97 protein-coding genes and 8 pseudogenes (2 of these 105 only partly in view) are annotated in these 115,343 nt (G+C 52.5%); 54 read left to right on the forward strand and 51 right to left on the reverse strand.

What is annotated here, in order from left to right; genetic code table 11:
• The 3 genes from AABA21_RS00295 to AABA21_RS00305 all read left to right on the forward strand — a co-directional run.
• Positions 1-67, forward strand: the end of a protein-coding gene (locus AABA21_RS00295) for a sigma-70 family RNA polymerase sigma factor (protein ID WP_338246666.1). It extends 1,046 nt beyond the left edge of the window; 67 of the gene's 1,113 nt are visible here — the last part of the coding sequence; its start codon lies off the left edge, out of view; its stop codon occupies positions 65-67.
• Positions 68-116: 49 nt separating this feature from the next.
• Positions 117-1,294, forward strand: a protein-coding gene (locus tag AABA21_RS00300; protein WP_420917081.1) for an IS3 family transposase whose coding sequence is annotated in 2 segments (ribosomal slippage) — positions 117-407 and positions 410-1,294 — 1,176 coding nt in all. Because the reading frame shifts where the segments join, the coding sequence is not laid out codon by codon here.
• Positions 1,295-1,376: 82 nt separating this feature from the next.
• Positions 1,377-2,309, forward strand: a complete 933-nt coding sequence (locus AABA21_RS00305) for a DUF4037 domain-containing protein (RefSeq protein ID WP_338246668.1) — start codon at positions 1,377-1,379, stop codon at positions 2,307-2,309.
• Between the two features lie 286 nt (positions 2,310-2,595).
• Here the strand turns inward: AABA21_RS00305 and AABA21_RS00310 are convergent, their stop codons facing one another.
• Positions 2,596-2,991: a hypothetical protein gene (locus AABA21_RS00310; RefSeq protein ID WP_338246670.1), complete on the reverse strand. Its 396-nt coding sequence runs from the start codon at positions 2,989-2,991 to the stop codon at positions 2,596-2,598.
• Positions 2,992-3,531: 540 nt separating this feature from the next.
• Here AABA21_RS00310 and AABA21_RS39175 point away from each other — a divergent pair.
• From AABA21_RS39175 to AABA21_RS00335, 5 genes and pseudogenes are all read left to right on the forward strand, one after another.
• A pseudogene (locus tag AABA21_RS39175) lies at positions 3,532-3,754 on the forward strand (ISL3 family transposase); the annotation flags it as partial.
• Between the two features lie 160 nt (positions 3,755-3,914).
• Positions 3,915-5,501, forward strand: coding sequence for an ATPase domain-containing protein (locus tag AABA21_RS00320; RefSeq protein WP_338246674.1), 1,587 nt, complete (start codon positions 3,915-3,917; stop codon positions 5,499-5,501).
• A gap of 17 nt (positions 5,502-5,518) precedes the next feature.
• On the forward strand, positions 5,519-5,914 hold the full coding sequence (locus AABA21_RS00325) for a response regulator (protein WP_338246676.1): 396 nt from the start codon (positions 5,519-5,521) through the stop codon (positions 5,912-5,914).
• Between the two features lie 379 nt (positions 5,915-6,293).
• Positions 6,294-8,189 carry an ATP-binding protein gene (locus AABA21_RS00330; protein ID WP_338246679.1) on the forward strand — a complete coding sequence of 632 codons (1,896 nt, stop codon included), beginning with the start codon at positions 6,294-6,296 and terminating at the stop codon, positions 8,187-8,189.
• Positions 8,190-8,330: 141 nt separating this feature from the next.
• Positions 8,331-8,456 (forward strand): hypothetical protein, encoded by a 126-nt coding sequence (locus AABA21_RS00335; protein ID WP_338246681.1) that lies wholly within the window; start codon positions 8,331-8,333, stop codon positions 8,454-8,456.
• 87 nt (positions 8,457-8,543) lie between these two features.
• Here AABA21_RS00335 and AABA21_RS00340 read toward each other — a convergent pair whose 3' ends face one another.
• From AABA21_RS00340 to AABA21_RS00355, 4 genes are all read right to left on the reverse strand, one after another.
• Positions 8,544-8,894, reverse strand: a complete 351-nt coding sequence (locus AABA21_RS00340; protein WP_338246683.1) for a hypothetical protein — start codon at positions 8,892-8,894, stop codon at positions 8,544-8,546.
• Positions 8,895-9,778: 884 nt separating this feature from the next.
• Positions 9,779-11,272: a carboxylesterase/lipase family protein gene (locus AABA21_RS00345; protein ID WP_338246685.1), complete on the reverse strand. Its 1,494-nt coding sequence runs from the start codon at positions 11,270-11,272 to the stop codon at positions 9,779-9,781.
• Positions 11,263-11,610, reverse strand: a complete 348-nt coding sequence (locus AABA21_RS00350; RefSeq protein ID WP_420917119.1) for an AtuA-related protein — start codon at positions 11,608-11,610, stop codon at positions 11,263-11,265. Before AABA21_RS00350 ends, AABA21_RS00345 begins: the two co-directional genes overlap by 10 nt.
• A 4-nt stretch (positions 11,611-11,614) precedes the next feature.
• Positions 11,615-12,970, reverse strand: coding sequence for an acyclic terpene utilization AtuA family protein (locus AABA21_RS00355; RefSeq protein WP_338246689.1), 1,356 nt, complete (start codon positions 12,968-12,970; stop codon positions 11,615-11,617).
• 230 nt (positions 12,971-13,200) lie between these two features.
• Between AABA21_RS00355 and AABA21_RS00360 the strand changes: the two genes are divergently transcribed.
• The 5 genes from AABA21_RS00360 to AABA21_RS00380 all read left to right on the forward strand — a co-directional run bounded on the left by AABA21_RS00360 (position 13,201) and on the right by AABA21_RS00380 (position 15,492).
• The gene (locus AABA21_RS00360; protein WP_338246691.1) at positions 13,201-14,106 is read left to right on the forward strand and encodes a LysR family transcriptional regulator; all 906 of its coding nucleotides are present in this window, start codon (positions 13,201-13,203) and stop codon (positions 14,104-14,106) included.
• Positions 14,107-14,208: 102 nt separating this feature from the next.
• Positions 14,209-14,433, forward strand: a complete 225-nt coding sequence (locus AABA21_RS00365; RefSeq protein WP_338246692.1) for a transposase — start codon at positions 14,209-14,211, stop codon at positions 14,431-14,433.
• 10 nt (positions 14,434-14,443) lie between these two features.
• The gene (locus tag AABA21_RS00370) at positions 14,444-14,593 is read left to right on the forward strand and encodes a transposase (protein ID WP_338246693.1); all 150 of its coding nucleotides are present in this window, start codon (positions 14,444-14,446) and stop codon (positions 14,591-14,593) included.
• 84 nt (positions 14,594-14,677) lie between these two features.
• Positions 14,678-15,058, forward strand: a complete 381-nt coding sequence (locus AABA21_RS00375) for a hypothetical protein (protein WP_338246694.1) — start codon at positions 14,678-14,680, stop codon at positions 15,056-15,058.
• On the forward strand, positions 14,977-15,492 hold the full coding sequence (locus AABA21_RS00380) for a transposase (protein WP_338246695.1): 516 nt from the start codon (positions 14,977-14,979) through the stop codon (positions 15,490-15,492). The genes AABA21_RS00375 and AABA21_RS00380 overlap by 82 nt, the downstream gene beginning before the upstream one ends.
• Positions 15,493-15,518: 26 nt before the next feature.
• On the opposite strand, the gene AABA21_RS00385 is transcribed toward AABA21_RS00380, so the two are convergent.
• Positions 15,519-16,388: an IS982 family transposase gene (locus tag AABA21_RS00385; RefSeq protein WP_338246697.1), complete on the reverse strand. Its 870-nt coding sequence runs from the start codon at positions 16,386-16,388 to the stop codon at positions 15,519-15,521.
• 106 nt (positions 16,389-16,494) lie between these two features.
• On the opposite strand from AABA21_RS00385, the gene AABA21_RS00390 reads away from it, so the two are divergent.
• Positions 16,495-16,728: a transposase gene (locus tag AABA21_RS00390; RefSeq protein ID WP_479430356.1), complete on the forward strand. Its 234-nt coding sequence runs from the start codon at positions 16,495-16,497 to the stop codon at positions 16,726-16,728.
• A 343-nt stretch (positions 16,729-17,071) separates the two neighbouring features.
• On the opposite strand, the gene AABA21_RS00395 is transcribed toward AABA21_RS00390, so the two are convergent.
• Positions 17,072-17,905 (reverse strand): aminoglycoside phosphotransferase family protein, encoded by an 834-nt coding sequence (locus AABA21_RS00395; RefSeq protein WP_338246699.1) that lies wholly within the window; start codon positions 17,903-17,905, stop codon positions 17,072-17,074.
• A gap of 946 nt (positions 17,906-18,851) precedes the next feature.
• Positions 18,852-20,777, reverse strand: a complete 1,926-nt coding sequence (locus AABA21_RS00400) for a hypothetical protein (protein ID WP_338246701.1) — start codon at positions 20,775-20,777, stop codon at positions 18,852-18,854.
• A 379-nt stretch (positions 20,778-21,156) separates the two neighbouring features.
• Here AABA21_RS00400 and AABA21_RS00405 point away from each other — a divergent pair, with 379 nt between their 5' ends.
• From AABA21_RS00405 to AABA21_RS00415, 3 genes are all read left to right on the forward strand, one after another.
• Positions 21,157-22,047, forward strand: coding sequence for an N-acetylmuramoyl-L-alanine amidase (locus AABA21_RS00405; protein ID WP_338246703.1), 891 nt, complete (start codon positions 21,157-21,159; stop codon positions 22,045-22,047).
• Positions 22,048-22,253: 206 nt separating this feature from the next.
• Positions 22,254-22,520 carry a hypothetical protein gene (locus AABA21_RS00410; protein WP_338246705.1) on the forward strand — a complete coding sequence of 89 codons (267 nt, stop codon included), beginning with the start codon at positions 22,254-22,256 and terminating at the stop codon, positions 22,518-22,520.
• Positions 22,521-22,755: 235 nt separating this feature from the next.
• Positions 22,756-23,835, forward strand: coding sequence for a PLP-dependent cysteine synthase family protein (locus tag AABA21_RS00415; protein WP_338246706.1), 1,080 nt, complete (start codon positions 22,756-22,758; stop codon positions 23,833-23,835).
• 212 nt (positions 23,836-24,047) lie between these two features.
• On the opposite strand, the gene AABA21_RS00420 is transcribed toward AABA21_RS00415, so the two are convergent.
• Positions 24,048-24,368 carry a hypothetical protein gene (locus AABA21_RS00420; protein WP_338246709.1) on the reverse strand — a complete coding sequence of 107 codons (321 nt, stop codon included), beginning with the start codon at positions 24,366-24,368 and terminating at the stop codon, positions 24,048-24,050.
• Between the two features lie 727 nt (positions 24,369-25,095).
• On the opposite strand from AABA21_RS00420, the gene ppdK reads away from it, so the two are divergent.
• Positions 25,096-27,849, forward strand: a complete 2,754-nt coding sequence (ppdK, locus tag AABA21_RS00425; RefSeq protein ID WP_338246711.1) for a pyruvate, phosphate dikinase — start codon at positions 25,096-25,098, stop codon at positions 27,847-27,849.
• Between the two features lie 285 nt (positions 27,850-28,134).
• Here the strand turns inward: ppdK and AABA21_RS00430 are convergent, their stop codons facing one another.
• The 5 genes from AABA21_RS00430 to AABA21_RS00450 form a co-directional block, all read right to left on the reverse strand.
• A complete protein-coding gene (locus AABA21_RS00430; protein ID WP_338246713.1) occupies positions 28,135-28,854 on the reverse strand; it encodes a hypothetical protein in 720 nt (239 codons plus the stop codon).
• A 411-nt stretch (positions 28,855-29,265) separates the two neighbouring features.
• A complete protein-coding gene (locus tag AABA21_RS00435; RefSeq protein WP_338246714.1) occupies positions 29,266-30,324 on the reverse strand; it encodes a phosphotransferase enzyme family protein in 1,059 nt (352 codons plus the stop codon).
• Between the two features lie 454 nt (positions 30,325-30,778).
• Complete coding sequence (locus AABA21_RS00440) at positions 30,779-31,579, reverse strand: hypothetical protein (protein WP_338246715.1); 801 nt, start codon at positions 31,577-31,579, stop codon at positions 30,779-30,781.
• A gap of 666 nt (positions 31,580-32,245) precedes the next feature.
• Complete coding sequence (locus AABA21_RS00445) at positions 32,246-34,090, reverse strand: reverse transcriptase/maturase family protein (protein WP_338246718.1); 1,845 nt, start codon at positions 34,088-34,090, stop codon at positions 32,246-32,248.
• A 766-nt stretch (positions 34,091-34,856) separates the two neighbouring features.
• On the reverse strand, positions 34,857-35,492 hold the full coding sequence (locus tag AABA21_RS00450) for an HNH endonuclease (RefSeq protein WP_338246720.1): 636 nt from the start codon (positions 35,490-35,492) through the stop codon (positions 34,857-34,859).
• 87 nt (positions 35,493-35,579) lie between these two features.
• Here AABA21_RS00450 and AABA21_RS00455 point away from each other — a divergent pair, with 87 nt between their 5' ends.
• On the forward strand, positions 35,580-36,320 hold the full coding sequence (locus AABA21_RS00455; protein ID WP_338246722.1) for a metallophosphoesterase family protein: 741 nt from the start codon (positions 35,580-35,582) through the stop codon (positions 36,318-36,320).
• Between the two features lie 78 nt (positions 36,321-36,398).
• Here the strand turns inward: AABA21_RS00455 and AABA21_RS00460 are convergent, their stop codons facing one another.
• Positions 36,399-37,031 carry a class I SAM-dependent methyltransferase gene (locus AABA21_RS00460; protein WP_338250973.1) on the reverse strand — a complete coding sequence of 211 codons (633 nt, stop codon included), beginning with the start codon at positions 37,029-37,031 and terminating at the stop codon, positions 36,399-36,401.
• A gap of 6 nt (positions 37,032-37,037) precedes the next feature.
• Positions 37,038-37,199 (reverse strand): hypothetical protein, encoded by a 162-nt coding sequence (locus AABA21_RS00465; RefSeq protein ID WP_338246724.1) that lies wholly within the window; start codon positions 37,197-37,199, stop codon positions 37,038-37,040.
• Between the two features lie 268 nt (positions 37,200-37,467).
• Here AABA21_RS00465 and AABA21_RS00470 point away from each other — a divergent pair, with 268 nt between their 5' ends.
• From AABA21_RS00470 to AABA21_RS00480, 3 genes are all read left to right on the forward strand, one after another.
• Entirely contained in the window at positions 37,468-39,474 is a 2,007-nt protein-coding gene (locus AABA21_RS00470; RefSeq protein WP_338246725.1) for a hypothetical protein, read from the forward strand.
• A 51-nt stretch (positions 39,475-39,525) separates the two neighbouring features.
• Entirely contained in the window at positions 39,526-40,569 is a 1,044-nt protein-coding gene (locus AABA21_RS00475) for a hypothetical protein (protein WP_338246727.1), read from the forward strand.
• 354 nt (positions 40,570-40,923) lie between these two features.
• Entirely contained in the window at positions 40,924-42,672 is a 1,749-nt protein-coding gene (locus tag AABA21_RS00480) for an ISL3 family transposase (protein WP_338246729.1), read from the forward strand.
• Positions 42,673-43,090: 418 nt separating this feature from the next.
• Here AABA21_RS00480 and AABA21_RS00485 read toward each other — a convergent pair whose 3' ends face one another.
• Positions 43,091-43,966: a 5'-3' exonuclease gene (locus AABA21_RS00485; RefSeq protein ID WP_338246731.1), complete on the reverse strand. Its 876-nt coding sequence runs from the start codon at positions 43,964-43,966 to the stop codon at positions 43,091-43,093.
• Between the two features lie 1,242 nt (positions 43,967-45,208).
• On the opposite strand from AABA21_RS00485, the pseudogene AABA21_RS00490 reads away from it, so the two are divergent.
• From AABA21_RS00490 to AABA21_RS00510, 5 genes and pseudogenes are all read left to right on the forward strand, one after another.
• A pseudogene (locus tag AABA21_RS00490) lies at positions 45,209-45,733 on the forward strand (IS6 family transposase); the annotation flags it as partial.
• A 35-nt stretch (positions 45,734-45,768) separates the two neighbouring features.
• Positions 45,769-46,170, forward strand: a pseudogene (locus AABA21_RS00495) (alpha/beta hydrolase fold domain-containing protein); the annotation flags it as partial.
• A 136-nt stretch (positions 46,171-46,306) separates the two neighbouring features.
• On the forward strand, positions 46,307-47,221 hold the full coding sequence (locus AABA21_RS00500) for an alpha/beta hydrolase (protein WP_338246733.1): 915 nt from the start codon (positions 46,307-46,309) through the stop codon (positions 47,219-47,221).
• A gap of 198 nt (positions 47,222-47,419) precedes the next feature.
• Positions 47,420-48,061, forward strand: a complete 642-nt coding sequence (locus tag AABA21_RS00505; RefSeq protein ID WP_338246735.1) for an alpha/beta hydrolase — start codon at positions 47,420-47,422, stop codon at positions 48,059-48,061.
• A 106-nt stretch (positions 48,062-48,167) separates the two neighbouring features.
• Positions 48,168-48,917, forward strand: a complete 750-nt coding sequence (locus tag AABA21_RS00510; RefSeq protein ID WP_338246737.1) for a transposase — start codon at positions 48,168-48,170, stop codon at positions 48,915-48,917.
• An 841-nt stretch (positions 48,918-49,758) separates the two neighbouring features.
• Here AABA21_RS00510 and AABA21_RS00515 read toward each other — a convergent pair.
• Positions 49,759-51,183 (reverse strand): annotated as a pseudogene (locus AABA21_RS00515) (cytochrome P450).
• A gap of 257 nt (positions 51,184-51,440) precedes the next feature.
• On the opposite strand from AABA21_RS00515, the gene AABA21_RS00520 reads away from it, so the two are divergent.
• A complete protein-coding gene (locus AABA21_RS00520; RefSeq protein WP_338246739.1) occupies positions 51,441-53,042 on the forward strand; it encodes an alpha-amylase family glycosyl hydrolase in 1,602 nt (533 codons plus the stop codon).
• A gap of 773 nt (positions 53,043-53,815) precedes the next feature.
• On the opposite strand, the gene AABA21_RS00525 is transcribed toward AABA21_RS00520, so the two are convergent.
• Complete coding sequence (locus AABA21_RS00525) at positions 53,816-53,986, reverse strand: zinc-binding dehydrogenase (RefSeq protein ID WP_338246740.1); 171 nt, start codon at positions 53,984-53,986, stop codon at positions 53,816-53,818.
• 243 nt (positions 53,987-54,229) lie between these two features.
• On the opposite strand from AABA21_RS00525, the gene AABA21_RS00530 reads away from it, so the two are divergent.
• Positions 54,230-54,649, forward strand: coding sequence for an ester cyclase (locus AABA21_RS00530; RefSeq protein WP_338246742.1), 420 nt, complete (start codon positions 54,230-54,232; stop codon positions 54,647-54,649).
• Positions 54,650-55,025: 376 nt separating this feature from the next.
• Here the strand turns inward: AABA21_RS00530 and AABA21_RS00535 are convergent, their stop codons facing one another.
• Entirely contained in the window at positions 55,026-55,844 is an 819-nt protein-coding gene (locus AABA21_RS00535; protein WP_338246744.1) for an IS6 family transposase, read from the reverse strand.
• A 349-nt stretch (positions 55,845-56,193) separates the two neighbouring features.
• Between AABA21_RS00535 and AABA21_RS00540 the strand changes: the two genes are divergently transcribed.
• Positions 56,194-56,568, forward strand: a complete 375-nt coding sequence (locus AABA21_RS00540) for a hypothetical protein (protein WP_338246746.1) — start codon at positions 56,194-56,196, stop codon at positions 56,566-56,568.
• Positions 56,565-57,962, forward strand: coding sequence for a mercuric reductase (locus tag AABA21_RS00545; protein ID WP_338246748.1), 1,398 nt, complete (start codon positions 56,565-56,567; stop codon positions 57,960-57,962). Before AABA21_RS00540 ends, AABA21_RS00545 begins: the two co-directional genes overlap by 4 nt.
• Before the next feature lie 296 nt (positions 57,963-58,258).
• Here the strand turns inward: AABA21_RS00545 and AABA21_RS00550 are convergent, their stop codons facing one another.
• The gene (locus AABA21_RS00550; RefSeq protein ID WP_338246750.1) at positions 58,259-59,104 is read right to left on the reverse strand and encodes an MIP/aquaporin family protein; all 846 of its coding nucleotides are present in this window, start codon (positions 59,102-59,104) and stop codon (positions 58,259-58,261) included.
• Between the two features lie 412 nt (positions 59,105-59,516).
• On the opposite strand from AABA21_RS00550, the pseudogene AABA21_RS39180 reads away from it, so the two are divergent.
• From AABA21_RS39180 to AABA21_RS00565, 3 genes and pseudogenes are all read left to right on the forward strand, one after another.
• Positions 59,517-59,924 (forward strand): annotated as a pseudogene (locus AABA21_RS39180) (winged helix-turn-helix transcriptional regulator).
• 213 nt (positions 59,925-60,137) lie between these two features.
• Positions 60,138-60,497 carry a cupin domain-containing protein gene (locus AABA21_RS00560; protein ID WP_338246753.1) on the forward strand — a complete coding sequence of 120 codons (360 nt, stop codon included), beginning with the start codon at positions 60,138-60,140 and terminating at the stop codon, positions 60,495-60,497.
• Between the two features lie 440 nt (positions 60,498-60,937).
• Positions 60,938-61,498 (forward strand): annotated as a pseudogene (locus AABA21_RS00565) (SDR family NAD(P)-dependent oxidoreductase).
• A gap of 242 nt (positions 61,499-61,740) precedes the next feature.
• Here AABA21_RS00565 and AABA21_RS00570 read toward each other — a convergent pair.
• Positions 61,741-62,097, reverse strand: coding sequence for a hypothetical protein (locus tag AABA21_RS00570; protein WP_338246755.1), 357 nt, complete (start codon positions 62,095-62,097; stop codon positions 61,741-61,743).
• Between the two features lie 569 nt (positions 62,098-62,666).
• Between AABA21_RS00570 and AABA21_RS00575 the strand changes: the two genes are divergently transcribed.
• The 6 genes and pseudogenes from AABA21_RS00575 to AABA21_RS00600 all read left to right on the forward strand — a co-directional run bounded on the left by AABA21_RS00575 (position 62,667) and on the right by AABA21_RS00600 (position 68,905).
• A complete protein-coding gene (locus tag AABA21_RS00575) occupies positions 62,667-63,605 on the forward strand; it encodes an NADP-dependent oxidoreductase (protein WP_338246757.1) in 939 nt (312 codons plus the stop codon).
• A gap of 603 nt (positions 63,606-64,208) precedes the next feature.
• Positions 64,209-66,473: an FUSC family protein gene (locus AABA21_RS00580; RefSeq protein WP_338246759.1), complete on the forward strand. Its 2,265-nt coding sequence runs from the start codon at positions 64,209-64,211 to the stop codon at positions 66,471-66,473.
• 126 nt (positions 66,474-66,599) lie between these two features.
• Positions 66,600-66,869: a hypothetical protein gene (locus tag AABA21_RS00585; protein ID WP_338246761.1), complete on the forward strand. Its 270-nt coding sequence runs from the start codon at positions 66,600-66,602 to the stop codon at positions 66,867-66,869.
• A gap of 21 nt (positions 66,870-66,890) precedes the next feature.
• Positions 66,891-67,217 (forward strand): rhodanese-like domain-containing protein, encoded by a 327-nt coding sequence (locus tag AABA21_RS00590; protein WP_338246763.1) that lies wholly within the window; start codon positions 66,891-66,893, stop codon positions 67,215-67,217.
• Positions 67,218-67,333: 116 nt separating this feature from the next.
• A pseudogene (locus AABA21_RS00595) lies at positions 67,334-67,468 on the forward strand (ATP-binding protein); the annotation flags it as partial.
• Positions 67,469-67,957: 489 nt separating this feature from the next.
• A complete protein-coding gene (locus AABA21_RS00600) occupies positions 67,958-68,905 on the forward strand; it encodes an NADP-dependent oxidoreductase (protein WP_338246765.1) in 948 nt (315 codons plus the stop codon).
• Positions 68,906-69,007: 102 nt separating this feature from the next.
• On the opposite strand, the gene AABA21_RS00605 is transcribed toward AABA21_RS00600, so the two are convergent.
• The 3 genes from AABA21_RS00605 to pdxR (AABA21_RS00615) form a co-directional block, all read right to left on the reverse strand.
• The gene (locus tag AABA21_RS00605) at positions 69,008-69,868 is read right to left on the reverse strand and encodes an NmrA family NAD(P)-binding protein (protein WP_338246768.1); all 861 of its coding nucleotides are present in this window, start codon (positions 69,866-69,868) and stop codon (positions 69,008-69,010) included.
• A 3-nt stretch (positions 69,869-69,871) separates the two neighbouring features.
• Positions 69,872-70,819: an NADP-dependent oxidoreductase gene (locus AABA21_RS00610; protein ID WP_338246771.1), complete on the reverse strand. Its 948-nt coding sequence runs from the start codon at positions 70,817-70,819 to the stop codon at positions 69,872-69,874.
• 216 nt (positions 70,820-71,035) lie between these two features.
• Positions 71,036-72,550 (reverse strand): MocR-like pyridoxine biosynthesis transcription factor PdxR, encoded by a 1,515-nt coding sequence (pdxR, locus tag AABA21_RS00615; protein WP_338246773.1) that lies wholly within the window; start codon positions 72,548-72,550, stop codon positions 71,036-71,038.
• Between the two features lie 418 nt (positions 72,551-72,968).
• Between pdxR (AABA21_RS00615) and AABA21_RS00620 the strand changes: the two genes are divergently transcribed.
• The gene (locus AABA21_RS00620) at positions 72,969-73,367 is read left to right on the forward strand and encodes a response regulator (protein WP_338246774.1); all 399 of its coding nucleotides are present in this window, start codon (positions 72,969-72,971) and stop codon (positions 73,365-73,367) included.
• Between the two features lie 129 nt (positions 73,368-73,496).
• Positions 73,497-74,951 carry a sensor histidine kinase gene (locus AABA21_RS00625; RefSeq protein WP_338246775.1) on the forward strand — a complete coding sequence of 485 codons (1,455 nt, stop codon included), beginning with the start codon at positions 73,497-73,499 and terminating at the stop codon, positions 74,949-74,951.
• A gap of 211 nt (positions 74,952-75,162) precedes the next feature.
• Here AABA21_RS00625 and AABA21_RS00630 read toward each other — a convergent pair whose 3' ends face one another.
• Positions 75,163-75,303, reverse strand: a complete 141-nt coding sequence (locus tag AABA21_RS00630; protein ID WP_338246777.1) for a hypothetical protein — start codon at positions 75,301-75,303, stop codon at positions 75,163-75,165.
• A 353-nt stretch (positions 75,304-75,656) separates the two neighbouring features.
• Between AABA21_RS00630 and AABA21_RS00635 the strand changes: the two genes are divergently transcribed.
• The 3 genes from AABA21_RS00635 to AABA21_RS00645 are packed head-to-tail and all read left to right on the forward strand — an operon-like array spanning position 75,657 to position 77,265.
• Positions 75,657-76,268, forward strand: coding sequence for a sulfite oxidase-like oxidoreductase (locus AABA21_RS00635; RefSeq protein ID WP_338246779.1), 612 nt, complete (start codon positions 75,657-75,659; stop codon positions 76,266-76,268).
• On the forward strand, positions 76,238-76,996 hold the full coding sequence (locus AABA21_RS00640; protein WP_420917082.1) for a ferredoxin reductase: 759 nt from the start codon (positions 76,238-76,240) through the stop codon (positions 76,994-76,996). Before AABA21_RS00635 ends, AABA21_RS00640 begins: the two co-directional genes overlap by 31 nt.
• Positions 76,993-77,265 (forward strand): DUF6510 family protein, encoded by a 273-nt coding sequence (locus AABA21_RS00645; protein WP_338246783.1) that lies wholly within the window; start codon positions 76,993-76,995, stop codon positions 77,263-77,265. The genes AABA21_RS00640 and AABA21_RS00645 overlap by 4 nt, the downstream gene beginning before the upstream one ends.
• Before the next feature lie 575 nt (positions 77,266-77,840).
• Here AABA21_RS00645 and AABA21_RS00650 read toward each other — a convergent pair.
• On the reverse strand, positions 77,841-78,158 hold the full coding sequence (locus tag AABA21_RS00650) for a Rossmann-fold NAD(P)-binding domain-containing protein (RefSeq protein ID WP_338246785.1): 318 nt from the start codon (positions 78,156-78,158) through the stop codon (positions 77,841-77,843).
• Between the two features lie 49 nt (positions 78,159-78,207).
• Positions 78,208-79,728, reverse strand: a complete 1,521-nt coding sequence (gene pdxR / locus AABA21_RS00655) for a MocR-like pyridoxine biosynthesis transcription factor PdxR (RefSeq protein ID WP_338246787.1) — start codon at positions 79,726-79,728, stop codon at positions 78,208-78,210.
• A 514-nt stretch (positions 79,729-80,242) separates the two neighbouring features.
• On the opposite strand from pdxR (AABA21_RS00655), the gene AABA21_RS00660 reads away from it, so the two are divergent.
• The 3 genes from AABA21_RS00660 (at position 80,243) to AABA21_RS00670 (ending at position 81,981) form a co-directional block, all read left to right on the forward strand.
• Complete coding sequence (locus AABA21_RS00660; RefSeq protein WP_338246790.1) at positions 80,243-81,166, forward strand: SDR family oxidoreductase; 924 nt, start codon at positions 80,243-80,245, stop codon at positions 81,164-81,166.
• A 124-nt stretch (positions 81,167-81,290) separates the two neighbouring features.
• Positions 81,291-81,695: a RidA family protein gene (locus AABA21_RS00665; RefSeq protein ID WP_338246629.1), complete on the forward strand. Its 405-nt coding sequence runs from the start codon at positions 81,291-81,293 to the stop codon at positions 81,693-81,695.
• A 46-nt stretch (positions 81,696-81,741) separates the two neighbouring features.
• On the forward strand, positions 81,742-81,981 hold the full coding sequence (locus tag AABA21_RS00670) for a hypothetical protein (RefSeq protein WP_338246631.1): 240 nt from the start codon (positions 81,742-81,744) through the stop codon (positions 81,979-81,981).
• Positions 81,982-82,436: 455 nt separating this feature from the next.
• Here AABA21_RS00670 and AABA21_RS00675 read toward each other — a convergent pair whose 3' ends face one another.
• Together AABA21_RS00675 and argF are read right to left on the reverse strand one after the other, a co-directional pair.
• Entirely contained in the window at positions 82,437-82,736 is a 300-nt protein-coding gene (locus tag AABA21_RS00675; RefSeq protein WP_338246792.1) for a TetR/AcrR family transcriptional regulator C-terminal domain-containing protein, read from the reverse strand.
• Positions 82,737-83,114: 378 nt separating this feature from the next.
• On the reverse strand, positions 83,115-84,083 hold the full coding sequence (gene argF, locus AABA21_RS00680; RefSeq protein ID WP_338246794.1) for an ornithine carbamoyltransferase: 969 nt from the start codon (positions 84,081-84,083) through the stop codon (positions 83,115-83,117).
• Between the two features lie 1,233 nt (positions 84,084-85,316).
• Between argF and uidA the strand changes: the two genes are divergently transcribed.
• A complete protein-coding gene (gene uidA / locus AABA21_RS00685; protein ID WP_338246796.1) occupies positions 85,317-87,113 on the forward strand; it encodes a beta-glucuronidase in 1,797 nt (598 codons plus the stop codon).
• 129 nt (positions 87,114-87,242) lie between these two features.
• On the opposite strand, the gene AABA21_RS00690 is transcribed toward uidA, so the two are convergent.
• From AABA21_RS00690 to AABA21_RS00735, 10 genes are all read right to left on the reverse strand, one after another.
• Positions 87,243-87,449, reverse strand: a complete 207-nt coding sequence (locus tag AABA21_RS00690) for a hypothetical protein (RefSeq protein WP_338246798.1) — start codon at positions 87,447-87,449, stop codon at positions 87,243-87,245.
• A gap of 196 nt (positions 87,450-87,645) precedes the next feature.
• Positions 87,646-87,816, reverse strand: a complete 171-nt coding sequence (locus tag AABA21_RS00695; protein WP_338246800.1) for a hypothetical protein — start codon at positions 87,814-87,816, stop codon at positions 87,646-87,648.
• 139 nt (positions 87,817-87,955) lie between these two features.
• Positions 87,956-89,377, reverse strand: a complete 1,422-nt coding sequence (locus tag AABA21_RS00700) for a Dyp-type peroxidase (RefSeq protein WP_338246802.1) — start codon at positions 89,375-89,377, stop codon at positions 87,956-87,958.
• Between the two features lie 127 nt (positions 89,378-89,504).
• Positions 89,505-90,782, reverse strand: coding sequence for a hypothetical protein (locus AABA21_RS00705; RefSeq protein ID WP_338246804.1), 1,278 nt, complete (start codon positions 90,780-90,782; stop codon positions 89,505-89,507).
• 25 nt (positions 90,783-90,807) lie between these two features.
• Positions 90,808-91,236: an ester cyclase gene (locus AABA21_RS00710; protein ID WP_338246806.1), complete on the reverse strand. Its 429-nt coding sequence runs from the start codon at positions 91,234-91,236 to the stop codon at positions 90,808-90,810.
• Positions 91,237-91,316: 80 nt separating this feature from the next.
• Positions 91,317-91,925 (reverse strand): cupin domain-containing protein, encoded by a 609-nt coding sequence (locus AABA21_RS00715; RefSeq protein ID WP_338246808.1) that lies wholly within the window; start codon positions 91,923-91,925, stop codon positions 91,317-91,319.
• Positions 91,926-92,062: 137 nt separating this feature from the next.
• Complete coding sequence (locus tag AABA21_RS00720) at positions 92,063-93,448, reverse strand: FAD-binding protein (RefSeq protein WP_338246809.1); 1,386 nt, start codon at positions 93,446-93,448, stop codon at positions 92,063-92,065.
• Positions 93,449-93,505: 57 nt separating this feature from the next.
• Complete coding sequence (locus AABA21_RS00725) at positions 93,506-95,311, reverse strand: peroxidase family protein (protein WP_338246811.1); 1,806 nt, start codon at positions 95,309-95,311, stop codon at positions 93,506-93,508.
• Positions 95,312-95,846: 535 nt separating this feature from the next.
• Entirely contained in the window at positions 95,847-95,984 is a 138-nt protein-coding gene (locus AABA21_RS00730; RefSeq protein ID WP_338246813.1) for a hypothetical protein, read from the reverse strand.
• A 608-nt stretch (positions 95,985-96,592) separates the two neighbouring features.
• Positions 96,593-97,834, reverse strand: coding sequence for a sensor histidine kinase (locus AABA21_RS00735; RefSeq protein WP_338246814.1), 1,242 nt, complete (start codon positions 97,832-97,834; stop codon positions 96,593-96,595).
• A gap of 638 nt (positions 97,835-98,472) precedes the next feature.
• Between AABA21_RS00735 and AABA21_RS00740 the strand changes: the two genes are divergently transcribed.
• The gene (locus tag AABA21_RS00740) at positions 98,473-100,086 is read left to right on the forward strand and encodes an ISL3 family transposase (RefSeq protein ID WP_338246816.1); all 1,614 of its coding nucleotides are present in this window, start codon (positions 98,473-98,475) and stop codon (positions 100,084-100,086) included.
• Positions 100,087-100,205: 119 nt separating this feature from the next.
• Here AABA21_RS00740 and istB read toward each other — a convergent pair whose 3' ends face one another.
• Both istB and istA read right to left on the reverse strand, forming a co-directional pair.
• Positions 100,206-101,009, reverse strand: coding sequence for an IS21-like element helper ATPase IstB (gene istB, locus AABA21_RS00745; RefSeq protein WP_338246817.1), 804 nt, complete (start codon positions 101,007-101,009; stop codon positions 100,206-100,208).
• A complete protein-coding gene (gene istA, locus AABA21_RS00750) occupies positions 101,006-102,256 on the reverse strand; it encodes an IS21 family transposase (RefSeq protein WP_338246819.1) in 1,251 nt (416 codons plus the stop codon). The genes istB and istA overlap by 4 nt, the downstream gene beginning before the upstream one ends.
• Positions 102,257-102,476: 220 nt before the next feature.
• On the opposite strand from istA, the gene AABA21_RS00755 reads away from it, so the two are divergent.
• Complete coding sequence (locus tag AABA21_RS00755; RefSeq protein WP_338246820.1) at positions 102,477-104,396, forward strand: ATP-binding protein; 1,920 nt, start codon at positions 102,477-102,479, stop codon at positions 104,394-104,396.
• Positions 104,397-105,070: 674 nt separating this feature from the next.
• Here the strand turns inward: AABA21_RS00755 and AABA21_RS00760 are convergent.
• Positions 105,071-105,235, reverse strand: coding sequence for a hypothetical protein (locus tag AABA21_RS00760; protein ID WP_338246822.1), 165 nt, complete (start codon positions 105,233-105,235; stop codon positions 105,071-105,073).
• Positions 105,236-105,666: 431 nt separating this feature from the next.
• Here AABA21_RS00760 and AABA21_RS00765 point away from each other — a divergent pair, with 431 nt between their 5' ends.
• The 3 genes from AABA21_RS00765 (at position 105,667) to AABA21_RS00775 (ending at position 108,727) form a co-directional block, all read left to right on the forward strand.
• Positions 105,667-106,038: a hypothetical protein gene (locus AABA21_RS00765; protein WP_338246824.1), complete on the forward strand. Its 372-nt coding sequence runs from the start codon at positions 105,667-105,669 to the stop codon at positions 106,036-106,038.
• 67 nt (positions 106,039-106,105) lie between these two features.
• Complete coding sequence (locus AABA21_RS00770) at positions 106,106-107,431, forward strand: hypothetical protein (RefSeq protein WP_338246826.1); 1,326 nt, start codon at positions 106,106-106,108, stop codon at positions 107,429-107,431.
• Positions 107,432-107,464: 33 nt separating this feature from the next.
• A complete protein-coding gene (locus AABA21_RS00775) occupies positions 107,465-108,727 on the forward strand; it encodes a hypothetical protein (RefSeq protein ID WP_338246829.1) in 1,263 nt (420 codons plus the stop codon).
• Here the strand turns inward: AABA21_RS00775 and AABA21_RS00780 are convergent.
• The 8 genes and pseudogenes from AABA21_RS00780 to AABA21_RS00810 all read right to left on the reverse strand — a co-directional run.
• Entirely contained in the window at positions 108,688-108,981 is a 294-nt protein-coding gene (locus AABA21_RS00780) for a hypothetical protein (RefSeq protein WP_338246831.1), read from the reverse strand. The two genes, AABA21_RS00775 and AABA21_RS00780, sit on opposite strands and share 40 nt — an antisense overlap.
• A 30-nt stretch (positions 108,982-109,011) precedes the next feature.
• A complete protein-coding gene (locus AABA21_RS00785; RefSeq protein WP_338250979.1) occupies positions 109,012-109,188 on the reverse strand; it encodes a hypothetical protein in 177 nt (58 codons plus the stop codon).
• Between the two features lie 1,128 nt (positions 109,189-110,316).
• Positions 110,317-111,021, reverse strand: a complete 705-nt coding sequence (locus AABA21_RS00790; RefSeq protein ID WP_338250980.1) for a BBE domain-containing protein — start codon at positions 111,019-111,021, stop codon at positions 110,317-110,319.
• Positions 111,022-111,162: 141 nt separating this feature from the next.
• Positions 111,163-111,690: pseudogene (locus AABA21_RS00795) on the reverse strand (FAD-binding oxidoreductase); the annotation flags it as partial.
• 430 nt (positions 111,691-112,120) lie between these two features.
• Complete coding sequence (locus AABA21_RS39185; RefSeq protein ID WP_420917083.1) at positions 112,121-112,408, reverse strand: hypothetical protein; 288 nt, start codon at positions 112,406-112,408, stop codon at positions 112,121-112,123.
• A 260-nt stretch (positions 112,409-112,668) separates the two neighbouring features.
• Positions 112,669-113,178, reverse strand: a complete 510-nt coding sequence (locus AABA21_RS00800) for a dihydrofolate reductase family protein (RefSeq protein WP_338246833.1) — start codon at positions 113,176-113,178, stop codon at positions 112,669-112,671.
• Positions 113,179-113,292: 114 nt separating this feature from the next.
• Complete coding sequence (locus tag AABA21_RS00805) at positions 113,293-114,171, reverse strand: haloalkane dehalogenase (RefSeq protein ID WP_420917120.1); 879 nt, start codon at positions 114,169-114,171, stop codon at positions 113,293-113,295.
• Positions 114,172-114,384: 213 nt separating this feature from the next.
• Positions 114,385-115,343, reverse strand: partial view of a winged helix-turn-helix domain-containing protein gene (locus AABA21_RS00810; protein WP_338246837.1) — the 3' end only. Its footprint extends 2,194 nt past the window's final position; only the last 959 of its 3,153 coding nucleotides appear in the window; its start codon lies off the right edge, out of view; the stop codon is at positions 114,385-114,387.

Genomic DNA, 115,343 nt, shown 5'->3' on the forward strand with positions numbered 1-115,343 from the left:
CTGTATCGATTGTGTCGAACGCTTCCATAATCTCATTGAGCACAGGCACCAATCTATCAAAGCGTGATGCGATTGTTTTGTAATTGTCCCGGTTTGGATGACTCAATAAACTGAACATGGAGAGTCGGAGAAGGAGTGAGGAAATCATGGCAACGGGACAGACATACGACAAAGCCTTTAAGCAAGAGGCAGTGCGATTGGTACAAACGAGTGAAAAATCACAAAGGCAAGTGGCAGAAGACCTGGGAATAGCGATGAGCACGCTGAGCCGCTGGTGCTCAGAATTGGCAGCCAACGGAGAACGAGCGTTTATCGGGAGTGGACATCTGCAGCCAGAAGCGGAGGAGATGCGCCGCTTACGCCGAGAAAACGAGATCTTAAGACAGGAGCGTGATGTCTTAAAAAAGGCGCTCGCCATCTTCTCGCACCGGTAGAAGACCGTTTCCACTTTATCGAGCTCCATCGAGGCCACTTTGAGGTCCGCCTCATGTGCCGCGTGCTCTCGGTCTCGGTTGGTGGGTTCTACGCCTGGAGGAAACGTCCTGCCTCGGCCAGAGAGCAAGAAGATGGCACCATTACCGAACAGATTGTGAACATCTATCGCCAGCACCAAGGGCGCTACGGCAGCCCACGGATCCATGCACAACTGCGTGATGAAGGCATTCATGTCGGGCGTAAACGCGTCGTACGCCTCATGAAGCAGGCACAACTGGCAGCCCATCACACGACCCATCGCGTGATGACCACACGAGCAGACCCAGCCGCAGTTCCTGCGGAAAACGTGCTTGACCGTGCCTTTCTGGCGCAGCGACCTAACGAAAAGTGGGTTGCTGACATTACGTACATTCCGACAGGGAGTAGCCGGATGTATTTGGCGGTGGTGCTTGATCTCTTCTCTCGACGCGTTGTCGGGTGGGCGATGAACCACAGACAAGATGAGGTGCTCGTGGAGCAAGCAGTAACCATGGCGGTCACCCACCGCAAGCCTGCAGCAGGGCTGCTGCATCATTCAGACCGTGGTTGCCAATATACCAGCCAGGCGTACCAAGCCTTGCTCAAAGGTCTCGACTTTCAGATCAGCATGAGTCGGAAAGGCAATTGCTGGGACAATGCAGTCATGGAGCGGTTCTTTGGAACCCTCAAGCGAGAATGTACCTCACGGGCACACTTTGTGACCCATGAGGAAACACGTCTGGCCATTTTCGAGTACATCGAAGTGTACTACAATCGAGTGCGCAAGCATTCCACATTGGGCTATCTCAGTCCAATGCAGTTTGAAATCATGAAGAACTGACTTTTCCACTTCATGGGATCATTCAAAGCGGGACAACAACATTTTGAGCACGTATCCCTTTGGGATCAAAAGGAAAGATGGTATGTCAAAGGGACTTGAGATTGCACAAACATTCTTTCGAGAATGGGGCCTTCCCTATCTCCAGCAGAACTTTCCTCACCTTGAGACGCGGGTGATAGCAGGGCTCTTTCACGGTTCACAAATATATGGTGCCGACGACGAACTCTCTCAGGATCATGGATGGGGACCGATGTTCACCCTTTTCCTTTCTGAGAAGGATTACACCGCTTATGGGGAAGAGCTTGCTCGACGCGTGCGTCGTGATGCACCTCGTGAGTGGCAAGGATTCTCCTTTCACTTCCCTCACGAGAATATCGATGTCACGTCCCTTGAGCGCTTTTTCAAAGATGAACTTGGCTATGATGATCCCGATGCATGGCAGAAGATGAACGATCGAACGTATAATCGCGATCTCGCCCTCTATCGCATTCGTCACGGCCATGTGCTTTACGATCCCACTGGAGCATTTGCCCGCTGGCGCGTGGCCTTTCATACCTACCCTCGCCACATCTGGTTGGCACGTGTAGAGCAGGAACTCTTCCATGTTTGGCACTACGGACAGTACAATTTCTTGGATCGCTTGACACACCGACGCGATCCGCTCGCTATCCAGATAGCGCTAGGGCATTTTACCGAAGCTGTCATGCGGCTCTGCCTGCTGCTCGAACACGACTACGGCCCCTATTGGAAATGGTTGGCCTTTGAGTTTCGCCAACGGGCCTCTGCCGCGCGGCTTGATCCCCTCCTGCGAGCGCTGGCAGAGACGCTCGACATCGAAGCCAGAGCCGTACTAGTACGCACCGTTTGTGATGAGGTTCATCAGCTTCTCGACCAGTCTGGCTTCTCCCGCGAACGTCTTGGCTGGGACGGATGGCATCCCCATCCCCTGATGTGTGATTTGCAGGCCCTCAAGGAGTATATCCAGCGCGAGGAGCAGAACGGTTTTTCGATGTAAATCCCTGTGAGAAGCTCGCTCTCAGCCCTTGAATGCGCTCACATTATGAGGCATATATCAGCCTGATTCCTTGACTTTGAGAGAGCGGCATCTGTTCCTTGGTTCAATCTTCTATGCCAGGAACAAAGATGGAACGAGAAAAACAATGCTTGTAGTTTGTTCTCAGTCTGGGGCAGGGAGGCTTCGGTGAGATTCGGGAGGCTTCAGGTAAAATACCCCTTAAGGGGAAAAATGACCCTCCACGCCGACGCCCCGCCGTGCTTTTTGGGCCACATTCAGCTCTTCTTCAGAGTACGCTTTTGTGCGTGACCGCCACGCGTCGCTCTTTTTTTCTGCCTTCCTCCACGCTCCTCCACTCCGACAGCACTCCTCTGAGCGAGGCCTGCGCGCCGAACGTGAAGTGCTCACCGGCATCCGTGATCCCCTCCCCGCAGCGCACGTTCACAGACGCAATCATCCGCCGGCGACGACGTGAAGATACCGCGCAGTCCGTCGCACCTGCTGGCAGATCCACAGCATCCTCCGCGACCGCACCAACCAGATCTGGCTCAAGTGCCCGATCGTTCCCTCGTATCTCATCCAGACGCGCGTCCCCACCAGGATTGGCGCAGCTGGGCGCTCTCCCTCTGCTCGTCGTTCCTCCGTTGCCGCATCCTGCTGCGTGCTGCCCTTCTTCTTGCACCTCTCGTCCCTCTCCAGGATATCCTCTGGCAGTTCCGTGTTCGCCATGTCCTCCTGCATCAAACGCACCAGTCGAAGCACCAGCAGACTCTTTCCCATTGCCGTTCCCGCTGCTTCACCACCCCAGATCACCGGAAAATCGACACACTCGCACCGTCTACCCCGACACTCGCATGCCCGCCGGCGATCCTCTCCGCGCTATGCTCTCGTCCCCTCTTGCCTCGCACACGCAGCATACATACAAATATGTCGCTGCACCGCCACATTTCCCACAAAAAGACCGCTTCCTTGCCCAAACAATGCTCCCAAATTGCGCCCATACACAGGAACAAGTGAGCTCCAATGAGCACGCAACCATCATTTCATCACCGGCCAATACCAGCGGCGACAGCACCACGCTCCCAGGCACCTGCACTTCTTTCACCTCCCACTTCCACATCCGTACGTCCAGGGACCCTGGCAACCACATCTGCTCCTGCTCCACCAGCACAGCGTGTGGATATGTGGGATGTTTGCTTTTCTCCTGCATGGGTTTCCGCTTTTTGCACGGGTGATGCAACGTCTGTTTCAGATTGTGCAAGTCATTGGTTTAGCGACTGGCGGTAGACTTGGGGTTTGTGTCATAGACCGCCTGGGAATACAGACCACGCGCCAGATCATTCTCCGACGCATCATGGCACTGCCCACGGTGCCAGTCGGGCAGGTTACACAGATTGGCATCTCGATGATTTTCGTTTCGGTGCGGTCGCAAGTTTGGCACCATCGAAGATCGCTGTTTATCTACCTGCAACGCATTGAGAAGGGGCCGACGGCAGTGTCGAAGGTGACGGACGAAGCACGAAAACGGGGCGAGATCATTGCCAGATGAGCAACCTTGTGACATACTGGAGAAACAATCAGTTGGTATTGTGAGAGAAAGAAAACATGTCAGATTTATTCCCTCCCGATGAGGCATCGGGCGCACTGTTTTCACCATCACCACCATTAGAGCCAACGGGAGTCCCTCATTTGGATCTGGTGCTAGGTGGAGGTCTCCCCAAGGGAGCATTAGCCGTTATTCTTGGACCTCCTGGCAGTGGAAAAACCACGCTCGCCTGTCAGATCGCGTTCGCTGCAGCTCAGCGTGGAGAAAAGGTGCTCTTCTTGACCGCGCTGTCCGAACCAACGGCAAAGTTCTTAGAGCATCTGCGTCCCTATCGCTTCTTCGCAGAAGACCTCGTTGGCCGCACGGTACACGTGTTCAGCTTGCAACAATTTGTGCCACCGGAAGGCCCCATCACGGGGCAGGCCATCGTGGCAGAAGCGCGCCGCTTGCAGGCAAGTGTCGTGGTGCTTGATGGCTTTCAAGGGCTACGCGGCCAGGAGATCGATTTTGTTGCTGCCCGCCGCCTCCTCTACGACTTGGGGACACAATTCAGCCTGTTTGGCACCACCTCACTCGTTACAGCAGAGGCAGATCCACGTGATGCCACGCTCTTTCCCGAGATGACAACTGCGGATGTGCTCATCGGACTCTACAATACCCTGCTCGGCGTCCGCACCCATCGCAGTCTTGAGGTGCTGAAAATACGAGGGCAAGCGTTGTTACCAGGCCTGCACGGTTTAGCCATCAACGAGACAGGGATCCAGGTGTTCCCTCGCTTGGAGACCCGCCTCCGGCACCCGTTCATCGTGGGTTGGAACAAGAAAACGTTCTCGCCCCCCCCGACCAAACGAGCAAGCTTTGGATTGCCCGAACTTGATCGCTTGCTTGGCGGTGGTTTGACCCGCTCCACAGGGACCGTCCTGACCGGGAACCTCGGAACGGGCAAGACCTTCCTCGCGCTCCAATTCCTCCTCACCGGTGTGGCAGAGGGAGAATCTGGCATGTTTCTGGGCTTTCGAGAGACAGCGGATCAGTTGGTTCGAAAGGCAGAGGGCTTCGCGTGGAATCAGCAGTTGCAGCGTGCGTTGTCGACAAACGGAGGAGTGACGGTCCACCACTGGGACCCGGTTGAGTTGGACCCCGATCAGGTCGCCACAGAGCTGCTGGCGGCTCTTGCGCAAACAGGTGCCCAGCGTCTGGTCATTGATAGCATTGCAGAATGGGAGCGAGCCATCCGCAGGAGCAGTGGAACCGAACGCGTTCCCAATTATCTCGCAGCATTCCTGAGCCTCTTACGGGAACGGGGCGTGACGCTGTTAGCCATCAAAGAGTCAACGCAAATCGTCACCACGCAGCCGGATTTCTCTGCGGATGAACTCACGGTCCTGGCAGAAAATGTGATGCTTCTGCAGCACCTCATCTATCAAGGGCAGATGCATCGCGTCCTTTCCATTCCGAAGATGCGCTTTTCCAACCACGATGAAGCACTCCATGATTTTTTGATTGTGGCGCCCGAAGGAATCCATGTGCTGACACCCGATGAGCGCGATCAGGAGAGACTGCACACATTTGCAGAGCAGCACGCAGCGATCCACCGAAAGGCTTCCCCCCGGAGGAGTTCCCAGTCAGAGCAAGAGCAACAGTAAGAAAGAAGGGTGTACACGTGCATGAGGCAATAGGCGAGCCACCCGTCGTCTTGATTGTTGACGATGACATCCCGATTACCGAGATCCTGGCGCTCGTGATCGAGGGCCTTGGGTACCAACCAGTGGTCGCCTGGAATGGACACCAGGCGCTGACCCTCGCGCGTAAACACTGGCCAGCGCTTGTGCTCACGGACATGATGATGCCCATTTTGGGAGGAAAAGAGGTAGTGAAGGGGTTACATGAGGAAGCGGGCGCACGAGGCATGGCACCGCCTCCCATAGTGCTGCTCACTGCGGGCACCATATGGCCTGAGATCGCTTCACTGGTGGATGCCATCATCTCGAAACCATTTGAGATGGATGAACTCGAGCAACTCATTTACCGCTTCCTTCCTCCATCTGCTTCCTGGTAGTCCCCTGCTTGCTGCTCTCTCGCTCGCTCGTAGCGCTGCGAAGCTGCTCCTGACGAAGCTCCCCACACCCAGCCGATCGCCGATCAATGTCATGTGCAGAAAAACGTTACAGAAGCCACGTGAGCGCCGAGGAAAGATTATTCAAATTCCACAATCGCAAAGTTAAGATTCCATAAGATTTCATGAGCATCAGCTTATAAGTATTGTCACGAAAAGCTTCTCTATCGAAGATGTGCTATAATGCAAGAGCAAACAACCTGTCAAATGCGCTCGTGTGCATCGAGGAGCGTACCTCCCCTGGGAGAACAACATTCAAGGAATGAAAGCGTGTGGAGGATAGCTGCGGACCTATCCTCTTGCTCAGAGAGGATGGTGATAAATGGCTCAGACAGTTCACCAGCAGGCATACTTGACCCTGATCGCAGATCAGCTCCTGCCATCGATCTGGCGTCAGAAACACGCCTTCTCGCCTGACGTGCGGATCTGGTCACTCGGGTGTCAAGCCGGAGACGAGGCCCTGCGACTGTTGTTGCATCTCATCCAACAGCAGCAGGTTCCCACAGACACCACCTCATGTACGATCTTTGCGACCGACCCTGATGTGGAGGCAGTCACCAGAGCCAGGAAGCTGGCGACGACAAGCCATCTCGACCAAGAACCCTCCCTGGCTGCGTACCAATCCCTCCTCCAGGAAAACTGGGAAGGGCGATCCCTCCCCAAAGTGTGGCGTCAGTCCCTCATCTTTGGTGCGCATAACGTGCTCACGGAGGTGCCGTTTCCCCGCCTTGACCTTATCATCGTGCACCTCCCGCTCTCCTCCTATGGAGAGACCCACCAGGCGAACATTCTCAACCGCCTGGCCTATGCGTTGCGCCCCCAGGGCTACCTTCTCTTCCTGGGGGAGCAGGAGGGAGTCTCGCCCGATGCAGCGCTCTTCCAGCGACACGAAAGCAGCCCGGTGCCGTGCTACCAACGAACCGCGACGCCGGTGCAGTTCTCAGCGCTTGCCCTGGCGCGCCAGCAAGGCTATCAGCTCCCTGCGGCAGCGCTCGACACCCATCCAGATCAGGATCGTGATGCCCTCATCGAAGAACTGCAGGTGATGCTGGAGGAGCAAACAGTGCTCATTGGGGAACTGGAAGCCCAGGCTCGTCTCAATCAGGACGCGCGATTGGCCCAGCTGCATCTGGCTGCCATCGTGGCCTCATCGGAGGTGGCCATTGTGAGCATCGATCTGCAGGGCCTTGTGACCAGTTGGAATGCGGGAGCCGAACACCTCTATGGCTCCAGAGCCCAGGAGATGGTCGGGCAATCCGTGGAGTGCTTGTTCTCCTCAGATCACCAGGAGAACATCATCCCCATGATGGAGCGCATCCGACGAGGTGAATACGTCCCCCCCTACGAGACGAGGCAGGTGCACCAGGATGGCCGCCTGGTCAGTGTGTCAGTGACGATCTCTCCCGTCAAGGAATGGGATGGCACCATCGTGGGGGCCTCGATCATTGCCCACGACCTGACCGCCCGTCGCGAACTCGACCAGCAGCGCGAGGCGTTCATGAACCTGGTGACCCATGAGCTCAAACATCCGCTGACGGCGCTCTCTGGCAATATCCAACTCGCTCACCGCTGGCTCACCCGCCTGCTGGCTCGCCCCGAGCACCTGGACGACGAACAACACCACGTTCTGGAAGCGGTCCTCACCATGTTGGGACGCAGCCAGCAGCAGATGCGAACACAACAGCGCTTGATCGATGATTTGCTTGACCTTTCTCATCTGCAGCAGGGCACGCTGGCGCTCCGGCAGGAATCCTGCCATCTGTGCAGCCTGGTGTACGAAACTGTCCAGAACTATCAGGCTGCCTATCCCTCCCGCCTGATCGAACTGACGCTGCCCGAACAAGACGACATCCTGGTTTCTGGCGATCGCGATCGCCTCGGGCAGGTCCTCAGCAATTATCTGAGCAATGCCCTCAAATTTGCTCCCAGCGAGCGGCCCGTTCACGTTGGGCTGTGCCTGCAGGCAGAGACCGTGCGGGTGTGGGTGCGGGATGAGGGACCAGGCCTCTCGCCGGAACACCAGGCCCAGATTTGGGACCAATATTCCCAGCTGTCCGAGACGCCTGTCCAGCACGGATGGAAGGCAGGTTTGGGACTGGGCCTCTACATTTGCCGCCAGTTTATTCACCAGCAGCACGGCGAGGTGGGCGTGGAAAGCACGCCAGGACAGGGTGCGACCTTCTGGTTCAGTCTGCCAAGCGCTCGTCGTGCCGGGTAATAGAGAAGAGCTACAGGGAAGAGGCGCGACGGGAAGTGGGTTCGCTCGCACCTTGCTGGTCGCTGCCGCGCTAGCTTGAGGAGTCGTGCTACTTCTCCAAATAGGTCGTCAATGCAGAGAGTATGGAGGAATAGACAGTGCATGAATCCTGAAAATGAACACGATGCGCTCTTTGAGCAACTCCTCAGCATCAACCAGCATCGCATACAAGAGGAAGAAGCAGAACACGGAATGAAGAAACTTTTTCATAAAAATACCCCAGAATAGTTTTAAGATAGAGATCTATAGAGGGAAAGGCACGACAGTGCTATGTTTCTGATCATGCCAGAGGAGCAGGATAGACATGCTCTCTTTTTAGAATGTCGTTCCCAAGCGATGCCGGCAAGGCATTGCATACTGGCTAAATCCTTCAATCTCTTTCCGTTCAATTGGTTTTCTGCACTGTGGACAGATGCCTTTGGATAGATTGGGCAAGGCCTGCTTGATGAGCCCTTCAATCTCCTGCATCTGAGCCTGAACTTCGGTAACTGTCGGGAATGAGGCATGAGTACATGTTTCTGTCGAGCAGTTGTCTTTCAGGCAGGGGAGCGCGCTTGCCTGGAATGTCATGTACGCGATACCTGCTCGACATTGCTTCTGAAAGCGTCCGGTAAAATGCTTGCACCAATTGCCAAGCTGATACTCAAGTGGTAATACGAGATCCATCGTGAGTCTCCTCCATGTGATTGAAAATAGAGTCATAGCAAGCCCCTTGAGGCCCCGGAGATAGGGATGGCATGGAATGTCCCTTGGTTATGGGTATGAGCAGAATAGGCTATGTATGAGTTCATTTACGCCCATGCCTGCAATTGATGTGACTCTGCTCCTTGCGAGGGATATGGGCGTACAGGCATACTGACGAGGCGCCCCTTCTTAGGTATGCTACATATATTGTGTAGACCTTGCACGAGAACCATCGTCTTTCTTTCTGCATGTATGGTATGTTGAGTGTGGTTACAAAGAAACCCTGGAGTTCTTCACCAGGATCTCTTTAAGCCAGCGGTTGCTCGCAAACATGGCCTGATTGGAACATCCAACCAGGCCCATGCCTCTGCCTCGCTTCCAACACGTCGACGCCGATCTCCTGCGCACCCAATTGGAGCTTTAGCGGCACAACACAGCAGCGAGCAGTCCCGGTGAACATGGGCGCCTGCTCACCTTGTTCCCCTCTCACTTTCCGTTCACAGTTTCATCTCATCTATCGATCAAACAGTGACACAAGGAGGCAGGCACAGTCAATTCCTTGTGTATTTGGCTTGCTTTTTTCTTCGCTGTTTGAGCGCGCCTTCTCTTGCATCACCTGCCTCCATCCTCTCCCCACGCGCTTTCTCTCCCTTTCTCCCCCTCCCGACTTCTCCCCACGCCACCACGAAAAAATGTGATCATGGAATTTTCGCGTTTACAGGAGGAAGCTTCCTTGCGAGCTCCTCGTTCGTGGTGAGACTGTCCATAAGACGAGCATGGAAGTCGTTCCGCTCCCCGCCTTCTTGCACCTGCGGCTCTTACCACTTGCTCCCCCGATATCTCCTCGAAGCACAAACTGCCACGTGCTACTTCTGTTGCGACCAGAACGTTTGCCAGAGCTGAGCTACCTCGGCTAGTGGCTCCGTCACCAAGGGGGCAGTTCCGCCAAAACAGCGGACAGTCGGTTCTTCTGGTCGATACATGGGCCAACCCGGATCACCAGTGCGGGCGAACGTCGTCCACGCCTCAGTCATCTCATTACGCACCTGCTGGTCTTGCGGGGTTGCAGCAGAGCCGAAGAAGGTAAGCTGATCCAACATATCCAGTGTGTAGGCAACATCTGCTCCGTGATGGGCACCCAGATCAGGAGAACGAGCATGCGCAAACAGATAGTTCCATGCCTGCCCTCCACTGGCAATCTGCGTCTGAGCACACTGCACGGCGGGCACGCGGTAAATCCAGTCGCTGAGGAAGCGGGTGCGCAAGCGTGCCAGGCTTGCCCCTGGTTCTCTGTTTTGGTACGCCTGCAACAGTACAGCGGCTCGCTCTTCACCCACGCACCGCGCCATCTCTACCAGCAAGGCCGCTTCACTCGCCGGGGCAAAAGTGGTCGGCTGCAGCATCGCCTCCCACAGTTGCACTTCATCGCGACAGGCTCCCACGATCAATGGAATCGTCCTGGTCCCTCCGCGGGCAACAACGTCGAGCGGCAAATCAGGCAACACGTGCCCATCAACGACCGCTCCATACGAGCGCCCTCCCGGCGTGTTGCGCGCTCCAATATCGGTATCAATCCCCTCCAACTGTACCTCCACGATGCGCTCGGCAGGCACGGTAAGCAGTTGTTCCGGTTCAGAGAGTTCCAGCCTGTCCAGCAGATCGCGCGCGATCCCGGTGGCCGTTTCGCGAGAAAAGGTGCGCGAGGTCGCTCCACTTTGCATGATGGCTTTGTCAAACATCCCTGCCGCGGCTGGCATCGCCAGCAAGGCCCCGATGGAGAATCCCCCCGCTGAATCACCAAAGACGGTCACATTGTTGGGGTCCCCTCCAAAAGCTGCGATATTGTTCCGAACCCAGTGCAGCGCCGCAACCTGATCCAGTAATCCACAATTGGTGGTCGGAGCCCAGTCTGGTCCTCCCAGATCGGCCAGATATAAGAACCCCAGCGCTCCCACCCGATAATTGAAAGCGACAAACACGATATCGCGGTGCATGAGAGCCTCGCCATCGGTGAGCGGAGGCGAGCCCGACCCGCTCTCGAAGCCGCCGCCGTAAATCCAGACCATGACGGGACGCCGCCCCGAGAGGTCGGGAGTCCAGACGTTGAGATAGAGACAATCTTCGCTGGTCTGCATGGTGGAGGGTCCGAGAGAAGGCAGGAGCCGTTGCAGAGGTGCGGGCGGGAAGGAGATGGCTTCACGCACCCCTGTCCACTGGGGAACTGGCCGCGGCGGACGAAAACGCAGCGGACCAACAGGCGGAGTGGCGAACGGGATACCCGCGAAGCAGAAGCCTCCATTGGCAAGCGTCCGACCGCGTAAGGCACCATCAGCAATCTGCACACGTGGTTCTACAGGCATTCGTGTTCCTCCGAGAGTGCGACAGCAGGGAGGTGCTCGTCAATCTCCATCTCAAGCAACAGCGAACTCAAACTTTTCCCGTGCCGATCCAGTGCCAGGGAACGGGTGACGCCCCCCCCCAGAGCATCGACGAGCACAAAATTCAAGGCTGCAATCTGTGGCAGTTCATAGCGTCTCACCTCGCCCTGCACGATCTCCCCGAACCACGCTTTGACGCGCTCGGCTGTCACCTGTGCTTGCAAGAGCGAATAGTGCTCCACCTGATAGGCAATCAAGGACAGGTTCAAGATGTTTCCTTTATCGCCCGCACGCGAATGAGCAATCTCTTGTAACTTCATCATTTCAAATCTCCTCATAGACCAACTCAAGCTGAACATCACTGGCAGGAATCAGGATGGAGGCAATGGCAAGCTCCTCGCTGATGTGAACCCTCACACCTCCTCCTCCTGCGGGTCCATTGGTATAGAGCGCTTCCACCTCATTGCCAACGCGTTCGGCTTCAGCCCGCGTCGCGGTACGAGCAGCGACCCGCAGGCGAACCTCTAAGGGCTCCTGCCTCTCTTGGACGATGTGTTGGGAAAGGACATCGTGATAGAGGGAGTTGACACCGATATACTCGACGCGCAACGCCTTCACCGGTACGTGAACGTCTGCCAGACGCAGCGTGATGATCTGCCCGGCGAGCCGGGCACGCCGGTACGCAGATGTCCCACCATAGCTGATCTCTGCCTCGACAAGAAAGCCGTCCCGGTAGCCGACGGAGGTTTTATACTGCCCATTGGGGGCATGCCCCCTCGCGCCGCTGACCTGAATCTGGTTGGGTGCAACCTCTGTGACGGTAACCTGAGAAAAATCGGCCGTCACATCGGGAGTGAAATACTGGCTGGGGTCATGAATTTCATAGAGGAGTTGCTCTTTGACGGTGGCAGAAGTGACCATGCCACCGGCCTCGACCACCTTGGTGACGGTGACCTCTCCCAGTTCGGTCACTTCGATAATCGGGAACCCCAGGTGCGCCAGATCGGGCACATCTTTATAGCCTGGGTCCGCAAAATACCCCCCGGTGACTTGCGCTCCGCATTCGAGGAGGTGCCCGGCGAGCGTTCCTTTTCCAAGCAGGTCATACTGGCTCATGTCCCAGCCAAACTCAAAGAGCAGGGGAGCCAGCACGAGCGCGGGATCAGCCACCCGCCCGGTAATGACCACATCCGTCCCCGCTTGCAGCGCTTGGACAATGCCTTGCGCGCCCAGGTAGGCGTTGGCCGAAACAAGGGAGGACTGCACCGTTTTCAAGGGCTGCCCGGTCTCCAGAATCGGAAAGGAATGATAGCGAGCAATCTGGGGGAACAGATCATCACCCAGGACAGCTGCCACTTTCAAGGAGGTGAGGCCCAAGGAGGTCGCAAGCTCTTTGACCACCTCTACTGCGGCTCTGGGATTGGCAGCACCCATATTGGTGATGACCTTGATGCGCTTGCGCGCGCACAACGGGAGGACGTGCCGCATTCGGTAGGCCAACAACTCGTTGTACCCCTGCTCAGGATGCCTGGACCGGCGCTGCTGGGCTAAAGCGATGGTGCGTTCCGCCAGACACTCAAAAATGAGATAGTCCACATCGCCATGTTCCATGACCTCCACCGCCGGTTCGATCCGGTCACCGCTATAGCCCGCCCCCGACCCGATTCGTATCGTTTTCATGGTCTGTTCACTCCTTTCTGTTCTCCCATCAGCAGGCAAGCAATCCCTGCGTTCACCCGCTCTCCATCTCCTCCTGAGGATAGGCGAAGCAGAAGACGTTGTCCAATATCTATTTTCGCTCCGACTTATATCTCTATGATATAATTCGAGTGGGAGCGCCACCGGGAAAAGGGGTCTTGGTGAGGCGCGGGTACTCGTTCAAGCCACGCCAAGCCGAGGACAAGAAGAAGATGGAATTGCGTTCACTCCACTATTTTATTGCGGTTGCGGAAACGTTGCACTTTAGCCGGGCAGCTGAGCGATTGCATATCGCTCAGCCTCCGTTGAGCCAGCAGATTCAGCGTCTGGAAAAGGAGATGGGCGTTCAGCTCTTTGAACGCACCAAACGGAGTGTGCGTCTGAGCGCCGCTGGAGAAGTCTTCCTGCAGGAGGCCTATCGAACGTTGGCTCAAGCTGAACAATCCATTCATGCGGCCAGAGCAGCGGATCGTGGGGAAATTGGACGACTGGCTCTCGGTTTTGTGGGCTCATCAGCCTATGGGATGCTTCCTGCGATGATCCAGGCGTTTCGTGAACGCTTCCCTCAGGTCGAACTGATCTTACGGGAATGGACCACCGTCGAGCAAGTTCAGGCACTGCACAAGGAAGAGATCCAGATCGGGTTTGTGCGTCCTCCCATTCTGGATGCGACACTCCACCACCTGACCGTGCAACAGGAACCCTTCCTGGTGGCGGTGCCGGTGAAGCATCCTCTCGCCACAAGTTCTTCTGTCTCCCTGTCAGCACTGGCCGATGACCCGTTTATCTTCGTCCCATCCAAACTTGCGCCCGGACTCTCGCATCAAATGATGGATATGTGCCTGCAGGCAGGCTTCCAGCCACGGATCGCACAAGAAGCCATTCAGTTCCATGTGATCATCAGCCTGGTCGCAGCCGGGCTAGGGATTGCGCTGGTTCCCGCTTGTATCCGCACCTTTCAGCGTCCTGATGTGGTCTATCTGCCACTGCAAGACAGCACGATACAGGCCGAAATCCAGATGGTCCGGCAACGCGCTGGGCACTCTGTGGTAATGCATAATTTCCTCGACGTGGTAAAAGCGCACACAACTGAAGCACAAAACCGTCTCTCCTTTTGACTGCTAAGGTTGTCTTAAAGTCGTCCGCAGCCTGTTGAAAAAGTCCCAAATGGGTGGTAGAAAGGAGGAGAGCAAGACAAGGCCGGAGGGAGGGCCACCACGATGATGGGAACAAAAGAACGGAGTTTTGCTCCGCTGACGCATATCTCGCTGGAAGAGCTAGTCCCACAGAACCATTTTTATCGCTCTCTTGAGCAGAAGTTGGATCTCTCGTTTGTGCGGAAGTTTGTTCAGGAAACTTACGCTGGTCTGGGACGCCCTTCTATTGACCCGGTTGTCTTCTTTAAGCTGCAATTAGTGATGTTCTTTGAAGGGGATTCGATCTGAGCGTCAACTCGTGCTCCAAGCAGCTGATCGCCTCAGCGTTCGTTGGTATCTCAGCTATGATCTGGATAAACCCTTGCCTGACCATTCCAGCCTGAGCCGCATCCGGACCCGGTATGGGCTCTCTGTCTTTCGCCGTTTCTTTGATGCCATCGTGGAATAATGCCAGCAGGCCAAACTGGTGTGGGGCAAGGAACTCTATATTGATTCGACTCAGGTGAATGCCAACGCTGACATGGATTCGCTTGTGACGCGCTTTGCTTACGAAGCCCAAGAGGCTATTCAGGCGCACCCGGCGGCTCTTTTCGCTGAGACTCATCCTGCTGAGAAACCACAGGAAGCTAGGGAAGAGGAGACCTTCGCTGGACCCGCGCCTACAGCTTTGCCCATTGTCCTCTCCAAGCCAGAGCGCGAAGAGCTCGAGCCAAACTCGCGACACAACACGACTGGATCAGAGAAGAAGGCCGGCAACAACGCGACGTTCGTGGACTCTATCAACGTCGTTCCGATCAACGGATCAGTACCACGGACCCGGATGCAACCCCCATGCACCTCAAGAACGGTGGGCTTCACCTGGGCTACCACACCCATTACGTTGTCGCTGGGAGCAAACGTCGTATCATTCTGACGGCACTGGTGACTCCCCCTGAGGTGACAGACAACCTGCCAATGCTTGATCTTATCTTCCATACCCGTTGGCGCTGGCACCTCTTGACTAGCCAGGTGACTGGCGACACCACATATGGAACCATCGAGAATATCAAGGCTCTGGAAGATCAAGGCATCCGAGCGTATATCCCTGTGCCCAATTGGGAAGAGCGCTATGAGGTTTGGTCGGCCTCCCACTTTCGTTATGAACCGCAGGCCGATCAGTACCGCTGTCCGCAAGGCCAGATCTTGCAACGGGTGGAAGTGATCGGTCCCGACGGACGTCAGCTCTATCGTGCTCCAACTTCTGTCTGCAATGACTGTCCAGTGAAAGGGCAGTGTACGACCAGTACCCAGGGGCGTCGCGTCTATCGTCATGTTGGAGAGGAGTATCTCGAGCGCGTTCGTAGTTAACGTGAGTTCTGTTTAAGGTAGACCGATCAAGCGGCCAGCAAAGCGCGCTCATCGAGATGCAGACCCGGCTTTTTGCCCTGATGGCTGTAAGCAAGCAACCCAGCAATCAAATGCACGACAAAATTGACCGGGCTGCGATGGCGAGAATGCTCAATCTGCGAAATGTTCTTGAGCTGGTCAATGATCGACTCAATGACAGCCCGTTTGCGCAACAGCAGTTTGTCCGAAATGTGCATGAGATGGTTCTTCATGTTCTTGCGCAGCTTGGTGATGAGCTGGAGTCCCTGCTTAAAGAGCAACTGGCTCAAAGGAGCAGAAATGTATCCGCGATCACCAAAGAGCTTGCCATGCAAGTGTTTGACCATCTGGGCAACCGGCGTTCGATCATCGACGTTGCCTGGCGTCAGACAACATGCCAGCAGCTCGCCTCGATCATTGACCGCCAGGTGTAGCTTGAAACCAAAGAACCATCCCATGCTGGTCTTACCCCGCTTGGCGTCAACAGCAAAGACACGGTGTTGATGGATCCGTTTGGGATCACATACGACCAAAGATGTCGCATCAATAAAGCTGATGCCTGTACAGGCTCCATAGCGGCTGTGCAAATACGCCAGCAAGGGAATCATCATCGATGGCATCAGGGCCACAAAGCGCGCATAGCTCACCAGATGTGGAAACTCCTTGGTCAGATGCACCTGTACATGTTCGGTGTAGTAGGCCTTGAATGTTCGATAGTGCGACTGATGAAAATGAATCAAAATCGTCATCACCTCGCTTGGGCACAGATGGCCTGCACGCTTTCGGCGCTTGCCAGCTTGCATCTGACTGTTTTCCCACTGCGGTGTAAAGGTGAGCATAAAATCGTCGACATCACAGAACAATTCGAGTAAACTCATTGTCAGATCCCTCCGATGGTGAATAGATGGTGTTTGTTTTGTTTCTATTCTAATTCATCGGAGTGGGATCTGTTTATCCAGAACTCACGTTAGTTATCAGCAGACCCTGGCCTACCAGAAAGCCCTCAACAAGCGCAAAGTGTGGGTCGAACCGCTCTTTGCTGAAGCGAAAGACTGGCATGGGATGCGCCGCTTTCGTTTACGACGCCTCTGGCGGGTCAACTGCGAGGCTCTTGTCATTGCCGCAGGACACAATCTTCAACAGTTGCTCAAAAAGCAAGGCTGGGGCCGACGCCCGTTCCCAACGGAAGCTCTCAGTGCCTCTTTTTTGCTCTTCTGAGTGACATGCTCGCTCACACGTGAAAGCAAGATCTCTTCTTTTGCCTGCTGCTTCAACTCTTTCCTAGAAACTGAAGCACATCTTACTTTTTACTTATGAGTTTATCAAAGACTTTTCAACAAGCTGCTTGGTTTGATGAGACATTTCTCTTTGAACAACACTCCTGATATTTCTGCCACTGTGCGAGGAGAAAGATGACGATACGCGGTTGTGTCGTCATCTTTCTCCTCGCACAGTGGCCTCCTTCTTGCGCAGTTCACGGCACGGAGCAGTGATCCATCCACAGCAAACAATGCAGGATCGGACGCTCGGAAACAGGAGCACAACGAGAGAGCGCCCAGCATCAAACGGTGAGACGCGAAAGAATTTCTGCACATCGAAGTACTCCCTGCGGGTTCGCGCTCAACTGGTTATTCGCCACCATGCTCCACGCGTTGCGCACACATTGTGCCAATCCCCATCCGCGTATGCGCGCTCGTTCCATTCCCAGTTCCTCGCTCAGTTGAGCGACGCGCCGGGCCAGCATCTGCTCCAGGTTGGGCACCTCAAGGATGCGAGGCAGAGGGTTAAAGAATGAGGCTCCCACCTCATACCCGGGATCACCAACCACCCCTTTAGGATCAATAGCCAGCCATGTATCACCCGAACGTAAAACATTATAATGTTGGAGATCGCCGTGCAGCAGCATGGACACTTCTGCCGAGGCGCTTAATGTCGCGAAGAGATCCATCGCCTCCTCGACCAGGCGCGGCGGAAACGGGCCATAGCCGCCAGCGTAGCACGCTCGGAGCTGCGTCAGGTCTTGCCCCAATTGCTCAACGGTCGGGAAGGTATGTATACCTTGTACCGGTCGCCAGAGTTGACGCATAACTCCGGCCAGAATGGATGTGGCTTGCACATCCTGTTCTGGCACCAGTGACTCAAGCATGGTTCCCGGTTGCAAACGCTCCAGCACCATGACCTTTTTTTCTTCGTCACACTCCAGCAGACGAGCGATGCCTCGCCCATTGAAGATGCGCAGCGCGGCCAGTCCATGCTCAAACTCATCGGAAAACTCGGATGTCTTCAGGATCACTGGCGTGCCATCCGCACGGATAGCTGGTGCCACGTAGTGAAACGAGAGATTCTCAAACGGGGGCAAGAGCGTGAGTTGCCAACGCTCGGCGTATTCCTCCAAAAAGAGGGGAGGCGTTGAAACCAGGCATTGGCCGCCTCTGTGCCGTAGACCTCGCGCATAAAGTGGAGAAAATCTTCAGGCAGGTTAAACATCAAAAATGATTCCTTTCGCACGCGCATATGGTTGAGATGATGGAGAGCTGAAGAGGGTCGAAAGTGTTGGCGCGATGCGAAGAAGAGATGGTCTGTGCCCAAAAAGAGTGAAAAAGGGGAGAGCTTGTCTCTGCTCTTACTCCTCGCGATGCGCCGCATGCGGCGCGAACACACCCGCAGGATGAGCAAGGACGCTGACGATGCATGTCAGCTGGAGGTGTTGTGGACGTTTCATCATTGCTTCCTTGATATTCTTGCTGCTTGCTTTTTGAAAAGATGCCTGAATCTTATCACAGGACGCTTCTGTCCGTCAAGCGTCGTTTCTTCGGTCCACTCAACATCTCACAATCGGCTGTTTAATGGCACTCACTGTTCAGCTTTTATGGTGGGAAAGTGCATAGTCTCCGCAAGCATGAGCATCGTGATTGGAAGAGTATCAAAAAACGTATCATAATCAAAGTGTCATTTCCTAAGAGGTGAGATGAGTATCTGACACCCACAGGAGAGGTTTTTTGTAAGCTGGAACAACCAGCGTATCCTTAACGGATTTGAGAGGGTTTTTCTGTTGGGCCCCAAATAATAAGCACTGCATTTACAAAAACAGTACGTTGCGATTCGCTTCTAGAGCGGCTTTCCATTCGATCAATGGCTGCGTTGCTCAAGATTGAGGGCAAAAGTTGCTTACATGGTGGATCTGCCCACGGGATGCGCAATGAGGTGACAGCAAGCAATCAATAAAGATATGGAAGAGGTTAGTGGAAACAGACAGGAGTGCTTGGCCCTCATGATCAGCTCAGAGGGAAGGAAAGATCACTCATCAAAAAAAGGTGTTGTGCTTGCTTGTTCCTCCTTCGTTAGTTGATAGCAAGAGTGGTGGGAACGCCCGCGACCGTAATACGGAGTTGTGGTGGTCCCCACCAGGCATTCCGTGCGAGCCGATCAGGCCAACTCCAGCGATAGTGCGAACGGATGGCACGAGGGGGGCGAGGTGGAGGAAAAACACGCTGCGGGAACTCGACGAGTGGGATGAGTTCAACATATTGGCTTCGCCAATGAGTCGTCCAAGTACGGCGAAGTGCTCGCCCCGCCACATCTACCCAGCGGATTGATCCCAGCATCATGGGCGTTCGCAACATGGTGGCAGGTGGGGGCAAGAGACGACGCACAGCACTCACCCGGCGGGCACGGTTGCCTTTAGCGCCTCGCCCCAGACACTGCTCTTTGAGAGCACAAGGCTCACAATCTCTTCGGAAGCCGAGGTATGTGGCACGTTGCGTAAACTCATTTTCTTGACGAACTTCGCTCAGCCAGAGGCTTGATCCTGCTGGACAGCGGAGCTTGCCATCCTCTTGCAGTACGAAGGCGTCGGCTCCGAAGCGACCAGTTGCCGCTCCGAACGCTTTCGCCCACTGCCAAGGGCCATACTCCCGGGGAGCGTCCTCCACAGCCTCGAGTGAAGGAGGCGCTTGTTTGGGAGGTGCCCACTCGATCTCGCGCAGCTCAACTTGTTGCGTGGCCTGCCCAAGGGAAAGCCGAAGGTTCCACACCCATTGACACGCGATCTGCCAGAGCTCTTGTCCGCACTGGGTGTACGAACACCAGCGGTCGGGATCTTCTTCGACATCTTCATTTGCAAGCACCGCTTCAAAGGCTCCTCGCCCATGATAGAGATTGAGCACATCCTCGACGAGGAAGCCGTCGGCAGGCAATGTCGTAATGAAGACCTCATAGACCCACTCGCCGATGCACTTGCCGACTGAAGGCCTCTTTCCTGATGTGGAGGTGCGGTGTCGCGCCACAATGATGCGGGTTTGAGGCACTCCCTCATCCAATGGTAACCAGCCTCCATCAAACACCTCGACGACCTCCTCGCTGTTCACTCTCGTCATGGATGCGGTTGGTGGATGAGCCAGGACGCGTTGGATCTGAGGATGTTCCAGGACTCGATACCCTCTGGCCCGTGTGACCAGATGCACGCCTGCTTCAATCAGTTGCGTAATGGCTACTGTGTCACTGTATTGCCCATCAAGACGAACCAGCGCGGCCTCTGGAGTGAGAGTAAAGAGCTTCAAGTAGGTTGTAATGGCTCGAAGTGCCGAAGTAAGCTCTCCTTGATAGTCGCCATTGCCTCGGCCCGCGTACGTGCCAACCCATTGACGGGTGTGCATCTGAAGAATGACAGTGCGAGTGCGGACAACCTCGCCTCGTTTTCGCCCGGTGTAGCCTGGTGCACAGACCGCATCGAGTCGGCGCCGAGGGGGAGGAAGCGTTGGATCACAGGGCAAGGCACGTTGCCGGGCTGCTTGGCGGGTGGCATCCACATCAAAGACGATGAAACGACGACCCTGCCGATCCCAAATGCCACCGATCGTCTCAGTGGTCCACCCCTCAGCAAAACTGTTCTGCTCGAAGAGCGTGCGAAACGCTTCCAAGCAGGGATGGTCGACGCTGGCGAGGAAACGACTCAAGCTGGAGTGATGGGGAAGGCGAGCCCGTCCAAACAGAGCCATGAACGCAGCCCCAAAGGGAGCTAAGCGATCAAAGAAGTCGGCCAGCGTTCGTTCTCCGCTCGCGGCATAGCCGATTAACAAGGCCAGAAAATCAAGCGGTTCATAGCTGCCGAAACGGCCTCTCACCAAGCGAACTTGATGGGCAAAGGTTTCAAGCAGCCCTTTCGTTGCGAGGTGCTGAGAGAGGATAACCACTTCGGCAAACCACACAGGAACCGAGGGATGATCTACAGGAGAAGTTTGAACCTCGATGCTTGGGTTCGGTATCATACCTAAAGAGACCTCCTCATGAGAGTATGTTTTGTTTCTTTCTCATTAAAGGTCTCTTTTTTCTCTACACTGCTAGCTTGCTGTCATCTCATTGCGCATCCCGTGGGCAGATCCACATGGTAGGTCAATTACCAGCTCACTCTTTCAATACCTGGTATGCCAGAAAAAGCGAAAACCACTCACCCACACTTATGAGAACACGTCGTTGGAGCAGGCGCCACGAGTCGTCACCAGGCAGCCAATCGTCGGATCAACGACGGCAGACCCTGGACAGACCCGAGCGCAGGTGACACTGGTGGTGACACTTCTGGGGATGCCGGTTCTTACGACAATCCATACGAGCAACCATAAACGCAACAATAGTCAAGGAGGCCTTTTTATGCGTGTGGATGAAGCAGGCGCTCTCGCTATATGGGTGCCCCAGGAGATTACCTTTGAATACACCGACGCCATCTGGCTTGTTGTCCACAAAACGGCAGGCTTTCACACGGCGCAAGAATGCGCTGCCTACTTTGGTGATTTGAGCCGTAACACAGAGCACGTCAGTTCACATTATGTTGTCGGCCAGGATGGCACTATTGTGCAATGTGTTCCTGAGGGCGCCGGAGCCGGGGCCAACTGCTGTACCATCGGCAACTATGCCCCGTTCCTGCCATTTTGCAACGGGCAGAATAACAACCTCAATGTACACACAATCAGCATCGAGCATATCGATCCATCAATCGACAACAGTACACCGCTCACATCCGCCCAGAAAGCAGCCAGCTTTTCGCTGATTAAGCACATCTGTCAGCGGCATAGCATCCCTATGCGCGCTGGGGATAGTAACGGCGGCATTATCGGCCATTTCCAGATCGATTCGATTAATCGGGCGCACTGTCCAGGCAACTACCCATGGCAAGCACTATGGGACTACCTGGCACCCCCAATACCTCAATTGGAGAATAGTGAAGTGTTTACGACGCAGTCAGCCGACTTCCATCCCTACTTTGTGGAACAAACGCCGGGCGGCCTCTGGCAATGCAGGCATACCAGGTGCCTGTTAGGCGGCAACATTCGCAAATATTACAGCAATCTGACGATCGACGGACAAACGTTGCCAATCATTGGCCTTCCCACCACCAACGAGATTGCTGTCGGAGCTAAACGGGTCCAGCACTTTGAGAAAGCGGTGCTGTGCTACGATCCGACGATCACAGCGCAACCTCCGGGCGCAGAGTATAAGGTATACCTGCTCAAATTGGATGATCCGTTACTAGGGGCGAAATAATGCACTGACCACACCCACCTTTGCTACGAGCCGAACCACGTGGGGTCCCTCCCGCTTTTGCGCAACACCACTGGAGGGATCCTCCTGTTGTTGTTGCTATTTCAAAATTACCCCTAATGCTTTGGCAGCGTGTGTGAGTATCGCGGCTTCGTCTGCCATCAGGAAAAGTCCTGCCCAAAGAAGAACAGGAAGATGGAGGCGTGGACGTGTTACAACGACTGCTCAGTGTCTTTGGCGTGACGCTGGATGCGCAAGGATACTTTGCCCCCTTGAACGCGGGTTCTTCGGGACAGATCCGTCCCCAACCTGAGTTGCTTCGCGTGATCTCTGCAACAATGCCTACTCTTCTCCCTTCGCACGCTCACCCGCCCACAACACCTGGAAATATGGCGACGCATCGTCACATTTCCAACCAAAAACAGACACCGCTCCGCTGCCACAACATGCCGAGGCAACGCCATCCCATGAACTGACACGGCAGCATGTTACCAGATATCGATCTCACCTTCCACAACGAGTATGCTGGCCATAATCTCATCCTCTTATCGTTAAAGCTCTTCCTTCATACTCCTAGAAAAGGGTACACTAAACAGGGAGACAAATCCAATAGGTGTGGATTCCTTGTGTTGTGCATATGAATATGTAATTATAGCTAAAAGTATTGCCCGGAAGAAACGCACCTATATTTGAAGTGGAGGTATATTGTTCATGTCTGATCCATGGGTACGCGAGGCACTCGCGAAGATCAACGCTGATTTTACTCGCTCGGCGGACACACATTTAGTACCAGTTCTCTGGCCTGCATGTTCCCAGGTCAAGCTTTACATCAAAGATGAGTCGACGCATGTTACCGGCAGTTTGAAGCATCGACTGGCCCGCTCGTTGTTTCTGTACGCATTGTGCAATGGCTGGATTACGAGTGATACGCCAATTATTGAAGCCTCATCGGGAAGTACAGCTGTTTCTGAAGCGTACTATGCACAATTGCTGGGTCTGCGCTTTATCGCGGTAATGTCACGCACGACATCCCCTGAAAAGATTCGGAGGATCACGCGCTACGGCGGTGAGTGTGTGCTGGTCGATGATCCAAGTCAAGATCAAACACGAGCGCGTGAACTTGCCCGAGAGTTGCATGGACATTTCATGGATCAGTTCACCTTTGCGGAACGAGCAACCGACTGGCGTGGCAATAATAATATAGCCGAATCGATCTTCAAACAACTCGAAAACGAACCGTATCCAATCCCCGACTGGATCATCTGTGGCGCTGGCACTGGCGGCACCGCCGCGACACTGGGACGCTATATCCGTCTGCGCAGCTATGAAACGCAGGTGTGTGTCGTCGATCCTGAACGTTCCGTCTATTATGATTACTATCACAAGCGTGATGCTGGCCGCTGTTTGCAAGGAGGATCTGGCATCGAGGGGATTGGACGACCACAGGTCGCGCCTTCGTTTCTGCCCAACATCATTGATCGAATGATCAGAGTGCCCAATGAGGCATCGATTGCCGCTATCCATGTCCTTGAAGAACTGGTTGGGAAACGTTATGGAGCCTCAACCGGGACAAACGTCATTGGAGCTTGTCAGCTGATCGCGGAAATGCTCAAAGCCAATAAGTCGGGATCGGTCGTGATTATCGGCTGCGACTCCGGGGAGCTGTATCGAGATACCTACTACAATCAACAATGGAGACAGGAGAACAACATTGAGATCGAGCAACACTGCCATCAGTTGCAACGATTTATCGCACGTGGACGGTGGGAAAGAGAAGAGCCGTATGGATAAAGAAGGGTTGCTTGCATTTTTTCCGCCAGTGTAGCTCGTGTATCAGAGCACCCGAACGCACACTGACACAGAACAGGGGCTACCCATCAGGTGATCGGTAGCTCCTGCTCTTCCTTCCTTATCCACACACAACTATTCCTCCCGTTCCCAAAATTCGTCCCTCTTCGCGCGACACGTTCACGCGGCGGCTGTATACCTCTCGTGAGACACCTTCAAGACGCCGCTTCTGGCAACCACACAGAAAGAACACCACCATGACCGACGACACGTCCATCCTCACTGCCTGGGATGACTTCGCCGCCAGCACCCCTGGCTTTCTCGGCCACGCCCTCCACCTCCACCACCAACACTCCAGCCTCTCGCTCGCACAGCAACGCGCCCTGCTCGGCCTGCACAACTCCTCCAATGATGCCCTCTAGACACGCCTGCAGGCCATGCCCCTCCCTCGCCCCTAGCATTTCGACACCGATCTCCAGCGCATCGTCACCTACGTGCTCACTCCTTGCCCAGATGGCACCATCCACATCATCCAATTAGCCGCCATCCTGCGCGCCCAATTAGAGCCATAGCGGCCAGCATCCTCTCACACAGCAGCAAGTTGGCGCGGTCACCGTGCCGCGCCTGCTCACCTTGTTCCCCTCTCACGTTTTGGTTACAGTTTCATCTCATCTATCGATCAAAGAATGACACAAGGAAGCAGGCACAGTCAATTCCATTTTTCTTCGCTTTTTGAGAGCTCCTTCTCCTGCCTCACCCTGCCTCCATCCTCTCCCCACGCGCTTTCTCTCCCGTTTCCCACCCTCCCTCTTTCTCCCCAGGCCACCATGAAAAAACGTGTTCATGGAATTTTCGCGTTTACAGAAAGAGGTCGTTTGTTTCGCATACATTATGTGTTAGCCTTTGTAGCTATAAAAACCTATCTATACATGTTCATTTTTATACGAATACGATGAGAATATATTGCATATTAAAATAAATTAATACATTGTTCCTTACTTACATTTTTTGAATACTTGTAGTTCTTGTCTTGTCATATTCAGGAATGTATTTTATACTGCTGAAACAGGAAACGGGTCATGTTCTAGCGGGGTGGCAGATATACCTCTGTAGGCGCGATGTCGTTTTCCTTTTGCGGCAATGGGAGCGGATGGTACTGCAGCAAGCTAGCCTGTTTTGAGGCTACGAATGTGGTTTTTCTACCTTTCCCTTAGCTGCTACATATCGCATGAAATGAATACGGTATACATGGAGGCGGTTTTCATGGCACAACAGATTGCCCAATTTGAATTGGACGAGGTTGTTAAACGCTCTCCTCGCAAATGGGTCTACCTCTTTAGCGAAGGCAACGCCAGTATGCGCGAACTGCTGGGTGGCAAAGGCGCAGGCGTGGCTGAAATGACCAACGCCGGACTTCCCGTACCTCCCGGATTTACGATTACAACTGAAGCCTGTAACGCGCACCACTATCACAACCGACAGTTCCCGGAGGGCGTCTGGGACCAGGCAAAGGCCGCCCTGGCGATTGTGGAAAAACAGACCGGTAAGGGCTTTGGCTCAAAGGAGCATCCGCTGCTGGTCTCGGTACGCTCGGGCGCCAAATTCTCGATGCCGGGCATGATGGATACCGTCTTGAACCTTGGTATCAACGACGAGACCGTCCTGGGGCTGGTGGCACTGACCGGTGACGAGCGCTTCGCCTACGACGCCTATCGTCGCTTCATCCAAATGTTTAGCAACATCGTGCTCGATACCAATCCTCAGGATTTTGAGGCCGTGCTGGAACGCTATAAGCACGAAGCGGGCGTTACAACCGACGCGGAGATCCCGGCCGCAGACCTGAAGAAGCTGGTCGGCGACTTCAAACAGATCGCCGAGCGCGCCTCCGGTCAGCCCTTCCCCACCGATGTCTATCAGCAGTTGCACAAAGCCATCGAGGCCGTCTTCTCCTCCTGGAACAATAAGCGTGCCATCGACTATCGCAACTTCAACAAGATCCCGCACAGCCTCGGCACCGGCGTCAACATCCAGAGCATGGTATTTGGCAACATGGGCAACAACAGTGGCACCGGCGTGGCCTTCACGCGCCATCCGGCCCATGGTGAAAAGAAGCTGTATGGCGAGTATCTGCTTAATGCCCAGGGTGAAGATGTGGTGGCCGATATCCGTACCCCATCCCCCATCAGTAAGCTGGAACAAGAACTGCCCGAGGTCTATCAACAGTTCCAGGAGATCGCGCAGCGCCTTGAGAAACACTATCGCGACATGCAGGACCTGGAGTTCACCGTTGAGCAAGGCAAGCTCTACATGCTGCAGACGCGCTCGGGCAAACGGAACGCCGGCGCGGCCGTGAAGATCGCCGTCGACATGGTCGAAGAGGGTCTGATCACGCCGGAAGAGGCGGTCAAACGCGTTGAGCCTGCTCAGGTCTATCAGTTGCTGTTGCCGCGCTTTGCTGTTGTTGATAAGCAGCGGGCGACGTACGAAGGGCGGCTGTTGTCCAGAGGGTTAAATGCCTCCCCTGGCGCCGCCTTTGGTAAGGCTATCTTCGACGCCGATCGCGCCGAGGAGCTGGGTAAAGCCGGTACCCCTGTCGTGCTGGTTCGCCCAGAGACCAGTCCAGACGACGTACACGGCATGCTGGTCGCTAAAGGTATCCTGACCGCTCGTGGTGGTGCCACCAGTCACGCCGCCGTCGTAGCCCGTGGCCTGGGACTCCCCTGCGTCGCCGGCTGTGAAGGCATCCGGGTGAGCGAGGAGCAGCACCTCTTCCGCGTGGTCGGCTCCGATCTCGTGATTAAAGAGGGTGACGATATCTCGATCGACGGCGCCACCGGCGAGGTCTTCGCCGGCATCATCAAGACCGTCGACGCCGATTTCGACAAAGAGACCGATCTGAAGAAGCTGCTGGGCTGGGCCGACAGGTTTCGTCGGTTGAGGGTATTAACCAATGCGGATACTCCACGCGACGCCAAACGCGCCGTCGCCTTTGGCGCCCAGGGCATTGGCCTCTGCCGTACCGAACACATGTTCATGGAGCGGGATCGACTGCCGATCGTGCAGAAAATGATCCTCGCCAAAACCAAAGAGGAGCGCGAGGCCGCCCTTGAACAACTGCAGGCCTTTCAACGTGACGACTTCCAGGGCATCTTTGAAGCGATGGTTGATCCCAAAACTGGTGAAGGGTATCCGGTTGTTATCCGCCTGATCGATCCTCCACTGCACGAGTTCCTCCCATCCTACGAGGAGCTGCTGGTCGAGGTCACCCGCCTGGAAACCGAGGGTGGTCACGAGGCCGAACTGGCAGAGAAGCGTCAGGTGCTCGATGCCGTGGGAGCTATGCGCGAGATGAACCCCATGCTAGGTCTGCGCGGTTGCCGATTGAGCCTACTCTTCCCCGAGATCAACGTCATGCAGGCGCGCGCGATTTTTGAGGCCGTGGTGCGCGTGTCGACAAAGGGGATAAAGCTGCACCCGAAGATCATGATCCCCCTCATCGGCCATGGTAATGAACTGAAAGAGGTACGCCGGCAGCTGCAATCTGTTGCTGAGATGTATGCGTCACATCCTACTGAGTATCAATTTGGCACCATGATCGAGGTCCCGCGCGCCGTGTTCATCGCTGATGAACTCGCCGCCGCATCTGATTTCTTCAGTTTCGGCACCAATGACCTCACGCAAATGACCTTTGGGTTCAGCCGAGACGACGCCGAAGGCAAATTCTTACTCCAGTATGTGGAAGGGCTGGGGGTGCCAGGCAAAAAACAACTGGTCAAAATTTTACCTGTCAATCCGTTCCAAACGTTGGATCGGGAAGGGGTTGGGGCGCTTGTGAAGATTGCCTGTGAGAAGGGGCGCCGTGCGCGGCCTGATCTCGAGATCGGCATGTGTGGAGAGCACGGAGGAGACCCTGATAGTGTCGAGTTCTGTCATGAAGTTGGCCTCGACTACGTGAGCTGTTCTCCCTTCCGCGTCCCGGTGGCGCGCCTGTCTGCCGCACAGGCCGCCCTTTACTAGCCTGAACGTGATAAGTAATGCGTCTCTGGTAGAGCGCGATAACGATCATGGATGCATGCATGATCGTTATCGTTTCTGCCGTATACTAGGAATCGAGCACCGTCACCCCCGGTTACCCTAAGCGCACCCCTTACCGTCCATCAATGGTGCCATCTTTATCAGCAATCTTCTCGTTGGCATGGCTGGCAGAGTAGTTCCGGATCTGCTCCACCTCCCTCAGATCGCCGTTAACAAAGATGAGATTCGTTCTACAGTGCAAAGAATTGTTCAAACGCTAGAACAATGCTAATTGGTGTCGTTCCCCATATCCTCATAACAACTATATTCCCTGTATTCAATCTCTCCATTGTCTGCACTCACAGCAGCCTGGCTATCTCCATGTGCCTGTCCATTCTCCTGATCTGCTGGAGAGGTAGATCCAGCAGGCCGGTTGTCATAGTTCGGCGTCTCCCGATTCACGACGTATGAGGTCGCCTGGTTCATTTCTCTAGCGATCATCGCAACACCAGGACCATCGTTGAACGTCCGCCGATACTGCCATTTCCCCAGCCAGACACCCGGTAAACCACAGAGGAAATTTATGCCGATCAGAAACAGACAGCAGACAAATAACGCAATGGCAATGAACACCGGAAAAAACAAAGAGGGTAATCCATCATACACAGGTATAGTGGCAAAAAACGCTAGTAGTACGACAATGACGGCACCAACATGATAGCCAAAATTTAACAGCAGGTTAGCCAATAAACCTGAGCCAATTCGGCCGGTCTTTTTGACCACCAGAAAAGCCATACAAAAAGCCGAAAGAACAATCACCGGTCCATCAAACAAGAGGTAATACAGGTCAAAGTTGGAATACAGCACCATCAACATTGTCACAACCGTAGCTACCATTTCAACGATGCCGCCGAACAACAAGAGAAGCCCGCACTTCTTCAATTCTGCCAATGTGCTCGGTTTTCGCCCTAGAGACGGTTGATAGTTCGCTTGATAGGAATAAGCCATAGGACATGATCCTTTCATATTCAGAGATACCACTATTTTTGTAGAAAATTCTGCTCTGGATCTTTCATAGGGTATAACAATAGATTTCACCCTTTATACACACAATCATCACCATAAGGATTATAAAGCGCAGAAAAAGAACAAATCCAGATAAACACAGGCTTTTTGCTCTGTTGACATCTTCATTCTGTGTACAAATATATTCCCATGGGCAAACACCCATGGGCGATCCAGGGTGGTCTCATCTTACCTTTCCCTTTTTTCAATGGGACTCCTCCTCTTCACCTCCTGGCGCGTTCCCCCACTCCAATAGTACCCAATCACGCACAGAAGATCGCCGCTGCAATGAGCACACACGATCGCGTGGGAGATCAATCGGCTCTTGCCACACACATCCATGTGCAGAGAACGTTAGCGGAAGGCGGCCTGCCAGGGGGCGGCAAACGTGGCAATGGAGAGTGCCCACTCTAGCTCTGGCGCCTCGGCCAGAGCCACAGCTCGCTGCTCCGTGACACGTGAACACAGAAGCAAGTGCCGAGCGTACTTGAGTGGTGTGCGGGCAAGCACGAGAGGAAGCAACGCTCGCTCCTCCTGCGAGAGGCGGCGTTCAAGACCGGAGTCGTAAGCATCGATGAGTTCCCGTAGCGCCTGCATGCGTTCACCTGGAGAATGCAGCTCAGCCAGGGTCGATCCAGAGTTGGTATAGTAGAGCACTAACGCAAGATCATCAATCCGAGTCCCCTCCTCCATAAAGTCGAGATCCAACACCGCCATCAGAGAGCCGTCTCGGAACTTGACGTTGTTGTCCCAGAAATCCCCATGCAGCAACTGTCGAGGGAGCTGCATGGTGGCCACATCCCCTGCGTCCCGCAACGCGTGCGCCAACTCCTCAGAGAGCGATGCGATGCGCTCTTCCTCCTCCGACGATGCCCACGAGCGGATACTCTTGCAGGCACGCAACGTGGTCTGCAAGGCATCTGCCGCATCGATATGGTTGGCCGCCGGGGCACGTCTGGTACCGGGCACAACGGCGACCCTCGAGAGAACGGTATGGATCCTGCCCAACATCTGCATCCCATCTTTGAGCTGAGTCCATGTCGTCATGTCCTGGCCGCCGATGAATGGCTCCACCTCGACGAGCCAGTTGACGCAATGGATAAACGGGTGTCCATCAGCCGAGAGCCTGGTCTGGGCAAAGGGAAGCCCTGCGTCACGAAGCGTCGCCCGGATGGATTGGATTCCTTGGAGACGCTCCCGCGTGACCCACTCTCGATAGATGCGTGCTACCTGACAGAGCCCCCTCTCCGAGAAGAGCAGGTTCAAGTTCGAAGAGCCACCCAGGTCAATGGGGTCGCCAACAGAGGTCAAAGCGTAGGCACTCATGATAGTATCGATGAGGTGTCGGCTGTTCACGGGCCGATGATACATATCGTGATCATTCAACATCTTGTTGTTCTCTCTTTCACTCATACTCTCACTCCCACAGCGCTCCCCTCTCTCCCGATCCAGCGGCGAACACCTCCTGCTCTTCTCCCCTCGCTTACCTGTCTATCTGCAAATATGGCGACGCGCCGCCACATTTGCTCGTCGTGGCGAGGCGTGATGGTATATACTACCGGGGAGACACGCACAGCTGTGCGTGTCTGTTCCCAAAAAGACGAGGGCACACGTGTCTTTCTTTCCTGCTTCTTTGCTGGTCGGAAACATCCTGACGTTTGTCGTCTCTGGCCTGGATACGCGTTCAGCTCACAACAACACATGCACCCCCGCTCCGCTGCTGCGCCGCCCCAACGAGTCGCCACTCGTCGTGAACGAATGCAAAACAACATGTTATCCCTCCATAATAGCAACGAGATACCAAAAAGCCCTCTCCATCTGGAGAGGGCTCAACCCATCCTTTTCACGCGCTATTCTATCCACCGCGTCACCGCGCCATGATGGCTCGAATGGTTTCGGAAACCGCATTCCCTGTGTCAGCAACCATCCATGTGTCTTGCACATGCACAATGCTTGTTCCTCCTATACGCTCAATGGCTCCCACCGCTCCCTTTCTACCCACACTTGCTAGCGCTTGCCCTAACTGACCACGCCTCTGCCGCATCTGATGGGAGTCATCTGTATCAATCAACAGGACACTGCGATCAGCATGAATAGCTTGACACTGTTCAAAAAACCGACGAAGTTGCAGATTCGTCAATCCCTTCGAGCTCGATTTGCACTCAACCAGGAGCCATTGTCCATTCGCCACCGATAGCACATCAATTTCTCCTAGCCCCCACACCAACACATGGCGCCGTACCAATGCACCATACTCGCGTTCCAGCACTTGTTGCACCAGCCACTCGAATGTCCACCCAAAATTCCCGATGCGAACAAGACGGGGATGCCTATACCAACGCTGGCTCGGCTCATCCTCCACCACCAATTCCCACTGGACACACTGCCGCAGCGCCTCATCCAACGCTTGCAACGACGGAGGCGCGGCCTCCGTCACGAGATCCTCTCTGCTCCAGACAGAACGCCCACCACCACCAACAACACAACGCAACAAGCGGCGATGGAAAGAAACATCCAGAAATTGGACATAGCACGCTTCCTCATCTGGAGAAACATCTGCAGGGCGGACGACAAGAGCATCAAGCAACTCTTGCCCACCAACAGACACACGGAGATCAGGATCATGGGAATGGAGAAGGTCCACAAACGAACACATCGAAGGGGTCATTGTCTGCTCCTTTCATGAACACAACACGTGCCTGGTGCTCTCACTTGGTCTCGTTCCCATTGAGAAGCAATACACCCAAATGGCTCGCTCTCAACAATACAGCAAGAGGCACCAACATATTCACCCATGCAGGAAAACACAGACAACTTCTGGTGGGGCAGCAGGGTCCAGGATTCTATGCAACAACAGCAATGCTCTGCGGTAACCAGTGTTGCTGCTCAGGAATGGACCCTCATGTACAGACCTGACCTGGCGGCTGGGAGCGTGGAACGTGCCCAGTCGACGCGCTGACCTGGAAACAGGACAGCCACGGAACAATGGACACTCACCCGGCTGGCAGAGCACCTGTAGACACGACAACACAGGCCTGAGCAACACACATGTTGTCTATGCCAAACATACCTTCATTGACCACGGATTGCAAACACGACAGTTCTTTCTGCTACCGTTCTCAAACTCAAACGTGTGCAAGACACACCTGAGCGGTCAGTTGTTCCTGCTTCACAGCCAGTTGCCAGAGCACGGGAACCTTTGGATCAGCCCTCCCATTTCGGGTAGAGTAGACGGCCAGCGCGTGTGATCCACATCGAGACTGTGGTTATCACGTTTCCAACCGACCCTCCCCGAACCGTGCTTGCACCTTTCAGCGCACACGGCTCTCCAGTTTTACAGTGTCTTTTCACTACTTTGTTTTCGACTTGCCACAGGTTCACCATGCATAAAGCCGGTTTGCGTCTCCTTTCGGCGCATTGGGCGTCCATATGTGATGTCTTCGTGACAAATCTTGCAAACGATCATCGTTTTGCGCTGGCGGGCTGCCATTAGCACCATCCATTGGGGCCGTGGCTTTCTGCCTTGTGCGTGGAGGTCTTTCAGTGCTCGAACATGATGCACCTGACATCTCTCATGAGCACCACAGTACTCACAAGTATCCGCCAGTAATCTTTCCTCTAGCTCTGATGTTGTACTCCATATGCGCTCTGGTTGATCGTCAAGGATTGCCTTGATATTCCACAAGAGAGGGATGCCGCCCCATTGCGCGACAAGTGGCTTCTTTCCTTCTCGCTCAATAGTGACTTGTAAGCCTTTGTAGGGCTTTCCTTCCACCATGAGTGTGGCTTTGTACCTTCGATACACCTGCGGCACGGGGATTTGCCCTTTAGCTGCAAGTGTTTTTGTTAGCGACCTTTCCATATCCCATTTGAGTTTGGACATGGTTGCACTTAGGTTATGAGCCATTCGGTAATATTCCACGACTCCGCGATATACTGCCTGATAGGAGCTGATGATAGTGAAAGCGCTATCCCGCAGCATTTCAGGCCGATCGATAGGTTTTCCTTCTTCTGTGTAATCCTGACATTTTTCTCGTATCACATCTTTTGGTACGCGAAATCCAATTTGCCCATTGACACTCCGCCTTCCATTGGTTTGCTTTATGTCATTTTGGAGCGTCTGGATTTCGTAGCCGAGAAATCTTGCCGCCTGAGTCCGCGCATGGGTAATCAGAGTTTTTGCCGGAGAGAGTTCCAACTGGAGTTCATCACGTAGGAACGTTTCCAGCTTTTGCTTGATTTCTTCCGCTTCTTCTCTTGGGCCATTAAATCCTAAGAGAAAGTCATCGGCATATCGGACGTATCGGAGACGCCGGAAGCCAGGATCGTCAGGATCACGGGAAGGCAGTTGGAGTTGGAGCTGTCGAAGCGACTTTGCTTCTTCTGTCTTTCCAGCTTTTCTGGCACGAGTGGCTTTTTGTCGTATATTCTTGTAGACTGCATTTTCCCTTCGTACTTCCCCTCTCGTATGGGCTGGAATGAGTTGTTGTTCAATGTATTTATCTAGCTTGTCGAGATAGATGTTCGCTAGAAGTGGACTGAATACGCCGCCCTGTGGTGTACCACTGAGCGTTGCATGGTATTTCCAGTCTTCCAGGTAACCTGCCTCCAGTAGTTCATTGATGAGGTGTATACACTTTTCATCATGGATCTTCTCTCTGAGTATCGTCAGCAAAACCTGATGGTCGAGCTTATCAAAACACTTTGAGATGTCTCCTTCGATGAACCATGCCGTTCCATCCCATTTCTTGATTTCTCGTAGGGCGGTATGGCAGCCGCGTTGTGGTCTGAATCCGTGTGAGTGGTCGCTGAATTGAGGTTCATAATAGGCGTTAAAAAGGAGCCTTAGGGCTTCTTGTACAAGCTTATCCGACCAATCTGGCAATCCGAGTGGGCGTACCTTCCCATTTTTCTTTGGGATATATACCCGCCTCGCTGGTCTCCATTGGAACGTGCCATCTCGCAACGCTTTGATGATCGTTTCAATTTTGTCCAGGGACATTCCGTTCACGGTCTCTTCTGTCACGCCTTTTGTCAATACGCCCTGATTTCGATAGATCTTTCCATAGGCGGTCAGGTACAAGTTAGGGTTGTAGATGAGCCGATATACTCGTTCCAGAGGTAATCCTTTCTTGCCTCTTTCGTGAATGAGTCCCAGGATTGAGTTCGTTTCTCGCATCTCGCGACTTCCTTTCTCCTTGACTCTCTGTAATACCTGCCTTCCTTCCCCCTATACCTGGCTTTCCCAGGCTTCCTGGTAGGGCGTTATTCCTACGAGTACTATGAAGGCTCCGTAACCTTGGGCCTTGCGGCCTTTTAGGCCATCCCGAATTCCGGTCGAGTTGAACGTTTAGTGCGTTTAGGCCCTGTTTATCCTTAAACCCCTTCGTTAATGGGGCCACTCACCACAGGGAGCGTTTCGCCCGCGTGAGACCCACGGACGTATTGTGGTGTCACCGGTTACAAGTAGGTTACGGTGGATGGCCAATTGCATCGTGTCGGACGTAGGCTTAGCTTTCGCGTTGCCACAGGTTCAACCTTCAGTTTTTCCTTGCGCACAGGGTTGGCGGATGCTACTACACTACCTACTTTCGTGCTTCTCCGCTTCTGGTCATGCTACCGTTCCCCAGGAGGTTTCCTTCCTGAAGTAAGACCCTTTACCCTGAAAGGTCATTACACCCAACCTTTCGCCATTTCATGGCAATTCAACTCGCCGTTAGACGGCGCACTCTCACATTGGCTCCACAGGCAATTTTCGTCCGGTCGTAGCCACTGCTCAGGACGACCAACTTCAGGCAGGAAGTTGGCGAAGCATGTCGCTGGCGAACCACGCCAGATTGTGAAGTAGGCGGCTGATGCGTTGCCTTTCGGTACGTTCTCATCCGCCTCTTCCCGAACCAGTGCTTGCATCTTTCAATGCACACGGCTCTCCGTTCACACACGCTTCATGCTTGAGGCTTCATCACAGGTCGTCCAGCATGGATGTTCCTGTGACACGACCAGCATACAACGAGGGTTTTCCTCCTGCGAGCTGACATCACCTTTGCCCAGAGAGGTTTTTCCTGTCTACCTTTCCGTTCCAGGTCTTTCAGTGCCCGGATATGATGTACCTCTACTCGATCTGTCGAGCCACATAACTCACAGGTATCGGCTAGAAGACGCTTTTCCAGTTCTGATCTTCCTCCCCAGATAATTGGTGGCTGATCGTTCAAGATGGCTTGAAGTCGTCTTTTGAGAGAAATGCCTCCCCATCTGGCAATGAGTGGGTTCTTTCCTTCGCGTGGGATGGTAGCTTGAAGCCCTTTACAGGCTCTTCTTTCTACTATCCAGGTGACTCCGAACTTCTTGTGGACCTTTTTTACGGTCGTTTTCAGTTCCGTTGCCAGTGTCTTTACCAAGGATTGTTCCATCGTCCATTTCAGGGTGTTCAACCTGTAGAGATCGTTTGCCAGTTGGTAGTATTCGGCAAATCCCCGAAACTCCGATTGGTACTGGGCCACGATGGAATACACCGTATTGTTGGTCAGTTCCTTTCGATGGATACGTGTCAATGGAACGAGAAAATCTTCATGCGATGCCATATGTTCCAGACATTGGAGCATACAATACGCTATACTTGAGGTTGAGGCTTACCTGCGGGTCATTACTACTCAGAGGAGGATAAACATATGCAGATTGCGGTTATTTCAGATATACACGGTAATTGCTATACCCTTGACCAGGTCCTCAAGGATATACGCCGTCAGGACATTGAGCAGATAGTATGCCTGGGTGATGCCCTGCAAGGCGGGGCACAGCCTGCCGAAACGCTACAACGACTGCGAGACCTGAATTGCCCGGTAGTGATGGGCAATGCCGACGCGTGGCTGATTACGGGTGAGGAAACATCTCCAAATGAGCAGGTCAGTGAGCGTCAGGAGATGATCAGAGACTGGTCGCTCAACCAGCTTTCACGTGAAGATATCGCATTCATACAGCGGTTTCAACCAACCATTGAGGTTTCGCTAGAAGACGGAAAGAAGATGCTGTGCTTCCATGGGTCCCCTCGTTCTTTCGATGATGTTATTCTTCCCGATACAACGGATGACACGGTGCGTCAGTTCCTGCAGGGTTTTGATATGGCACTGTTAACAGGAGGCCATACACATACACAGCAGATGCGGCGCATAGATCAGCGCTGGTATTTCAACCCTGGCAGTGTAAGCCTGGCTTATAACTGGGAGCTTTCCGATATAGAAAAGGGACGGATACGCGTTGATCCCTGGTCGCATTATGCCATCGTCTCCTCAGAAGGGGCTTGCCTGGGTATCACCTTCCGTCATGTACCCTATGACGTCGACGAACTCGCGCGCATTATCCGCGCCAGCGGCGTACCATACGCTGAGGAAGCGATAGCAATCTATCAATAGAGCATATAAGCACATCGTATAAAAAAAACGCTATGACCACGGCACGCTCTTTGCATCATGATCATAGCCTCTATCTACTCATTGGTTTGTGTTTGCCTGGCTCGTGGCAATAAACAGGCCATACTCAAATGTAAAAGAAAGAGGCTTTTGAGACCCAGCATCATCGTCATGTTCCGAAGGCGCATCCATATGCGTAAATGAACTGAGCATAGCACTCAGTAATCCAGCATCTGGAATATTAACCTGCCTATCCAGACGCTCAAGCGTTACCTGCGGGAAATAGTTAGCCTGCAAGGATGCGCCGCTCGTCAGGGTAAATTTAAAACCATCATCTTGTGGCTCTGACTGCTCTGACTGTGCAGCCTGCATCAATCGAGCAAACATATCAACCACATTCTGGCCTATCGTTGTCGCGAAACACTGCCCGCCCGTCTTCAAGACTCGCCGGATCTCGGATAGCGCCAATGAGAGATTCGGTATATGGTATAGCATGTTATTTGCTATACCATAATCAAACGAGCTATCCCCATAGGGGATCTGCTGTGCATCAACGATACGAAACTCAAAAGTGTGAGGAATATCCTTCAGGTTCGTCTGTGCCTCCTCAAACATTCTGACAGAAAAATCCGATACAACAATCTTCCAATCCTGCGGAATACGATCACGATTCTCTTGCCAGAGAAGTCCATGACCACATTCCAGTTCGAGAATATGGAGCTACGGCTCCCGGGGCAGGTGATCAAACAACCAGCGATATGACTCGGTAAAGTCTAATCCCATCTGCTGCATTCCTTGCAGTCGGCTTTGCAAAGATGAGCTATCTTTGTACTGCTCGTGTAAAAGATACTTCTGATCACTTATCTGCGGAGAATCCTCCATATGCCTTTTTCCTTTCACGCAATTATTGTCCTTCCAGCATATTATATAGAATTACATATATTCTCGGCTTATCCTCTAAAATATAGAGAGGCGATAAATTCATTTGAGATGCATCATTCTAAATCATATCCTCTAAAATACACTCCACTAGCGTATCTCTTTATAGATCGAAAAGGATGCATAGAACAGAATGCAGGGATGCGGTTGTCGTTTTTGAAGATCCCGCTTTAAGGATAGCGCGGGATCTTCAAAAACAAAAGGAGGAACTATGCCTGGCGTACCAACGCACTTTGTCATCGCGGATCAGGTATTTGATGCCCTGCGTAAGGCCGGGGCACCACAGGCCAGCTTATTGAACACCAGGGAAAATCTTTCTTTTGCTTACCTGGGGGCAATTGGGGCTTCCTGGGGTGATCTTATGGCAGCCCGACCAGAGGTAGACACCAATGAACCCAATACGTTCTACTTCCAGGCCTGGCTGCCGATACTGAAACTGCTGTCAGGAGCGGCACAGGCTGGCAGTCCGGCTGGCAATGGTCTATATCAGGACCTGAAGCAGATACGTGGTACCCTTGATAAATTAAGCGGGGTTATCAAGGATAAAAAGAAATTGGCCCTGCTGGGCATGCTAGATGAGTTGGATCAACTCAATACGATCATTAAGGATGTCCAAACCCTGGTAACAAGTCTGTCCGGACTGCGTGACACCATCGGCAAGGCTATCGCCGCGGGCGCCCCTGCTGAGAAGATAGCTCCAGCCAATCAGTGGCAACCGCGTGATACCCTGCATGGCAGCCATAGCGGCCGTTTCCTGCAAGCACTACAGGAGTTGGCGAATGCTGGAAATGATGATCGTCTGAAGGCTTATGCATTGGGAGCAACGATAGGCTATGCCGCTGATCTATGTGGCAATCCTTATATCAGTAATGTTGTGGGTGCTCCCTATCGCAATCATTGGTGGCGCCATCGCTGGATCGGAACCCATATCGATACCTGGGTACATGGGTATTACGCTGCCGGTGGTAGTAGCCAGGTGCAGTTCGATAACAATGACATACCCACCCCACTCTACACTAATTGGCCCAATCTTTGTAAAGCTAACCTGCAACAGCGTATTGAATTGCCGGGAATAGATCAGGATAGCATCCTGCAAAGCTTGCATGATGGTGTTGCCGTTCCCGCCCTGTTGCCGCAGGCTTTTCTGGATTACTGGAAGCAAGCCTATAAAAAGGCATACGGATCAACCGATCCTACGGCCAGCACAGGCGTTGATGACCAGGGACTCCAAAGCGCCTACGCCATGACCTGGTTGATCCTGTGGCTGCAAACCTCTGGCGAGGCCATTCCTTGTATGCCACCAGATCAGAGCAACGGTCCGGATAATTGTGGTGCGCGTCCCCCCTGGGTAGCAGCCGATGGCTCAGTAGTAGTAGGCGGAACCGTCACACCTCCACCACTACCGAAACCAGCAACCGATCCTTCCATAGGAGAGGTTGTGAGCGGTATCCTGGCAGCCATGCTTGGTGTGGTTCAGTTGATGACCGGCTATGTCTCAGGCGGTATCGCGGATATCGTCGCGGCCGTAGCCCTGGTTGCTGATGGAGAAACCGATCCCGATTGGGAACAGCTGCGCTGCTATGAGGGCTGGGTGATGGTCTTCTTTTATAACCTCACCAATGCCTTGCACGATATGCTGAAATGGAGCGGCCTGGGCTTCCCCTATACACAGGAGTTGGCACACGACCAGTTCGCGCGCCAGTTTACGGGTAAGATAGAGCCCGTTGATGCCGCACTGAACACTGTGCGCAGCAGGCGTCGAGAGAATAATACGTATCCAGCTGGCTTCTGGAATCCGCCTCCACCACCCAATGCGAGTAACTGGCCAAATCCTCCAACCGAGCCTTTGGAATCACCTGCCGAGAACATCTATCCAGTCGATCTTGCCTGGCCGTTCCATTTCGTGGATGGCTTCCAGTTTGCCTCGACAGGCGCTCCCCCACAGCAGCTCAATCCCTTGTTTAGTCTACCGGGCGCCTCATCACCCCTGGTACGCGACATGGACGAGTGGCAGGCCCGCCAGGGAAGAATTGATACTCCCGATGCCACCAATACATTCTTCGGCAATGCAGTCGATGTTAGCATGGAACTGATCCTGAAAACACAATCAAGCGAGCTTTTGGACTGGGATCTGGATGGTGATCCGGGTATCGGTTTTCCTACCTGGCTTTTGCCTGAATCAGGTGACCCGCGCAGTTCCGCCATACCCGAAGCTTAATTACCAGGCAGAAACTACTCATATTCAATATGCATAACAGGAGAAGAGCATATGCCAGAACCACCTGCGCGAGGCGACCGGACTCCATCTAGTTATACACCATACCTTTATATCCCTTACGATGGAACAGATAAGGGAAAGCGCCCTCTGAGCAAACAAATCCAATTCTGGGCATCTCCCCATATCTTTGTGGATAAAACAGATGCCTTTGGCAATGTGGTGCCCGGCGAGGAGATTACCATTAGCGCGCGCGTGTTTAATGGAGGTCAGAAAGCTGCTTTACCATTTGTGTCGGTGCAATTCTTTGTGTTCAATTCGTCCCTGGCCTTTACCGCCGCCAATAGCCTGTATACGGCTACAGTACAACCCCTCCAGCAGATCGCGGCTGGCAGCTATATCGAGGTCACCAGCCCGAAACCCTGGATACCGGAACCACTCGACAATGGTCATCCTTGCATTGTCGTCCAATGCGACACGGTTGAAGAAGGAAGCGATGGCCTCAAGTATCCCTTCTTTCCTGCTTTGGATCGTCATGTTGCCCAGCACAATATGACGGTTGCGAATCCGACAGCTGGACAGAAACTGCTTCTTCATGCCAGTAATCCATTCAAGCGGGCAGTGGCCTACAGGCTGGCGCTTTCTAGCCTATTGATCCGAGGCGACTTCGACGATCTACGCCAGGGAAATGTCCCGACCCTGATGAGCCTGCTGGCGAGCATCGAAACAGATAGCAAGCCAGGCTTTATCGAGCAACAACTAAATATGAGGAAGAAAAACATCACCGGCATGGAACTGGGAGTGAACCTGGAGGATATCCAATATCAGCAGGAAGCGCCAGGCGATCAGACGGTGAGTATAACCTTGCAGAACTACATCCAACAACTCAACGCCAATGATCCTGACTTTAATCCTCAAACCCTTGGAAATACACTAGGAACGTTTGAGCTCGCCCCGGACACAGCCTGCGATCTACTGATCTCGGCCCAACCAACTGATCTCGGCGGCGATGGCTATATCGTCCACCACTTTACCCAGATTATCGAAAACTGTGTGGTCGGAGGCTACACCCTGGTTGTACCACCAATGAACTTTTAGAGATATAGAAGGGCGGTATGATCTAGTTAAGATCGTACTGCCCTTCTATGCCAACACCAGCTTGATTCGCTGTTGGGTACAATCGCCCCTCCCAACATAAATACCCCTATCACCCTCTCAATCACGAACATGGGTGAAGTTCCTTACACCATTCTCAGCTATACTCATGGCAGTCAAGAACAAACAACAACTTCATACAGGAGATTGATATATGGCAACCTACTGTATTTTGCAAGGGAAAAGTGGCTCATCCGCGAAAAAAGTGAGCCTGGTTGCTTGGACAGGTCTTTGATTCCCTGATAGACTAACATCGATGAATTGTGGTGTTGCAACGTTCTAAGGAGTGCATCATCGATGAGTGGGTGGGAGACCTCTTCGCCGTTTTTACCTCTTCCAGATGATATCTGTATCTCGTCAATCCGCCCGACCACAACCGAATTAATCGTTTCCATTGCCTGTACCAAGACATATGCTCACTGCCCTCGTTGTGGAGCGCGTTCAGAACGGGTCCATGGACACTACGTGAGAACCGTCGCGGATTTGCCCTGCGGTGGTCGGCGCGTGATCTTGAAGCTTTCCGTGCGCAAATTTGTCTGTGGGGCTGCCATCTGCGAGCAGACGATTTTCACAGAACGCCTGGCAGAATTGGTGCAATCCTATGCGCGCATGACCAATCGGTTGCGTCAGGCACTGATCGCCCTCGGTTTGGCCACCAGCGCTGAGGTGTGCGAGCGCGTGGCACCTTCGCTTTCGATCCAGGTTTCAGCTTCTACCCTGCTGCGACGGCTACGCGAGGTGGCCTGTCCACCGCCCGTCTCAGTACGCGTCCTGGGGATAGACGATTGGTGTTGGAAGCGTGGCCAGACCTACGGCACACTGTTGGTAGATCTTGAGCGGCGTCTGCCAATTGAGTTGCTCCCAGATCGCCAGGAGGAAACAGTCACTGCCTGGCTGCTTGCTCACCCGGAAATAGAGGTGATCAGCCGCGATCGAGCAGGAGCGTATGCCGCCGCCGCAAAGAAAGGGGCTCCTCAGGCTCAGCAGATTGCTGATCGGTATCATGTCCTGAAAAACCTGCAAGATGCGCTCAAAGATCTCATCGCACGCAAGCAGAAGTATTTACCAGAAATTGAAGAAACCCTCTCCGATGCTGTTCCTGCCAGCGCGCGCGGCAAGCGGCGACCCGCCTCTTCCAGCTCGGACGCCCTGGCCTTGGAGCAAGGCAAACCTTTCCGCAACATGTCTGCCTCTCCCCACAAGGATGCCAGGGAGGCGGCTTTGCCTTCACCTGAAAAACTTCGCTCCCAGGTGTCTCGTACCAACCGTTGTGCTCTCTATGGAACGGTTCGGGCGCTCCATACGCAAGGGTGTTCGGAGCGCGTCATCGCACAGCGCTTAGGCATCGCTCGTCAAACAGTACATCGGTACCTTTCCGCGGAGACTTTCCCCGAACGTGCGACCCCACCTCCCAAAGGGAGCTTGCTTGATCCCTACAAACCAGCTATTCTCACCCTGTGGCAACAGGAGTGTTACAATGGCACCCAGATCTATCACCAAGTCCTGAGCCTCGGCTACACCGGCTCAGAGTCGCTCTTCCGACAATTCATCGGTCTGCTCCGCAAACGGCATCAGGCTGCCCAGACACCCTCACAGCTTCAGCCGGCCGAATCGGCGAGAGAGGCGGCCTCTCCTACTTTGCCCAAACGTCGCCTCTCTTGCAGGCAAGCCACTTGGCTCTGTCTCAGTCAACCGCACAAGTTGACCGAGGAGCAAAAGCATCAGGTGGCTCTCCTCTGTGGGGCCCACCCTGACCTGGAGAAAGCATATCAGCTCTCTCAAGCCTTTGTTTCTATGCTTGCCGAGCGACGAGAAAAGGATCTGGACGCCTGGCTCCAACTCTCCGAGAGCAGCGGCCTGGCTGAACTGAAAGGCTTTGCTCAAGGCATTCGGCGCGATTACGCAGCTGTGCGTGCTGCTTTCACTTCGTCCTGGAGTAATGGTCCGGTTGAATCGCAGGTCAACTGCTTAAAACTCCAAAAAAGGCTGATGTTCGGTCGCGCCAAATTTGACTTATTGCGGTTGCATGTCTTGCGTCGAGCGTAAGCTCTCTCGCGAACACGCCTCCTTCAGCCCGCGCCGCTTCCTCTCCATTCCTTTCCTGGTTTTTTCTTATCTGTAAGCAACCAGGCTCACTTTTTTCGCGGATGAGCCTGGAAAAGTTGTACCAATTTTTACTCGAAAAGTGTGCCAAGAAATTCATGAACACCATGCTCAGATTGAGTCCCAAGAAATAATTGAGCAACCGTATCTATTCATACTCGGAGGCCATATTGGACTACATGCAACAAACAGGCATCCGCAATAGTACATGCTGAATAGCCTGTTCACCATTGCTTTTCAGGATCAGCCAGCAGCTTCTGCCAATTTTGTGGGCCTACGATCAGAGGATACATCTTATTCAATACCCATGAAAAGTTAGTGCGTATTTACGCTTCTTCTGCGCTTCTTTGCGCTGCCACATTCATCTCTCGCGCCACCTCGTAACCCGCCCGGGAAACTTTTCATCGCCCAGCCGGTGGCAGATATCTTTCAGCCGTGTGTAGGCACCCTGCCATTCCAGATCGGCGAGCGTTTCCTTCAATGGCACATCCTCGCGCAATGTCGCCAGTTTGCGAAAAAGCAGCGCCTCATCCCTATGCTGTGCCAGACTCTCGGCCAGACGCGCGGCGCGGCTGGCACTCAATCCCCAGGTTTGCGGGTCTACAGGGATCGCCTCCAGGTGCTCGTATTTTGCAAGCACGGCCGCCGCGGATTTTTCACCCCAGCCCGGGATGCCGGGGAAACCGTCGGCCGCATCGCCCACCAGCCCCAACCAGTCGGGGATCGATTGTGGGTGTACGCCAAACTTCTCTACCACGCCCGCCTCATCGATGAGCATATTACGGCGACGGTTCCAGCTAACGATGCGGCTTCCAGAGACCAGCTGGGCCAGATCCTTATCCGGCGAACAGATCACGATCTGTTCGACTCCATCTTCGTTCTTGAAACGAGCGGTCGCGCTGGATAGGGCATCGTCGGCCTCGAACTCTACCATCGACCAGACCACCATCCCAAGCGAGGAAACCGCCTCTTCGGCCAGCGGGAACTGGGCGATCAGGTTGGGGTCAACCCCCGCGCCGGTCTTGTAGCCGGGGTACTGGTCGTTCCGGAAGGACTCGATTACGTGATCGAATGCACAGGCCACGTGGGTGACGCCAGGCGTCGTCAACAGCATCAGCAGGCTGCGTAAAAGGCCCAACGTTGCGCCGACCTCGCGCCCATCCGGTGCCTTGCGCGGCGGCGCGCCGAAGTGGCTGCGAAACAGCTCATAGGTACCATCCACCAGGTAGATCTTCATAGAATATCTGATGCTCCTTCCATATTTTCAGAATTGTCCAATCGCTGCTCAAAGAGACATCACCAGAGGGCGCGTGAAGGAATATCCTCCAACTCATGCGGCTTCGCATAGTGAAGCGGAGAGAGGTTATCAAGCCCCAAGTGCAGGTCGCTCTTGATGAGAAAAATTGATCCATGCCTCAGCAGCTCGCAAAAACTCCCTCAGCATATAACTCTTCCGTTTTGTTCCCATGCGATCCAATACCACTCCTTGTTGTTCTGTTTAGTATAGCGGCGCTTCCGCGCTTTCCGTGCTATCGAAAAGCATCGAACACATTCTCTGGAGAGGATGTCGCTTTCGATGCCTTCTCACGAGAAAGCTCATCAGGTATATGCCCCCAGCTTAGCACGAAAAGTGCGGGAGATCCAGTATAGCAGGTACGTTATACACCACTCCCATAAACATGAGAGTTCTCATTCAATGAGAATAGAAACACGGTGAAACACTGCCGTGATAATGGGCAGGCTTTACTGAATCTTTGTCGATTTGTTAATGATTTGTCATAGGAAACGCAATACTTTGTCATTCCTTTTCTTCCTCACCTCGGCTATCCTTGTGTTGGCGAGACACCTTATGTATGCGTCCTCTCTGTTTGGACATTCATATGAGTAAAGATTGCTGTTCTACTTCAACCACAAGGAGAAAATACGATGCGTAAACATTTGCGGCTGTTGCTGTGTGGGGCTTTTCTTGTTGCTGCTCTATTCACATTCAATGCCTTTACATCTGTACCTGCAGGCATGAATCCTCATACGGCACATGCAGCACCAGCTACAGCGATGTCACCTTCCTACTCGTGCCCATTGCCAGTGCTCCAAGAAGGGAATAGTGGATGGGCTGTGAAACTCATGCAACAGTCGCTCAACTGGTGGTACAACCATCCTAGCACCGGGTTTACGGCCTATGTTAACCACTATGATCGAGGAGCGCTTCCCATAACAGAGGACGGACAATTTGGCGCGCATACGCGAAATGCTGTGTCATTGTTTCAAGATTGGGATTACAAAGCCACTGGCGGAGTTGATAGATATGTTGGCCCAAAGACATGGCATGCTCTCGGCCACTGTTAAAACTCTTGGTACGCTGCACTCTGTTGCGAGAATGGGTTTATAGGTCTGCTGATGTAATGCTGGTGAGAACATGTACTCTATCACTGCGGTAAGGCTCTCTGCTCTTCCTCCGCGGAAGGGCAGAGAGTTTTAGAAGCGTTGCCGCCCGCATCTCAAAACGACAACAGACTCGTGGCGCGTGGATGAGCCCTATGTAAAGATCAAAGGAGTGTGGATGTACCTCTATCGGGCAGTGGACTCCCAAGGAAACACGCTTGAGTTCTTCTTGAGTGCTGCTCGCGACTCCCACGCAGTGAAACACTTTTTGAGAAAAGCGCTCACTTCCTCCCATACCGTATCCCCTCGGGTCGTTACGGTGGATAAAAACGCAGCGTATCCTAAAGCGCTTCAGGAAATGAAAGCGGCCGAGCCTGGGCTCGCCTCTTGCGAACTGCGGCCGAGCAAATATCTGAACAATCTGATTGAACAAGACCATCGCTTTATCAAACGACTGGTCAAGCCAGGATTGGGTTTCTTTTCGTTCGAGACTGCATGGCGAACGCTCCAGGGATATGAGGTCATGCACATGTTCAGGAAAGGGCAAGGGCGAGGAGTGAGCGAGGAAGATGTACGAAGCCAAGCGGCATTCATTGCTGAATTGTTTGGAGTCGGTGCCTAAGCTGAACAAGGAAAACTCTGCATAACCTTGCTCCATTCCATCCGGTCACTGATGCCGCCTTCGATACCGAGTCCTATCATCGGTTTGCCACGGGCTACCATCTGCGGCGCGACGCCATGATGTGGTTCTGGAATCAGTACACTCGCCACCCGAATGAACGCAACAAGATCACTGCATCACCATTAAAGGCCAGCATTGAGGAGTTGCGCGGGCTTCCTCCGGCGCTCATCATCACCGCCGAGGCAGACGTGCTGCGCGATGAGGGAGAAGCCTATGCCAACAAGCTGCGACAGGCAGGGGTGCGCGTCACGGCAGCACGCTTTCAAGGAACCATTCACGATTTTGTGATGCTCAATGCTCTGGCACACACAGCAGCGACACAGGGGGCTATCACCCTGGCTACTGCCTGGCTGCGTGAAGGATTCCAGCAGAAATAGGATAGTATGACCGTATATCATGTTTTCCTACTAGCAGTAATATAGAGCCTGCTTGCTCTCAAGAGGTTCAAGGCAGGCAGAGAGCCATCTCTGCCACATAAAGGCGGAGCAATGGCATCAGAGAAGGAGATATGCTGTGTCATTTGAACGAGACCATTCAACCGCGAGCAGCGACGGCGAACCCGCGTTTCCCGCGCGTTCGACCCGGCGCCGCTTCCTCAGCTATCTTGGAGCAGGAGCTGTCGGCACGGCACTCGCCTCAGGAACTCAAACACTGTCTACACTGACAGCTCAGGCCGCTACCCACCAGGGAGCGACGCAGGTCGCACGCTTCACTCCCTCTGGGAGCGCGTCGGGTGTCAACGTCGTACTGGTGCATGGCTTCTGGGCTGATGGGTCTAGTTTTAGTAGAATTATTCCGCTGGTGCTGGCTGCAGGCCATACCGTCTTCGCTGTACAACTTCCGCTCACGACCAGCCTGGCTGACGATATAACCACAACGCTGGGAGTGCTTGGACAGTTGCAAGGACCTACGGTACTGGTTGGTCACTCCTATGGTGGAGCTGTCGTCACCAATGCGGGTGCTCAGAGTCCGAACGTGAGCGCTCTCGTGTATGCCTCAGCTTTCGCACCAGACCTGGGAGAATCAGTGGGTCAATACCCTCCAGGATCGGCTATACCGAACCTGTACCAGGTAACCTACCCGAACAATATGGGCACCTTTGTGTACATCAAACAGCAACTGTTCCATGAGTCATTTGCTCAGGATGTCGATCCGCTTGAGGCCAGTCTCATGGCAACGGTGCAAAAGCCTGCCAACGCGGCTATCTTTGGCAATTCCACAACGGCAGTGGCGTGGAAGGCGCTCCCCTCGTGGTACCTGATCTCAGAAAACGATCGGATGATCCCGCCATCACTGCAGCAGATGTTTGCCAGCCGCATGAAGGCAAAGACGATCTCAATTCCCTCCAGCCACTCCTCGATCGTCTCCCACCCTGTGGCGGTATTCGGGCTGATACAGGAGGCTGCAAACGTCAGTGTAACCAAGTAACATCTCTCTTGCATGCTCGCAACGGTCGTTGTCGAAAACAGGAAGAGCATTCATTCCCATCAATACATGTAGATCAAGAAAAGTAGCGCTTCTGCTTAAGAAGCGGAAAAGGAGAACATACATGGGTATCTTTACGTCAAAACGTACAGATAAAGTGAATATTGTGCTCGTACACGGTTTCTGGGCCGATGGGTCTGGATGGACCAAAGTCATTCCGACCTTCAGGCACAAGGTCATTTTGTGGCCGCCGGGCAATTTCCGCACGACTCTCTAGCTGATGGTGTGGCCAGGGCGCGTCAACTGCTCTCAGAACTGGAAGGGTCAACGCTGATGGTTGGACACTCCTATGGCGGCTATGTCATCTCTGAGGCTGCTAGAGATCTGCCAGATGTGGCGGGCCTAGTCTATATCTCGGCCTTTATCCTGGATGAGGGAGAAACACTGCTCAGTTCCGGTGTTGCGTTTCCACCTCTGGAAGTCTTCCAGCATCTGCTCGTCTCCGGACAAGGTCTGGCCTGGATCGATCCTGATGTTTACCCCCAGCACTTTACCAATGATCTTGACCCGGTCGAGGCGCGAGCACTGGCAGTGACGCAGGTACCACCCAAAGCCAGCATTTTTGAGACCAAAGCCGGGCAGCCCGCATGGAAATCCCTTCCATCCTGGTCGCTCTTTGGTTCGTATGATCGCATGATCCACCCGGATCAGCATCGTTGGATGGCGCAACGCAGCAAAGCGACGGCACGCGAGATCTCGGCCAGCCACGTCCCGCTGCTTTCGCATCCCGACGAGGTTGCCCAGATCATCCTAGAAGCTGCGCAGAAGGTAGCCACCGCCTAGTCCGACCCTTGTAGAGATGAAGGCCAATGGGGAAATGTGGTGCACGCCGCCTTTCCCCGCGTAAGCAAGTGAAAGGCAAAACAGACGATGCAAGCAGCAATTTTTCATGGCGACTTTGATGTTCGAGCTGAACACATTCCTGATGCAACCATTTGCGCTGTGCGCCGGCGAGAACAACCCGTTGCATTTGGCTCAACGCATGCAGGCGAATTGCCAGACGAACCAGCAACAGGCAGTGGCAGCGCTGACGGGAGACATGCACGAGCATCATCGCTTTCTCTTACGAGAACTTCTCAGCCTGATCGATGCTCAGAGCCGCTCGATCACGCATGTGGAACAGGAGATCGAGCGACGTGTGTCCCCCTTTGAGGAACAGATCAGCCGATGTGAGCAGATCACGGGAGTCAGTCGGCACGTGGTTCATGTCTTGATGGCCGAGGTAGGAACTGACCTCGTGCGTTTTCCCGATGCCGCGCATCTGAGTTCGTGGGCCGGCGTCTGTCCAGGTCACCAGGAAAGTGCGGGCGAACGGCTCAGTGGACGATGCAAACATGGGAATCGCTATGTGAGAGCAACGCTGGTCCAAGCCGCTCATGGGGCGCGCCGATCTCGTACGTACTTAGGAAAGCGTTATCGCCGACTCAAGAAACGTCGGGGAGGTAAGCGAGCCGCCCTTGCCGTAGGGCATAGTATCCTGGTGATCTATTATCAAATGATGAAAACCGGGGAAGCCTACCAGGAAAAAGGAGAAGCATTTTTTCCGCAACAAGATCAAGGAAAAGTGGAGCATCGATTGATCCAACGCCTGAAACGTCTGGGATATGAAGTCGTATTGACTCCGCATCCGGCAGCTTGAACAGGGAAGGAATCCTAAAGGAAAGGCGAAAAGCACTGCCAGAACTGGCAGCGAGAGGGAAGACTTTTTGCTTGTTTTGCTGCTATTTTCAGAAGACACTGCTGCGGACAAACTGCTTCAGACAGCCCTGTAGAGCCTCTCAAAAGCTGAAATGCGGGTAGGAGCAAGTGGGTTGCCATCAAGCCAATCGACAAGGCGAACCATCGTGGGAAGATCCTCTTCAAAGAAAAGCTGGACGATGGGTGCATTGGCGTGTTACAACGGCTCATCAACGCCTTGTGATTGCCGGATGCGCGAGGATACTTTGCCCCACTTGAATGCGGTTTCTTCGATTCACATCCGTTCCCAACCTGAGGTGATTCGAGTAATCCCTACACATATGACGACGCCCCGTCACAGGTGCTCAAAACAACATGCCCCATTTCACGCAGCACAACACCTCTCACTGACTGCTTGCCCCCCATGCATTCCTCTTCACGGAGCGTTCGTCTCCTACCCCTGATACTTTTTGACCACAGGACAGACAGCTGGCCTGCTTCAGACAGAAGACCATCAAACGCCCCTTCATCACACGCCTGCGGGTTATCCTCATCGTACATATAGGGGTGCTGCTGCTCTCTCTGCTGGTCTTTTCTATGCACAGGCCTAGGCCAGGGCCCTTCGGCCTTGATCCTCCCTCAGTCCAGCATTGCTTCGTCTCTTTCCCATAAGATCATGAATCGATACAGAGCAGATCTCGCGGCCGATCTTTGAGGATGAACCTCATTCCTGTGGCTCCCAAGCCAAGCACATCGAAAGTGCTCCAGAGCCTTTATAAGTGGGAAATGCGAATTTTTACGAGTCAAACGATATTGATACTCTTGCGTCTGTAGCGGATATACGTCTTTTCTGGCCGGGCCGCACCCAGACTATAATCCACACGTGGCTCCTTTGTTATTAATTCAAGGTCAAATTGCTGGAAGAGGAGCGCGGTAATAATCATCATTTCATTGTTCGCGAAGTTCATACCGGCACATTTATGCGTTCCGCCGCCAAAACCGATCAATGAGAAGCGATGCTGGCGATCCTCTTCCCGACCAGGAGCATACCGTAATGGATCATAGAGAGTGGGATTCGCAAAGAGATCGGGAAGTTGTTGAGCAAGATCAGCAGCAACCATCAGGTTCCACCCCTGAGGGATACGGTATTCGCCAACCTCAATATCCTCCTCAACTCGACGCGCCAGCACATCAGCTGAGGGATGCATTCTTGTGGTCTCCTGCACAGCCCAGAAAACATGCTTCATGGAACCGAGGTTTCTGGCTGTAATTGGTTCGCCCACAGGGAAGCAATCGCTTATCTCCTGTTGGAGCAATTGTAAATACTCTGGCGTTTGTAGAAGCTGGATAATGGTCCATGCAGCCTGACCAGCGGTTGTCTCATGGCCGGCAAACATCAGACCCATAATGGTTGCAATAACCGCGTCATCCTCCATCGGCGTACCGTCTTTATATTCAGCAGTGGCAAAATCCAGCAGAAAATCATCATATCGCTCGGGATGAGCGCGTCTTTCGACGATCAGGGGCCAGATCATTTCGCGCAACTTCTTTTTCGCGCGATCACGGCGAATAAATTTCGGCAAAGGTAAATAGGGGTAGAGGGCAGGGTCAATGGCTTTGCCGATGATTAGATACTGTTTCCAGAACTCTGGCCCTGTGCGATCACGGAAATCTTTCCCCATTAATGCGTGCGCTGCCACATTTTGTACAATCTGGGTTACTGTCGCACGCAGTTCAAATTCTCCCTGATCTCCAAGCGTATCAAGCCATTACCGAACTTCTTCCTGCATAATGGCAAGGTACTTGATCATTTTTTCGCTTTTGAATGGTTTGAGGAGAATAGGACGTTGTGCGAAGTATGTCTCTGGCGGTGCAGTAAAACCAACCTCGCCCAGGGCAGCTTTCAGATATGCATACGATTTATGCATACTCAATTTTTTATCTGTCTCAGTAAAGAATATTTGTTGATATTCTGGCCCTATAAGGAAGGCTACTGGTTGATTGAGCAAGCGAATGCCGAAGATAGGACCCAGAGTATGAAAACCTCTTTGCAAGAGACCATGGCGATCTTTCATAAACTCAAGCAGATTACCGACCACGGGAGAGCCAGAAAGCATGGGGGGGGTTGCATCCATCTCATTGCTCCTTCGAAGCCACAAAATACGTATTTGCGTTTGCAGCAAAAACACTACATATATTATGGTAACATAAATATATGGATTTATCATGTGAGGAGTTTGAAATATCGCAGTATTTAGTTTATCTTTACTGGTGAATAATAAAATCTAAGTTGCTTTAGAGTGTGTACTAAGCAATCATGCTTCCTCAGACGAGCCAGGGAAAATCATTTTCTCTGCTGAAACGTAACTACTGCCGCTGCACCGTTGCGGTGCAGCGGCAGTAGTTACGTTGTAGTTCTCGATAGAGGTGAAATAACAGATGATATACTGCTGAAATGATAGTAAGAGGAGGAGCAAAAGAACAGATGACGCATTCGCACTCATGGTGGCAAACGGGGGTGATTTATCAGATCTACCCGCGTAGTTTTCTCGATAGCAATGGCGATGGAATAGGGGATCTCCCTGGTATTACGAGCAAGCTGGATTACTTGCGCTGGCTCGGCGTTGACGCACTCTGGCTCTCACCCATCTACCCGTCGCCGATGGCGGATTTTGGCTATGATATTACAGATTACACCAATGTGCATCCCCTTTTCGGGACGCTGAAGGACCTGGACACATTCCTACATGAAGCCCACCAACGCGACCTCAAGGTCATCCTGGACTTTGTTCCCAACCATACCTCCGATGAACATCCCTGGTTTCAGCAGTCACGCGAGAGTCGAACCAATGACAAACGCGGCTGGTACATCTGGCGAGATCCTGCTGATGATGGTGGCCCACCAAATAACTGGCAGAGCAGGTTTGGCGGTTCGGCCTGGACATTCGATCAGCCCAGCGGGCAATACTACTTGCATCTGTACGATGTGAAGCAGCCTGATCTTAACTGGCGCAATCCTCAGGTCCGTCAGGCGATGTATACGAACATGCGCTTCTGGCTCGAGCGCGGAGTCGATGGCTTTCGCGTCGACGCGCTTGAGGTGCTACTCAAGGATGAGCAATTCCGAGATAATCCGCTCAATCCAGCGTGGAAGCCCGGCGATCCCCCCCGTAGACGTCTCATCGAGCACTACATCGTAGACCAACCGGGCATGCATGACATTATGCAGGAAATGAGGGCACTGACCGAGACATATGATCAGCGTGTGCTCATCGGTGAACTGGCTCTGCCAGTAGAACGTCTGATGTCCTACTATGGTGAACAGCTTGATGAGATCCACCTGCCCTTCAATTTCCAATTCGTGCATCTGCCAACGTGGGAGGCACACGCCATCCGCCAGACAGTCGAGGGCTACGAGGCCGCTCTCCCCGAGGGAGCCTGGCCCAATTGGGTTCTGGGCAACCATGATATGTCTCGCATTGCGACGCGTGTAGGCCGTGAACAGGCGCGGCTGACACAAATGCTTTTGCTCACGCTGCGCGGTACCCCGATCTGCTACTATGGAGAGGAACTCGGCATGCAGAATATTACACTCGCGCACGAAGAGATGCAGGACCCACTGGCCAGGGAGCATCCTGAGTATAGCCGTGATCCGGTACGCAGCCCGATGCAATGGGATGGCAGCGCACATGCAGGCTTCTCTCCTGCCGGGATGAAGCCCTGGTTACCGGTTGCCACTGATTACCAGATCTCTAATGTGGCGGCTGAGCAACAGGACCCTCGCTCCATCCTGATGTTGACGCGAGCCTTACTCGCTGTTCGACGTTCTTCTGATGCCCTGACCCTTGGTTCGTATCAGTCCGTTGAGCAGGAAAGCGCCACCTGTTTTGTCTACCAGCGCCAGTATGTTCATCAGTGCTGCCTGGTGGCTCTTAACTTCTCAGCGCAAGATCAGGTCGTGACGTTGCCCAGCCAGCGTCAGGGTCGGATTCTCCTCTCGACACACCTGGATCGTGAAGGATTGATCCCGTTATCAGCGATGCATCTCCGAGGAAATGAGGGGATACTGCTCGAGGTCGAGGCTTGACCTTTGCTCGGATCACAGGTTCTCTAGCCACACAGATTGCAATCACCCATGTCATCTGCGCCCAAGGGCGCAGATGATTTTTCCTCCCTCTGAGCTCAGAGAAACCTCGATTTTGCTGTGTCCCCTGTCCTGGCTCGCTGGTTGCCTGACGGATGGGGAGGGCTTTGCCCTGCTCCCACACCACGCCTCCACCACAGTACATATGTCGTCGCGCCGCCATATTTGTGCACAAAAAAAGCGCCCAGCGCACTGGCTGAGAAACCTATACATCCTCTGAAAAACATGGTATGCTCCTCCCTACACCACACGGAGAAACCACATGATGGGATCATCTATCGCGTAATTTGTGCCTTTGCAGTGCAGCCGGTGCTGTGATATTTTGCAGCAAGCTTACAGGGCACTCGTATCTCTCATAAATGCTGTTTTCTCCAATAAAAGATCATCACACGCTCTAAACATTTTGCCTCCGGCACAAGACATTGTGCTCAATCCTCTTCGGTGAAAAATAGGAGGAAAGCACATGCTGGCATGCAAGCCCCAATCCAGCGGAGGATCCTTTCCCTACCAGGTGTTCACTGCAGTGCTTAACGATCGCACCCATATCAGATCAGGAACTTGATAGGATATGCTAAGGAAAAACAGGAGATGAATACGGCCAGAGACGGCAATGATCGATACGATCGGGTTCCTGATCTACCCATCAGCCATACTCATCTCACTCGCATCATAGTTTTTGAACCACTGCTGTTCCACCGAAAGTGGACAAGAATCTTCTAGATACTCAGAACTATTTTCCCGCGCAGATGCCCTTCTGAGAGGCGCTCGTAAGCTTGACGAGCCTGTTCCAAAGGATACACTTTCTCAATCAGCGGCTTCAGGTGTCCTTCATCGGTGGAACGAGCAAGCTGTGTAAGATCATCAGTATTGGCTTCAACAATGAACATGATCATTGGGCTTATGAAGCTATCCGCATCAGGAGTTGCAGAGCAGCAAATCTTTCACAGAACAACCGTCGTTGCTCAGGAAGAGACGGTACTTCTCCTCCATACATCTGAGTGGAATACAAAGATGGGAAAAACTCAAAGCCTCCGTCTGATGTTACTTTTTTTAATCAAGATCGTACAAGGTCGTATAAGAAGCGGATTGGTGTACTTACATTTTCTATGAGCAACACAAAGGAGCAATGTATGGCAACCCGCGAAGATAATATGGTAGCACTGCAACGCTTCGATATAGCGGTAAACAGCGGCAACTACGCGGCTTTTAACGATGTGGTTGCACCAAATGCTATCGATCATAACCCTGTGCCGGGTCAAGTATCTGGCCCTGATGGCTATCGATACTTCTTCACCGAACTACACTCAGCTTTCCCTGATGCAAAGATCAGTGTCGACTATACGGTTGCCGATGATGATAACATCGCGATGGCTTATACCTTAACAGGCACACATCAAGGCCCTTTTATGGGATTTGCGCCTACTGGCAAGCATGTAAAAATACACGGAGTTGAGATTTGCAAGTTCGCCGATGGGAAACTTGTCGAACGTTGGGGTAGTTCAGATCAGCTAGGCCTACTGGAACAATTGGGACTTTATCCTGCTCATTGATACATTCTCGGCCGAAGCCAGGGGAGTGTCAATGATGGCAATCTACTCCATTATCCATAGATCTCGGGGACACTGACCGATATGATTGTGGGTCTCCCGACAAGTTGATGAATGCTGCTTGTTCGTTGACAGCGCCATAAGGTAGCATGAGAAGCGAATTCAGAAAATGACCAGCAATGGTCAAAACCACTAAAAATCCTCTTCTTGACGATTCATCCCCAAATCATCAACTTCGTGGAAGACTCAGCATAGAGTACATATATTTGCTCTGACCCCTCGCGGGAAATACGAGCCAAAAGCATACCCTCTGAGCTGGACGTGTCAGAATTGAGAACACAGAAGATCACATCATGTCTGGCTCCATCCAACACTCCGTTTAGGCTACCAGGAACATGGCTTTCAATGTATCCAATCGATGGCAGAACAGACGGCGTTGGTCGGCAAGAGAAATGTATTGCTTCATCGTGGTACGAAACCGGAAAAACTGGCGTGCCTCGTCGAACGCCCTGCAGAAGCGTGATGCCGACGTGAAGCTTCCAAATCCGCGCATGGGATAATAGCGCTGCTTGATCCCACGATGGTCTTGTTCCAAGCGGTTGTTCAGGTACGGGTTACAGCGATGGAGAACCTCATAGCCGAGCATCTCATGGATCGCTCGTGGATAGGAGTTATGCCCATCGGTCGTGATGCGTTCTGTGCCAGAACCAACTGTCTCAACCGCCTGCTTGAAAAACCGTTGAGCTGCATCCATATCCCGTTTCTCGCTCAGCATAGAATCAACGAGATTGCCATCCCGGTCGATGGCCCAATAGAGGTAACACCACTTCCCGTGGACTTTGACACAGGTTTCATCGGCGTACCAAGAGGTTCGCGCTTGTCCGCGTCTTCTAGCACGGAGTTGATCCGCCAACAGCGGTGCAAAACGAGCTTCCCAGCCCCGAACCGTCTCATAGGTAAACACAAAACCGCGTTCGAGAAATATCTCAGCGAGGTCACGTAGACTCCGCTTATAGCGCAGACGCCAGAGGACAACAAGAAGAGCAATCTCTGCCGGATATCCTAAGTAATGAAAAGGAGCGCCGGTTCGTTCATGAAAGATGCGTTTGCAGGTTGAACAGCGGAAGGTTCGGTAGCCGAGTACTGTTTTCTTTCTCTGTTCCCTGATCACTGTGGATAGACAAGATGGACAGTTCATGAGGCACGCCTACAAAAAATACTTGCGTGACCATCAGTTTACCACAAAAGAAGGGATCTCGGCTTGAGGTCTTGTTCTCAGTTCTGACGCATCCCCCGAGCAAAACCGTGGATTTGGGGACGGTCTTCCAAGCCACGTCGTCGGCACCTTTTTTGTTACCGTATTTAAGGAACGTAGCATTAAGCAGCCATGTGCAAGTTTTTGTTTGAATGACCGGGATGGTATGTATAGTGGCGACACTATTAACACTGTATTCGACGTGTTTCTTATAGATGCAACGCCATTATTGATGTATCTATTAACAGTGAACACATTCTATTTTATGTAGAAGCAGAATAAGAACATTGGGATGCCACCAACCATAAACTATAATGCGATTGTAATCAGTACCAGTCAGGGCGGTAGGTTCCTCCTAATCGCCTTCGCGAAGGCAGGCTACAAAGTGGCACTGATCAAGCGCGGCCCCATGGACGGTACCTGCGTCAACTCGGGCTGTACCCCGACAAAAACGATGGTCGCCAGTGTACGCCTCGCCTATCAGGCGAAGCGAGGTGTTGACTACGGCATACACGTTGGCCCCATTTCGGTCGATATGGAGGCCATACGCAAATGGAAACAAAGTATCGTCGAGGGCGCTCTCAGACTCAAGCTTAACAAGAACGGCTACCGGGGCCGATGTATCCTTAGCCCTGGCAGCTTACCAGGAGGAGATAAACACAAATGACTTCGACAAACTATGATGTAATTGTGATCGGCGCCAGTAAGGGCGGTAGATTCCTCCCAATCGATTTTGCAAAAACAGGCCGGAAAGTGGCGCTGATCGAGCGCGACCAGCTAGGCGGTGTCTGTGTGAACTTCGGCTGTACCCCGACAAAAACGATGGTCGCCAGCGCACGCCTCGCCTATCAGGCACGACGTGGGGCCGAGTACGGTGTTCACACCGGCCCCATTTCGGTCGATCTGCGGGCCGTCCGCCAGCGCAAACAAGGCATAGTCGAGGGTGCTCGCAACAACTACGAGAGCCGCCTGGCAGCGCGGCAAGGACAGGGTCTCGATTTGCTGAGGGGCGAGGCTCATTTTATCGCTCCGAAGACGCTTGAGGTCTCTCTCAAGGACGGCGAGAGGCGAGAGATCACCGCACCACTGATTTTTATCGATACCGGCGACCGACCAGAACAACTCACGATCAAAGGCGCCGAGAGTGTCCCTGTGCTCAATTCAACCACGATCATGGAACTGGACACGCTGCCCGAACACCTGCTCATCATTGGTGGTGGCTACGTCGGGCTGGAGTTTGGGCAGATGTTTCGCCGCTTTGGCAGCCAGGTCATGCTCATTCAGTCTCATCCACACTTACTCATGAGCGAGGATGAAGACGTGTCTAACGAAATCACGAAGATTTTGCGCGAGGAAGGGATCACGGTCCTGACCGAAACCACGCCGCAACAGATTGAGCCACTGGACGGTGGGCGCATGCAGTTGACCGTACGCACGCCTCAGGGAGAACAGCAGCATACCGGCTCGCATCTACTGACGGCAACCGGTCGTATCCCCAACACGGAAGCGCTCACCCCTGAAGCTGCTGGCATCCACCTGGACCAGGAGGGCTACATCCAGGTCAATGATCGCCTGGAAACGAACGTTCCTGGCATCTACGCGCTGGGAGATGTCAAAGGTGGGCCTGCTTTCACCCACGTCTCGTACGATGATTTCCGCATTGTGCGCACTAACCTGCTTGAGCAGGGCAGCGCCAGCACACGAGATCGCCTGGTCCCCCATACCATCTTCATCGATCCCCAGCTTGGGCGGGTTGGCCTGACCGAAAACGAGGCCAGAAAACAGGGACGCAACATCCGGGTGGCCAAATTGCCCATGAACGCCGTGTCCCGTGCCACAGAAACCGGTGAGACGAGCGGCTTCATGAAGGCCATCGTCGATGCCGAGACCCAACAAATTCTGGGCTGTGCCATCCTGGGAGCGGAAGGCGGCGAGATTATGAGCATCATCCAGGTAGCGATGATGGGCAAGCTACCCTACACCGCCTTGAGAGATGGCATCTTCACGCATCCCGCCCTGGCTGAAGGGCTCAATGCGCTGTTTATGACGCTCGACTCTTAGGGTTACGTTAATACTCCCTTTTTGTTACATACTGACTCAAAGCATAGGAGCTCTGCCGAACTTTTGATGATTCGAAGATGTGTCCGCCTCCGAACCTGTGGCTAGGCGCATTGTAGCACCCGCTTGCGCAGGATATCGAAGCTTGCCTTCCAGGAGAAAGGACAGTGTTTTTGCTGATATATCATTGGTGGTTGACACGAACGGAAGGCCTCTGCTTGCATACGGGATCCTCAGTCACCAAAAGTTTGGAAGAGTCGCGAGAAGGAGATACGAAAAGCATACACCGATGCCGTGAGTTAGTATGTTTTGTTAGGTTCGATCAGTTTCCCATCCTGATCGGTATTCAACTGTGGCGCTTTGACATTCTTGAAGATGCATCGATAGCGCGGAGCGTGGAACATCTTGGCCGTCAACACATCGTGGATGCCCACCAGGCTCAACAATCGGAAGAGGATGACGGCAAGCAGCGCCCCGATGGGAGAAGCAAGATAATACACCCATTGGTCGCGCCAATACCAGGAAACCAGTGCAGGGCCAAAGCTACGAGCGGGATTCAGGCTGGAGCCAGAAATGGGCGCAGCCAGCCAGTACATGAACGCCACGAGAAGCCAGGATATCAAAGGAGTCCAGAGCATCAGGCGATGGCTGCTGACAAAGAGAAAAATCATCAGAACCAGCAGGCAAGTAAGTCCCATCTCGATCAGAAAGACGCTCCAGATGGGATATCCGACCCCTGGAACGGTAACGCCATTGTGGATACTTGCCGCCCGCTCCCTCCAGATGAGCACGACTAATCCTGCACCAAGCGCTGCGCCGAGAAATTGGCTTGCGATATAGCAGACAAGATCGTGCTGATGCATCTTGCCCTGCAGCCAGAATGCCAGCGAGACAGCGGGATTGACGTGGGCACCGCTCAACTTGCCAAGAGGCGAGATGGCTACAAGCGGTCCGCTTCCCGCGAGGATCAGCCCCGTAATCAGCCGACGCACGCTGCTATCGGGAAACACGACAGCCAGTGGCGAACCAAAACCAAAGTCGAAGGTAACCGCGCTTAACGCGATGAAGACGAGAAACGCGGTTCCCAGAAACTCTGAGCAATATTCGGGCCAGTGGAGTCGTTGCCACCAGGAAGGCTTCTGCATGCATATCTCCTTTCGGACCTGGCTCACGTTTGGTAATCTGGAGAGTGCAGAGCTGAGGTACTCCCCGTGACCAATGCCGTTTCCCCCTGTAAGCGCATAGATGTCTCCTTTTCAGGCATATGCTCCCTCTCAATAAATAGATAGAAATACACCTATATTTGGTTCTATCCATTCAAGAAACAGGAGTGTCAAGCTTTTCCCCTGGCATCAAGGGGCCCAACGTCTTCATTACTGATGATTCTTTCAAGCGAATTTCGCTCTTCCCTCTGTAGTTTACACCTTCTCAGGGTGGGTCAATCTCCTTGATTTCTCATGCTTGCTTCCGTACGGAGCCAGTGTACTAAGTCGCATATGTTTTGACAAGTATACACAAAAATGTGATGTAGTAACTAAAAGGAAAGAAGAAAAAGTCATGCGAGATCCTATCTACACGAGACACTATCACTGCTTAATGGAAGCAACCGCTGATGTTATCGGGGGTAAATAGAAAACCCTCATTTTGTACTACCTGCTTGAAACCCCTGGACGCTTCAACGAACTCTGACGACTCTTACCTGACGTATCGCAGAGAATCCTTACCCAACAACTGCGGGAACTGGAGCACGATGGCATCATCCATCGTGAGATTTACAAAGAAATCCCTCCGAGAGTCGAGTACTCGTTAACGGATGCCGGAACCAGCTTAAAGCAGATTATCCTCCTGATGCTCGCGTGGAGAGAACAGTACATGGAGCATTTTGAGGGGAAAAGATCACGATGTGCAGGCTTGGAGCAGTTAAACGGGATTAAGCAAATGGAAGTAGAGGAAGCGCAGCGGTGATCGGGTTCCGGCAGTTTTCCCCCGGTTTCTCCGCTCTCCCGCACTTTGTGTCCCTCCTCGTTTTTTTGCAGCACAGCCTTGTTGCTCTCCAACATCGTCCTTTTGGTCGATGACTTCTTGCGCATTTCGCCCTATATTAGAAGCAGGCTAAACACACCTGTCCTGGCTGAAACGAAGAAAGGAAAAAAAGATACAGAAAGAAGGTGCAGATTCATGAGTTGGAACCAAACGGTCGAAACCTCGAAGGTCCAGGCTATACCGGCACCATTTCCCAACACCAAAGGGACTATCACGCTCAATATTTTGAACGGTGATCAGTCCTTAGGTCCCGCAATGGCTTTACTGAGAATGGAGCCGGGGAGCGAGATTCCAAGACATCTACAGGAGCGAGTAACGGAAACGCTGTATATCCTTGATGGTGATTTCATAGACGAAGGTACCTCATATCCGGCGGGCACGGAACTCAATGTCAAGCCGATGGTGCCTCACGGTCCACATACGACGCAGAATGGCTGCTCCGCCCTGGTCATGTTCAGTTATCCGTCTGCTCTCGATGATTTCAAATTGGCCTGAGTACACACATTACCCAATAATATAGAGATTCCGACCCACGACATGATGAAACTTCTTGTATAAGATCACACATAGATCACCACTATAGCGCCAGGACGCGCCATAGTGGCTGGCCAACGTATCATAAAAAAACGCCTGTAGGATCTTCTTTCATGTGCTCAACCATATCTCCAAACTCGGCAGAGATGTAGGGATTATCAACATCACTCCTCTTTCTTCAAAGATTCATCATAGACGACAAAATCAACAACTCACTGTCTCTCTGTTCCTCAATAGAGCGTGCAAAGATAGCGTTATCAGTACAAGGTGTGGTTAGATAAACTAGACGTCATTTTATGCACAGTAAATTTCATGGAACTCATCAGTAAAAGTGGTGCAGAGAAAATATATCTTAAGCTGCTACCTGGTTCATCTTTGGATCACGCGTCAGCACCCAGCGAATGGGTCAGGGGTCAGTCGAAGCGGCGCGCCACTTAGCAAAAGAGGCGACAGCCGCGTTTGGGCCGATCGATATTCTGGTCAATAACGCAGGGGCCTTCCCCTTTGCTCCATTGGAGCAGGTGAGTGAAGCGGACTTTGACAACACCTACGCAGTCAATGCGAAAGGGCCATTTTTTCTGACCGCTGCGTTAGCCCCGCAAATGGCGGAGCGTGGTTCTGGCAAGGTCATCAGTATCACGACCATGGTTGCGCACGTTGGGCAGCCAATGATTTCGCTCTATGGCTCAACGAAAGCGGCCTTGACGCTATTGACCAAGTCCTGGGCCACCGAGCCTGGGCCCAAGAGGATCAATGTCAATGCGATCGCTCCTGGCCCAACCTATACGCCCGCAACGAAGGGCATGGGGGAAGGACTTGAGCAGTTAGCTGCTACTCTTCCCGCCTAGAGGGTCGCCGAGGCTTCTGAGATCGCAGCCGCGGCGGTGTACCTGGCCAGTGATGATGCCAACTTTGTGCACGGAGCAACCTTGCCAGTTGATGGTGGACGTATCGCCGTCTAAACGCGTTCGCTGCTCTCTGCATGGTTCCAGAAGGGAAAGCGTTAATTGTTGCGGCTAGCCAGACCCCCTCGGTCTGGCGCAGAATAACAGCAACGTCACATGGAGGAAAGCGTTAAAACGTGCAAAATAGCATGCCCTTGCGGTTTTCTCCGTGTTTATCGGACGTTTTCAGACGACTGAAAACGTCCGATAAACACGAACACTTTTCCCGGTTGATTTCTACTTTATTGTACCTCAGGTAACTATCCCAGCGTAACTGACGGAGACACATCACCTAGTGCTACATCGGGCTGACCGATGCGGAACACGCTTGTTGCGGTGTTGCTCAGGCTGGTGAATGTTTCTGAAGAAGGCGCCTTGATGAGCAATTGGGCGCGCTGGGCAAGCACCACGGGAGGCGTCTCTGAGCTATCTGTTGTGTGTCGATCTCCCACATGTCTGGCATTCTGAAACAACTGCTCTGGTTGCAGACGGGCAACTTTCGTGTCGTCTCCCACCCTGTTCTCGATATATCCTTCCAGCAGCAACATCTCATAAGCAAGAGCAGCGGTGTTGTGTGATGGCCCCAGTTCGCTGGCGAGAACACGTGTCGAAGGCAAACGCGTACCAGCCTCTCATTGTCCCGCCAGAATCTTCGAGCGCAACCGCTCATAAAGCTGTTTGTACAGTGGGATGGATGCGTTCTGGTCGAGGGTGATTTCCGACCTTTTGCCAGGTAGTGCTCTTTTCGGCATACCGTATCTGCGTTCCTGAAAGTCTTAACATGGATTGAAATCTTTCTTTAATGGCCCCTTTCGTCTCCCAAAAATGGCTCTTTTGGCAAAACCATCATTGGAGTATGCTTCTCGTGTCAGTAAAAGAAAGTTTCTTGAAGATGCAGATAAAAGAGGTGTCCAGAGGGAAGAGAGAATAAATGGTCGTGTTGCAAAAAAATTGGGCTGAGAAAATGGTGCAGGGTAATGTGGCTCTACCCAATGTGCTGAGCTTTCAATTTTTTGCACCATTACCTCATTTGTTCACACTCATAATTCATCATATCCTGGCAGAAAGCAGCGTACGGGGAGAAAGTCTCTCCATTTGAAAGAATCAACCTCACTTCTCCAGGAGCCATATGTAACGTTGGTAGAACAGAAAGAACAAAGCATTGTGAAAGGACAAGGGACAACATATGCGAGCTATCGCCATTACCGCCTTTGGCGGGCCTGATCGTCTCTCGCTCATGGACCTGCCTGCGCCAACCTGTGCCCCGGACCAGGTCGTTATTCACGTTCAGGCAGCAGGCGTTGGAATGTGGGATGTGAAGGTGCGGCAGGGGAGCCTGACGCTGGAAGGACAACAGTTTCCGCTCATTCTTGGTTGGGAATCAGCAGGGATCATTGAACAGGTAGGGGCTGCGGTGACCGGGCTGGACGTTGGAACCCGCGTGATTTGTACGACGTATCAGGTCGGCGTTGGTCATTATGCCCAGTCTGTCGCTGTTCCTGCGAATCTCGTCGCACCAGCTCCATCCTCTCTCGATGCCTTGCACGCAGCCGCGCTTCCTGTCAACGGGCTTACCGCTTATCAGGCGATCTATGAAGTGCTGAAGATGCAGAGAGGAGAAACGCTCCTGATTACCGGTGCTGCTGGAGGAACGGGCACGCTTGCCGTCCAGCTTGCTGCTCGTTTAGGAGTCCACGTCATTGTCACTGCGAGCAGCAAGAACCATCCATACCTTCAGCAACTTGGAGCTAGTGAGCTCATTGATTACGCACAAACGGACTTCGCGAGCGCGGTCCAGGCAGCTCATCCCAAAGGTATCGATGCAGTTCTGGATTGTGTTGGTGGAGAGACAGCGGCAAATAGTCTGAAGGTTGTGCGTGATGGTGGGCGACTCGTCACGATTGTTGATCTTGAGCAGGTAACACCTGCCCGTCACATTGATCCACAATTGCTCTACTTCCGCCCCGATGGGCAACAATTGGCAGAACTGACGAAGCTCATCGATACCGGTCAATTAACAGTCCACCTCGATCAGGTGTTTCCATTGGAAAAGGCCAGTCAGGCTCAGGAGCGATTGGAGACGCGCCACCATCAGGGAAAAATTGTACTTCGTTTGGAAGAGTGAATGTAATCTCATCCTGCGACTTGAACCCGCACAGCAGCAAAAGCCGATTCAGGTCGCAGATGTTGAAGTAGCCGTGCGCATGTTCATTGGCTCGCCTATGACTATAGGCTTGTTGATGGTCTCATCCTGGTTGCAGGACCGCCTCGTCAACCGAATCTTTTGCAGGTCACAGCCGTTGTCGCTCTTTTCTTGAAAGCTCTTCGGCTTGAACCAGATCAGAGGGAAGACGCAGAAGCCATGTGGAGGGAAAGAGCATGAGCCAACACATCAGCTTTCATGATGAACATTCCCATGATGAACATCCTATTGAACGTACATTTGATCGTCGGTGCTGGCCCACCGGAGTGAACAGCTACGATGGAACTGGCCGGCGTGGTATCACGTTTCGAATGAGTACTTGAGCATCTTTCTACCTTTGATATAGCAGGTGGTTTTCAGACAGTATCGTTCTTATGATAACGTCTGAAAACCATTAGTAGGCATGTGTTTCGCGCCGATTTTCTCGCGTGTGCTTTACAATCCGTGCAGATGGGACCTTATGTACTCATTGGATCACGGTTTTTCTCTTTCTTGGTTGTCAATTGGTACTTGGAGCAGTTTCTTATGCAAGAATATCGATCTCATAACCGCCGGAGTACGTCGTCTCTACAAGCATCCCGCCGATCCTGGTTTGAGGCTTTCACGTTGTCCTGGAACGCAGCCTTGCGCATGGATATGTCGCAAGCGATGGTTTTGACGGCGCTTCGTGGAGCCGTAGGGATTGTGCTTCCACTGGCTGTGGGACTAACTACAGGTCATATAGTGGAGGGAGCAACGGTTGCTGGAGGAACCGCGCTCTGGACGGTCATGAATACGACGAACCCTAATCATGCACGGCTCCGCGTTTTATTTTTGAGCTGTGTGAGTATGGGGATTGGAGCTTTTATCGGCTCCCTCATTGGCACGCTTCCCATCTTGCCGATCCTGATCGTGGGTGCCGTAGCGTTTGTCGCAGGTCTCTTAGCGGCAGTCAGTCTATCTGTCGCCATGATTGGCATGCAATCGTTGGTCGCCGTCTTGTTCCTTCAGTCCTTTGCGCGTGATCCTCTGCACGCATTCTTGCAGGCGGCACTTGTGTTCGCAGGAGCTTTGCTTGCATTCCTGCTCGAAATACTCCTCTCGCCCTGGCGCCGTACTGGTGCTGAGCGGAAGATGTTGTCCCTGTTCTTTGAACGCCTGGCCGAAATGGCCGGAGCGACTGATGACAATCTAGGAGTGCATAACAAGGTTCTACGCGCTGCGTTAGTACAGTCCCAGGCGATCCTGCTCGATCGTGATGATCACCGCCCACAAGGGAGAGCACTTTTTGCGCTCTATGGCGAGGCCGAACGGATGCGCCTGCTGCTCATTGTCTTACATCGACTGAAACAGGAGTTACGAGAAACGTCCTCTGAGCCAGAGGAAGGCATCATCTCCCTGGAGCACCTTTTGCAAGAGCTTTCGAGGAAGTTACGAAGCGTCTCTCAGCACCTTATCCTCAGATCCGACGCTTCCTTCCGAGAAACGGGAGCAGAGCAATTACGGTCAAACGAGAAAATCGAAACGCTTCTCTCTCAGGCGCAACAATGGCAAGCCAGTTCGCCTGAACTGCAAGCACGCGTTCAAAACATCCTTGTCTATGCTCAGCGTGCGACTCGTCTCTTGTATAGAATTGAATGTTTAGCACAGACATGGCGCTATCCTGATCCTGTAGTACTTGCGGAATATACCCTCCATCACCATTCAGCATGGGCGGAATTGCACAACGTACAAGCCATACTGAGAGCGAATCTCTCATTTCGTTCAACTGCGTTTCGCCATGCGATTCGCCTGGGAGTGACGCTGGCACTCACTACCGCTCTCTATCATCTTCCAGGGTGGCCTATCGGGCGTGGTTACTGGATATCGTTCACGGCCTTTGCTATTCTCAAACCAGACTTTAATACAACGCTCACGCGGAGCGTGTCTCGTCTGGTGGGAACGTTGGGTGGGGTGATCCTCGCAACGGTGCTGCTCGTGGCACTGAAACCGACACCAGCTATGCTTGTCCTCATTGTTGCCATTGCAGCCTATATCACTCTTGCTTCATTTTTTGTCAATTATGCACTCTATTCCGCCTCGATAACGATTGCGGCCGTGTGTTTGCTCGCCCTGGTGACTCCACATCCCCTAACGAACATCTTTGATCGCACCTTCGATACGCTCATCGGTGGGGCGTTGGCGTTATTCATGTTTCTGATCTGGCCGACCTGGGCGCATACACAACTGTATCCAAATATGGTGGCGCGTATAGAGACGCTGCGAAAGCATTTTCTTGCCGTCATGGACACGTATATTCACCCCGATACTTCTCATGCAGAGCGCGTTGCGTCTCGTCATCGAGAGGCGCGCCTTGCTTATTCAAATGTCGAGGCCTCGCTGGAACGCATCATGCATGAGCCGCATCACGCGTTTTATTTCGATGCCGTTCGGGTTCAAGGACTGCTGGAAGCACTCAATTCCTTTTCGTTGAATGTTCTGGCCCTTGAAGGCTATCAGTTCAACGAAGTGGTTTTATCTCCCGCCATGCGTGATCAGTTGGGGCCTTTCGTCAAAGCGGTGGATACGACGATGCAACGCCTCTCGCAATTGCTCACCACTACCCAGACGGATGCGATCTCGTGCGCTGATTTAGAGACGGCCCTGCATGCTCTGACCGAGATTGAAACACCTGGATTGCCATGGCAGGAATCCGAAGCTGTCGAGCAATCTTTTCTGGTGAAAGAAGGAGAACAGATAGTACACACGCTCGAAATCATTAGCCAGCTTCTTCCTGTCTCCGACCCGGAACGCGAAGTGGTGACAGGCTGATGTGAATAGGACACAACATGTTGTAAGGATGCAAAGCGGTGCGGCGTGCACCGCGCATGAAGATCTTTTTCTGTGCCACCCTTTCTTAATTTGGCGCTTGCTAAGCACAAAAGGAGCTTAGAAACAATGCTAACGGGATACACAAAACAGCTCTACATTTTGCCATTTGATCATCGCGCCTCATATCTCAAGAATTTGTTTGGCTGGAAGGAACCGCTCAATGTTGAGCAAATGCTTGTGGTCGCTGAGAGCAAACGAGTCATCTACGAAGGCTTTAAAAAGGCACGTATTCCCAGAGAGGAGGCGGGTATCCTCGTCGATGAAGAATACGGCGTTGGCATCCTGCGCGACGCGACGCCACACAACACGGCAGCTGAGGTACAGACAGCAAAGTAAAACGGAATAGAGGAGAAATCATTGAGAAGCATTGACCATCAAGAGTTGAAACAGAAAGTGGACCACCATGAAGCCTTTCGCTTGGTGATGGCTCTGAGTGAGTGGCAGTACCAGACAAAGCACATTCCTGGCTCCCTCTACTTCGCCACCATCCAGGATGCGCTGACCGAGCTTCACAAAGAAGACGAGATTGTTGTCTACTGCTCCGACCGAACCTGCGTTGCCAGCGCTGCCTTCGGCAAGTTGCTTGAATACCAGGGCTATGTTCATGTGTTGCATTTTGCAGGTGGGCTGGCCGAGTGGGAGCAAGCAGGCTACCCCTTAGAAGGCCAGGATGTCAGGGCGTGATGGTGGAACGACCAGCGGTCTGTGAATACGTACCGGGCACCTTGTCAGGAAAAAGCACATATAAAGCATGAAGAGAATGAGTCGCAACGTGGCATCTGGGGCAGCGATCTGCCAGGATCGCCCGTTTAGGCATGGGACTCTACATTGTAGGCGAAATCGTCAAATATCATGGGGGAACCATTACGGTGGACAGCACCGTCGGGAAAGGATCAATCTTTACGGTGACCTTTCCCCTCAGGAAGAAGGCCTGACGTGGAAGGCATGTCATCTGCGTAGTCAGCAGCGGCCCCCATGATAGTGAACGCTATGCATCCCAGAAGTGTCACAGGGCTATCCATATCGGGAAGCCCACAGGACAGAAGATCAGGACATAAATCACTGGCGAGCCGGATGATGCTAACGTATCAAGTCCGGTTCTGAGGGAAGCCGAGGGAAAAGGATTGGACACAATACCTTGCCAGCGGCCTACCTTACCTCATTGAGCATCCCGTGGGATGAGCCATTTCATCGCCAATCATTCTCCTTTTCAGTTTGCGTTGCTGATTCATAATGAGAGGGAAAGTATGACGTTTTTTCATGGGTCGATTGCGGTCTGCACGGAGGTATCTGCAGGCTCGCGATCACGATCGGAACCTCTTCTGAGGGTGGGAAGAGTACACATGATACGGTCGGGGTGTTTGCGAGCGGATGTGAGGATTCTTCAAGTTCACAAAAATCCAAGAGGGAAAAAGGAGAGAGAAATGAAAGCCATTGGCATTGTTTCTGAACAGATTGGTGGTCCCGAGCTTTTGGAAGTGGTAGAGGTTGCGAAACCGGTACCTGCTGCTGGGGAAGTGCTCTTGCGGGTGAAAGCTGCGGCGTTAACACCGGATGAGCTCACATGGCCGGAAACATGGTATATTAATGGGGATAGCGCCCAGCCACGACCACGTCCTATTATCCCCGGCCACGAGGTCTCGGGGATTATTGAAGCTGTTGGTGAGGGAGTGACAGCGTTTCAAGGAGGCGATGAAGTCTATGGGCTTCCCCGCCCTGATCGTGATGGCGCCTGGGCTGAATATGCCATTGTCACTCCCAATCAGATTGCCCTACGACCCCGATCAGTCAGCCATGAAGAGTGTGCGGCGCTCTCCCTCTCGGCGCTCACCGCCTGGCAGGCACTCTTCAAGCAGGGGAACCTGCAAGCCGGACAGCGTATCCTCATCCAAGGTGCCGCTGGTGGTGTGGGGAACTATGCCGTCCAGCTTGCTCATCTCAAAGGCGCATACGTGATCGCCGTGGCTTCTGGACAGCACCGCGAGACCCTGCTCTCTCTTGGTGCCGATGAAGTGATCGATTACACCACCACCAACTTCGCTGAAGTGGTGAGTGATATCGACTTTATCTTCGATGTAGTCGGAGCCTCGGTGATTGAAGCAAGCATCAAACTACTCAGACCAGAGGGGACCTATGTAGGAATTGCTGGTACCCCCAATCTGGTGAGTACATATGCCGAGCAGTACCAGAAGAAGGGGATCTGGTTCATCGTTGAAGCCAACACCGATGATCTTACACAGCTTGCTCGCTTCACCGATGAAGGACACCTGAAACCGCTGATCGAGAAAGTGTATCCTCTAGAACAGGCTCGTCAAGCCTACGAGCGCCTCTCAGAAGGTCATCTGCGCGGAAAACTAGTTCTGAGTGTCTAGAACAGACGCAAGCTCTGTTTGGGAATTTGTGCAAAAGTTGGCTTTTGCCCGGTTAGGGAGCCTCGATCAGAATGACTATTCTTCTCAAAGGCTCCAAAATCTTCAGGTGGCCTGGAAGCTCTGTAAGTGCTCAGCAATGAACGCGGCTGCCGTACAAGGCTTGCGGCCTGTGACCTCATCCACAACCGGGGTAACAAGGTTCCCACCGCCCTGACGATAAAACTGGAGCAGCGTCACAACCGCGCGCGCCATCCAGGAGGAGTAACGCCCCAGGAGTGCTTTTTCTGTCTCCTCGTCAGAGATGGTCGCGTAGTGAACCGGGGTATGCAATAACGAAGAGAATATCTCCGCCAGTTGTGTGCACGTGATCGCCTCTGGACCGGTCACCTCATATTCCTTGTACTGGTGTTTCTCCTCGCTGAGCAGATGTGCCGCAACAGCGCCAATATCACGTGCATCAACGTAGTTCACACGCGCATCCGCCAGCGGCGCGTATAGCATGCCTCTGGTGATGATTGAATGGGCGTACATTGGGGCAAAGTTTTGCATGAAGTAGAGCGTACGTAGAATGGTATAGGGAACACCTGAGGTGCGAATTGCGTCTTCTGCTCTCCCATGATCTTGAAGTAAAGGGCTCAACGATTGAGGATCTGCCCCTATTTCAGATTGTTTGACGAGGGAGCGTACACCAGTTCTTCTGGCTTCCTCGGCCCATAACTGCTCGGTCGCGAAGAGATGCGCAGTGACGGGTGAAATAAGATAGACGCTCTCGATTCCCTGAAGTGCTTTATGAACGCTTTCTTGCTCTGTCATATCTCCTAAAAATGCTTCTACGCCCTGCGCTTCCAGCCTTTCAGCAGCAAGTGGTTGATGCACGAAGGCACGTACTGGGATCTTCCGAGCCAGCAGTTCTTTCAGAACGGCAGTCCCCACAGCACTCGTTGCGCCTGTTACAAGAATCATATGTCATCTCCTTCCTTCCTCGTCCTCTACACGCAAAATGGTTTTTCCGCGCGTGTGCCCTTGTAGGGCCTGCTCAAATGCCTGGGATGCCTCTGAGAGCGGGAAGACCCGCTCGGTGATTGGCCGGAGCTGACCTGTATCTATCAGGTTCCCGATGTGTATGAGCTGTTCTCGATTGGGCTTGACGACAAAGAAGAACGCACGCACGCCAAAGGCGGCAGCCTGCTCCTGGGATGGGGGGCTAAACACACTCAGAAGCAGTCCGCCCTTCTTTAGGGCGCGCCAGGAGCGTGTTACTGTCTCACCGCCTCTGGTATCAAGTACCATATCAACATCACGCACCACATCCTCGAAACGCGTGGTGGTATAATCAATGATCTCATCAGCTCCCAACGTGCGTAGGAATTCATGATTGCGTGCAGAGGCTGTCGCGATCACAGTGGCACCGGCCCACTTTGCCATCTGAACCACCATGCTTCCCACGCCACCAGCGGCACCATGAATAAGAAGAGATTGCCCACTGGTAAGCCCTGCGTGCTCAAAAAGCGCTTGCCAGGCTGTCAATCCAACCAGGGGAACTCCAGCTGCCTGTATGTATCCAAGGGTTCGAGGCTTGGGCGCCACATCAGTCGCACGCGCAACGGTGTACTCCGCAGCTGCGCCACCCCGCCAAAATTCGGTGAGCGCATAGACGGCTTCTCCTATGGCCACACCGGTGACGTCGGGTCCTACTTCAACGACCTCACCAGAAACATCATGACCTGGGATGGGATGCCGACGTTCGATACCAGCCGGTGTTTTCCAGGTTTCCGACCAAGTCGGTTCCTGCCACATCACACTGGTCGCATGGACTCGAATCAGGACTTCTCCCACCCCTGGCTGAGGTTGTGGTGCATCTTCGAACACAATTTGATCAGGACCACGCTGACCATACAGACGGATAGCTTTCATCTCTCACACGTCTCCTTGTTCTTCCTCATGCTTCCAGGGCATTCCCAGGCTGATCTCTCCAGCAGGACCGACACATGACTCACGAAGTGCCGCAGGCGCTGAGAAGCCTTGAGCTAAAGGGGAGCTTCTGAATGGATACATACCAGTATGAGACTCTGAAAAGTACGTCACCTGGCAAGACTATAGCATGATGATGGTCTTCCTACAAGGGCCATTTTATGAGGAAAGCACGTGTGCCAGTTGATGAACGCCAGCCTGAATTTCCCGCTCATCCACCGCCCCATAGCCAAGCGCGAGACCGCCTCGCTGCAATGAACCCAGCGCCAACCTGGAAAGAGGCATGACTTCAAGTCCACGTGTGCCTGCTCGTTGTGCTATCCGCTGGTCATCCATTTCTGGTGGGAACCAGCACACAAGATGCAAGCCTGCCTGAGGCGGCTGTACTTCCACCAGGCCCCCAAGTTCCTGCTGAAGCAATTCGACGAGTATGGCTCTTCTGGTCGCATAGATCTCCCGCATGTGCCGGATATGACGCAGAAAATACCCCTTGGTGATAAACGCTTCCAGGATGAGTTGCTCAAGAATAGGCACATGCCTGTGCATACCACTGCACAGATTGGTAAAAGGTGCTATCAGTTGAGGTGGCACGATCAGATACCCTATGCGTAATGCCGGAAAAAGGACTTTGCTGAATGTTCCAATGTAGATTACTCGCTGAGCGGTATCGAGTCCCTGTAATGCGTCGAGGGGGCGACCACTGAAGCGGTAATCACTGTCATAGTCATCTTCGAGAATCCAGGCATTGGCCTGATTCGCCCATTGAAGGAGGGCGAATCGTCGCGACAGATTCATAGTGACACTCGCAGGAAATTGATGGGATGGAGTGACGAAGGCCAGACGAGCTTGTGGGTAGCGCTCTTGTCCTACTTCGACATTCATCCCTTCCGATGTCACAGGGATAGGAGCCAGTTGTGCGCCAGCATTGCGCAGGGCTCGTTGCGCTCCTGGATATCCTGGATCTTCAATCCAGGCAAAATCCCCTGGATTGAGGAGGAGGCGCGCTGCCAGATCTAACGCTGATTGTGCGCCTGGCACAAGAAGAACTTGCTCTGTCTGGCAATGCACGCCTCGTGTGATGCTCGCATGAGAGGCGATAGCCTCGCGCAATGGAAAGTAACCCGCGACCTCCTGATAATCGGCCACGTTTCTGAGCGTAGATCGTACGCAGTGGGAAGCAACCTGGCTCCACTGCTGAAAGGGAAATGCGCGTAGCTCCGGGACACCCGTACGAAAAGCGCGTGGAGCATCCGGTCGAGGAAAGGTCAGCGTAGAGAGTAGAGGTGCCTGGCGTGTTACCTCCTCTCCCAGGTGAGACAAGGAGAAAGGAGCGTGTGTGCTCTCGCCAGGAGCTGTTTTCTTCTGGGGAGTTGCGCTTGGAATGAAAAAGGTCTCAGGAAGGTTGCATGTCACCCTGGTCCCCTGGCCGACCTTTCTCTCAAGATATCCTTCAGCATAGAGCTGCTCATAGGCCTCACTTGCTGTATTACGAGAAATACCTAATTCACTCGCTAAAATCCGTGTTGATGGGAGGCGTTGACCTGGCTGTAATTGGCCACTGAGAATAGCATGGCGTAGTCGGTCATACAACTGGCGGTGCAACGGCATGCTTACTGCCCGGTTAAGTGCAATATCTGCCGCCATTTGCGGTACGCGATGTGGTCTCTTAGTCATGACGACAGAAATTACCTTTCCAAAATGGATCCATACTACCTCCAAAAATGACCCTGGAAGATGTCCTCTTTCTAGAGTATGCTTCTCTTGTCAAGTACCTGGTAGTTTGCGTGAATGTTGAGCAACCGGGCTACCGACCGCTGGAATGGCTTTTCAGATGGCTGGTAGCCCGGTTGCTCAATATTCACGTCAAAATCCTACCATTCGCACTAAAAAGTGTTCAACATTCATCGACATTACCAATACGCTCTGTACAGCAAAAACAAATGATCTTCCTAATAAAGAATCTTCACCCTATATTCTTCACAAACAAAGATGTTCGTCACAACAAAAACGAGCAGGGAAAGGAGGCGGCGCGTTTCCCTATCTGAATGGTAGAGAGAAATGGGCCAGAGAGATGGCGAATGCAGGAAAGGAAATGAGGAAGCGCATTTTAGTCGTCGACGACGACCACGAGTTGCGATCGCTCATACAAGCACTGTTGGAGGAGGAAACCTATGAGGTCGAGACAGCCATCGATGGCATAGACGCCTTCGAGCACCTGGACCATCAATGGAACGCGTATGATGTGATTTTGCTGGATTTAACCATGCCACGTCTCAATGGGCTGCAATTCTTGCAAAAAATCCAAGAACACGATCCGCCCCTCTTGCGCTCGATCATTACACTGAGTGGCGATGAGGAAGCGCTCCAGCAATCTGCTGGGATGGGCATTGGCAACACCTTGAGCAAACCGTTTGATCCAGATGTATTGCTCGCGCTGGTCGGAGGGATGATAGGCGGGGGTGGTCAGCAAACGAGAGTTCGCTCTTGCTGACCACTGCGAGAAAGAGGGATTGCCGCAATCTCAACATGTAAGGAAGACCTCTTCGTTCTCAGGGATGGGGTACGTGAAAGGGAAAGGTACCATTTTATGACGCTGTCGAATACCAAGCAAACCACATGTGTGACTCTTACGTCGTGTGACCAGCTCCTTGCCAGCGAGGAGAGCTGGCGTGTCCTGGCCGAAATACTCCCACAGTTGGTATGGACTACGCGAGCAGATGGCTGCGTGGATTACACCAATCAACGGTTTTGTGACTATACCCACGCGACGCCGGAGCAACTGCAGGGCTATGGCTGGGGCCAGTTCCTGCACCCGGAGGATGCTGAGCGCGTCCTGACGGTGCGCGCGCACGCCTTCCGCACGGGTATCCCGTATGAGGTCGAATATCGACTCCAAGAGGGCCAGACAGGCCGCTATCGCTGGTTCTTAGCCCGCGCCATGCCAGTGCGCGATGAGGCAGGTCACATCGTCCGGTGGTTTGGCACCAGCACCGATATCGACGAGCAGAAACGCACGGAGGAGGCCTTGCGCCAGAGCCAGGAATGCGTCAATATCCTGATGAGCTCCAGCATTATCGGGATCGCTATCACCGAAGGTGAGCAGATTGTGAACGCCAATGACACCTATCTGCGCATGACCGGCTACACACGCGAAGACCTGCGTGAAGGGCGCATCAACTGGATGCAGATAACGCCTCCCGAATATCTGGCTCAGACCCTGCAGGCGCAGCAGGAACTTGCTATCCAACAGTCGACGACGCTCTATGAGAAAGAGTTTGTGCGTAAAGATGGGAGCCGCCTGCCGATACTTGCTGGACGTGTCACACTACCATCCAATTCGATCCAAACAATCGGCTTCGTGCTGGATAATTCGGCGCGCAAGGAGCTCGAACGACGTAAGGATGAATTTATCGCCGTGGCCAGCCATGAACTGCGGGCTCCCCTTACCGTCTTGAAATTGCAGGCCGCTCTGCTCAAAAAACGGATCGGTCGGCAAAGCATGCAAAAGTCCGCGGCGGATCTTGAGCAGATGGGGGCCCAGGTCAATAATGGCGTGCGACTCATGGAAGAGTTGCTGGATGTCTCCAGAATACAGACCGGTACCTTGAAGTATGCCCAGGAGTCGGTGGATCTCGGTGCGCTGCTGCGGGAGATTGTTGAAACCATGCAGCAGACGTGTCCGACCCATACCCTGATTCTCCATGGGGCAACGCAGACGATGTTTGTCAGTGATCGAAACCGGCTCAGACAAATCTTCATCAACCTGATAAATAATGCCATCAAATATTCCCCTCAGGCGAAGACGGTCGAGATTGACCTTCGCACCACAGCCGAGACCGTCACTATCAGTGTGCACGATCACGGTCTCGGTATTCCACCAGAGCAGCGCGAGAAAATCTTTGAACGCTTCTATCGCGCCGCTGGTGCCAGAGAGCACGCGATCCCGGGACTCGGAATTGGATTGTACCTGGTCGCTGAGATCGTCTCCCATTATGGAGGCACCATTGCCGTGGATAGCCAGGTGGGACACGGCTCAACATTTCATGTCACCTTTCCGCGCACATCGCAGGCCTAAGCTGAGACGGTGGGGCCACCGTCCCGGCGTCCTCGGCTGCTTGCCTGGCAGTCATCCCACTACCACTGTCATGACGGATAGCCACAGCACGGCTATGCTTTGAGCCGTCTCCTTGCGCTGCTGAACCGGTCCCGAATCTGCGATCCGCAGGCGGGACCACCGGTTCTCCTGGATTCCGACCACACACGCACATCCCAGTGACACTGCACGATCAGCGCACCAGCAAACGGCTCCCCTCCAGAACACGCAGAGCAGCGGGTTTCTCGCGACTGGTCAGCAGTAGGCAACTCTGATGCGTCGTCTGGGCCACCTGCTGCAGCAATTGCCCATACGCTTCAAAACCTGGACGCAACCAGCCCTTCACCTCGCCAGCTTCGAGGCAGCCCGCTGTATCACCATTGCTTACACGACAAACGTGTAACCAAAGATAATAGAGAAATAACGCGGTCGAGCTTTGTTCACAACCGCCTCTCTTCGTCGCTATCGCTATGTGTCCCTATTAGTTTCAATCGATCCAACCCGTGATTGATCCAAGCCATGAAGGAGTTACTTGATATGCCCCATCATCTGCATGAGAAGCGAAACAGAGCGGGAAGGGAAATCGACCGCATCGATCAAACCTACGGGAATCTCTTTTGTCACGGAAGTACATAATACAATAAGGAGGATAATGCAAATCGCTAGAGAAGATCAGGAGGTGAGGGAATGAGTGAAGGCTTCATTTCGCGTGGGTTCCGAGGTCGCCGTCAGAAGAGTGACGAGAGCGCACGAATCCCACCAGGACAATACCTTGAGCGTGGCTTTCCCGTCCTTTCGGCGGGGCCAACGCCGCATACACCGCTTACAAGCTGGGATTTCTCTCTTCTTGGAGAAATCGATCAACCTAAAAGCTGGAGTTGGGATGAGTTTCGCGCGCTACCCCGCGAGACGGTGGCGAAGGACATCCACTGCGTGACCAAGTGGTCGAAACTGGATACGCACTGGGAAGGAGTCTCCCTCGATACCCTGCTGGAGCAGGTTGAAACCAGCGCCAGCTATGTGATCGCCTTTTCCGATGGGGGCTATACTACCAATCTGCCCCTGGACGAGATAACGGGGGGGCGAGCATGGGTGGTGGACACCTACGAGGGTCAGCCGCTCTCACCCGAGCATGGTGGTCCGGCACGCCTACTAGTGCCCCATTTGTACTTATGGAAGAGCGCCAAGTGGGTGCGTGGTCTGCGCCTGGTCGAGGATGATAAACCGGGCTTCTGGGAGTCGTTGGGATATAGCAACCACGGCGATCCATGGAAGGAGGAACGCTATTGGGGCGACTAACCTGGCAACTGGGCGAGGTGGTGGACACCTGGGCAGAAACCCCTCAGACCAAAAGCATCGTGCTCTCTCTGCCCAACTGGACGGGACATCGCCCTGGTCAACACGTGGACATACGACTGACCGCCGAGGATGGCTATCAGGTCGAGCGCAGCTATTCGATTGCCTCGCCACCTGAGGAAGCACCGCGCGTGACCCTTACCGTCGAACGAATCGATGATGGAGAGGTCTCACCCTACCTCACCGAGGAGTTGCGCGTCGGCGACAGGTTGGAGTTGCGCGGCCCTATCGGCGGTTACTTCGTGTGGGAGGCGCAAATGGGCGGCCCGCTCTTGCTGATCGCCGGGGGATCGGGTATCGTCCCCCTCATGGCGATGCTGCGCCACCGGGCCGCCGCAGCCAGCACCGTTCCCACTCGCCTGCTCTATTCATCGCGATCCTTTGAGGATATCATCTACCGTGACGAACTCGACCAGCTAATGAAGAGCAGTACCATGCTGGAGGTAGCGCAGACCCTGACACGTACACAACCACCCGACTGGGCCGGCTATACCCGCCGTATCGATCACCAGATGCTGCGCGAAGTGACCTGGGCCGCCGAGCAGCGTCCGCTGACGTTTATCTGTGGCCCCACTCCATTCGTCGAAACTACCGCAGCCAGTCTGGTGGCATTGGGATACCAGCCAGGATACATCAAAACCGAACGCTTCGGACCGACAGGAGCAGTATGATGGAAAACAAATTGGATGGCAACGCGGCCGCTGGCCCCTTACAAGCCATCTTCCCTTTCGACATGACACTGGTACAGGTCACATGCGCAGGCTGCGGCACGATCAATGTCCTTGGAGCCGCCGCGGCTTATATGCATGGGATGGGGACAGTCATCCGCTGCCCCTCCTGCGACAGAGCACTCATCCGCGTTGCGCAGGTAAAGGGACGCTATTTCCTGGATATGCAGGGGGTACGTGTCCTTCAGATCAACGCCGAGGCCGGATCTTAACATCTGGTCTCTGGCGAACATTTGATTCACAGGAGGTAGTAGGATGCACGTCGCCCAAAGCGGCATCTTCGCATGAGGAACAGGGGCACACTCCTACCTGGAGTTCGATCTCCATGAGTTCGCCGATCCGGTTGCGCTGGTGCAGGCTATCGCCAACCTGCGGTAACCCAGCATAACAACCGGAGGAGTGACCCTGGTAGCCGGCTTTCGGCCTTCCCTTTGGAGACGCGTGCGCGGCCATAGATATACCGGCAGGCGTCTCCGATTTCGGAGGTGCGGGGAGTCGATAGATAGACGATGCCAACCACCCGGCATGATCTGTGGCTCTGGGTGGCCGGGGAAGAGGCACATGAAGAAGCGTATACCCACATCACGAAACAAATGTGCTTTTTGAGCACAAACACAAGAGGTATCTTTGCTCAAAGGAGAGATTTCACCGCGAGTGCGCCAGAGTGGCGTCGCTTCCATCTGAGTATAAGGGAAAAAACGCCAAAAAAAATCATCCCAAAAGGCAGTGTGCTAGTAGACAGGATAGGTGACTACCGTACAAGGTTTGTGAGCTGTTACATCCTTAATCACCCGAGTAACACTGGCTCCACCCCCTGGAGAGAAAATTGCAGGAGGGTAGTAGCCGCATGAGCAGTCCAGGCAGAATAGCGTTTCAAAAGCGTTTGCTGCGCATCCTCATCAGAGATGACAGTGTAGCGAACTGGCACATCCAATATCGTGGAGAATATCTCCGCCAATTGTACACATGAGAGTGCTTCTGGACCAGTCACCTCATATTCCTGGTATTGGTGCCTCTCTTCGGTGAGCAGGTGCGCCGCAACCACACCAACATCGCGTGCATCAACATAGTGAATACGCGCATTCGCCAGCGGAGCGTATAGCATGCTTCTGGTGATGATTGCAGTATCATTCTCATGGCCGTCTTCCCTTGAATTATGCTGGATCCGGGCCTCTCTCTTCCTGACTGGTGTTCCATGCTCGCACAAGGCGTTGCACGCCTTCCTCAATCTCGCGTTCGGTCCAGGAGGCATAGCCGAGCAAAACACCGCTACGACCCGTGGGCTCCATACGATACGCCGAGAGGGGAGAAACGATGATGCGTTGTCTCTCTGCTTTGCGCGCCATGTCGCGATCATCGGTGCCTTCTCTGAACCAGCCAACCAGATGCAATCCAGCGGCGGGCTGCTCGATGGTGAGCACTTCTCCAAGAGAGCGCTCGGCGTAATCCCGCAAGAGATTCCCCCGTTTCGCATACAACGAACGCATGCGGCGGATATGGCGGGCGAAATCTCCCTCCCTCATATAGGTCGCTACCGCTGCCTGTTCAAGCGTCGGCAGAAAGATATTTGTTGTGCACAGGGCAGTGACAAAGGTATCGATCAGCGAGGGCGGAACGACCAAATATCCGAGACGTAATGCGGGGAAAAGAACTTTGCTAAAGGTTCCCAGATAGAGCACCTGTTCTGCACCTTCAAGCCCTTGCAGCGCCGGAATAGGACGACCAAGGTGGCGATACTCGCTATCGTAGTCGTCCTCAATAATCCAGGCTCCGGCAGCTCGGGCCCAGTGCAACAGTTCATAGCGCCGGGCAAGGCTCATGGTCACGCCAAGAGGGAATTGATGTGAGGGAGTCACATAGACGAGCCGGGCGTCTGGGTGCCTCGCTCTCCCGCTCACCACATCTATCCCTTCCTTATCAATGGGAACCGGCACGATGGTGGCTCCCACGTCCTCAAACGCCGCTTTTGCATAGGGATAGCCGGGATCTTCTATCCAGGCGGCATCTCCTGGGTTCAGGAGCAGGCGCGCTGCTAGGAACAATCCCGCCTGCGCGCCTGCGACCACAATCACCTGATCCGCTGTGCAGCGCACGCCCCGCGAAACGGTGAGATAGGTGGCAATCTCCTCGCGCAACGGGCGATAACCCGCCACATCTTGATAGCCGAGCTGTGAGGGGGAAAGGTGACGTGCCACTCGCGCGACTGTCCGTGCCCACTCCTGCTGCGGAAAGCTCTCAAGCGCAGGGAGTCCGAGACAAAAAGGGATGCTCACATTGCCTCTGTTAAAGCCAGGCGGCAATGAGAGCGCAGAGCCACGCTGCGATGAGCTTGCGTATCGACTTACTGGCCCAGAAGACCTCGTCGCTGCTGCAGGCATGGTCGTCTTGTGGAAGGGGCTCTCAGAAAGGTGCTTCGTGACATAGGTGCCTGCTCCCACCTGTCCCTCAATATACCCGTGGGCAAAGAGATCCTGATACGCCTCTTCAACGGTTGTGCGCGAGACCCCCAACTCACGGGCGAAAGCACGTGTTGAGGGCAACCGTGTCCCTGGAGCCAGGTAACCGGTGCGAATGGCTCGGCCAAGCTGTTCATAGAGTTGGCGGCGCAGGGGCAGGTTGGCGCTCGCATCCAATTGGATGCTGGGCAATGGGATATGTGGTGTTGGCTTTGGCATAAGCAGTCTCCGCTGTTCTCAGAACAAATAATGGCTACCTCAGTATATTCCATAATGGCTATTTTGAGCAAGCCAATCTTCTGATAGAGTGTCATCAAGAGAGGCAATCTCCACTAAGAAAGAAAGTTCAGCCTGAACTAGCAGCCCACATCCCCAGGATGGCGCGAAAGCTTCTCGCATACCGCCTTGTGAAGAGGGGCAGTCAGACAAAAAAGAAAGGACCAGGATACGACCATGGCAACCATTTTAGTGACAGGGGGAACAGGCGATCTGAGCTGCGCGTCAGTATACACTTTCGACGTATCGAAAACAACGCTTGAAGACAGGGCATGGTATTGATACATATTCGGTCAAGGAACGCTTGTCGTCGGGAGAGATGCTGGCTGCATTGCTTGCCGAACCGGCACACGCATGTGTGACTACACAGCCAATCATACTGTATCACCTGACTTGATGTGTGTGTGGCCACACGACCGAAACCCTAACCTTACGTTTATTAATGGAGGATTTTCCTATGAGAGTTTTTGTTACCGGCGCAACCGGTGTTATCGGCTCCGCCGTCGTTCCCGAACTGATCGAGGCGGGCCATCAGGTCTTCGGCCTGGCGCGCTCAGATGCAACCGCTGCCTCGCTTGCTGCCGCCGGAGCACAGGTGCATCGTGGTTCCCTTGATGATCTTGACAGCCTGCGCAGCGCAGCGGCTGCATCTGACGGCGTCATCCACCTCGCGTTTGTCCACGACTTCGTCGCGGACCACAAGGGGATCTTCTCGGACTACGAGGGCGCTGTGCGCACGGATCTGCACGCCGTCCAGACAATCGGAGCAGCGCTCGAAGGCTCCGGCAAGCCGCTCGTAATCACCTCGGGAACATTGATGCTCACATTCTTTCTCCCGCAGGGGTGTCTCGGAACGGAAAAGGACGTGGCCGACGCCGGGGCGGTCGCGCCCCGGCTCGCATCGGAGAACGTGGCGCTCGCTCTCTCCCAGCGCGGCGTGCGCTCATCGATCGTGCGACTGGCTCCCTCGGTTCACGACAAAAGAAGAGGCGGCTTCACGGAGATCCTGATCGCTATCGCCCGTGAGAAGGGCGTCTCTGGCTATGTCGGCGATGGTTCTAACCGCTGGCCCGCTGTGCACCGGCTCGATGCCGCTCGCCTGTTCCGTCTGGCGCTGGAGAAGGCCCCAGCGGGATCGGTGCTGCACGGAGTCGGGGAAGAGGGCGTGCCGACCCGCACCATCGCCGAGGTGATCGGTCGGCATCTCGATCTCCCGGTGGTCTCCATCTCTCCAGAGGACGCGGGCAAGCACTTTCGCTGGCTCGGACCCTTCTCCTCAGTAGACAACCCGACGTCGAGCGCGCTGACCCGCGAGCTGCTGGGGTGGCAGCCAGTACACCCCACGCTGATCCAGGATCTCGAAGATGGACACTTCTTCTAGAAGAGGCAGAGGATCTATTGGACTGCTAAGAAGATGACTCGCATACCGATGGCATTTGAGAGAAACGTTGAGCTTTCTCGCATGTGCTCTCACATCGAGATAAAGATAACCAAGGAGACGAAGAATGATGAAAAGCCACAATGTAGGGGTGTCAGCACTGATTGGTGGTCACGGCCCTGATCGCTACAGTGATGGGGTGGAGGTCCCAGGCAATGTTCGCTGGTTGTATGCCTCTGGAACGCCCGGCATCAAGCTTGATGGGACCATACCAGAGACGATTGAGGAGCAGGCCGACCTGGCCTGGAAGCATATTCTGGCCATCCTGGAAGCTGCTGGCATGGGGGTAGCCGATATCGTGAAGGTCAACCAGTATCTGATTCACGCTGAGGATAAAGCGGCTTATATTCAAGTTCGAGGCCGTTACCTGGGTGAGGTTTCTCCAGCACCAGCAGGCATGTTTTCTGTGGTGACCGAATTGATTTACCCGAACATCCTCGTTGAACTCGAGGTCATTGCGGCAAAAGCGTAAGAAAGCCAGAGCCAACAGAGAGCCATAGAAAAAGAAAAGTGTGGAGATGAATGCTGAGGCTGCAGATGTACGTTTTAAAGACGACATCCATTCGATCCACCTCTTGAAAGCAGGGCAGCATACATGCAGAAAAATCCGTGTATCGACACAAGAGCGCGAAGAAGACAAACGTCTTCCTCGCAAGTGCATGGGCAACCGTTCGCGTGAAAAGCTCCTCAGCCCAGGAACCTGGTGTAAAAGCCTTGCCGGAAATAGAGAAACGATGCGTCCAGCTTTTTCAGCGTGAGAACAACTGAAAAAGCTGGACGCGTTATGAGCAACATGAATAAAACAGGCGTGGCAGCAACGATCACTCCCGTTAGTGATAGAATTGAAGTTTCAGGCAGTACTCGTTGGATGTCGACGTACGGAACACCTGGCATTATGCCTGACGGGACGCTAACAGATATGAATACAGGGTTTCGCGCCACCGCCTTCTCTTGCGCATCTAGAAGTGGAATGACAGCCCCTGCGTGCGGAACAAGAGGGAGCCTCCATCCGGGAGGTGTGGCTGCGGCATTGTCAACTTAAACATTTCTGTTGTTAAGCTTTCACCATTTCCTCCTCACTTTGCGGGTGATTTTGGAGAAAATGACCCCTGAAAATAGGGGGGCTTCACCACTTTTCCCATATTTTCTCTGCTAGAATCTCTACAACTCTCCTTGAGTTGACAATACCCGTTTCTCATCGGAAACTGACCTTTCACTCGCCGAGGCCAGTGAGCCGCCCACTCATATCTTTGATCTCTACGCGGCGATGTAAGGCGGTGGCACATCCCTCAATCAAAGCTTGAAGACCATACTCAAAGGACGCTTCGTTGTAGAGACTTCCCCCTTCAGCAAATGCGACATGGAGTGGAGCTGTCCTCCCTAAATGAGAAAGCTCTGCGAGAGCTTCATGGGAAACAGATGCATGAGTCGTGGGTCGCCGCGCGCTTTGCTCCTGAAGGATACAGCCGTTGACATAGTTGGTGAGCGCCGTGATGGTACGCAGGGCCACCATCACCTCAAGCTCCTCAGTAAGGTGCAAATGGTGGCAGGGCTGAGTTGCCGTGCTTCGGTGATGATCCGAGCACTATCAGGATAGGCCAGGAGCGTGGTTCGATAGTCGCGCACACGGCGTGCCAGCCGATGGTGACGGTTCGCTGTTTCAATAGACTTTATATGTGTAATAGGAGCAAAGGTTTTATGAGCCCGCTTTAATTCCACATAATGTCACAATCTTTCCTACTCGTTATATAGGAAGCTACTGCAGGGCACTTTTTAGCCTCATCAGCAGTGATAGGGTAAGGAGCCTTGTTGCCTCTTACCTCATAGAAGGTCATGGCAACTATTCACTTAACAGCTCATCCTTACTTTTATGGTAAGGAGCCTTTAATCATCACTGATGAACAAGCCACTCTAAAAGAGCTTTTTGTGCATGGCGACGGTTTTCAGCCTGATCGAACACCAAAGAACGTGGGCTTCTCAATATCTCTGGCGTCACCTCTTGGCCTGGATGAGCTGGTAAACAATGCATAAATAAGACCTGAGATGGCGCAAATGCAAGTAATTGGTCATTGACCTGATAGGCTTCAAAAGCGGCAAGGCGTTCTTGTGTCTCTGCTTCATCACCTATTGAAACCCATGTGTCGGTGTAGATAACATCAGCATCGTGTACCGCATCTAGAGGATGAGTCATCCGGGTAATGAGACCTTTTCCGGCAGCAACTGTTTCATCGTCCAGAGCATAGCGCTCAGGTGAGCACAAATTGACCTGAACACCCATATGAATAGCCCCATGCACCAGTGAGCGACAGACATTATTGCCGTCGCCTAAATAGGCAATGCGCAACCCATCAAGATTCTCGCCAAAATATTCGGTGATGGTCATAAAATCAGCCAGCACCTGACATGGGTGTTCGCGATCACACATACCATTAATGATAGGTACTTCGCTTTCTTGAGCCATAGTAACCAGCATTTCATGGTGAAGAGCGCGGACAACAATCAAATCGTGATAGCGTGATAGAACTTTTATCTCGTCGGAGAGATCTGCTAGTACAAAGTTGGAAGTCTTCCAGTCGATATAGCTGGGGAATGCACCCAATTCCACCGCTGCTTTCTCAAAAGAGCAGCGAGTCCGTGTCGAGGTTTTCTGGAACAGTAACGCGATCGACATGCCATGCAAAACCTGAGAAAAATCGCCGAGCCTGTTTTTCATCTCAATGCCACGGCGCATGATCGTTTTCATTTCTAAAGGGGTTAAGGTCTGTAAAGAAATAAAGGAACGTGGTTTACGCTTCAGGCGTTCGGCAAACCTTTGTTCTGCAAGTTCAAAAGCCCTATCTTTCTTGAGTCTGTCTACCATTCAACACCTCCATTAGCACAGTTATTCGTATTCATATGGGCTCAATGCGTATGCCCGCTGTCCTAGAAAACAGCTTCTCCTTGACCAGAGATGCTTGAAGCAGGTGATAGGAGCTGCTTTAATGTTCCCCAGTAGGTATGCTCTGTTGCCAATCCTCGCCAATATTTTTCTTTCACTACTTCCAGACAAACTCGCAATGGCCGCATTAGCCATATGGGTCCCTTGCATGAATAAATGCATGTATATATTTATTTGATTTATAAGATAAATTATTAGGAATAAATCAAATAAAATCAATTGCTATTTCAACCATTATCAATCAGTATTTATGTATGATACTTGGTAAAGCCCATGATGTATAATCAACCGCCAAGCCCTTTGGAAATTCTGGCACATCGCAAGCCTGGCTCCGCTATCAGCTATCACTCGGTTCCAAGAATCAGGTCTCCTTCTTGGTTTCTGGATCAAAGCGGAACAAAGGAAAATCAGCACCATTCTCTGGTGTAAGAACAACAGCCTTGTTCAGCAGGTGACCAATTGTATGTATGAAATCGAGCAGGAGGGACACCTGTTGCTCGTTTTGAAAATCTTTCGGAAAGGAACACATGGACCCCTTCTCCACGTTTCAAGACACCTACCAACTCTACACGCACGGCGGTGCCCCAGAGACAGCAAATATGGCGACGCATCGTCACATTCGCCACAAAACAACAAGTTCCACACCCCCACCGGCACGAGGAAAACACAACCAGACAGGATTTCTCGCCTCAATATGTCACACGTCTTCCTCACGCAACAGGCCCTGGATCACATCATCCCAATCCACAAACGCATACACCTCAGCTGGCTTGACGCTAAAACGATACAACGCATCATAGAGGCTCTTGGGAGCACTGCCTTGTCGTACCTACTTCTTCACTGTTTCTGGTGCTTCGATCACTCCCGCTTCCTCAATCAGCTCTCGCACTTCTTCCATATCTGCGCCCCCTTTGAGTCAGCGTACCACTTCCTGCATCTACCAGATAGGATGCATTCACTCTGCGTTCCCCCCACACAAAAACGACACATCACACAATCTATACCTATTTCTTTCAGTATTGCTGCTTTCTTCACCTTTACAACAAGCTTCAACCAATGGGCACGAAAAAGGTGGATCAACGGAAATCATGGTACCATTATAGGGATTCCGATCAAGGCTGTACGATGTACGATAATGAAAAGAAGGGAGAAATCATGTTGTATCCAATCATGACGACGTTAAGAGAACTCGTTGACCTGGACGGTATCTGGAAATTTAAGCTTGACCTGGGCACCGGATTTGCAGAGAGATGGTTTGATCACCCTCTACAGGAGACGATACTGATGCCCGTCCCTGCTTCCTACAACGATCTGTACGAATGGGCGGAGATTCGAGATCATATCGGCTGGGTCTGGTATGAACGGGAGATCATTGTTCCTGCGCATTTCCTCTCGCAACGAATCGTGCTGCGTTTTGGTTCCGTAACCCATGCCGCCAAAGTCTACCTCAACGGGCAACTGGTCGTCGAGCACAAAGGAGGATTTACTCCTTTTGAAGCAGAAATCAATGCATTCGCCAAAAGTGGCAAAAATCGCCTGACGGTCGCGGTCAACAATATTGTGGACCACACGACACTTCCCGTCGGGGATTATCAGGAAAAAGATATTCCAGGAAAGGGGAAAGTGGTCACCGATACCCCCAACTTTGACTTTTTTAACTACGCGGGCATTCAACGCCCAGTCAAACTGTATACGACTCCGACAACTTATATCCGCGATATTACTCTGGCAACGGTGGTCCAGGGAACGCATGCGCAAGTGACATACACTATCGAGTCTGAGGGAGACGCGGAGGTTCGTGTTTCTATTCAAGACGAGATAGGTGAAACGGTCGCTAGCAGCACCGGATCAAGCGGCCAACTCTCCATCGCAGGTGTGCATCTCTGGCAGCCTCTGCACGCCTATCTGTATACCTGCATCGTGGAATTGTGGCAACAAGGGCAGCGTCTTGATACGTATGAGCAGCCATTCGGAGTGCGGACAGTTGCCGTCAAGGATGGCAAATTTCTGATAAACGAGAAGCCATTTTATTTTAAGGGCTTCGGCAAACATGAGGACTCGCATATCCATGGACGTGGATTGGATGAAGTACTCAATGTGAAAGACCTCAATCTATTGCGATGGATGGGCGCTAACTCCTTCCGTACCTCGCACTATCCCTATTCTGAAGAGCTCATGCGTCTGGCAGATCGCGAGGGATTTGTGGTAATCGATGAGGTACCGGCGGTAGGATTGCATTTGAACTTTAGCACCATGTTGAACGGTGGCTCCAGGTCTCATAAGACATGGGAAGAACTTGAGACCAAAGAACACCATGCACAGGTCATTCGTGAATTGATTGCCAGAGATAAAAATCATCCATGCGTGGTAATGTGGTCCATTGCCAATGAGCCGGCATCTGAAGAGGAAGGGGCACATGAATATTTTCAACCCTTAGTGCAGCTTGCACGAGCACTCGATCCACAAAAACGCCCTGTGACGATTGTCACGCATATGATGGCAACACCCGACACGTGTAACGTTTCCGACCTGGTGGATGTGCTGGCATTGAACCGCTATTATGGTTGGTATGTCCAGGGAGGACAACTGGATGTGGCCAAAGCCCTCTTACGTACCGAGTTGACGAGATGGAATCAGCTAAGGCCAGGAAAGCCCATCATGTTCACTGAATACGGCGCGGACACCATTGCAGGCTTCCATGATACGATGCCCACGATGTTTTCTGAAGAGTATCAGGTGGCATGTCTGCAAGCTAATCATGAGGTGGTGGACGAGTTTCCAAACTTTATCGGTGAACAGGTATGGAACTTCGCGGATTTCCAAACCAGTCAGGGGATTATACGCGTTCAGGGCAACAAAAAAGGGGTGTTCACCAGAGAACGCAAGCCGAAGATGGCGGCTCACTATCTCAGAAAACGCTGGATGGCCATTCCTCACTTTGAGTACAAATGATAAGTATCGATCGATACGCCGTATCGAAAGGCTAAAGAGCAAAGCCCTCCCGAGGAACGTTGGTGTTTCCTCGGGGGCGTTGGTACCTGTGCGCTCTCATGCTTCCTCCCTCTTCGTAGGCCTGCCTCTTTAGCTCGCCAATGAGCCCTCGACGCGCAGTTGCGCACAATACCTCTTCTCTAATGAGCCCGTCCAGGGGGTGCCGATCAGCGGCAGTAGATAGCAGTCTCCACTGTAGTAGCCAGCGATCCGCCAGGCCAGCACCAGGAAAATCGTCAGCACACCCAGCACCGGGTTGATGCTCACTGTCCCGGCAAACAGGTAACTCACGTTCATAAAGAGCCCAAAGAACGATGCGATGCCTGTCAGCACGCCGAAGAGCAGTCACAGCCCCACCAGGATCTCACCAAAGGTGATAAAGTAGGCGAAGAAGGCGGCATTGGGCAGCATCACCTGTTGCGAGAAAGCCACATACTAGCCCTGCACCGCCGGATGCGCTCCGATCACTTTCACGCCCATCAGATGGCCTTGACTATTGACGAGGGCGTGACGCTTGCGTCCCCAGATTTTTCCCCGCATCGTAACCCTTCTCAGGGCCACGCACGGCGCTGATTTTGATCGATTGACTATCAATCACGGCCGCAGACGGCTCCGGGTCACGTCCCTGTTGCGTGCGCATCTGCCATCGCAAGGCTTCAAGCACCTGGTCCCAGACCCCTTGCTGTCGCCAGATAGAGAGGGAGATGAACCCGAGCCCCTAAAGAAAACGTGAAATCACAGGCCTCCTGAGCTCATTATTGCCCGGCTTTCTCTGGTCAACCAGAAAATGCGTCAATACCTTCCTAACGGCCCAGGGTTGCCAGGTAACGAACGGCGTTGATACCAGGCATAAAAAAGTAAGCACCACCTCGGACAAATATAAATCTGGGGAGACCGACTATCCGCTTCCTTACAGGTTTCGCCTGTATAGTAAACGTCCCTCTATCAGGAGAATGGACGCCGAGAATTGGATCAACATCCTCATAAAGACCATCGAAATGGGGATTATTGGCCCAGGTATGCTGAATAAATTCGAATTGACGGGCAATATTGGCACAGAAGCAAATGAAATAGAGTCCACGATCCTGGTCTTCTCTCACTGACGCATTCCCATCAAACAGATCCCTGGGATCGATCTGTTGGCCATATTCGCGTCCACGACGCAGGATACGGTGTCGCTTACCTACGTCAATGGATTTCTCGGTACCCGGTTGAGGCTCTAGAGAATCTCGAGGATTAACACGACGAATATGAGCACCTATAGGACAGTTGTAACCATAGGGATCGGTCTGCTGATAGCCAAAGTCATTGGAGTCCGCCAGTTTCATATCATCCTCGTCGGGCGCTTGCACGAGTGGAGCACCACTGGGCCATCGCCCGATCATCTTTGATGCAAGCCTGGTTCGAGCAGTGGGGTTACTAGTGCCATCTTGATTCTTTGTAGCCTGATCGAGAAACGTCCAGAAGCCACGAACATCCTGGCTCAGTTGTCGAAAAACGAGGTAACTGCCGTTCCGACCCAGGTCTCTGTTACCAGAGCCACCTGCATCATGGGGCAGTAGACCCCGTGGGTCAGCAATGGATTTCATCAACGGTCTCTCTGTATAGAGACCATATTCATTTGGATATCCTAAGAGAAATTCGCCCGTTTGTATCGTATTCATGGGGCTCTCAGACTCAGACAATCCTGTCATCACAGGCTGCGAGATACCATCATGGAAACCGAAATGCTCCACGTAGCCAAGGTTGACAGTATCCAGTTTCTTTACTTCCCCAAGTCCATGGACGGGGAAAGTTTTCAAGTACATATTGTACTTATCTAAGAGTTCCTGGTCGTTTCTGGCAAAGAGCATCAGCACCATATCGATGGAACGAGAGGTAGGCCCTCCCCAGATCCAATGCTCCGGAGAGCTTTCTTCCACATCACCCAGGATGCGACTGCGGTGTGGGATAGCCATACCATCAATAAACTCGTTGGAGAACATCGCCAATACCTCTGGCTCTAGACCAAGCTCTTTTAATCCGGAAGCAGTAAAAGCGATATTAAGAGCATCATTTTCCGGTCTGGTTTGCCCATTTGTAATCGTGCTGGCTATCGAAGCTAGCCAGCTTTTGGCAGAGTCAGAGTCGCTAATTTCGAGCAAAACGTAACAAGCAGCGGTGAGATTACCATAGCCTCGTATGATAATTCCCTGGATATCTTCAAGGTTGAGTGTATCAGCCATAAGAGTTCCTCTCGCTCGTGATAGTTCAGTCCTGGCAGCCCATTGTATGAGTAAAATCCTTGATGTAATCTTTAGCATGCACATTATAAGAAGAAGAGTTGGCGTAGATCCGCCGTATATGCGGCCCTCACAGGAGACGGAACCACTCCTCAGTTTCGAATAGACTCATATCACGAAAGAGTCCCGCTCGGATCTTTGCATTATTCTCAAGGTTGGCCGCTGTAAGATTATCGTAAGCTGAGTACCAGACCTGTGTTCGTACTTGATGTCCACGATTATAGTTTTTGAAGCCTTGTTCTTCTCTCGCACCATCCAAAATCAACCATCTGGTCCTGGGATATCCCACGATATTACCGAAGGCTGTATTGAGTACCCAGGCAACTTTGTCGATAAAATCATCCATATAGCTTTCAAGACTGCCATCGTAGTAGCTGGTGAAGATCACGCGCCGATTGTTATTGATCCTTATCAAATGGCCGAAGTGAACAGTCCTTAATCCAGCAAGATTTCCTTTGTTAAAAATGTGGCGAGTGGCGTAATTCGCAAGCCAAAAGGTGGCTATAGTAGTGAACCGCCAGAACCACCCGGGCTTGATGTAGCCAACAGTGCCGAACTGGTTTTGTACAATAAAATCTTCATCGCCCTCCAGTGCCTGTATACGTGTGGGGTCAAGCTCGATAGATGGCACAGGATCGGTAAGCTCATGGATACGGAGCAGCACCAACCATAGAAGAAAGGCCGGAAAAACAAGTGGGAAGAAGATCAACAAGCCAAGCGGAACTCCGACCATATGCAGCATTTCCTTCAGTCTGAAAAAAAAGCTCGGCGGTGTCGCGGATTTTCTGGCCCAGTGTAACCCGGGCTCGTTAAACACGAATGACTGGATTGCAGCACGAACTTTCACAGGATCCTGCTTCTCCCAGTCTTGCTGAGAATGATCCAAAAATTCTTGGATAGCCTTTCTCAGCTGTGCCTCCTGGCGGATTTGTTGTACAGTCCTGCCAATGGTATTCACGTAGAATAAGTTGGTCTTCTCCATGTTGGAGCGAAGGTACGCCAGTCGCTTCCCGCGCGTTACTTCACTATGACAAGGATAACCTTCACAATGGCAATAAATCTTATCAAGTCCCGCACCCGCGACATCCACAAGCTCTTTCAGATTTCGATCAAGTGGAGCATCACAGTCGATCATGAATACCAGACTCGGTGCAATGCGCGAGCCATCCAAATCAACCGATTCATCCAGTACCATGAACCGTGCAAAGTGCGTCTTGGAGAGCTTCCCAAAAGGGATGATCACGTTATTTGCAATAGTATCACCCATGCTTGTAAGCAGTTGCTTGAGATCTTCCATCTCGCTAGTCTTAATCGCAGTAATTATCGTCAGTGCTATCTGATGCGACATGACGCCCCTTCTCCTCAATAATCTCCTATCCGAACTGAGGGAGTTCAATGAGTTGCTTTACAAACAGGAGTGTGTCCATACAGACACGCACTTCCGCAATCTTGTTGTTCGCCATATGGAAGATGTTTGTTCCCGGTACGGTCACTACCTTGTGGGTTGCAACGATACCCAGGATTGTGCCCCTCTGAGTCCCACGCCACGTAAAGCGGGCCGAGACCTTGTCATCTTCGGCCAACAGATCTTCGATAGTAAATTGAACATCGGGAAATGCGGCAAAGAAGGTATGAAAGAAGAGTTTGACGGCTTCCAGGCCGCAAACACTTCCACCAGGAATAGCGGGATCATGAAATCTAATAGTGGAGTCAAACAACTCGTCTACCACAGCAACGTTATGAACGTTTATGAGTCTCTCAAAGTATCCCTGAGCAAGTGCCTTGCTTTCCTCTGCCGACATGAGTTCTTCTCCTTTTTAGGGTGTATCATTCCAGGCGTACGATTGTTACAAAGGAACTATCTTCACAAACCAGAGCTAACCTAACGAGAGAGTCGATCTGGTGTACTAGACGTACTGACCGCCGTGTACGAAGATTTGTAGCCTAGTGCTTGTCCAATGGCTGCCAACACTCCGAACAATGGTCGTTGAAGCCAAATGGGGAGTCCTGCAACATAGGCTGAGGGCTGAAGCGCCTGCAACAATACAACAGTTTGCAGTGGATTTTTGGGCAAACCGTTTTTTCCTACCTTTCCCTGTTGGGCTAAAGCGTACAACGACTCGAAAAACGCTGCGGAAGCCAGGAGCATGTGGCTATCGGGTTTGTCTAATTGCGTAATCTTCCGCCAATGTAAGACATCATTGCCCATATTCCATGGATGGATATGCGAAACGTCTTTCGGTAATAGAATCTCATCGCCTGCTTTTGCTTGCAGTTCGGTCTGACCCAGTTTATAATGGGCTGAGCCAGCGATGATCTCGGCTCGTTCAGCGAAGTGTGGATGGAAATGGGCGGCTAGCCCTTTCTCAGAAGAGGGTTTGACAAAGAATTCAATATCTAACAGCGTCCCGTCCGTCTCGTGTGCTGTTTTATTGAACACCATTCTCTCACCCGTCACGGGATTCTCAAATGTTTGCCCAGCTGTCGCCATCGTTCACCTCTCTGCTTCTATTCCCGTTGAATTACCAACCATATCCTGCACATTCATTATGAGGTTGTTGCATCTCCGGCAGCGTCTAGCGCTGCCGGAGAGCACCTGGCTCCCCCATATTTATTCACAACAGAAGCTTATAAGGTCCTATCCGAGACGGTTTTCTCTGCCGCGAAAAGGTTGCTGAAGTAGCCATTGAGCAGGCGGTTTGCTGGATCAAAGCGCTTGCGATAGCTCTCGAAAGTAGCGATGCGATCTCCAAATGCGTGAGCTACTTGTTCAGAGGTGAGTAAGTTAGTTTGATTAAACAACGGTACACCCCCGAGGCTACTACACAGCTCATTATAGGCAGTCAGAAATGCTTCCCAACCCGGGTTTCCAGTAGAAACCGGGTCGAAGGTCATGACTGTCCCTCGAAACGAGTAGGAGAACATTGAACTATCATCATGGTTGATGCGATAGCCAACACTGATCATATTGGAGCGATACCCTGTCGATCGATAATAATCCTTACAGAATTTGAAGTAGGCACGCAGGTTATCGATATAATGCTCTTCCTGGAATGCCCAAATGCTAAATGTGTATTTGCTGTTTGTTGCCACTGCGGGGTATCTAATTTGTTGGGCGATTGCAAGCGTATTATTTCCTCTGATGACCAGGACACAAACGATGAAAATGAGCCGATTAAACAGATCAAATAAGAAATCTCTGATGGGAACAACTGGAACATACTTTGTGACACAATAGGCATAGAATGGCGAAAGAGTGCTCCAGATATAGTTTCGTATTTTCCATTGCCAGGATGTAAGGCTTTGTGGTTTTTTCGTATCATGATAGCGTCTGAACTCAACCACAACTCTATCCAGAAACGGGTTAAGATACAGCATGATTGAGTTCCCCTGTGTCCTGAGTGTGGGGAGTTGCGTGGCAAACTCATCAAGGGTGTATGACTTATGATACACAGTCATAGCTTGCAAAGGCCGTACTTTGAATGTCACTTCATAAATGATTCCGAACAGACCATAACTTGATCGGGCTACATGTAAAAGTTCGGGCTGATCTTCTGTGATCTCCAGGAGTTCTCCTGAAGGCGTTACCATTTTAATGACAGAAGCGTAGGAACAGACCTGACCAAACTCACCTGGCAGCGATGCATCCTTGGTTCCACCACAGGAGGCGCTTCCAATCGTCAGGTTCCCTAGTTCCACATTCACATTAAATTGCAAGTTATGCTTTTGCAACTCCTGGTTCACGTCGATATAGAGTGCTCCGGCCTCAGCAGTCACAGAATCGGGCCTGATCTCTATGATCCGATTCATTTTGCGCATATCGACCAGTGTGCCACCCTCAGCTACTCCACAGGGTGTTGTAGAATGGTTAGAACCAACAGCACGAACTGGACTGGGGTACTTCTCGTGATCTTGCATGATCTCGATGATATCCTCGACGCTGTCGGGTTGCACTACCACATAGGGAGACGAATCAATGCTACCGAACCAATTGTGTACATGAAGTTGTTTCACTTCGCGCTCCTTCATTTCCGAAAAATAGCTAAGCTTAACAATATGTATTGGTCGTCGTCAGAATTTCGCACTCGGCCAGGGTGCAAAGGCATTCTTTATACCCTTGAGCAATGGTGCCAGACCAGGACAATGCCTCAGCAAGACGGTCGTCATATCATTATTGACAATCCAATTCATGCCAGTTTGGGTGTAAACCGTGGGAGTATAATCAGTTGTGAAGAATCGGTCACTATTCAAGCGGCGCGACGCCATGAGGATAAAGATACGAAAGGCCGTATCACTGAAGCCAAAACCGTTCGGGGGCCTCTCTGCATACAGGCCAACCATGAGATCGACTTTGTCGATATCGTTGTCGTAGATGCGTTGAAGCTCCTCTGCCCATACCTTGTTGTCAGTCAGTTCATCGAAACTCTTGACAGGTGGACGATGAACGAGCTTGCGAAAATCATTGTAACGCGGCACCCCACGCTCTCGATCGCGCACAATTTCTACCGTTGCCAGATCAAATATGGTTCCATCCAGATCTGTACGCTGTTGAAGGAAACGGGGATAATTGTGCAGCGTGATCGCGCCAGGGTGCGAGGTACCAAACGAATAGAGAGCATCCGTCATACAGATCTGCTCTAAGACCTCATGGGCCTGTTTGTCCACAACCTCTGCAAAGGTTCGCTTCTGGATAAGCTCGTCATTTACTGCGGAACGGAAACTGATCTCGTCAGGCAAGAGTGGATGCATGCGATAGACAGAAACGAACTCTTCCGTCATAGCGTAAGGCACCCCAAAGTGATCTTTAGGAGAACCTGGAATTCCACTGATGACCTCGCTCTTACTGATGCGCCCAAAGAGTTTATATATTTTTTCCGTCGCTATTCCCCACCAGTTCCCATTCATCGAAACTTGTAAAGTAGGATGGCTGAGGATCGCAGGAGTCCAATTGATGGTATGGATCTTCGCCATAAGAGCCGCGTTGACGAGTCGAGCATGATCGAACAGGTCGTCGTCAGACCAGGACGGATATTCTGCCAGCAGACGGTCACAGATCGCATTGTGTTCTAGCGTGAAGAGTGTGTGCAACAGAGCCAGGCCAACCCACCAGTTGCCATTGACGCCAGTTATATCAATGCCAGTGGCTGCATCAATAGGAAGTAAGTTATCACCACCCAGTATCAGTTTGCCATTCTTTCCTGATCGCACCTGGGCCTGGGTCGCTTCATCGCTTCCGTAAATCTGAGAACCATCCCACCAGTGAGTCACAGTGTTAAGATAGGTGGGCGGTAAACCATCGGACCCTTGCGCCCGTGTTGGATCGCTCTTCGTGCGCAGGATCGTCATAGGATGTTCCGGCCAGGGATCATTCTCGGCCAAAGGCACCTTCCATGGATTCTCTTTCTGGTTTTTGCCATGGCTAAACCAGTCGTGGATCATGAACTGAATCCACGCAGCCGCAAGTAGATTAAGTGTTGTTGCGGGTTGAAAGGTGTCGCGAGCAAGTAATTCGAGGCTAACAATACGAGGATTAGGAGTGAGGATAACACTATCCACACCAGGGTACGCATTCTGAAGTGAGACGTTCCTCCCGAACCGTGTTCCGGCACTGCCCATTGTGGGTATATCCAGATCGTTATAGGTTCCATCCGCCGTGCGTGCAACCAGATAGCGTGTGCTATCTTTACCTGATGAAGATTCGCTTGAATCTGCCGACTTCATACCAGAGGTATCATACAAATTCTGCTTCCTCAAGATGATACGCATCGCGATCAGCATCACAAGGCCGAGAAGGAGTGGCATCCTATGCCAACCAACCGATTGATCAAGTGCTTGAACTGTCCGTGTATACAGCCGCAAGAGTACTGTCCTAATCATATATCGATCCTTCAATATAAGAGGTCGCTTATGAAGACAAAATAACGGATCAATCACCCCTTCAGTCAATACTTTCCTCAGGCATCTACAGTATTTTTATTAGTTGATACCTTTTTCCTCCTTTCTAATCAATATGTCATATTTTTTTCTAAAAAAATTTGCACTCCAATCACATCACTCACATGAATTTTATTTTCAAAAGAAACACTCCCGGAGAAAAAGCATAAACCCCTGATTGGCAACCAGAACATGTATTACAGAAAGCTGTGTGAAGGTACCACTATATAAGACGCTAGTAAAGAGGTTTTTTTAATGCAAATTTGTTGTTTATCTTGCGTAACTAGAAATACACGCTATATTTGCATAAAGTATGGCATATCTTATAACATGGAAAATGGGAATGATTCCAAAGACCTACTCCAACCACCGATGCCCCAAGCACACCAGGCCATTTTATGAACAGGTAAAGCGTTTCAGCAACGCCGGTTGCGATATGGGCCATTGGGAATGATGCTAAAACCGCCTCCAGCAATAGCTACCTGCCACGCCTGAGAGGTACGCCAATCACGACACTCCCATAGCTATTCTTTGCTTTCGAAGCGGCCTCCTTCGAATCATCGGGCAACAGTGTAAAGGCGTTGATGATCCATTGTGCCATGGTCTGTTCGCTCATGTGAAGCTCCTTCTTTCATCTCTAGCCATGAGTTCCGGTTCTGTCAGAACTGAGGGCATGAAAGCCAAGAGTACAGTCCTCATATCCGTTGAGTTAGGAAGCCATCCACATCCAAAGTTGTAGAGGAGCAAGTTTTTCACAGAACAACCGTCGTTGCTCCAGAAGAGACTGTGTTTCGCCCATGATGTGGCATGGGCGAAAATAATGGCGCAATTCATCAAAAGCATGCCAAAAACGCGCCGCTGAGAGTGGATCTCCCCACGAGATACGCAACGAGCTGGCAGCAAGCTAGCAGCGTGAAGAGAAAAAGATCTCCGCATGAGAGAGAAACAAAACATACTTGACCTTGACGCGTTTTTGTGGCTCTTCCGCACAAATAGTGCTCAGCAATTCAACTCGTTGGGCAAAAGACCAAAGCGGACGAGCAATGAGCGGTAGTACCAGCGCAAAGACGCCTTTCAGCATGTTCAAACGAGTTCCGGAGAGATGCCAGACCATGTGACGTCCGGACTGGCATATTGTTGAGCACTATCTCTACGGGAGAGCCCTTTTACCAGGTACAGGACAGTATCTCAAAACGTTATCTATGCATGTTTCACACGCTCTCTTTACGTTGGACTGTGGAGTGGTTGAGACATCGTTTCTGGGGAGTCGTCACCGCATGAATATCCATAGGGCAGGGAAAACCAGAACGAGGCCCCTTCACCAGGAACGCTCTCGACTCCTACCTGCCCCCCGTGTCGCTCAACAATTGCCCAACAAAGTGAAAGGCCAATGCCCAATCCAACATGGGGTATCTCATCATTGATTCCTTCTTTGCTCGCCTGCCCACGATAAAAACGCTCCCACACACATCGTTGCTCTTCCGTAGAAAGACCCGGCCCCTCATTATGTACCGCCACACGTGCAGTATGTTGATCAACGATGAGGGTAACAATGACAGGTGCTGATTCTCTCCCATACTTGAAGGCGTTTGAGAGATAGTTGGAGGCGACCTGCTCCAGGCGATCAGGATCACCACACACCAAAACAGGATGTGTGGGACAATTCCAGACAATGCGTTCTCTGGCGCAGATCCCTTCGAAGCGCATAATTGCTCGATCAATACAATCGACAAGGTTACACTCTCTTCGTTGTATCTGGAAGGTCTTCCTTTGAATCCGTGACGCATCCAAGAGATCATCAACGAGGCGAGTCTCTAGCGTAACCGACTGCTCAGCATAGTGAAGTATCTTCATAAGAGACATGACGGTTCGATGAATGTGAGCCTGTTCGGAAAGGGGGAGCAGATATTTCCGCATTTTTCTCCGCGCAAATTGGATATTTCCCAGTGTACCAGCCAATGGGGTTTTCAACTCGTGACAAATAATGCTAATAAATTCTTCAAGGTGATGCTGGGCAGCGCGGCTGAGCCTTTCTTGTTGCTGTGCATAGATACGAGCCTGTTCACGCTGATGCACAATAAGAATGATTGCTGCCCCTGTCCAAACAAGCCAGGATATTGACCATGCATCACCAGTGTCAAATGTCTCCCGCGCTGCTTGAGGAAATAGCCTGCCTAGCAACAACGGCTGAATGAATAGATCAATAATGCCCCCTACTCCCATGAGGAGTAAACACAGGGAGGGACCAACACCCCAGGTAGTTGCAGTGATGGTCACAATCAGCAAGATCAACATATAAAGGTGTGTTGTAGTAATAGGGACGTGTTGCCACCATACCATATAGGCGGTGAACACGAGTAAGAGTACGAGTGGAACAATCAGGGCATAGCCGTAAAGGGGGCTATGCCAATCTGGAAGCCACCGAGCAAGAGGAAACCTCTGAGAGAAAGAACGCTCATTGTGCATGATCTTCTCACCAACACAACCTTTTTGTCTTATGCTCTACTCTAACTGTGTGCGTAAGCATGCTTTCAGTCCCTATCGTAGCCCATGATCGTTCATGATACAAGCTCTTGTAGATGTGCGAAGAGTTATTTGATCCTATTTAACATCCTGCGCGGGATGTTAACAACGTGCTTGTCGTACACAAGTCCTGGCATCCAAGTTCCGTACCTCCATGTTTTCGGATCTTCCGCATCTTTCGTGCTCAGCAACTTAAATAGCAGGCGCGAAACGCACACAGGAGGCCTCTTGAGGCTGTTTCGCCCCGCATACATTTGCCGATGAGGGGAGAAGCTCTCCAATCCGCTTTCTACGCTCGCTGGTCTCTTTTTCATCATAGTGCTGAGTACGAAAGATGCGAAAGATCCAACTTCCATTATGGTGCCCGAAGGGGTATACTTGACAAAGTATGCTCCTTGTCCTCTGAATATTTCTGTGCTTTTTCTCATATAGACGCTCTCTCAAGGGAATCATCGTATTGCTTCCTTCGTTTGTCAATGCCGATGTAGTCGCGGCTCATGAAACTTTTTGGTGAATGCCTGGCAATGTGATGGAAATCTGCTACACTTCTTTCATAAAGTGTGAGGAGACGTCGCAAAGGAATGCCAACAACTCCATTGCTCCCATTACCTGATGGATTGGAAATCATTTCCATCCGCGAGGAAGAAAACGACCTGGCGATACACATCATCTCAAAGCGCATCTGGTGCCTCTGCCCAGGCTGTGCTCAGTCTTCCCGGGCGATCCATAGCTATTACCGGAGACATCCGATGGAATTGCCTTGCACTGGGCGTGTGGTGAAGATCATTTTATCCGTGAAAAAATTCTTTTGCCGCAATCCTTCCTGTCAACGCAAAGTATTTACCGAACGCATTCCTGAATTGATTGAGCCCTCGTCTCGGTTGACGACTCGGTTACGTACACTTGTCCAGGCGATAGGGATCGCCTTCAACGCGAATGGTGGTGCTCGTTTAGGGGCACAAATGGGAGTTCAGGTATCCAGAATGACTGTCCTCTTTTCTCTACACCTCCTCCCCTTCCCATCTGTCGGCAAGATCACACGGGTCGGAATTGATGATTTCGCCTGGAAGCGTGGTGTCCGGTATGGTACCGTCCTGATCGATTTAGATTCACACGAGATCATCGATATTCTTCCTGACCGGGAAGCAGAAAGTGTGAAAACATGGTTGGCGTCGCATCCCGAAATCGAAGTGGTCAGCCGGGATCGCGGTGGAGCATATGCCGATGGAGCCGCTCAGGGAGCTCCTCAAGCGATCCAGTGTGCGGATCGATGGCATGTATGCAAAAATCTTGGAGATGCCGTTGAAAGCTACCTCAAACGGCAATCATTGTCCATTCCAGCACCTTCTGCGCCAGTGCTGACCTCAGCGAGCAAGGAAAAACCGACCTATGAACAACGGAGGCAAGAACGTCGTTCTCAAGCGACATTCGAGAGAAAACAAGAGATTGTCGAAAAGGTACGAGAAATGCACAAACAGGGAAGAAGTGGGCATGAGATTGCCGTTGATCTCGGGCTGGCTCGTGGAACGGTTCGGAAGTATCTTCAAATAGAGGGCCCTGTCCGTATTGCTCCACGCACACGAAAACCCAGCTTGCTTGATCCTTATTATGAGTATCTCTGTCAACGCTGGAATGAAGAGACCCCCACAGCACAGCAGCTTTTCGAAGAATTACAGGAAAAAGGATATCAAGGGGGGATCTCTATCGTCAAAGATGTGGTGACGCGCTTGCGTCGGGGGCTTTCCGGCATGAAATACCCTCCTCAATCCATTCAAACAAAAAAAATGCCTTCAATGCTTTCGGCAAGAGAGTTACGCTGGCTCCTTGCTAAAAAAGAGGACGATCTCACCGCTGAAGAAAAACAAGGCCTGACGAAGCTTTTCGAGAGTTCTCAAGAAGTTGGTCAACTCTATCGTTTCCTTCAATCATTTCTTCGTATGGTACGTGGGCTGAAGCCTGATCTGTTGAACGGATGGATGAAAGAAGTCCGTGAAAGTAAGATTCAAGAACTCGTCAGTTTTGTCAATGGGATTGACCGAGATTATGATGCAGTACGAGCAGGATTGACCTATGAATGGAGTCAAGGTCCAGTAGAAGGCGCTGTGAACAAAATCAAAACGCACAAAAGGCTCATGTATGGACGAGCGAGCTTCTCTCTGCTCCGAAAAAAAATGCTTCACCAAAAAGTTTCATGAGCCGTAGTCGCGAGCCGATTTGGAACTGGCCGCCCCGAGAAAACACATTTCCTAAACGCCGGCGACCAAACGCCGGCCACACGCAGCGCCAGACTGGATGATCAGAGCGCCGACGAACCTCATGCCGATGCTCCAACGCCGGCAGCTCGTGCGCCTGTGGCACTGAGCGTCGCCTCCGCAGGCGCCGGAACGCCTGCGCGATCCATCTGCCGTTCTTTCATGCGGTAACTGCGTCCATTGATGGCAATCACCTCAGCGTGATGCAGGAGCCGATCGAGCAGCGCCGTAGCCAATACATCGTCACCCAGTAACGTTCCCCAACTTGCGAAACTGGTGTTGGAGGTCAAAATGATCGAGCCGTGTTCATAGCGCGCCGTCACCAATTCAAAGAAGTAGCGTGCTTGCTCTTGCGACAAGGTGGTGTAGCCCACCTCATCAATCACCAACACACTGGGCGTGATGTAGTGGCGCAACCGGCTGCGCACCAGGCCAGGATGCGACGCCGTGGAGAGCGCATGCGCCAACTCGGAGAGTGTGGTGAACAGGACGGAATGGCCAGCTGTCAGCGCCCGGTTGGCCAGGGCCACGCTCAAATGGGTTTTACCCGTCCCCGGAGGACCCAGCAACACGATATTGGTGCACGTGCGCACGAACGACAGATCAGCCAGTTCCCGTAGCCGGCGTTCGGAGAGCGAGGGCTGAAATGAGAAATCAAACCCCTCGAGCGTCTTGGCGCTGGGAAGACGAGCTGCCTTGAGGCGCCGCGCGATCGCTTTCTGTTCCCGTCCCTCCAATTCGGTGGTCAGCGCTCGTTGCAGCAACGTTTCGTAGGTCCACTGCTGCGTGCTCGCCTCCTGCAACAACTGAGGCAAGGCTACCTCCAGAGAGGTCAGATGCAACTGGTGGTAGATACTCTGCTTCATGCCAAGACCTCCTGCACGGGTTCAATGCGAGCATACTGATCATATTCCTGCAGCGAACGGTTCGCCACATCAGGTGCTGGCTGCAGATGGCCGACTGGCGCCGGCGTGCGCCGTTGCGCTGAAACGGAGGGGACAGTCGTCCACTGATCTGGATGCGGCACGCTCTCCTGAGATCGCGGTCGCTTCTCAATCTCAAAGATCCGTTTCCCCTCTGACCAGATGGTGAGCACCCCTTTGCGCTCCCGGACCAGGACCACGTTGCCCGCCAGATGCAGCGGGCCTGGGAGGCCGTAGAGGACGCCATCGTAGGACACATAGCCATCCCAACTCACTTTGCGTTCCTCGGTCGCGAAGCGCTCCCAGGCAAAATCGGCAGGCAACGGCAACAACGGTTCTTCGGCCAGACGCTCGACCGGGCGCACATGCGTCGTCCGATGCACCCGTGTATTGATGCGTTCACACCAGGCACGTGCCTGACGGTTGAGATCATCGAGGTCAGTGAAGGTGATCCCCGCCCACAAGCTCGTTTTCACATGGCTCACCGAGCGTTCCACCTTGCCTTTCGTCTGGGGCGTGTAGGGTTTGCACACTCGTGGACTCACGCCGATCGAGACCATGAAATCAGCAAAACGTGGATTCCATTTCGGTTGGTTCTCCACCATCTCGAGCAGGACACTTTTCATGCGATCGGTCAGAGCGACGCGGGTGAGCCCGCCAAAGTATTCAAAGGCGTCCATCAAGCAACGAATGAGTGTGGGCGTATCGCACCGTTTGACGAACGTCACGAACCGCATGCGCGAGTAGCCCAGAATCGCGACAAAACCGTAGTACTTGCGCAGCACGCCGGCCTCCTCGTACACAAACTCGCCCCAATCAAATTGCACCTGGTCACCTGGCTTCGTCTCGTAACGCTGTACGGGGGCATGCCCAGCCACCGCTGGCCGAAGAGGATGGACAAACTCCTTGAGAATACTGATGCCACCGGTGTAACCCATCTTCTGTAATCGCACAAAAATGACCTCACAATTGGTGCAGTGGTCTTGAGTGACCCATCGCGTGATCTGCTCGTGAAAAGGAGCAAGCTTGGAAGGCCGCGGTGGACGCGATGAGGACAATACCGCTTCTGGATGCTTGAGATATTTGCGCACGGTGGTGCGTGAAATCTTCAACTCCTGCGCAATTTCCTGCACAGATTTGCCTTGATGAAAAAGATCATGTATGGTTAACACTGTCTGACTCCTAAGCATGGGTGGATCTCCTGAGGGTGTTTTGGATTTTCCTCAGAATACCGCCCTTCTTGGGGGTCGGTCAATTTTCACCGGCTCAGTATACACCCGGCGCTAACACGTTGTCAAGCTCGTATTGCGCTCATTTCTTGTAGAACCTCAACGGTAGAACCGTTTTCTGTGGAGTGCCCTACATGTTGTACTCGTGGCATAGGTGATCACTTTCTAAAGGAACAACGAGATGAATATGGATCAGGACCAGGCTCTTCAGTACCGACCAAAAAGAAACAAGCAGCGCTCTCAGAGAAGGCATATACAGAACGTTGTTCTCCAACAGGGCAGTGAATCGCTGCTGGTATTGATTCATGCCATTGCACGCATTCCGGAATTCATAGATACCTCTTTGGATGAAGGAATACTGCTTTTGTCATCATCGATCAATTTTGTTGGACAGTATCTTGCTGATCTCATTCGCCAGAAGTTAGGAGGAGAGCAAGTGATCCTCTTCTCCCTTACACCTTCAACAGGACGCCTGCATTATGTGACAATAAGTGGCTTCTCGACTGAGCAAGAGCAGCGTTGCCGGGAGCGTAACGGACGCTTCACGCTCACCGATCTTTTTGATGAGGCGTCAATTCGGCGTCTCACTGCGGATAAAGAGGTGATTATCGCTCCTGAACGCACACGTCCCCCATTTGTAGAGGTACTGGATGCGAGCTCCAAGCACTGGTTGTTGACCCCGATATTGCTGAAAGGGCAATTGGCTGGAGGCCTTGCCATAACCAAGGTTGGTCGGGACAAGGAGTACACGCCAGCAGAGATCACGTTAGTGAGAGCCATTGCAGAGCAGACTGCCTTTGTGCTTGCAAGTTATTTCATGGCGAACAGATTGAAGGAAATGCAGAACAGAGAACAGATTTTGCAAGAGACGGAGCATCTCATTAATGATTTCCTGAGTCTTGTCAGTCATGAGCTGAGAACACCGTTGACTGTCGTGATGGGAAACATTCAATTAGCCCAGCGCCGTTTACAGACCTTGCAACAACAAGTGGTAGGGCAGCCCGAAACGTTGAACCAGCAGGCGAACGCTTTGAGCAAGCAAGCTGAAGCTTTGAACCAGCAAGCTGAAGCCCTGAGCAAGCAAGCTGAGGCTTTGAGTAAGCAAGCTGAAACCTTGAGCAAACAAGCTGAAGCTTTGAACCAGCGAGCTGAAGCTTTGAACCAGCAAGCTGAAGCCCTGAGCAAGCAAGCCGAGGCTTTGAACCAGCAAGCTGAAACCTTGAGCCAGCAAGCTGAGGCTTTGAGCAAGCGAGCTGAAACCTCGAAGCAGCAAGCTGAGGCTTTGAGTAAGGGAGCTGAAACCTTGAGCAAGGGAGCTGAAACCTTGAGTAAGGGAGCTGAAACCTTGAGCAAGCAGGCTGAAACCTTGAGCCAGCAAGCTGAGGCTTTAAACCAGCAAGCTGAGGCTTTAAACCAGCGAGCTGAGGTTTTGAACCAGCGAGCTGAGGTTTTGAACCAGCAAGCTGAAATCTTGAACCAGCGAGCTGAAGCCTTGAACCAGCGAGCTGAAACCTTGAGCCAGCAAGTCGAACAGATTCACCATCCTTTAGAGAGCGCTGCGCTGGGTGCCCGTGTACAGAAGCGCATGATCGATGCGATGATTGATGACGCCGATCTCCAGATGAACACGTTCACATTACATATGAAACGGTGCAATGTGGTCAAACTTGTCCAGGAAGCTGTGAGAGAGCAACAGCAGCAGGTACCTGAGCGTACGATTCTCCTGAATATCATGCCCACCATGGAGCCCGTGCCTATTATTGCTGATGTAGATCGTATTAAAAAGGTCGTCACTGTCTATCTCGTGAATGCACTTACCTATTCCCCTGACGATCAACCCGTGACCGTTCAGTTAGCGATAGAAGATGCTGTGGCTCGTGTTTCGGTGCATGATGAAGGATGGGGTATTCCTTCACAAGAGCAAAAAAGGGTGTGGGAACGTTTCTATCATATCAAAGGACATGAGTTTGATCTGAGTATCGGATTAGACTTCTACCTTTGCAAGCAGTTTATCAAGCGCCACCAGGGTGAGGTCGGGCTAGAGAGTACTCCCGGGAAAGGTTCCATCTTCTGGTTTACCTTGCCCATTGCCAGGTCTTAGGCGATACGTCGGTGGAACGCTTCTACTCGCTTCCGTTTGGTATTGAAACATTGATTACCACAAACTATGTTGTTCCGCTTGAACCCTCAAGAAGGGGGTACAATACTTTAGGGTCTTCGCCACTTTTCGTGCTGAGTCTCCAACCCATAGTCGTAGATACAAATGGAAGGACTGCTGTGGTCCTTCAAGATGTTTTCTACGAGGACTTTTCTCGACTCATGCTTCAGTTTTTGAGGTCCAGCACATCATTCAAGATGAAACCATCCTGACAATTACCGCCTGCACGACAACAGAAACGGGAGCCTGTCAGTGAAAAGCCAGAAAAGTGAGTAAGCCAACGCCTGACGATCGCTCAAAGCAACCGGTGCACTCAAACACGCGGACCAGATCAGCACGTTGCCCAACGCACCCGCACGTGCAACGCGGCAGAAACTGATCGCGCATGGACAGGTGCGCTCCTGGCCTGACCCGACGTTCCCTCGCGCCGTCTCCTCCTCGCCTTCGAGTTCGCCTGACGCAATCGTTATCCGATCTCAACCACATGCTTGCCGGAGTCATCTCTTCGACAAGCTCCCGCCGCGCCGTGCGCCAGCATCTCCCTCCTCTCCCCTGTTCACGCGCACACGCCCTTCACACCCGCTCTCTCTACATCCATCCTACCAGACCAATCCCTCCTACTTTGTGGCTGACACCTCAATATGCAGGCTCGCAGGCCGTCCTCCATTCGTCACCACCAGCGGCGACAACATCACTCTCCCATGCACCTGCGCTTCTTTCACCTCCCGCCTCCACATCTGCAGATCCAGGGGCCCTGATAGCCATGTATGCTCCTGCTTCATCAGCACACCCGCTCCCATCACTGTCACCAGATCTAAACATACACTCAGGCAAACATTAAATTAGCTAAAGCGCTCTTTATAACTATAAGAACTATGCGCGCTAGATTAAGTGTGTAACTGCTTTCTATGCCTATAGCTGAAAGGGTGCATAGCCCTCATTACATTACATTCTTTGTTCATGCATATCCTCCTTTCAACTACTAAAAAACATTATATAGCATATTGCGTATACCAGAGTGGCGGCCACAAGGCAAACGTAAATCTACATATATACGATTATTTACACGATAAAAACTCAAAATTTGTTCCCTTCTTTATACTTTTAATGATGCTACAACGTAGGCAACTACAAAAATTGTGTGCTTTTACGTGTGAGATGCACGCAATTTTTTCGCTCATTCACACATTTTCATGGCAAAGGAGTACGCACTATGGGCTATGGAGCTTTCATGACGGTCAAAAATGAGCTGCCGACCCCGCTGCAATTATTTGTCGAGGATACACAATGTATGTACGACGGTGGGCAGGAGGGGTCAAATCTTTCGCTCTTCAACGATGTTGTCTTACAGTCAAACCAGATACTTCCCGCCAGCGGGCGGCAGTACATTGAGGCGAAAGCAAGTGGTGGATGCTTCCTCGAACCATCGTCCTTTACCCTTAACGCGTCGAATATTGGTAAGGTTACTATCGTCGAGAGCGGTAACAATTACTATGCTAACGATAATACGAATCCCGATGCTCTGAGCATCAATATCAACAATAGTGGCGATCAAGCGGTCATTACAGTTATCGTTCACATGTAATTCGGACTCTATACCATCTGGTATATGAGCCGTGAGAAAAGATGTAACACAAAAGGAGTAGAATAGCATGAAAACGGCGACTCAGGATATCTCCTGTGCACTTGGCACCTCAACTGGCGGTAATTACCTGACTGATACTGTCAAGCAGGGTATCATGACGGCTGCTCAAGGTGGCGAACATACAGCGGCCTATTTCAATAATCAGTTTACGGTTGGCAATTTCATAAACTGGCTGAACTCCGAGGGCGATAGTGCCTGGGTAATGGAAAATGACAAGGATGGTAATCCTGTGATCTGGGCGGCTCAACTGGGTGCCGCTCCCGCCAATAATAAGGCGGGACGTCAGCAGCCAAAAAATTTGAAGGGGCTCAAGCTGGAGCAGGTCCTGGCGACGCCAAATGCAATCAGTATGGTGCTTCGTCCCAATCAGAACAAAAATGTGATCAGTGGCAAGGATCAACCATCTCAGTTTAACTGGGACGGCAAGAACTATAATGTGGTGGGCTCGATTACAGGTACACTTAGCTATGATCAACAACCACTCTGGTATGTTGATGTGCCTGTGGGCGTAATCGAGTTGGTTCCGATGAGTGCATTAGCAAAGATTGCCTGGCCTGCTTTTGTCAAACCACTCCTTCAGGGCTTCTGGCGCGGCGTTAAATCATGCTTCTCAGGTGCACCCAAAGCCGCTGATCTAGCAGATATCGCTGGAGATGCAGAGGAGAGCGGTGAGGCGGCCGCCGTCGATAGCGAAGCTGTTGCCGAGGACGCTACGGTGAGCATGGGGGCCGGGGCCGCCGCTTTCTCATGCATGCTTGTCCTGGCGGCGATTCCTTTTATTATTGAAATTTTGTCTCACCCTTCCTACCATACTTTCAAGGTCTATAACCTCACCGACTACGATATCAACTGGGCGCCCCCGACTATTGATGAGGGGGCCATGAATGCGGCTCCAGTGAAATCTAGGGACTCCAGTGATTTTAACACGGTTATTCCCGCGCAGTCCTGGTTTTCGCCCGATCCTGATATAATCCCTCCTGTGCTCGTTGTACACGAGGCTGACTTCAGTTTTGCCAGTGCCAGCGAATTTCATGGCCTGGAATATGCTATGAAATTCACGCTGACCAATCCTAAAAATAAAGATGCCGTTGTCGCTACGTCTGCGGTCGTCTTTGAGGTGCCGCTCAACACGCCAAACCAGCTTAACGTGACGTTCTCTCCTCCAGCTGACCTGTCTGATCTCTTCGATCAACCCCGCTACCAGAAAACCCAGATGCAGGTGCAGAATAGCGGTGTGACACTTACGATCACCTTTGATTATCTCACTGGCCAGCATCCTACTCCCAGTGGGCAAAACGCCTATACCTATAACTCGCTCGTCGTCTTCTCTTGATACCGCTAGCTCGCAAAGGATGAATACAGAATCATGACAATGACGATTCCGTGTGTACTCGGTTCAGCCAGGCAAGGATTGCCGCTGACCGACCGTACACATGTCATGTTGATGCAGGCCTTGTCCGGGGGCTCTAATACCGCCACGTTCTTTCAGAAGCAATATGCCCTTAAGCGCTTTGTCGCCTGGGTCAACGCTGGTGGCGCTGCTGTCTGGACAGCCAGCACAGATAATCAGGGTAATCCTATCTTCAGTGCGCAGCAGCCAAACAGTCCTCTGCGTATGCAGCTCTCGACACTGCCCGCGCAGCAAGTCTTGCACGGCCAGCAACCGCCACACCAGTTTACCTTTCAAGGAAAAAGCTATAATGTTGTGGGATCGCTCACTGGCACACTCTCCTACTCAACAGATCCATTATGGTACGTGGAGGTTCCTTTAGGGGTTGCGGAGATTGTTCCTATCAGTCAGCTCGCCAGTATTGCCTGGGCGGGCCTGGTCAGGCCTCTTTTGCAAGGCTTCTTAAATGGTATACGCTCCTGCTTTACTGCGCTGACCGAGGCGGGAGAAGTGACTGCTGAGGTCACCGCTGATGCTGCTGCTGCTGCTGCTGAAGATGCGGCAGTAGACGCGGTAGTGGTCGAAGATGTGGCGGTCAGTATGACGGCAGGCGTGGCCGCTTTCGCCGGTATCGCTCTTCTGGCTGCTATTCCGATTATTATCGAGCTGCTTGCGCACTCTTCCTATCATAGCATCAAGCTGTACAACCTCACCGATTATGACATCACCTGGTCCCTACCTTATTTCGATGAGGGTGTTCTTAGTGCTGCGCCTGTCACTGCTCAGGAGGCGAGCAGCTACAATTTCGTTATCCCGGCCCGCTCGCTCTATTCTCCCGATCCGACTATTCCTCCTGTGCCGGTTGTACATGAGGCTGACTTTAGTTTTGTCAGTACCAGCGACTTCAAGGGCATTGGATACGCCATGCCGTTCGCCTTTACTCCTCCTGATCAACCTAAAAATGTGTTGGCCACAACCGCTCTACTCTTCGATGTTCCCTGGGCGGGCGACAATTCTCTCTACGTTACCTTTACTCCGCAGCAGGATCTGGCGCGCTTCTATAGCGAGTTCGAGGGCAAAAATACCCTGACACAGATGCGGTCACTACATAGTGTTCAGGGACAACCAATTACCGCCACTCTTACCTATGATTACCTCAACTCTGAACATCCCGGACCCGACGGACAGAGTGGCTACATCTACAACTCCCTCGTTGTTTTCGCGCCTCTCGCGACATAATAGTGCTTTGTCAACCTTTGCGGATAAAGATGCTTGAGCTTGATACGGGCATCGTCCGTCGTAAAATGCCAATCAATGCGCGTCTGCTGATGATCATAGTCCTCTTGCCACTCAGCGACGCGCCGTTGTACCTCCTGGAACGTCGCAATGCGCCCACACAAGGATTGCCGAGCGAGTGCCGACAGTTCAATCTCCGTCATATTGAGCCAGATGCCATAGATCGGCGTATAATGGATCTCTAACCGTTGGGCCAATCTCCACGCCTCCTCAGGAGCAAACACCTCCTAGAAGGAACTGGGAGAATAGGTATTGAGATTATCCATGACCAGGATCACTTTCTCCGCCGTTGGATAGTACCGCTCGATCACCTCATGCAGAAACAGGGCCCAATCCTCTTTGGTCCCGCGTTTCCTCACCGCTATGACCCTCCGACCCGCTAAGGGTTCCACCGCCAAGAAGATTGAGGCATTCCCTGCTGATCATACAGGTAATCCTCACACATGGGTTGCTTGGGCTTCATCGGCAACAGTTCAAAGGCTTGGGATTGTAAGACCTTGGCTCCTTCATCCATGCCGATGACAGGATACCGGGCATCGTACTACAGTTGCACTTCACTTTACATGCCAAAGAGACAGCAGGATCGGTCAAGCTTTGCCAAGATAAGCAGCGAATGTCCCGGCTCATAAAACAAAAGAGCGTTAGTCGAGTGGCTCATCACAATTGAACGAATGCTGGTTGAGAAACACCTCATACAGTATGATTCCCAGATGCATGATCTCACACAGCGCCGTTCAATAACAAGCCACCCAGAGAAACCAACAAAAGCTTTTCCAGGCGGCTTATCGAGGACACTAGCGGCCATCCTTACTTCTGGCAGGCCGATTGAAACTGCACATACGGAACCGCGTCGATCACCCATTGCGAAGAATTACCAAACTCCGCAATCTCCTGCCACCTCCCACATCCTGCTCCACATACAACACCTATCCCAGTTGCTCACCCAGCGCCACCAACCGTAGCTTCACATACTCACCCATCTCTACGTACACTTCCTTCCTCCTTCCGCTCTAGCACGCCTCCCCAAGTACCCCAACACGCCGCGCCATGATAACTTTCGGCACCGCCAGCCGCTGGTCCTGGCGCCATCATCCTTGACCAACCATCCGTCCCTTAGAAATCTCCTACCAGCACCTACCCTTCCGCGCCAGGATCACGGCTAGCGTTCGCACGCGTCTGTTCCACTGCGCCCACGTCTGCATCGCTCGCTGCACGTGCTCCCCCCATATGCTTCTTCCCAGTACATCCACACCCACACTGGCACGTTACATTGGATCGCCAGTGACCATTCACACCTATACACAGCAACCGGAAAATCTTAGAGAACATCAGGATGGCTCGTATTTATCTCAAACTTTGAGTCACCGCCTTGTTCAGCATAGAAAACTTTTCCTTATCTTCTGGCTCCTTCCAGCTTCTTCAACAACTAACGAGCCACCACTCCTCGTCTAACACATAGGCACACGTTGGATCGGGAACGAAAAAAGTGATCATTTCATTTTCGCATTCACAGCGATTTCCAGGGTCATTGATCACGTTGGTGTGATGTGACCAATCGTCGAATGGAAAACATCGTCAGGATCATACGTCCGCTTGAGTTGAAGCAAACGCTCATAGTTGGATCCGAAAGCAAAAGGAACACGCTCCTGCTCCCTCTCATCCAACAGATTAATATATCCTCCCTTCAAGGCATATGGAGCAAGGGTACGTGAAGCTGACTGCGCCCACTGCAAGTGTCTCTGATCCTCTCCTGCCAATGGTGGTTCCCATGCAGCAATGATTTCGGCCAGCAGATGATCTTGGCGCAGCGCAAAGGCGGTCTCGGAAGGTGCCACACGGCTTGCAGCGCCATGAAAGTGATGAAGCGAAATGGCAGAAAAAGGAGAAGAGAATTGCTGCGCAAGCTCCAAAAGCGCATCCACCGTCTCTACACCAAGACTATCCAGCGATTGTGTTTGGATGAAGTAGTGACGGCCTTTGGGCATTGGAGCATCCAACATATGAATGAGATCGTCATACATGACCAGCTGGATTTGATCGACGAGAGGCGTGGCAAAGAGACACAAGGGTTTGAGTGCTTGCTCTCCTTCTTCAAGCGAACCACAGTACACAGGATGAAGAAATAGTACGGTCATGCCTTCGGGCGTCTGGAGGAAGCCAGCCTGAATGGTAAGTTCGTCGGGGGCGGTTTTGATGAACTCGCCATAAAAACGTAACATCTCTTTGGCCTGATCCATAGGATACAGCAGCAAACCCGCCAACACCGTGGTGAGAGGATAGAGGCGATACTCCAATGACACCACTACTCCAAAATTGCCACCACCACCGCGCAGCCCCCAAAAGAGATCTGGATACTCAGTTGTACTTGCCGTCACCAGTTGCCCGTCCGCTGTGACCACTTGCGCTGATAGCAGGTTATCAGTAGCCAGACCATATTTCCCCAGGAGAGGACCATAGCCACCACCCAACGTGAGTCCAGCCATCCCGACGCTTGAGACGACCCCTGTGCTCGTCGCAAACCCGTATTACCGGAAGGCGCCAATGAGATCGCCTGCCGTTGCACCAGCCTGGATTCGAGCGGTCCGCGTCTCTGGATGGACGATGACGGCACTCATCAGAGAACAATCGATCACAACTCCATCTTGACAGAGCGCTCGTCCCGCAAAATCATGCCCACCACCACGAACAGAGAACGCACGTCCATGCATACGAGCCCAGCGAACAGTGGAAACGACATCTTGCGCATCCGCACAACGAACGAGCACTGCCGGATGGGTGTCGACTCTCCCATTCCAGAGTTGACGCGCTTGATCATAGATGGGGTCCTCTGGGAGAACAAGAGAGCCTGTGAGGAGAATCTTCAGGTCCTCAAAAAAGGAAGGGGTCCCTCTAGGAGTGGATGCCATGCTTTTTTCCTTTCATCTCTTTTTGTTTTCCGCCAGATCCTGCTGTGGAAAACGGTGAAGAGGACGACACTCTCGCCATAGAATGGACTCCGAAAATGTCCCCTTTTCGGAGATGGATTCTGTAGTCTACAGACCTGGGGTATCAGGCAAAACGGGCAGCAATACCATGCACCTTGCTCTATTTTATTGCTCCACACAACCACACCACTTCCATGCCCATGCAATCTTACACATGAACAAGCATACAGGAACAACCGTAACCCACGTCCGGCTTAGGCCTTGATCCCCTCTCAGTTCAGCACTGCTTCGTCTCTTTCCCAGGCGCATCTGGAGCTAGAGCATTACATATTTGCCTCTATTACGTTCGCTGCAAAGATTTCTTCCCCTCTGGCACTGGCTCGTCCCAAAAGGGAAGTATTTTTCTGATAACTCAAGGATGTGTCCAACTATAAGAACTGGTATCGTACTGTAATCCATTCTGCTGATACGTAAAGGAGTACGTAGCAACACTACCTGAACTGAAGCCCCCGGCAGTGTAGAGCCAGCGCGACGAGCCGCTATCGTAGGCGCTGAATAGTGAGCTTTCTTTGCATCCTGTGCTCCTGCTTCCTTGCAATGAACGGACGAAATAGATGCTACAACAGCATTGTTTATACAGTAATTGCTCATAGAAACTATATGACAGTAAACCTATAACTCGGAAACCGGTTTCTGTCAAGTTCTAGATCGTTAAATGCAACAGGAGAAAGAATTCTAGAAGGATGGCTAACCGCAACCATGTGCAATGGAGGATGTTTACAAGCAAGCTAGTAAAAAGCAGAAGAGGAGGGATGAGAAGCGCTCAAAAAAAGAGCGACTCAATGGCAAGGTCCTGCAGACGCCATAACATCAGTGACATCCATCGTAATATCGAGCCGCTCCTGTTGAAACCGTGATAAGAGAGTGCTTTTCTTATCACGGTCTCAACAGTTATAAGACTTATGCAATGTTGACGGCGTAGTGCAACTGAACGACACCACCACCAAGGCTCTTACACTCCAGTAGCTGCACATCCTTATATTGATAGTGTTCCTGATTCAGGAGCAGGTTGAGCCCTTTTCCTTCCAACACCGGCGCGACATTGAATATTATCTCGTCAACGAGCCCCTGGGCGAAAAATGCATTGTGCAGGTCGGCGCCACCAGAAAGAAGCGCGGCTGCGTAGCCTTTTTCCCGCAGATAGTCGAGAGCCTCCCGAGGAGAGTGCGCAACTTTGACGCCCGGAATTTCTTTGCCGCTGGCAGAAAGTACGACGATATCCAGGTTCCCAAAATCACCACCGCCGCTGGCCTGTGCGGCCTCGAACGTGCGGCGTCCAATAATGAAATTGCCGGCAGCTGTAGCCTGCGCTACAAAGTCGTTCTGCGCTTCGGCTTTAGGTGGATGCTCAGGGCTGGATTGAGCATAGTTGCCATTGGCGGTTAAAGTGGCCCAAAGAATTATCTTCATGTTCTTTCTCTATCCTTATACTTGAATGATGAGTCTTTTCTTGCATAATTAATAATGAGCACTACCCTGTACATACAACTGTGAGCAAAATGCCCACAGTTCTGGTCGTAACAATTATTGGAGCTGCTCAAGCCAGCTGGCGATCGCCTGCCCGATCTCGTCGGGGGAGTCTTCTTGAGGCGTGTGATGTCCGCGCACACTCACCTCGCTCTGCGCGGGCCAGCTATGGTTGGCGGCCAGGTGACCTGGACCCTGTGTGCCGGGAACGGACTGAATCAGAAGCTTGGGGATGGGACTATGGGAAAGCCACTGGCTGGAGGCGGTCACGATCTCGGTGACATCAGCCGGCTCGCCTTCAATCGGTAACTGGCGGGCCCAGGAGAGCATGGGACGCCGCGCTTCTCCCACCTCAGCAAATGGACGGCGATATTCGTTCATCTCTTCCTCCGTCAACGTGCGCAGGATCGTTTTGGGCAGATTAAACTCGATAAAGGAATTCTGCTCTAACACCATCTGTTCACCTTGCGGAGAGCGCATGGCTTGGAAACGTGTACGAGCAACCTCGGACGTCTCATTCCACGAAACGGTCTCAATCACCGCTTCCATATAGGCGATGCCGCGCACGGCGTCTGGATGGCGACGCGCCCAATCAAAAGCCAGAGCCCCTCCCCAGTCGTGTCCAACCAGCACGACGCGCTGGCGCACATCTAGCGTCTCAAGCAGCGCATCGAGATAGCGGCGCTGCTCAACAAATGTATAGGAAGCAGGGCTGCTCACCGGCAGTTTCTGTGAGTCGCCCATGCCGATCAGATCGGGGGCGATAATGCGTCCTCGATCCTGCACATACGGAAGAATGTTGCGCCAGACATAGGAATAGGTGGGATTGCCATGCAGAAAGACTATCGGATCGCCCTGGCCCTCCTCGACATAGGCCATCTCTAGCCCCAGGATAGATTTGCGTTGTTTTTGATAGGGGAATGCTGCGCTGATCATCATTTGCTCTCTTTTCTATTCTGATACACTTGCTTGTGCCCGGAAGGGAGTCACCGCACAATCCTCATTGCGGGGCGCTCCGGCTCCAGCCACGGTAATCGTTCGTTCATGGCAATAGCATAGCTTTCAGAAGGATGATTTTGCGTCATCCATAGTAGTGATCAGGTGCATGATTTGTGGGCGATTCGATACGGCTCTATAGGGGATGAAGAGCTAGGGGATCAGGCGCAGTTCACGCGCCACGTCGCTGGCAGCGCCGCGAGTGTGGACGCCGAGCTTACTATAAATACTCTGCACGTGGGTACGCACCGTATTGACCGAGACCACCAGTTCGCGGGCAATGTCTGCGTTTGAACGATGTTGCACCAGCAGTCGCAAGACGCGCATCTCCTGGGGAGAGAGGGGTTCTATCAGGAAAGAGGCTCGCTCACTACTATGCGACTGAGCAGGGAAGGCATGCAGCAGGGTACGTATATATGCCTGCAGAGCTTGCTCGTGAAGTTGGGGCAGCAGGGTGCGCAACAGGATCACCATCTGCTCATCGGCATCGAGGAACAGGCGCGTGACATTGCCGTCAAATGCTTGAGCAAGGACCTTGCGCAACAGACGCTGGGCCTCCGCCTTGCGTTTCAGCGCGGCGGCAAGTAACACCATCTCCACCTGCACCTCAAGCAGGCCGCGTACATGTCCCGACTGCCGGCAAACATCCAGGAGAGCATCAAGCCGGGATGATGCCTCTTCGAGCTTTCCCTGACTACGTAACCAGCGACACAGCAAGAGTTCTTCCTCTTTTTCCTGGGCAAAGTCAGGTTGAGGTATGCGAGCAATCGCCCAGCGCTGTATGGTCATCTGATCACCAGCCGGGAACGCTAACCGCGCCAGCGCAGTCTGGATCTCCTGCCTGAGATGGGGCAGAGAGACAGGCACTCGCTCAAGCAGGGCCGTTAGCTGTTGTTGGGCAACAACGAGCTGATCCTGCCGCGCCTGCTGCACACGGGCCAGGACCAACATGGCGCGCACTTCGTAGTACAGCAGGGAATGAGCCTGCCCAATACTTACGGCCTCCTGCGCGTAACGATAGGCATCATCCAGATCATTGGATGCATAGCAGATGGTAGCCAGGCCCAGCAGAGCACTGGCACACACATATGCAGGACCTTCCTTGCGCGCCT

The organism is Dictyobacter halimunensis (assembly GCF_036245075.1).

What these genes read in the sequence shown, in the direction of transcription:
- AABA21_RS00355 (WP_338246689.1), bottom strand. Translation starts at nt 12,970, where the DNA reads ATGAAAACGATACGAATCGGGTCGGGGGCGGGCTATAGCGGTGACCGG.
- AABA21_RS00510 (WP_338246737.1), top strand. Translation starts at nt 48,168, where the DNA reads ATGGCGACTTTGATGTTCGAGCTGAACACATTCCTGATGCAACCATTT.
- AABA21_RS00520 (WP_338246739.1), top strand. Translation starts at nt 51,441, where the DNA reads ATGACGCATTCGCACTCATGGTGGCAAACGGGGGTGATTTATCAGATC.
- AABA21_RS00705 (WP_338246804.1), bottom strand. Translation starts at nt 90,782, where the DNA reads ATGTCGCATCAGATAGCACTGACGATAATTACTGCGATTAAGACTAGC.
- AABA21_RS00645 (WP_338246783.1), top strand. Translation starts at nt 76,993, where the DNA reads ATGATGGAAAACAAATTGGATGGCAACGCGGCCGCTGGCCCCTTACAA.
- AABA21_RS00360 (WP_338246691.1), top strand. Translation starts at nt 13,201, where the DNA reads ATGGAATTGCGTTCACTCCACTATTTTATTGCGGTTGCGGAAACGTTG.
- AABA21_RS00530 (WP_338246742.1), top strand. Translation starts at nt 54,230, where the DNA reads ATGGCAACCCGCGAAGATAATATGGTAGCACTGCAACGCTTCGATATA.
- AABA21_RS00455 (WP_338246722.1), top strand. Translation starts at nt 35,580, where the DNA reads ATGCAGATTGCGGTTATTTCAGATATACACGGTAATTGCTATACCCTT.
- AABA21_RS00435 (WP_338246714.1), bottom strand. Translation starts at nt 30,324, where the DNA reads ATGAGTGAAAGAGAGAACAACAAGATGTTGAATGATCACGATATGTAT.
- AABA21_RS00580 (WP_338246759.1), top strand. Translation starts at nt 64,209, where the DNA reads ATGCAAGAATATCGATCTCATAACCGCCGGAGTACGTCGTCTCTACAA.
- AABA21_RS00475 (WP_338246727.1), top strand. Translation starts at nt 39,526, where the DNA reads ATGCCAGAACCACCTGCGCGAGGCGACCGGACTCCATCTAGTTATACA.
- AABA21_RS00505 (WP_338246735.1), top strand. Translation starts at nt 47,420, where the DNA reads ATGGACCAAAGTCATTCCGACCTTCAGGCACAAGGTCATTTTGTGGCC.
- AABA21_RS00385 (WP_338246697.1), bottom strand. Translation starts at nt 16,388, where the DNA reads ATGAGTTTACTCGAATTGTTCTGTGATGTCGACGATTTTATGCTCACC.
- AABA21_RS00725 (WP_338246811.1), bottom strand. Translation starts at nt 95,311, where the DNA reads ATGATTAGGACAGTACTCTTGCGGCTGTATACACGGACAGTTCAAGCA.
- AABA21_RS00330 (WP_338246679.1), top strand. Translation starts at nt 6,294, where the DNA reads ATGGCTCAGACAGTTCACCAGCAGGCATACTTGACCCTGATCGCAGAT.
- AABA21_RS00345 (WP_338246685.1), bottom strand. Translation starts at nt 11,272, where the DNA reads ATGCCTGTAGAACCACGTGTGCAGATTGCTGATGGTGCCTTACGCGGT.
- AABA21_RS00405 (WP_338246703.1), top strand. Translation starts at nt 21,157, where the DNA reads ATGCGTGTGGATGAAGCAGGCGCTCTCGCTATATGGGTGCCCCAGGAG.
- AABA21_RS00800 (WP_338246833.1), bottom strand. Translation starts at nt 113,178, where the DNA reads ATGAAGATAATTCTTTGGGCCACTTTAACCGCCAATGGCAACTATGCT.
- AABA21_RS00605 (WP_338246768.1), bottom strand. Translation starts at nt 69,868, where the DNA reads ATGATTCTTGTAACAGGCGCAACGAGTGCTGTGGGGACTGCCGTTCTG.
- AABA21_RS00775 (WP_338246829.1), top strand. Translation starts at nt 107,465, where the DNA reads ATGACAATGACGATTCCGTGTGTACTCGGTTCAGCCAGGCAAGGATTG.
- AABA21_RS00545 (WP_338246748.1), top strand. Translation starts at nt 56,565, where the DNA reads ATGACTTCGACAAACTATGATGTAATTGTGATCGGCGCCAGTAAGGGC.
- AABA21_RS00465 (WP_338246724.1), bottom strand. Translation starts at nt 37,199, where the DNA reads ATGGAGGATTCTCCGCAGATAAGTGATCAGAAGTATCTTTTACACGAG.
- AABA21_RS00600 (WP_338246765.1), top strand. Translation starts at nt 67,958, where the DNA reads ATGAAAGCCATTGGCATTGTTTCTGAACAGATTGGTGGTCCCGAGCTT.
- AABA21_RS00660 (WP_338246790.1), top strand. Translation starts at nt 80,243, where the DNA reads ATGAGAGTTTTTGTTACCGGCGCAACCGGTGTTATCGGCTCCGCCGTC.
- AABA21_RS00365 (WP_338246692.1), top strand. Translation starts at nt 14,209, where the DNA reads ATGATGGGAACAAAAGAACGGAGTTTTGCTCCGCTGACGCATATCTCG.
- AABA21_RS00575 (WP_338246757.1), top strand. Translation starts at nt 62,667, where the DNA reads ATGCGAGCTATCGCCATTACCGCCTTTGGCGGGCCTGATCGTCTCTCG.
- istA (WP_338246819.1), bottom strand. Translation starts at nt 102,256, where the DNA reads ATGCTTAGGAGTCAGACAGTGTTAACCATACATGATCTTTTTCATCAA.
- AABA21_RS00700 (WP_338246802.1), bottom strand. Translation starts at nt 89,377, where the DNA reads ATGGCTGATACACTCAACCTTGAAGATATCCAGGGAATTATCATACGA.
- AABA21_RS00715 (WP_338246808.1), bottom strand. Translation starts at nt 91,925, where the DNA reads ATGGCGACAGCTGGGCAAACATTTGAGAATCCCGTGACGGGTGAGAGA.
- AABA21_RS00430 (WP_338246713.1), bottom strand. Translation starts at nt 28,854, where the DNA reads ATGGCTTATTCCTATCAAGCGAACTATCAACCGTCTCTAGGGCGAAAA.
- AABA21_RS00380 (WP_338246695.1), top strand. Translation starts at nt 14,977, where the DNA reads ATGCACCTCAAGAACGGTGGGCTTCACCTGGGCTACCACACCCATTAC.
- pdxR (WP_338246787.1), bottom strand. Translation starts at nt 79,728, where the DNA reads ATGCCAAAGCCAACACCACATATCCCATTGCCCAGCATCCAATTGGAT.
- AABA21_RS00635 (WP_338246779.1), top strand. Translation starts at nt 75,657, where the DNA reads ATGAGTGAAGGCTTCATTTCGCGTGGGTTCCGAGGTCGCCGTCAGAAG.
- pdxR (WP_338246773.1), bottom strand. Translation starts at nt 72,550, where the DNA reads ATGACTAAGAGACCACATCGCGTACCGCAAATGGCGGCAGATATTGCA.
- AABA21_RS00805 (WP_420917120.1), bottom strand. Translation starts at nt 114,171, where the DNA reads ATGATCAGCGCAGCATTCCCCTATCAAAAACAACGCAAATCTATCCTG.
- AABA21_RS00755 (WP_338246820.1), top strand. Translation starts at nt 102,477, where the DNA reads ATGAATATGGATCAGGACCAGGCTCTTCAGTACCGACCAAAAAGAAAC.
- ppdK (WP_338246711.1), top strand. Translation starts at nt 25,096, where the DNA reads ATGGCACAACAGATTGCCCAATTTGAATTGGACGAGGTTGTTAAACGC.
- AABA21_RS00440 (WP_338246715.1), bottom strand. Translation starts at nt 31,579, where the DNA reads ATGACCCCTTCGATGTGTTCGTTTGTGGACCTTCTCCATTCCCATGAT.
- AABA21_RS00540 (WP_338246746.1), top strand. Translation starts at nt 56,194, where the DNA reads ATGCCACCAACCATAAACTATAATGCGATTGTAATCAGTACCAGTCAG.
- AABA21_RS00470 (WP_338246725.1), top strand. Translation starts at nt 37,468, where the DNA reads ATGCCTGGCGTACCAACGCACTTTGTCATCGCGGATCAGGTATTTGAT.
- AABA21_RS00350 (WP_420917119.1), bottom strand. Translation starts at nt 11,610, where the DNA reads ATGAAGTTACAAGAGATTGCTCATTCGCGTGCGGGCGATAAAGGAAAC.
- AABA21_RS00480 (WP_338246729.1), top strand. Translation starts at nt 40,924, where the DNA reads ATGAGTGGGTGGGAGACCTCTTCGCCGTTTTTACCTCTTCCAGATGAT.
- AABA21_RS00650 (WP_338246785.1), bottom strand. Translation starts at nt 78,158, where the DNA reads ATGCTATACGCTCCGCTGGCGAATGCGCGTATTCACTATGTTGATGCA.
- argF (WP_338246794.1), bottom strand. Translation starts at nt 84,083, where the DNA reads ATGGTAGACAGACTCAAGAAAGATAGGGCTTTTGAACTTGCAGAACAA.
- AABA21_RS00450 (WP_338246720.1), bottom strand. Translation starts at nt 35,492, where the DNA reads ATGGCATCGCATGAAGATTTTCTCGTTCCATTGACACGTATCCATCGA.
- AABA21_RS00550 (WP_338246750.1), bottom strand. Translation starts at nt 59,104, where the DNA reads ATGCAGAAGCCTTCCTGGTGGCAACGACTCCACTGGCCCGAATATTGC.
- AABA21_RS00305 (WP_338246668.1), top strand. Translation starts at nt 1,377, where the DNA reads ATGTCAAAGGGACTTGAGATTGCACAAACATTCTTTCGAGAATGGGGC.
- AABA21_RS00610 (WP_338246771.1), bottom strand. Translation starts at nt 70,819, where the DNA reads ATGAAAGCTATCCGTCTGTATGGTCAGCGTGGTCCTGATCAAATTGTG.
- AABA21_RS00525 (WP_338246740.1), bottom strand. Translation starts at nt 53,986, where the DNA reads ATGTTCATTGTTGAAGCCAATACTGATGATCTTACACAGCTTGCTCGT.
- AABA21_RS00320 (WP_338246674.1), top strand. Translation starts at nt 3,915, where the DNA reads ATGTCAGATTTATTCCCTCCCGATGAGGCATCGGGCGCACTGTTTTCA.
- AABA21_RS00675 (WP_338246792.1), bottom strand. Translation starts at nt 82,736, where the DNA reads ATGGTGGCCCTGCGTACCATCACGGCGCTCACCAACTATGTCAACGGC.
- AABA21_RS00585 (WP_338246761.1), top strand. Translation starts at nt 66,600, where the DNA reads ATGCTAACGGGATACACAAAACAGCTCTACATTTTGCCATTTGATCAT.
- AABA21_RS00445 (WP_338246718.1), bottom strand. Translation starts at nt 34,090, where the DNA reads ATGCGAGAAACGAACTCAATCCTGGGACTCATTCACGAAAGAGGCAAG.
- AABA21_RS00740 (WP_338246816.1), top strand. Translation starts at nt 98,473, where the DNA reads ATGCCAACAACTCCATTGCTCCCATTACCTGATGGATTGGAAATCATT.
- AABA21_RS00790 (WP_338250980.1), bottom strand. Translation starts at nt 111,021, where the DNA reads ATGGATCAGGCCAAAGAGATGTTACGTTTTTATGGCGAGTTCATCAAA.
- AABA21_RS00415 (WP_338246706.1), top strand. Translation starts at nt 22,756, where the DNA reads ATGTCTGATCCATGGGTACGCGAGGCACTCGCGAAGATCAACGCTGAT.
- AABA21_RS00485 (WP_338246731.1), bottom strand. Translation starts at nt 43,966, where the DNA reads ATGAAGATCTACCTGGTGGATGGTACCTATGAGCTGTTTCGCAGCCAC.
- AABA21_RS00670 (WP_338246631.1), top strand. Translation starts at nt 81,742, where the DNA reads ATGAATGCTGAGGCTGCAGATGTACGTTTTAAAGACGACATCCATTCG.
- AABA21_RS00560 (WP_338246753.1), top strand. Translation starts at nt 60,138, where the DNA reads ATGAGTTGGAACCAAACGGTCGAAACCTCGAAGGTCCAGGCTATACCG.
- istB (WP_338246817.1), bottom strand. Translation starts at nt 101,009, where the DNA reads ATGAAGCAGAGTATCTACCACCAGTTGCATCTGACCTCTCTGGAGGTA.
- AABA21_RS00620 (WP_338246774.1), top strand. Translation starts at nt 72,969, where the DNA reads ATGAGGAAGCGCATTTTAGTCGTCGACGACGACCACGAGTTGCGATCG.
- AABA21_RS00665 (WP_338246629.1), top strand. Translation starts at nt 81,291, where the DNA reads ATGATGAAAAGCCACAATGTAGGGGTGTCAGCACTGATTGGTGGTCAC.
- AABA21_RS00535 (WP_338246744.1), bottom strand. Translation starts at nt 55,844, where the DNA reads ATGAACTGTCCATCTTGTCTATCCACAGTGATCAGGGAACAGAGAAAG.
- AABA21_RS00340 (WP_338246683.1), bottom strand. Translation starts at nt 8,894, where the DNA reads ATGGATCTCGTATTACCACTTGAGTATCAGCTTGGCAATTGGTGCAAG.
- AABA21_RS00765 (WP_338246824.1), top strand. Translation starts at nt 105,667, where the DNA reads ATGGGCTATGGAGCTTTCATGACGGTCAAAAATGAGCTGCCGACCCCG.
- AABA21_RS00690 (WP_338246798.1), bottom strand. Translation starts at nt 87,449, where the DNA reads ATGAACGTGAGTTACCTGTTTGCCGGGACAGTGAGCATCAACCCGGTG.
- AABA21_RS00735 (WP_338246814.1), bottom strand. Translation starts at nt 97,834, where the DNA reads ATGCACAATGAGCGTTCTTTCTCTCAGAGGTTTCCTCTTGCTCGGTGG.
- AABA21_RS00335 (WP_338246681.1), top strand. Translation starts at nt 8,331, where the DNA reads ATGAATCCTGAAAATGAACACGATGCGCTCTTTGAGCAACTCCTCAGC.
- AABA21_RS00400 (WP_338246701.1), bottom strand. Translation starts at nt 20,777, where the DNA reads ATGATACCGAACCCAAGCATCGAGGTTCAAACTTCTCCTGTAGATCAT.
- uidA (WP_338246796.1), top strand. Translation starts at nt 85,317, where the DNA reads ATGTTGTATCCAATCATGACGACGTTAAGAGAACTCGTTGACCTGGAC.
- AABA21_RS00640 (WP_420917082.1), top strand. Translation starts at nt 76,238, where the DNA reads ATGGAAGGAGGAACGCTATTGGGGCGACTAACCTGGCAACTGGGCGAG.
- AABA21_RS00710 (WP_338246806.1), bottom strand. Translation starts at nt 91,236, where the DNA reads ATGTCGGCAGAGGAAAGCAAGGCACTTGCTCAGGGATACTTTGAGAGA.
- AABA21_RS00730 (WP_338246813.1), bottom strand. Translation starts at nt 95,984, where the DNA reads ATGAGCGAACAGACCATGGCACAATGGATCATCAACGCCTTTACACTG.
- AABA21_RS00760 (WP_338246822.1), bottom strand. Translation starts at nt 105,235, where the DNA reads ATGAAGCAGGAGCATACATGGCTATCAGGGCCCCTGGATCTGCAGATG.
- AABA21_RS00770 (WP_338246826.1), top strand. Translation starts at nt 106,106, where the DNA reads ATGAAAACGGCGACTCAGGATATCTCCTGTGCACTTGGCACCTCAACT.